The organism is Actinopolyspora lacussalsi (assembly GCA_030803735.1).
Classification (GTDB): Bacteria; Actinomycetota; Actinomycetes; order Mycobacteriales; family Pseudonocardiaceae; genus Actinopolyspora; species Actinopolyspora lacussalsi.
The window spans coordinates 3,566,055-3,681,397 of the sequence record JAURUC010000001.1 but is presented as its reverse complement, the minus strand read 5'-3'; the positions used below and the strand labels follow the sequence as shown (position 1 = coordinate 3,681,397).

The 115,343-nt window shown below is 67.7% G+C and carries 97 protein-coding genes, 3 tRNA genes and 1 pseudogene (2 of these 101 cut by a window edge); 44 read left to right on the top strand and 57 right to left on the bottom strand.

The window, feature by feature from the left end; all coding sequences use genetic code 11:
- Window positions 1–1,242, bottom strand: partial view of a TM0106 family RecB-like putative nuclease gene (locus tag J2S53_RS16510; protein WP_456241723.1) — the 5' portion only. It extends 432 nt beyond the left edge of the window; 1,242 of the gene's 1,674 nt are visible here — the first part of the coding sequence; the start codon lies at window positions 1,240–1,242; the stop codon falls past the left edge of the window.
- 275 nt (window positions 1,243–1,517) lie between these two features.
- Here J2S53_RS16510 and J2S53_RS16505 point away from each other — a divergent pair, with 275 nt between their 5' ends.
- Complete coding sequence (locus tag J2S53_RS16505; protein WP_456241722.1) at window positions 1,518–2,153, top strand: DUF6474 family protein; 636 nt, start codon at window positions 1,518–1,520, stop codon at window positions 2,151–2,153.
- A 322-nt stretch (window positions 2,154–2,475) separates the two neighbouring features.
- Here J2S53_RS16505 and J2S53_RS16500 read toward each other — a convergent pair whose 3' ends face one another.
- The 3 genes from J2S53_RS16500 to J2S53_RS16490 form a co-directional block, all read right to left on the bottom strand.
- The gene (locus J2S53_RS16500) at window positions 2,476–4,299 is read right to left on the bottom strand and encodes a BCCT family transporter (RefSeq protein ID WP_456241721.1); all 1,824 of its coding nucleotides are present in this window, start codon (window positions 4,297–4,299) and stop codon (window positions 2,476–2,478) included.
- Between the two features lie 580 nt (window positions 4,300–4,879).
- Window positions 4,880–5,791, bottom strand: coding sequence for a phosphotransferase enzyme family protein (locus J2S53_RS16495; RefSeq protein WP_456241720.1), 912 nt, complete (start codon window positions 5,789–5,791; stop codon window positions 4,880–4,882).
- A gap of 76 nt (window positions 5,792–5,867) precedes the next feature.
- Window positions 5,868–7,250: a helix-turn-helix domain-containing protein gene (locus J2S53_RS16490; protein ID WP_092925267.1), complete on the bottom strand. Its 1,383-nt coding sequence runs from the start codon at window positions 7,248–7,250 to the stop codon at window positions 5,868–5,870.
- Between the two features lie 221 nt (window positions 7,251–7,471).
- Between J2S53_RS16490 and J2S53_RS16485 the strand changes: the two genes are divergently transcribed.
- A complete protein-coding gene (locus J2S53_RS16485; RefSeq protein ID WP_092978048.1) occupies window positions 7,472–7,747 on the top strand; it encodes a hypothetical protein in 276 nt (91 codons plus the stop codon).
- A 12-nt stretch (window positions 7,748–7,759) separates the two neighbouring features.
- A complete protein-coding gene (locus tag J2S53_RS16480; RefSeq protein WP_043569550.1) occupies window positions 7,760–8,098 on the top strand; it encodes a hypothetical protein in 339 nt (112 codons plus the stop codon).
- A gap of 739 nt (window positions 8,099–8,837) precedes the next feature.
- On the opposite strand, the gene J2S53_RS16475 is transcribed toward J2S53_RS16480, so the two are convergent.
- Window positions 8,838–12,221 (bottom strand): L-tyrosine/L-tryptophan isonitrile synthase family protein, encoded by a 3,384-nt coding sequence (locus J2S53_RS16475; RefSeq protein ID WP_456241719.1) that lies wholly within the window; start codon window positions 12,219–12,221, stop codon window positions 8,838–8,840.
- A gap of 521 nt (window positions 12,222–12,742) precedes the next feature.
- On the opposite strand from J2S53_RS16475, the gene J2S53_RS16470 reads away from it, so the two are divergent.
- Window positions 12,743–13,390, top strand: coding sequence for a TetR family transcriptional regulator (locus J2S53_RS16470; RefSeq protein WP_092925261.1), 648 nt, complete (start codon window positions 12,743–12,745; stop codon window positions 13,388–13,390).
- On the opposite strand, the gene J2S53_RS16465 is transcribed toward J2S53_RS16470, so the two are convergent.
- Window positions 13,360–14,637, bottom strand: coding sequence for an alanine racemase (locus J2S53_RS16465; protein ID WP_456241718.1), 1,278 nt, complete (start codon window positions 14,635–14,637; stop codon window positions 13,360–13,362). The genes J2S53_RS16470 and J2S53_RS16465 overlap by 31 nt on opposite strands.
- Before the next feature lie 87 nt (window positions 14,638–14,724).
- On the opposite strand from J2S53_RS16465, the gene J2S53_RS16460 reads away from it, so the two are divergent.
- The gene (locus J2S53_RS16460) at window positions 14,725–16,059 is read left to right on the top strand and encodes a D-arabinono-1,4-lactone oxidase (RefSeq protein WP_456241717.1); all 1,335 of its coding nucleotides are present in this window, start codon (window positions 14,725–14,727) and stop codon (window positions 16,057–16,059) included.
- Between the two features lie 302 nt (window positions 16,060–16,361).
- Here the strand turns inward: J2S53_RS16460 and J2S53_RS16455 are convergent, their stop codons facing one another.
- From J2S53_RS16455 to J2S53_RS16430, 6 genes are all read right to left on the bottom strand, one after another.
- Window positions 16,362–17,177: an ESX secretion-associated protein EspG gene (locus J2S53_RS16455; protein WP_456241716.1), complete on the bottom strand. Its 816-nt coding sequence runs from the start codon at window positions 17,175–17,177 to the stop codon at window positions 16,362–16,364.
- Window positions 17,178–17,399: 222 nt separating this feature from the next.
- Entirely contained in the window at window positions 17,400–18,713 is a 1,314-nt protein-coding gene (locus tag J2S53_RS16450; RefSeq protein WP_456241647.1) for a hypothetical protein, read from the bottom strand.
- A 72-nt stretch (window positions 18,714–18,785) separates the two neighbouring features.
- Window positions 18,786–19,397, bottom strand: a complete 612-nt coding sequence (locus tag J2S53_RS16445; protein WP_456241715.1) for a DUF3558 domain-containing protein — start codon at window positions 19,395–19,397, stop codon at window positions 18,786–18,788.
- A gap of 17 nt (window positions 19,398–19,414) precedes the next feature.
- The gene (locus tag J2S53_RS16440; RefSeq protein WP_456241714.1) at window positions 19,415–19,750 is read right to left on the bottom strand and encodes a hypothetical protein; all 336 of its coding nucleotides are present in this window, start codon (window positions 19,748–19,750) and stop codon (window positions 19,415–19,417) included.
- Window positions 19,751–20,489: 739 nt separating this feature from the next.
- On the bottom strand, window positions 20,490–20,693 hold the full coding sequence (locus J2S53_RS16435; RefSeq protein ID WP_456241713.1) for a DUF397 domain-containing protein: 204 nt from the start codon (window positions 20,691–20,693) through the stop codon (window positions 20,490–20,492).
- 14 nt (window positions 20,694–20,707) lie between these two features.
- Window positions 20,708–21,574 carry a helix-turn-helix domain-containing protein gene (locus J2S53_RS16430; RefSeq protein WP_456241712.1) on the bottom strand — a complete coding sequence of 289 codons (867 nt, stop codon included), beginning with the start codon at window positions 21,572–21,574 and terminating at the stop codon, window positions 20,708–20,710.
- A 122-nt stretch (window positions 21,575–21,696) separates the two neighbouring features.
- Here J2S53_RS16430 and J2S53_RS16425 point away from each other — a divergent pair, with 122 nt between their 5' ends.
- Together J2S53_RS16425 and J2S53_RS16420 are read left to right on the top strand one after the other, a co-directional pair.
- Window positions 21,697–21,996 (top strand): zinc finger protein, encoded by a 300-nt coding sequence (locus J2S53_RS16425; protein ID WP_456241711.1) that lies wholly within the window; start codon window positions 21,697–21,699, stop codon window positions 21,994–21,996.
- A complete protein-coding gene (locus J2S53_RS16420) occupies window positions 21,993–22,145 on the top strand; it encodes a hypothetical protein (RefSeq protein ID WP_456241710.1) in 153 nt (50 codons plus the stop codon). Before J2S53_RS16425 ends, J2S53_RS16420 begins: the two co-directional genes overlap by 4 nt.
- 310 nt (window positions 22,146–22,455) lie before the next feature.
- Here J2S53_RS16420 and J2S53_RS16415 read toward each other — a convergent pair whose 3' ends face one another.
- The 6 genes from J2S53_RS16415 to J2S53_RS16390 form a co-directional block, all read right to left on the bottom strand.
- A complete protein-coding gene (locus tag J2S53_RS16415) occupies window positions 22,456–23,106 on the bottom strand; it encodes a hypothetical protein (RefSeq protein WP_175530082.1) in 651 nt (216 codons plus the stop codon).
- 460 nt (window positions 23,107–23,566) lie between these two features.
- Window positions 23,567–24,649: a DUF418 domain-containing protein gene (locus J2S53_RS16410; protein WP_456241709.1), complete on the bottom strand. Its 1,083-nt coding sequence runs from the start codon at window positions 24,647–24,649 to the stop codon at window positions 23,567–23,569.
- Between the two features lie 327 nt (window positions 24,650–24,976).
- Complete coding sequence (locus tag J2S53_RS16405) at window positions 24,977–25,756, bottom strand: IclR family transcriptional regulator (protein ID WP_456241708.1); 780 nt, start codon at window positions 25,754–25,756, stop codon at window positions 24,977–24,979.
- A gap of 137 nt (window positions 25,757–25,893) precedes the next feature.
- A complete protein-coding gene (locus J2S53_RS16400) occupies window positions 25,894–27,096 on the bottom strand; it encodes a CynX/NimT family MFS transporter (protein WP_456241707.1) in 1,203 nt (400 codons plus the stop codon).
- A gap of 395 nt (window positions 27,097–27,491) precedes the next feature.
- Window positions 27,492–28,304, bottom strand: coding sequence for an SAM hydrolase/SAM-dependent halogenase family protein (locus J2S53_RS16395; protein WP_456241706.1), 813 nt, complete (start codon window positions 28,302–28,304; stop codon window positions 27,492–27,494).
- A gap of 69 nt (window positions 28,305–28,373) precedes the next feature.
- On the bottom strand, window positions 28,374–28,748 hold the full coding sequence (locus J2S53_RS16390; protein WP_456241705.1) for a DUF2000 domain-containing protein: 375 nt from the start codon (window positions 28,746–28,748) through the stop codon (window positions 28,374–28,376).
- A gap of 443 nt (window positions 28,749–29,191) precedes the next feature.
- On the opposite strand from J2S53_RS16390, the gene J2S53_RS16385 reads away from it, so the two are divergent.
- Entirely contained in the window at window positions 29,192–31,099 is a 1,908-nt protein-coding gene (locus tag J2S53_RS16385; RefSeq protein WP_456241704.1) for a KedN5 family methylcobalamin-dependent radical SAM C-methyltransferase, read from the top strand.
- 197 nt (window positions 31,100–31,296) lie between these two features.
- Here the strand turns inward: J2S53_RS16385 and J2S53_RS16380 are convergent, their stop codons facing one another.
- Window positions 31,297–31,926, bottom strand: coding sequence for a LysE family translocator (locus tag J2S53_RS16380; protein ID WP_456241703.1), 630 nt, complete (start codon window positions 31,924–31,926; stop codon window positions 31,297–31,299).
- 105 nt (window positions 31,927–32,031) lie between these two features.
- Here J2S53_RS16380 and J2S53_RS16375 point away from each other — a divergent pair, with 105 nt between their 5' ends.
- Complete coding sequence (locus tag J2S53_RS16375; RefSeq protein ID WP_092925235.1) at window positions 32,032–32,508, top strand: Lrp/AsnC family transcriptional regulator; 477 nt, start codon at window positions 32,032–32,034, stop codon at window positions 32,506–32,508.
- A 6-nt stretch (window positions 32,509–32,514) separates the two neighbouring features.
- Here J2S53_RS16375 and J2S53_RS16370 read toward each other — a convergent pair whose 3' ends face one another.
- On the bottom strand, window positions 32,515–33,861 hold the full coding sequence (locus J2S53_RS16370) for an MFS transporter (RefSeq protein WP_456241702.1): 1,347 nt from the start codon (window positions 33,859–33,861) through the stop codon (window positions 32,515–32,517).
- 126 nt (window positions 33,862–33,987) lie between these two features.
- Complete coding sequence (locus J2S53_RS16365) at window positions 33,988–35,592, bottom strand: peptide chain release factor 3 (RefSeq protein ID WP_456241701.1); 1,605 nt, start codon at window positions 35,590–35,592, stop codon at window positions 33,988–33,990.
- A gap of 420 nt (window positions 35,593–36,012) precedes the next feature.
- On the opposite strand from J2S53_RS16365, the gene J2S53_RS16360 reads away from it, so the two are divergent.
- Window positions 36,013–37,497 (top strand): SulP family inorganic anion transporter, encoded by a 1,485-nt coding sequence (locus J2S53_RS16360; RefSeq protein WP_207227496.1) that lies wholly within the window; start codon window positions 36,013–36,015, stop codon window positions 37,495–37,497.
- Window positions 37,498–37,640: 143 nt separating this feature from the next.
- Here J2S53_RS16360 and J2S53_RS16355 read toward each other — a convergent pair whose 3' ends face one another.
- Window positions 37,641–38,015 (bottom strand): MerR family transcriptional regulator, encoded by a 375-nt coding sequence (locus J2S53_RS16355; protein ID WP_456241700.1) that lies wholly within the window; start codon window positions 38,013–38,015, stop codon window positions 37,641–37,643.
- Between the two features lie 167 nt (window positions 38,016–38,182).
- Here J2S53_RS16355 and J2S53_RS16350 point away from each other — a divergent pair, with 167 nt between their 5' ends.
- Complete coding sequence (locus J2S53_RS16350) at window positions 38,183–38,410, top strand: DUF2795 domain-containing protein (RefSeq protein WP_456241699.1); 228 nt, start codon at window positions 38,183–38,185, stop codon at window positions 38,408–38,410.
- A 26-nt stretch (window positions 38,411–38,436) separates the two neighbouring features.
- Here J2S53_RS16350 and J2S53_RS16345 read toward each other — a convergent pair whose 3' ends face one another.
- Complete coding sequence (locus tag J2S53_RS16345) at window positions 38,437–40,605, bottom strand: HelD family protein (RefSeq protein WP_456241698.1); 2,169 nt, start codon at window positions 40,603–40,605, stop codon at window positions 38,437–38,439.
- Between the two features lie 403 nt (window positions 40,606–41,008).
- Here J2S53_RS16345 and J2S53_RS16340 point away from each other — a divergent pair, with 403 nt between their 5' ends.
- Window positions 41,009–42,397: a dihydrolipoyl dehydrogenase family protein gene (locus tag J2S53_RS16340; protein ID WP_456241697.1), complete on the top strand. Its 1,389-nt coding sequence runs from the start codon at window positions 41,009–41,011 to the stop codon at window positions 42,395–42,397.
- A 165-nt stretch (window positions 42,398–42,562) separates the two neighbouring features.
- On the opposite strand, the gene J2S53_RS16335 is transcribed toward J2S53_RS16340, so the two are convergent.
- Window positions 42,563–43,993 carry an LCP family protein gene (locus J2S53_RS16335; RefSeq protein WP_456241696.1) on the bottom strand — a complete coding sequence of 477 codons (1,431 nt, stop codon included), beginning with the start codon at window positions 43,991–43,993 and terminating at the stop codon, window positions 42,563–42,565.
- A gap of 400 nt (window positions 43,994–44,393) precedes the next feature.
- Here J2S53_RS16335 and J2S53_RS16330 point away from each other — a divergent pair, with 400 nt between their 5' ends.
- Window positions 44,394–45,086, top strand: a complete 693-nt coding sequence (locus J2S53_RS16330) for a DedA family protein (RefSeq protein ID WP_456241695.1) — start codon at window positions 44,394–44,396, stop codon at window positions 45,084–45,086.
- A 31-nt stretch (window positions 45,087–45,117) separates the two neighbouring features.
- On the top strand, window positions 45,118–45,378 hold the full coding sequence (locus J2S53_RS16325) for a hypothetical protein (RefSeq protein ID WP_456241694.1): 261 nt from the start codon (window positions 45,118–45,120) through the stop codon (window positions 45,376–45,378).
- A 155-nt stretch (window positions 45,379–45,533) separates the two neighbouring features.
- Here J2S53_RS16325 and J2S53_RS16320 read toward each other — a convergent pair whose 3' ends face one another.
- Window positions 45,534–46,400 (bottom strand): M48 family metalloprotease, encoded by an 867-nt coding sequence (locus J2S53_RS16320; RefSeq protein WP_456241693.1) that lies wholly within the window; start codon window positions 46,398–46,400, stop codon window positions 45,534–45,536.
- A gap of 285 nt (window positions 46,401–46,685) precedes the next feature.
- Between J2S53_RS16320 and J2S53_RS16315 the strand changes: the two genes are divergently transcribed.
- From J2S53_RS16315 to J2S53_RS16305, 3 genes are all read left to right on the top strand, one after another.
- Window positions 46,686–47,699 (top strand): sporulation protein, encoded by a 1,014-nt coding sequence (locus J2S53_RS16315; RefSeq protein ID WP_456241692.1) that lies wholly within the window; start codon window positions 46,686–46,688, stop codon window positions 47,697–47,699.
- Between the two features lie 157 nt (window positions 47,700–47,856).
- Complete coding sequence (locus J2S53_RS16310) at window positions 47,857–49,296, top strand: hemolysin family protein (protein ID WP_456241691.1); 1,440 nt, start codon at window positions 47,857–47,859, stop codon at window positions 49,294–49,296.
- Window positions 49,296–50,318 carry a CNNM domain-containing protein gene (locus J2S53_RS16305; protein WP_456241690.1) on the top strand — a complete coding sequence of 341 codons (1,023 nt, stop codon included), beginning with the start codon at window positions 49,296–49,298 and terminating at the stop codon, window positions 50,316–50,318. Before J2S53_RS16310 ends, J2S53_RS16305 begins: the two co-directional genes overlap by 1 nt.
- 530 nt (window positions 50,319–50,848) lie before the next feature.
- On the opposite strand, the gene J2S53_RS16300 is transcribed toward J2S53_RS16305, so the two are convergent.
- Window positions 50,849–50,932, bottom strand: a tRNA-Leu gene (locus J2S53_RS16300).
- Window positions 50,933–51,197: 265 nt separating this feature from the next.
- Between J2S53_RS16300 and J2S53_RS16295 the strand changes: the two genes are divergently transcribed.
- From J2S53_RS16295 to pknB, 7 genes and pseudogenes are all read left to right on the top strand, one after another.
- Window positions 51,198–52,610: a DUF3662 and FHA domain-containing protein gene (locus tag J2S53_RS16295; protein WP_456241689.1), complete on the top strand. Its 1,413-nt coding sequence runs from the start codon at window positions 51,198–51,200 to the stop codon at window positions 52,608–52,610.
- A 52-nt stretch (window positions 52,611–52,662) separates the two neighbouring features.
- Window positions 52,663–53,127, top strand: a complete 465-nt coding sequence (locus J2S53_RS16290) for an FHA domain-containing protein FhaB/FipA (RefSeq protein WP_092925187.1) — start codon at window positions 52,663–52,665, stop codon at window positions 53,125–53,127.
- Complete coding sequence (locus tag J2S53_RS16285) at window positions 53,124–54,620, top strand: protein phosphatase 2C domain-containing protein (RefSeq protein ID WP_456241688.1); 1,497 nt, start codon at window positions 53,124–53,126, stop codon at window positions 54,618–54,620. The genes J2S53_RS16290 and J2S53_RS16285 overlap by 4 nt, the downstream gene beginning before the upstream one ends.
- Window positions 54,620–56,089 carry an FtsW/RodA/SpoVE family cell cycle protein gene (locus tag J2S53_RS16280; RefSeq protein ID WP_456241687.1) on the top strand — a complete coding sequence of 490 codons (1,470 nt, stop codon included), beginning with the start codon at window positions 54,620–54,622 and terminating at the stop codon, window positions 56,087–56,089. Before J2S53_RS16285 ends, J2S53_RS16280 begins: the two co-directional genes overlap by 1 nt.
- Window positions 56,086–57,549: a peptidoglycan D,D-transpeptidase FtsI family protein gene (locus tag J2S53_RS16275; RefSeq protein ID WP_456241686.1), complete on the top strand. Its 1,464-nt coding sequence runs from the start codon at window positions 56,086–56,088 to the stop codon at window positions 57,547–57,549. Before J2S53_RS16280 ends, J2S53_RS16275 begins: the two co-directional genes overlap by 4 nt.
- Window positions 57,550–57,552: 3 nt before the next feature.
- A pseudogene (locus J2S53_RS16270) lies at window positions 57,553–58,548 on the top strand (serine/threonine-protein kinase); the annotation flags it as partial.
- Between the two features lie 782 nt (window positions 58,549–59,330).
- Window positions 59,331–61,307 (top strand): Stk1 family PASTA domain-containing Ser/Thr kinase, encoded by a 1,977-nt coding sequence (gene pknB, locus J2S53_RS16265; RefSeq protein ID WP_456241685.1) that lies wholly within the window; start codon window positions 59,331–59,333, stop codon window positions 61,305–61,307.
- A 150-nt stretch (window positions 61,308–61,457) separates the two neighbouring features.
- Here the strand turns inward: pknB and J2S53_RS16260 are convergent, their stop codons facing one another.
- Complete coding sequence (locus tag J2S53_RS16260; RefSeq protein ID WP_456241684.1) at window positions 61,458–62,099, bottom strand: aminodeoxychorismate/anthranilate synthase component II; 642 nt, start codon at window positions 62,097–62,099, stop codon at window positions 61,458–61,460.
- 300 nt (window positions 62,100–62,399) lie between these two features.
- Here J2S53_RS16260 and J2S53_RS16255 point away from each other — a divergent pair, with 300 nt between their 5' ends.
- Together J2S53_RS16255 and J2S53_RS16250 are read left to right on the top strand one after the other, a co-directional pair.
- Window positions 62,400–63,704, top strand: coding sequence for a TrkH family potassium uptake protein (locus J2S53_RS16255; protein WP_456242808.1), 1,305 nt, complete (start codon window positions 62,400–62,402; stop codon window positions 63,702–63,704).
- A gap of 28 nt (window positions 63,705–63,732) precedes the next feature.
- Window positions 63,733–64,371: an NAD-binding protein gene (locus tag J2S53_RS16250; protein ID WP_092978117.1), complete on the top strand. Its 639-nt coding sequence runs from the start codon at window positions 63,733–63,735 to the stop codon at window positions 64,369–64,371.
- 287 nt (window positions 64,372–64,658) lie between these two features.
- Here the strand turns inward: J2S53_RS16250 and J2S53_RS16245 are convergent, their stop codons facing one another.
- Both J2S53_RS16245 and J2S53_RS16240 read right to left on the bottom strand, forming a co-directional pair.
- Complete coding sequence (locus tag J2S53_RS16245) at window positions 64,659–64,814, bottom strand: hypothetical protein (RefSeq protein WP_092978119.1); 156 nt, start codon at window positions 64,812–64,814, stop codon at window positions 64,659–64,661.
- Between the two features lie 28 nt (window positions 64,815–64,842).
- Window positions 64,843–65,667: a class E sortase gene (locus tag J2S53_RS16240; RefSeq protein WP_456241683.1), complete on the bottom strand. Its 825-nt coding sequence runs from the start codon at window positions 65,665–65,667 to the stop codon at window positions 64,843–64,845.
- 266 nt (window positions 65,668–65,933) lie between these two features.
- Between J2S53_RS16240 and crgA the strand changes: the two genes are divergently transcribed.
- Together crgA and J2S53_RS16230 are read left to right on the top strand one after the other, a co-directional pair.
- Window positions 65,934–66,200: a cell division protein CrgA gene (gene crgA / locus J2S53_RS16235; protein WP_092627966.1), complete on the top strand. Its 267-nt coding sequence runs from the start codon at window positions 65,934–65,936 to the stop codon at window positions 66,198–66,200.
- A gap of 88 nt (window positions 66,201–66,288) precedes the next feature.
- Window positions 66,289–66,738 (top strand): PH domain-containing protein, encoded by a 450-nt coding sequence (locus tag J2S53_RS16230; RefSeq protein ID WP_456241682.1) that lies wholly within the window; start codon window positions 66,289–66,291, stop codon window positions 66,736–66,738.
- 174 nt (window positions 66,739–66,912) lie between these two features.
- Here J2S53_RS16230 and J2S53_RS16225 read toward each other — a convergent pair whose 3' ends face one another.
- Both J2S53_RS16225 and J2S53_RS16220 read right to left on the bottom strand, forming a co-directional pair.
- A complete protein-coding gene (locus J2S53_RS16225) occupies window positions 66,913–67,836 on the bottom strand; it encodes a rhomboid family intramembrane serine protease (RefSeq protein WP_456241681.1) in 924 nt (307 codons plus the stop codon).
- Between the two features lie 57 nt (window positions 67,837–67,893).
- The gene (locus tag J2S53_RS16220; protein WP_175530086.1) at window positions 67,894–68,457 is read right to left on the bottom strand and encodes a peptidylprolyl isomerase; all 564 of its coding nucleotides are present in this window, start codon (window positions 68,455–68,457) and stop codon (window positions 67,894–67,896) included.
- Between the two features lie 206 nt (window positions 68,458–68,663).
- Here J2S53_RS16220 and J2S53_RS16215 point away from each other — a divergent pair, with 206 nt between their 5' ends.
- The 5 genes from J2S53_RS16215 (at window position 68,664) to J2S53_RS16195 (ending at window position 72,482) form a co-directional block, all read left to right on the top strand.
- A complete protein-coding gene (locus J2S53_RS16215; protein ID WP_092925164.1) occupies window positions 68,664–69,224 on the top strand; it encodes a hypothetical protein in 561 nt (186 codons plus the stop codon).
- 116 nt (window positions 69,225–69,340) lie between these two features.
- Window positions 69,341–69,868, top strand: a complete 528-nt coding sequence (locus tag J2S53_RS16210; protein ID WP_456241680.1) for an SRPBCC family protein — start codon at window positions 69,341–69,343, stop codon at window positions 69,866–69,868.
- 368 nt (window positions 69,869–70,236) lie between these two features.
- Window positions 70,237–70,497 (top strand): hypothetical protein, encoded by a 261-nt coding sequence (locus tag J2S53_RS16205; RefSeq protein ID WP_456241679.1) that lies wholly within the window; start codon window positions 70,237–70,239, stop codon window positions 70,495–70,497.
- A gap of 340 nt (window positions 70,498–70,837) precedes the next feature.
- Window positions 70,838–71,401: a TetR/AcrR family transcriptional regulator gene (locus J2S53_RS16200; protein ID WP_456241678.1), complete on the top strand. Its 564-nt coding sequence runs from the start codon at window positions 70,838–70,840 to the stop codon at window positions 71,399–71,401.
- Between the two features lie 106 nt (window positions 71,402–71,507).
- Window positions 71,508–72,482 (top strand): NAD-dependent epimerase/dehydratase family protein, encoded by a 975-nt coding sequence (locus J2S53_RS16195; RefSeq protein ID WP_456241677.1) that lies wholly within the window; start codon window positions 71,508–71,510, stop codon window positions 72,480–72,482.
- A gap of 109 nt (window positions 72,483–72,591) precedes the next feature.
- Here the strand turns inward: J2S53_RS16195 and J2S53_RS16190 are convergent, their stop codons facing one another.
- The 14 genes from J2S53_RS16190 to dnaA all read right to left on the bottom strand — a co-directional run bounded on the left by J2S53_RS16190 (window position 72,592) and on the right by dnaA (window position 88,461).
- Complete coding sequence (locus J2S53_RS16190; RefSeq protein WP_092978133.1) at window positions 72,592–73,224, bottom strand: class I SAM-dependent methyltransferase; 633 nt, start codon at window positions 73,222–73,224, stop codon at window positions 72,592–72,594.
- A gap of 245 nt (window positions 73,225–73,469) precedes the next feature.
- A complete protein-coding gene (locus J2S53_RS16185; RefSeq protein ID WP_456241676.1) occupies window positions 73,470–74,000 on the bottom strand; it encodes a DUF1648 domain-containing protein in 531 nt (176 codons plus the stop codon).
- 131 nt (window positions 74,001–74,131) lie between these two features.
- On the bottom strand, window positions 74,132–74,521 hold the full coding sequence (locus J2S53_RS16180) for a VOC family protein (protein ID WP_456241675.1): 390 nt from the start codon (window positions 74,519–74,521) through the stop codon (window positions 74,132–74,134).
- A 274-nt stretch (window positions 74,522–74,795) separates the two neighbouring features.
- A tRNA-Ala gene (locus J2S53_RS16175) sits at window positions 74,796–74,871 on the bottom strand.
- A gap of 99 nt (window positions 74,872–74,970) precedes the next feature.
- The gene (locus tag J2S53_RS16170; protein WP_130468691.1) at window positions 74,971–75,087 is read right to left on the bottom strand and encodes a DLW-39 family protein; all 117 of its coding nucleotides are present in this window, start codon (window positions 75,085–75,087) and stop codon (window positions 74,971–74,973) included.
- Between the two features lie 66 nt (window positions 75,088–75,153).
- Window positions 75,154–75,227 (bottom strand) — tRNA-Ile (locus J2S53_RS16165).
- A 140-nt stretch (window positions 75,228–75,367) separates the two neighbouring features.
- Window positions 75,368–76,276 carry a DUF3566 domain-containing protein gene (locus J2S53_RS16160; RefSeq protein WP_456241674.1) on the bottom strand — a complete coding sequence of 303 codons (909 nt, stop codon included), beginning with the start codon at window positions 76,274–76,276 and terminating at the stop codon, window positions 75,368–75,370.
- 51 nt (window positions 76,277–76,327) lie between these two features.
- Window positions 76,328–78,823, bottom strand: coding sequence for a DNA gyrase subunit A (gene gyrA / locus J2S53_RS16155; protein WP_456241673.1), 2,496 nt, complete (start codon window positions 78,821–78,823; stop codon window positions 76,328–76,330).
- 118 nt (window positions 78,824–78,941) lie between these two features.
- On the bottom strand, window positions 78,942–80,915 hold the full coding sequence (gene gyrB, locus J2S53_RS16150) for a DNA topoisomerase (ATP-hydrolyzing) subunit B (RefSeq protein WP_456241672.1): 1,974 nt from the start codon (window positions 80,913–80,915) through the stop codon (window positions 78,942–78,944).
- 389 nt (window positions 80,916–81,304) lie between these two features.
- On the bottom strand, window positions 81,305–81,892 hold the full coding sequence (locus tag J2S53_RS16145) for a DUF721 domain-containing protein (protein WP_456242807.1): 588 nt from the start codon (window positions 81,890–81,892) through the stop codon (window positions 81,305–81,307).
- Between the two features lie 151 nt (window positions 81,893–82,043).
- Window positions 82,044–83,219 (bottom strand): DNA replication/repair protein RecF, encoded by a 1,176-nt coding sequence (recF, locus tag J2S53_RS16140; protein ID WP_456241671.1) that lies wholly within the window; start codon window positions 83,217–83,219, stop codon window positions 82,044–82,046.
- 72 nt (window positions 83,220–83,291) lie between these two features.
- On the bottom strand, window positions 83,292–84,182 hold the full coding sequence (gnd, locus tag J2S53_RS16135; protein WP_092925147.1) for a phosphogluconate dehydrogenase (NAD(+)-dependent, decarboxylating): 891 nt from the start codon (window positions 84,180–84,182) through the stop codon (window positions 83,292–83,294).
- A gap of 119 nt (window positions 84,183–84,301) precedes the next feature.
- Complete coding sequence (gene dnaN, locus J2S53_RS16130) at window positions 84,302–85,423, bottom strand: DNA polymerase III subunit beta (RefSeq protein WP_092925145.1); 1,122 nt, start codon at window positions 85,421–85,423, stop codon at window positions 84,302–84,304.
- A gap of 1,148 nt (window positions 85,424–86,571) precedes the next feature.
- Complete coding sequence (gene dnaA / locus J2S53_RS16125; RefSeq protein ID WP_456241670.1) at window positions 86,572–88,461, bottom strand: chromosomal replication initiator protein DnaA; 1,890 nt, start codon at window positions 88,459–88,461, stop codon at window positions 86,572–86,574.
- 566 nt (window positions 88,462–89,027) lie between these two features.
- Between dnaA and rpmH the strand changes: the two genes are divergently transcribed.
- The 8 genes from rpmH to J2S53_RS16085 all read left to right on the top strand — a co-directional run bounded on the left by rpmH (window position 89,028) and on the right by J2S53_RS16085 (window position 94,712).
- The gene (gene rpmH, locus J2S53_RS16120; RefSeq protein WP_092627947.1) at window positions 89,028–89,171 is read left to right on the top strand and encodes a 50S ribosomal protein L34; all 144 of its coding nucleotides are present in this window, start codon (window positions 89,028–89,030) and stop codon (window positions 89,169–89,171) included.
- Window positions 89,172–89,183: 12 nt separating this feature from the next.
- Entirely contained in the window at window positions 89,184–89,681 is a 498-nt protein-coding gene (rnpA, locus tag J2S53_RS16115) for a ribonuclease P protein component (protein ID WP_092978147.1), read from the top strand.
- Window positions 89,681–90,004 carry a membrane protein insertion efficiency factor YidD gene (gene yidD, locus J2S53_RS16110; protein ID WP_456241669.1) on the top strand — a complete coding sequence of 108 codons (324 nt, stop codon included), beginning with the start codon at window positions 89,681–89,683 and terminating at the stop codon, window positions 90,002–90,004. Before rnpA ends, yidD begins: the two co-directional genes overlap by 1 nt.
- 6 nt (window positions 90,005–90,010) lie before the next feature.
- On the top strand, window positions 90,011–90,958 hold the full coding sequence (gene yidC / locus J2S53_RS16105; RefSeq protein WP_092978151.1) for a membrane protein insertase YidC: 948 nt from the start codon (window positions 90,011–90,013) through the stop codon (window positions 90,956–90,958).
- Between the two features lie 32 nt (window positions 90,959–90,990).
- On the top strand, window positions 90,991–91,557 hold the full coding sequence (locus J2S53_RS16100) for a Jag family protein (protein WP_092978153.1): 567 nt from the start codon (window positions 90,991–90,993) through the stop codon (window positions 91,555–91,557).
- Window positions 91,558–92,014: 457 nt separating this feature from the next.
- Window positions 92,015–92,722 carry a 16S rRNA (guanine(527)-N(7))-methyltransferase RsmG gene (gene rsmG / locus J2S53_RS16095; RefSeq protein ID WP_092978374.1) on the top strand — a complete coding sequence of 236 codons (708 nt, stop codon included), beginning with the start codon at window positions 92,015–92,017 and terminating at the stop codon, window positions 92,720–92,722.
- Between the two features lie 68 nt (window positions 92,723–92,790).
- Window positions 92,791–93,726 carry a ParA family protein gene (locus J2S53_RS16090; protein ID WP_456241668.1) on the top strand — a complete coding sequence of 312 codons (936 nt, stop codon included), beginning with the start codon at window positions 92,791–92,793 and terminating at the stop codon, window positions 93,724–93,726.
- Window positions 93,723–94,712 carry a ParB/RepB/Spo0J family partition protein gene (locus J2S53_RS16085; protein WP_456241667.1) on the top strand — a complete coding sequence of 330 codons (990 nt, stop codon included), beginning with the start codon at window positions 93,723–93,725 and terminating at the stop codon, window positions 94,710–94,712. The genes J2S53_RS16090 and J2S53_RS16085 overlap by 4 nt, the downstream gene beginning before the upstream one ends.
- Before the next feature lie 496 nt (window positions 94,713–95,208).
- Here the strand turns inward: J2S53_RS16085 and J2S53_RS16080 are convergent, their stop codons facing one another.
- The 11 genes from J2S53_RS16080 to J2S53_RS16030 form a co-directional block, all read right to left on the bottom strand.
- Window positions 95,209–96,159, bottom strand: a complete 951-nt coding sequence (locus J2S53_RS16080; RefSeq protein ID WP_456241666.1) for a D-alanine--D-alanine ligase family protein — start codon at window positions 96,157–96,159, stop codon at window positions 95,209–95,211.
- A 197-nt stretch (window positions 96,160–96,356) separates the two neighbouring features.
- Entirely contained in the window at window positions 96,357–97,721 is a 1,365-nt protein-coding gene (locus J2S53_RS16075) for an aminotransferase-like domain-containing protein (RefSeq protein ID WP_456241665.1), read from the bottom strand.
- A 321-nt stretch (window positions 97,722–98,042) separates the two neighbouring features.
- Window positions 98,043–99,194 carry an N-acetylmuramoyl-L-alanine amidase gene (locus J2S53_RS16070; RefSeq protein WP_456241664.1) on the bottom strand — a complete coding sequence of 384 codons (1,152 nt, stop codon included), beginning with the start codon at window positions 99,192–99,194 and terminating at the stop codon, window positions 98,043–98,045.
- 287 nt (window positions 99,195–99,481) lie between these two features.
- The gene (gene trxA / locus J2S53_RS16065) at window positions 99,482–99,808 is read right to left on the bottom strand and encodes a thioredoxin (RefSeq protein ID WP_092978163.1); all 327 of its coding nucleotides are present in this window, start codon (window positions 99,806–99,808) and stop codon (window positions 99,482–99,484) included.
- A 103-nt stretch (window positions 99,809–99,911) separates the two neighbouring features.
- Complete coding sequence (gene trxB / locus J2S53_RS16060) at window positions 99,912–100,925, bottom strand: thioredoxin-disulfide reductase (RefSeq protein WP_456241663.1); 1,014 nt, start codon at window positions 100,923–100,925, stop codon at window positions 99,912–99,914.
- A gap of 251 nt (window positions 100,926–101,176) precedes the next feature.
- Window positions 101,177–102,052 carry a hypothetical protein gene (locus J2S53_RS16055; RefSeq protein ID WP_456241662.1) on the bottom strand — a complete coding sequence of 292 codons (876 nt, stop codon included), beginning with the start codon at window positions 102,050–102,052 and terminating at the stop codon, window positions 101,177–101,179.
- Window positions 102,049–102,657: an RNA polymerase sigma factor SigM gene (gene sigM, locus J2S53_RS16050; protein WP_092929952.1), complete on the bottom strand. Its 609-nt coding sequence runs from the start codon at window positions 102,655–102,657 to the stop codon at window positions 102,049–102,051. The genes J2S53_RS16055 and sigM overlap by 4 nt, the downstream gene beginning before the upstream one ends.
- 261 nt (window positions 102,658–102,918) lie before the next feature.
- The gene (locus tag J2S53_RS16045; protein ID WP_456241661.1) at window positions 102,919–104,562 is read right to left on the bottom strand and encodes a protein kinase family protein; all 1,644 of its coding nucleotides are present in this window, start codon (window positions 104,560–104,562) and stop codon (window positions 102,919–102,921) included.
- 137 nt (window positions 104,563–104,699) lie between these two features.
- Window positions 104,700–106,619: a murein biosynthesis integral membrane protein MurJ gene (gene murJ / locus J2S53_RS16040; RefSeq protein WP_456241660.1), complete on the bottom strand. Its 1,920-nt coding sequence runs from the start codon at window positions 106,617–106,619 to the stop codon at window positions 104,700–104,702.
- Window positions 106,620–106,895: 276 nt separating this feature from the next.
- Complete coding sequence (locus J2S53_RS16035; protein WP_456241659.1) at window positions 106,896–109,343, bottom strand: DUF6049 family protein; 2,448 nt, start codon at window positions 109,341–109,343, stop codon at window positions 106,896–106,898.
- The gene (locus J2S53_RS16030) at window positions 109,340–109,873 is read right to left on the bottom strand and encodes an NUDIX hydrolase (protein ID WP_092929946.1); all 534 of its coding nucleotides are present in this window, start codon (window positions 109,871–109,873) and stop codon (window positions 109,340–109,342) included. Before J2S53_RS16030 ends, J2S53_RS16035 begins: the two co-directional genes overlap by 4 nt.
- A 375-nt stretch (window positions 109,874–110,248) precedes the next feature.
- Here J2S53_RS16030 and J2S53_RS16025 point away from each other — a divergent pair, with 375 nt between their 5' ends.
- Together J2S53_RS16025 and J2S53_RS16020 are read left to right on the top strand one after the other, a co-directional pair.
- Window positions 110,249–111,700 (top strand): CCA tRNA nucleotidyltransferase, encoded by a 1,452-nt coding sequence (locus J2S53_RS16025; RefSeq protein WP_092978378.1) that lies wholly within the window; start codon window positions 110,249–110,251, stop codon window positions 111,698–111,700.
- 249 nt (window positions 111,701–111,949) lie between these two features.
- On the top strand, window positions 111,950–112,522 hold the full coding sequence (locus J2S53_RS16020) for a YqgE/AlgH family protein (RefSeq protein ID WP_092978173.1): 573 nt from the start codon (window positions 111,950–111,952) through the stop codon (window positions 112,520–112,522).
- Between the two features lie 123 nt (window positions 112,523–112,645).
- Here the strand turns inward: J2S53_RS16020 and J2S53_RS16015 are convergent, their stop codons facing one another.
- Window positions 112,646–113,176, bottom strand: coding sequence for an SdpI family protein (locus J2S53_RS16015; protein WP_456241658.1), 531 nt, complete (start codon window positions 113,174–113,176; stop codon window positions 112,646–112,648).
- Between the two features lie 423 nt (window positions 113,177–113,599).
- Here J2S53_RS16015 and leuS point away from each other — a divergent pair, with 423 nt between their 5' ends.
- On the top strand, window positions 113,600–115,343 hold the 5' portion of the coding sequence (gene leuS, locus J2S53_RS16010; RefSeq protein WP_456241657.1) for a leucine--tRNA ligase. 1,169 nt of this gene lie beyond the right edge of the window; the window shows 1,744 of its 2,913 coding nt (coding positions 1–1,744); its start codon is at window positions 113,600–113,602; its stop codon lies beyond the right edge, outside the window.

Below are 115,343 nucleotides of genomic sequence, written 5' to 3'. Positions count from 1 at the left end.
GTGGGCGGTTCGGCGGAGCGCGGAGAACCAGGACCAGAACTCGGCGAACGACCTGGCCTCGTCGTCGGAGGGCAGCGGGTCCCAGGTGACGAACCCGCGGTAACCGGGCTCGACGTCGATCAGTTCGGCCGTGGTGCGGGTCCCGTTGGCCTCGTCCCTCGGGTAGGAGAGCAGACTGCCCCAAAGGTAGGCGCCGGAGTCGGCGTAGCTCTCCATGTCCACGTCGATCTCGACGTCACCCCGGGAGACCTTCACCTCCGAGACTCGCCGAACCAGCGGAACGTCGCGCAACCATGCTCTGGCCAGCAGCACCGCGTCGCTCATCCGGTTGGGCGGCAACGGCGGTTCCCTCGTGGTCCCCACCGGCAACTCCGCCAACTCGTCCACGGTCGTGACCCCGACCGCGCGGAGCCGCACCGCGTCGTCGCCGCGCACCACCAGACTCACGTCCCTGGCGGCACGCAGCTGCTGACCGCAGACCGGCCACCAGGGGCAGCCCTTGCACTCCACGACGCGGGTGGGCTGGGCCAGTGCCTCGCTCCCGGCCACGGCGGCCTCGGCTACCGCGATCCGATCGGCGAACCGCTCGTCGTACTCGGCGAGCACGCTGCGCCCGCCCGACCAGCCACGGGATTCGAGATCGTGCCACAGCACGGTGTCGGTGTCGGAACCGATCGCCCCTCCGAACTTCCTACCGGTGGGCTGCATCCCGCACGCCTGCAACAGCCGCACGAGGTGGGCCAATCGGAGCTGGTCCCTGGCCTGCGAGCGAGGCTTGCGCCTCGGATCTCTGGCCGCCGACTCGGGCCTGGGATCGGTGAGCGGGGAGGTCCGCGCCCCCTTTCCCGGGTCGGTCACCTTGTGGCGGACCACGAGCACGGGCACGTAGCCGCCCCTGCTGCGCACCAGCAGATCCACCGAGCCCTGTCTGCCTCCCTCGTTGTCCGAGGGCAACTGTGCTCCCGAGATGTATCCGACCCCGGAACGCATCGCGGCGAGCGTGGCTCGCTCCCGGTCGACGACGCTCTCGTCCCCGGGGATCTCGGTCCAGTCCGGTGCCAGCTCCCTGCCGAGCCGATCGGCGAGCTCGCGCCGGTACTCGGCCGCGTCGGCGATCCGCTGTTCCGCGCCCGGATCGAGCGGGGCGGTCGGCGAGTCGATCATGGTCGGATCGTGGTCGAGATGTACGCGGCGACGACAGCGTGTCACCACGTCACCGTCCAGTAGCACCTCGGATTCCACGCTTGCAGGGTATGTCCTAACTCCGACGAGCGCGTCCATCACCCCGGTGAGAGATATGACAATCACTCTTCCGAATGCCGAAAACCCCTGGGAAGCGGAAGACACGGGAGGTTCACGCGGCGAACGTCACGACGGAGCTGTCCAACACCCGAGAACGACTCTCAGCACGGAACGTGATCGACCTCTCGCCGTGCTGTAGCAACGAACGGCGGTACTGCCTAGACTGATCGGCGCAGTATCCGTTACGCCGGACCGGTCCGGAGGTGTTCGTCGGTATGACACGTGCACAGCGAACGCGGCACGAGGCCCCGGCAGGGCGTCGGCGCTCCGCACCCCCCGAGCAGCGACAGTCCACCCGGCCGCGACGTTCCCCGGCACCGGAGTCGGACTACTTCGAGGGGAAGGACCCCAAGACCGCCAAGCAGGAGGTCAAACTCGCCAAACAGCACTACAAGGCCGCGAGCAAGGGCGAGGCGGGGCGGATCACACCCGGTAACGCCAGGAAGGCGGTCGGGGTGGCCAGGGTGATCGGCCCGGCGTTGGCGCCCTACGCCGCACAGGCGGCCTCGGCGGCCAGGGACACCTACGAACGGGCGAGAGCCCGCAGGCTCGGGGTGGCCGTGACGGAGGTGGACCGCTTCTCGGGGCGCGGTGCCGCGTTGCACGCCCGGATCGCGGGGGACAGCACGGCGCTGCGGGACCTGCGCGAACGCGAGCCACAGGACCGGAGCGGCACCGAGGTGACACGCTTCGTGGACTCGGCGCAGCAACGCCTGTCCGAACTGGCGAGCGCGGTACGCGCGGCGGAGCGGATGCCCGCGGGCAGGCGCCGCTCGGCACACCGGGCCGTGCGGGGCGAGTTGGGCAGGATCGAGGACGATCTGCTGCGCCGCTTCCGGGTGGAAGGGTAAGTAGACCTCTCGGTCTGCGTGACCTCACCTGTGGCGGAACCTCTGGCACGGCTCTCGCTGCGGCGAGGGCCGACATCGGGTAGCGACCTACACAACGTCGGGCCTTCCTCGCGAGAACCGCACCCGAGAACCCGCGGCGGCGCCGGTGGTGAGGGTGATCGGAGTTCGGCACTGCGCCGAAGGGGCGCGTCAATTTCTCGCGAAATCGACGGCCACGGGGCCACATCGCCCCAGCGGGGCGTCAATTTCTCGCGAAATCGCCGCCGCCCGAACGGACACATCCCGCGCCCGAAGGCCTTACCGAGTTACCGGTCCCGGTCGGTTACCGGTCCCGGTCGGCGGCGTCAGCGGCTGTTCCCGGGGATTCGGACGAATCGCCGTCCAGCGGTTCGCCGTCGTCCTCCGAGATCTCCAGCTCGAAGTTCCCGTCGTGCTGCTCGTGCCCTTTGAGCACGGCGCGTTCCAGCACCTCGGTCCCCTTGTCGGCGCGGAGGGTGAGCGGATCCGCACGCAGGTCCTTCACCAGCGCCACGCACATCACCACCATCACGGCGGTGAACGGCAGCGCACCGATGAAGGTCAGGTTCTGGATGCCGCTCAGCGCGGTGTCACCGCCGTGCCCGATGACCAGCATCACGGCCGCGACCGCACCGGTGGCCGCACCCCAGAAGATCACGACCCAGCGCGCGGGCTCGATGGAACCGCGCTGCGACAGGGTGCCCATCACCACCGATCCCGCGTCCGCGCCGGAGACGAAGAAGATGGCCACCAGGATCATCACCAGCACCGAGGTGACACTCGACAGCGGGAGCTGCTCCAGCACGTTGAACGTCTGGGCCTCCGCACCGCCTTCCGAGACGGACACACCGTCCCTGGCCGCTCCGATGGCGGCACCGCCGAATATCGCGAACCAGATCACGCTGACAACGCTGGGAACGAGCAGCACGCCACCCACGAACTGCCGAATGGTCCTCCCCCGGCTGATGCGTGCGATGAACATCCCCACGAACGGCGTCCAGGAGATCCACCAGGCCCAGTAGAAGACGGTCCAGGTGGACAGCCATCGCTGCGTCTCGCTGCCGCCGGTGGCACCGGAACGCGAGGCCATCAGACCGAAATCACCCAGGTAGGTGCCCAGCGAGGTGGGGATCAGGTTCAGCATGAACACCGTCGGTCCCACCAGGAACACGAACACCGCTAGCAGCGCTGCGAGCACCATGTTGATGTTGGACAGGTACTGGATACCCCTGGCTACGCCGGACACCGCCGAAGCGATGAAGCAGACGGTCAGTACCACGATGATCAGCACCAGCACCGTGGTGCTCGCGCCGTCGATCCAGCCCGCCTCACTGAGACCGGTGCGGATCTGCAGGGTTCCGATGCCGAGCGAGGCGGCGGAACCGAACAGGGTCGCGAACAGGGCGAGCACGTCGATGAGTTTGCCGAGCGGTCCCGCGGCCGCGCGCTCACCGAGCAGTGGGGCGAACACGGCGCTGATGAGCTGTTTCCGTCCTTTTCGGAACGCGCTGTAGGCGATGGCGAGTCCGGCGACCGCGTAGATGGCCCAGGGGTGCAGCGTCCAGTGGAACAGCGAGGTGGCCATGGCGGTTCGAACCGCCTCGTCGGTGGCGCCGGGTGCGACCACGGCCGCACCGTCCGGTCCCGGCACGGTTGCCACGGCTCCGGGCGGGGGTGAGACGAAGTGCGACAGCGGCTCGCTGACGCCGTAGAACATCAGCCCGATCCCCATGCCCGCGCTGAACATCATCGCGATCCAGGAAACGGTTCGGAACTCGGGGCCCTCGTCGTCGGCACCGAGCGGGATCCGCCCGAACCTGCTCACGGCCAGGTACAGCGCGAACACGACGAAACCGGTGGAGGCCAGTACCAGGCTCCAGCCGAAATTGCCGATCAGCCAGTTCAAGGCGCCGCTGGACCAGTCGCCGAGCGATTCCGTGGCGAATCCGCCCCAGGCGACCAGCGCGAACATGATCAGTGCCACGGTGCCGAACACGATACGGTCGGTACCGGTTTTCCCGCCCGAGTCCGGGGGCTCGGTGTCGTGTTCGGCGGTTCGGGAGCTGTCCCCGGGGCCCGGTTTCCCCGAGCCGAGCCCCTGCTGTTGGAGTGGTGCGTTCGTGGACACGGCGTTCCCCCTACGGTGGTTGTGGTGAGTGAGGGAGCCCGCACCGGCACGGGCGGCGCTCCGATCACGACGATCACTTCGGGTGGTTGCAACGTTTCGCTGCGACGCGGCAGGGGACGGACCGGATCGGTCCACGACGAAAATGTGACCGCGAACACACTCGACACTCCGAAACGGATCGAGCGAGTGGGATCTCCCGCCTTGGAGTCCGACACGCCCGGCGTGTCCGAGTGGCAGCGCGAAGAATCAGGGGTTACGCTTCGCCCACGAGTGACAACAGAATAGAGCGCGACCTGTCAGTGGAACCGAAGTTCGACAAATCCGGATCAAATCTTCCACGATACGAAAAGAAGGTTGTGTCGTCGAACGGTTGTTTTTCGTCGGTGAGTTGCCGGACTTCGGCCGCGCCGATCAAATTCCGGGACCGGACGAGACGTGGCGGGCCGAGCCGGCCACGAACCGTCGGAGACGAGGGGATCGGCGTTCTCCCCGAGGCCGATACGATACGAATCGAACCACCCGCGTTCGGTCACGAAACCCCGTGCGTTCGGCTACCGGAGCCTCGTGGCGGGCACCCCTTTCAACGGTAGGGCGACCACCGCACCGTGAAATCACGCTCACGCATCGAACGCAACCGACGATAAAACTCTTCCGCGACAGCGGGATTACCACGAAGATTCGGAAGCACACTCACGGTTATTTTCAGTTCGCGCAGGTCTCGCAATACCGAAAAACCCGACCAGTCGGTGACGTCGAACCCGTAGGCGTCCACGAGATGCCGATACGCGAGCGGAGAACGTCCCAGTCGCAGATATCCCACCGCCATCGGCGTGAGATCCCATTCCGGAGGTCCCGCGCACAATGAGTCGAAATCGCACAGCACCGGGCCGTTCGGGCCGACGATGACGTTGCCGAGGTGGGCGTCGCCGTGCACCGTACTGCGGGGGAGGACGAACTCCAGCTCGGAGAGCCGGTGCTCGACGTCGTCGCAGTGACGTTTCAGGAAATCCCGATCACTGCGGTCGAGTTCGTGCTCGCCCTCGGCGAGGCGGCGCCGGGCGTCGGCCATCGGTTGCCAACGCGGCGCCGAAGGTGGTTCCCCCAGGGCGTGCAGCTCACGCAGCAGCTTTCCCAGGTCACTTCCCGTGGGTGCGACTCCGGAATCGGTGACTTCCTCCCACAGGGTGGCGATGTGGGCTCCGGTCCGAACGGGTTGGGGAACTCCCCGGAACAGCCGTACGGAGTCGATGCCGTGTTCGGCCAACCAGCTCGCGGCCTCGACCACGTTGTCCGCGCGGTAGGCCAGCGACGGCGACAGCACGATACGCACCACCACGGGGTGAGCACGCAGCAGGAAGACCCCGTTGTTGACGAACCGCAGCAGACGCGCGCCGCGGTGGTCGAGCCCTGCCTCGGCACATATCTCGGCCAGTGCCGTTTCCAGTTCGGGCGGAATCTCGGCACCGTGTGCCGAGTTCGGCGGGAAAGTCATGTTTGCCGATGTCATGTTGTGTCTTTTCGATGTGGTCGAACCGGCATCCGCGCTCCGGCACCACCGGTAACCGGGCTCAAACCGATCGCGCCTCGCGGAAGGTGCGGACCTGTTCGGCGAAATCACGCGCGTCCGGGTTCATGGTGTGTTTGGCCGCTTCCAGCTGCAAGGGTCGCAGCCGGTCGGGCACCCGCGCGGACTTGACCAGCGAACCGAGCTCCAGCGCCTGCCTGCCGACCTTGATGCCCTGCTGGACGTCGCCGGACCGCATGTGGTTGGTCGCCTGCATTCCCAGCATGAAAACGTGGCTGCGCTGCATGTTCTCCCCGTACGACTGGTTGCTCTTGAGTGTCTCCGCGACGGCCAGCGGTGCGTAGCGCTCCGGGGTGAACTCGGCCAACGCGTCGTAGACCGAACCAGTCATGCCGTGCAGGTCGTTCTGGTCGAAGAACTTCACCCAGTCCGGCTCCTGATGGAGTTCGGCCCTGGCGAACTCGTCCTGGGTACGCCCCAACATCTTGCCGACCTGGTCGGGGCGGTTGAGCATGCCGTAGGCCCAGCCCTCGTTGGCGCACATCACCGCGACCGTCAACGAGGACCCGGAGTCCTGCGCGGCGATCTGTCCCAGCTGGAACAGCTTGAGTGCTTCGTTGGGCTGCTGGTAGTGCAGGTAGACCCGCCCCATGCGGTAGAGCACGTTGGCGACCAGGCTGTCGTCGTTGGCCTGCTTGGCGAACTGCAGCGCCTTGCCGAAGTGGCTCCTGGCCGGGTCCATCAGCCCCATGTCGAACGAGGTCCACCCCGCGAGGCTGTGCATGTCGGCCAGCGAGACGAACAACCGCTGTTTGACGTGTTCGGCGCAGTCGGCGTGCAGCAGTTGCCTGGCCCAGTTCAGCTGGGCCACGACAGCGTCACGGCAAGTCCCCCCGCCGTGCCGGTAGTCCAGATCGCGCAGTGCCTTGGTCGCTGCCTGAATCTGTTGAACGTCGGTCATGCCGATACGCGACGGTGCCGGAGTCTGGGCACTGGACATCAGCCAGTCGCCTTCCTCCGCACCGAAGACAGAAGCCCCCATCGCAACCGCCGCGGCATGGGTCAGAAACTTCCGACGCTTCACCGTCTCGTCCTCCTCAGCCGGGGAGCCACCGGTGTCCTGTTCGGTGGCCCTCACTGCCGTCGCCCCGTCATAGGCGAGGCCCATGTACCCCCTCGGGACGCCGAGACCATCCGCGATGCGGGCCAGCACGTCATAGGCGATGACCTGCCTGCCCTTGAGGATCTCCGAAACCTCGGACTGCGACTGGCCGGTCGCGGCGGCGATCTGACGCTGCGAAACACCGTGCTTGCGCAACAGCTTGTAGATGTCGCTGATGTCGCGATTGGCCAGCGCTTGGCGCATCTCTCGTCCTTCCCAGACCTCGGGTGTAACGAGAGAGCCGTTGGAACCGATGGTGTTCATTTGAAGACCCCTCTAAGCTTCTCGGGCGTCGATCGCAGATTAAGGCTCCGCCCAACAGACGGTGAAGTCGACATCGAGACGTGGTGATCGGCGGGACCGAAGTTCGCTGACCGCTCATCGCGCGGTATGTCCGGTCGTCGCCCACCACCTAGCCAGCCGGCGCCGGTTCGTTCCAATCTAGACACCAGCAAGCAACCGAGCACCGAAAGGACATCCGCGAAGTGGATTCCTCCCAGCAGTCCGGCGAACCGGAATCGGTGGGCCCCGTCCCCCGACCGGAACACCGCCACGACGATTCCGGTGAGACCGCCGGGGCGAATCGGCTGCGGGTGCAGTGCCGGGGTGTGGACCACACTCCCCGGACCCTCGAGGTGCTCCTCGATAGGGACAGGGTGGTTCTCGCCGGACCGCCCGGCGCAACCGCGGCGGTGCCGACCGAGCGGGTCGGCCAACTCAGCTCCGCGCTGCGGTTCGCCGCTGATCAGGCGAGAAAGTGACGGTGACGTACGGTGGACGCGATCCTGGGACAGGTTCTGCGCAACGCGGTGTGGGAGCGACTCGATGTGCTTTCCGAGCTCGCGAACCGCGCTGATGCGTCGTCCCTGCTGTCCGTAGCGCGCTCCGAGATCCCGCGCCTCACCGCGGGGTGGCGGACGCTGCTGACCGCACACGAACCGGACGAACGAGGCAACTGCCCGGAGTGCTCGACCCGGTTGCGCCAGCGCAAGGCACCCTGCGCGGTGTGGCGCTCGGCCTACGAGCACTTGGTGGCCGGTGGCCTCGCACCCCGTCCCGCACGGCACCTGCGCCCGGCGCAGGCTCTGCGCCGAGCGGCGCCGGTGCCGTAGGACTCGGCGGACTCGGTCACCGGATACCACCTCCCCCGAACTGGTTTCGGACCGAGTCACCGCCGGTTGACCGGTGGTCGGCATGACGTGCCCCCCGACCACGGCTATGCCGATCACCGGTCTCCTCCGTTCCCCCGAGCGTCCTGTTTCCCCGACAGGGCTACGGCGTCGACGGGGCGACGCCACGGTGGAAACTTCGGCCTGCCCAACAACTCCACAATGCCTTACAGCGTCACAAGGTGAAGACACGAACACCTTTTCGGACCAACGATTTCACCGAAAAGATCGTGCTCCCTCCAGACTTCCGCGAGCCGGTACCGACGTTACTCCCCTCCCCCGAACCGGTATCGGCTCGCGGATTCCAACAGCTCCGTCGTTGAGATACTCCGCTGCTCAACATCATCAACGACGACGGAGTCGAACCGGGATTCCGGTACTCGTTTCCCCCCTGGCGAGTACCGGGATCCCGGTTTTCTATGGAGAGACGCGTTGCCCCGGTTTCATAGTCGCTCACTTGGCGGAACCTCCGGCACGGCTCTCGCTGCGGGTGCCCCGACATCGGGTAGCGACCTACACAACGTCGGGGCCGTCCTCGCGAGAGCCGCACCGGAGAACCCGCGGCGGTGCCGACCGCGTGCATGGTGGGAGTTCGGCCTGCGCTGGTGCTTGGGACTCGACTACTCGTCAGTGCTGCTGGCCCGGCGATTTCGCGAGAAGTTGACGGCCGTCCCAGGCCGGGTCATTTGCGGCGCAGGCGGGCTCTGTCCCGCAGGGAGCCATCCAGCAGGGCGCCCGGTGTACGTGCCCCGCGGGAAGGCAGCCGCGCGTACTGCGGCGGAACCATCATCAACGGCTGACTCGGCCCCAGCAGTGGGGAGAACGCGGGCACGAATCCCTGGTCGATCAGCGATACCGCGAAGTCCACGGCGACGTATCCCCTGCTGTCGAGCACCCCGGTCCCCTGCCAGGGAAGCAACCCGGAACCACCCAGATAGGTGAAACCGCAGCGTCCCTTGGTCACGGCGCTCACGGTGAGCCTCACCCGGGGATCCAGCAGTTTCTCGTAACCGAGTTCCTCGTCCACCTGCATGGTGGACAGATAGCGGATCGCGTTGTGCCAGGCACGACGCAGCACCGCGACGCGTGCCTGCCGGAGCCGCGGCGAGAGCCGCGAGTCGCCGAAGTTGTACACGTCGGCGTACACCCTTCGGGCCCAGCCGAACCGATCCGTGCCCGTGGGGGTCGGCACGGGCACGGAGTAGACCATGGACATCACCATCTCGCGGAACAGGTAGAGCGAACGCGCCACGCTCTCCGCGTCCGGCCCGACCCGCGCATCCGCCCGATCCCGCACCCGGTCCAGGGTGCGCAGTGGTTGATCGGTGATGTCGAGCCCGTGCAACGCGCTTTCCAGCGAACCTCGGAAGCGCTCGTACATGGCGGGGCGCTGGGCGGTCACCTCCCGACCGAGCCGTTCGGTGGCCAGTGAGTCGATCTCTCGGATGGACACGCAGCCGTCGAGTCCGACCAGGGAGGCGTATTCGCGCAGTTTGCGGGTGTACGCGGCTGTCACCGACGCCGGCCTGGGGCGGAAGTGCCTGCCGTCGGTGAGGATGTTGAAGCGCAGCCCGGGCGGGTGGACACCGCGCGCCGCCCGCTGCAGTTCGCGCAGTCGGATCAGCCCGCCCAGCTCGGCGATGTCCGGTAGCGGCCCGCAAGCCTTCAGCCGGTTCAGCGACTGCTTGATCGGGAAACCCAGCAGCATCACCTCGACCGGCTCGTCGCGCGCCACGAAGGAATCCGCGTCGCGGTGCATGTCCGCCAGCAGGTAGTTGGACCGCGATCCCTTGAGGAACTGCTTTCTGGTGAGCACGTGGTGCAGCGCCCCGACGGTGCGCCGGGTCCGTTCGGCGGGGTCGGCGACCGGCTCGTCCGCCGCGAACTTCACCGTCGCGCCACGCGCGGTTCGGTCCGCGGCACGGTCGGCGTCGTCGAGCACGGATTCGATCATGGACTCGGTTTCCGTACGGGTCAGCCGGACCGCCCAGCGCCACGAACTGCGGTTCTCCCGCAACGAGGCGATCTGGAGCTCTTCCAGGGAATGCGTGTTGGAGAGCACGGGCTGGGACCACGCGGAGCGGCGCCACGGGGAGGTCTCGAAACTGGAGATCACGGGCACGCCCCGCTCCGGAACGGCGCGGGACTCGGCGGCGCCGTTCTCCCGACCGTCTCGTTGCCGGGGCAGATCCCCTCGCGGCGAGACCGCGACGGTCAGCACTCCGGAGAGCTCGATGCCCTTGGCGGCGGATTCGGTGTCGAAGATCGCCACGACATCGGTGTCGCCGAGTTCGCGCAGTCGGCGGACGGTCCACTCGGTCGCGGGACCGGACCCGGTGAGCGGAACCCGGATGAGGTCGGCCTCGGGAACCCCGGCGCGATCCAATACGACTCGGGCGTGGTCGTAGTGCCGCTCGGAGCCCGGCACGCAGAACACCACCCGGCCACCCGCGTCGCGGATGTCCCAGACGAACCTGGGCAGTCCCGATCCGACCGTGCCGGTAACCGGCGTGTTCAGCTCCGCGAGCTCGGCGGTTGGGGGGTCCCACACGGATTCGGCGGGGCGGTGGGACTCCCGGCTCCGGAATCGCAGTCCGCCCGCCCCGCCGGATTCGTCGGGGCTCGGCTCGGAGCGGCGGGGGTCAGACGGGTAATTCTCGGGGCGGGAAGCCTCCGACAAGGAGGCCTCCGGTAGGGAAGCCTCCGGTAGGGAATCTTCCGGCAGGACGTTCTCCGAGCGGTGGGATTCGGGGCCGACGCCACCGGGCCGGCAACGATTCGCCCGTTCCTCGCGTGGCAAGGAGCGCAGGACCGTCTCGACGTCCGAGCGGTTCCGGAACAGTTCGCTCCCGGCCTGTCCCGATGGGACCGTGCGTTCCGGCACTAGCCCGCACGATTCCAGGTCTATCACCACGGTCGGCTGGCCGAGCTCGCGGTTCCACCTGCGCAGCCGGGTGCGCTCCTGCACGGTACGCAGCACCCGGCGAAGCAGCTCGTCCTGTTCGGCCGGGACGGTGTGCACGAAACCGCGCAGCGGATGGTTGCCGGACAGCACATCGGCGCTGCCGGTTTCCAGATCACGCAGCTCGGCCGAGATCACCTGCCGCATCGCGGCGCGGAACTCGCCGCGCCCCGCCCGGTCCCGCTCGCCGAACTCGGTCCGCTCGAACGTCTCGGAAAGCTCCTGGAGCGTGCGGACCAGTTCGCGCACCCCGTCGCGCACCTCGGTCGCCGTGACCTCCCGGGCCTCGCGCACCGCGGTCTCCGGAGTCACGACGAACCGGCCGGTGGCCTGCGTCTCCGGTGAGAGTTCCACGGCGAGGTTCTCCACCCGCGGTGTGAACAGCATTCCCGGCGGGTTCTCCAGTGCGAGTCGGAAGGCCCGCAGCAGCGGCCGGACGAAGTGTTCCAGGAAGTAACGCGACGCGCTCTCGCCGCGTTCGAAACGGTTGCCCACCACCTCGCCCAGCAGGGGGTGCGGCAGCGTCGGACCGGTCCGCAGCAGGGTGGGTAGCCGGACGGCTATGGTCCCGCCGGGAAAGGCGGGGTGGGCGGGGGTCGGCTCACCCAGCGGAGCCACCGCATCGTCGGGAACGCGTGGTTCGGCCGTGGCGCAGTGCATCCGGATTATCGGGTCCGCTGCCGGCATCCCGGCGAACCGGCTCCACGCCGATCCGGGACGACGAGCTCCGCCTTGTCGGGCCCCGCCCCGCGGGAACGAGTCCCGCGGGGATCCGTCCCGCGGGGGCTCGTCCCGGGAAGAATCATCGGGGATCCTTTCGAGTGCTTCGGTGAGCAGCGCCAGCCATGCCGGATCACGGCGTCCACGGGTGAGACGCAGCCGGATCAGCGTCCGGTAGAGCTCCCGCCAGCTCGGGGCGCTGCCCAGGGAGATCCCGCTACCCGCCCGCTTTCCGACCAGCCGGACCGGACCGTCGCGACCCGACAGACGCACCCCGTACTCGCCTTCGACGAGCACGGAATCGGCCCGGGCCACGTCGAGCGGCCACGTCCCGAACGGCGGTACTGTGCTTTCCTCGGGGCCAAGCCGGGGCCGACCGTCCAACGGGTATCTCCTTGCTCTTCCTCCGGCTGCGGGCGGAGACACCGAGCTCCGCGGTTCGAACCATCCGGTCCGGGGTACCGGATGGGAAGTGCCGGGGTTGCGGACAGCGATTCGTCTCGGTCAGACAACACCATGCGCCACCCCGAGATCGCGATAGTCAATCATCGAGTAATCGTGCGGGGACGACCGGACCGGTCGGAGCGCACCGTCTCACGCTAGTGAGCGATCTTTTTCGACGCCTGTGTGACGAGGTGCATAATCGCGTAACGCGATCCGACTCGGGCGCTGGATCCCGCCGACGTCGGCACGGTTCGCCGGGCCGGCGGCAGCGGCGGTCGTGCGGACGAAGGATCACTGCTCACCCTATCGACTGACACTCTGAAGGACCGCTCAGGAAGCATGATCGCTGTAAGAGCGCGAGACTAGGCAAGCCGTGCCGCTTGCCTGGCCGCTGGCGCCTGCGGCGCGCCTCGGACTCGGTCCGGGAAAACCTGGAGCTCGGATACGATCAAGGAGTCACCTTGCCAACCGAAGTAGCCCCGCTGCGCCGCAAGCCCGTCCAGCAACGCAGCGCCCAGCGTGTCGAGCGGATGCTGGAGTCCTGCGCACAGCTCATCGATGAGGTGGGGTACGACGGGCTGACCACGACACTGATAGCCGAACGTGCCGGTGTCGCCGTCGGTTCGCTGTACCAGTTCTTTCCGGACAAACGCGCGGTGGTGCAGGAGCTGACGCTGCGCAATCTGGACCGCTTCGTGCAGACGGTCTCCGAACGACTGGACCGGATAGAGCTCGCCCACTGGTGGGACGCCGTGGACACGGTCTTCGACGTCTACCTGGGGATGCACCGGGAGATCCCCGCGTTCAGCAAGCTGCACTTCGGCGACGTGGTGGATCTGCGGCTGCTGCACGAGACCAAGGACAACAACGCGGTGATCGCGGAGAAGCTCACCAGTCTCATCTCGGATCGTTTCGGGATGCCGCCGGGTGAACTGGAGCTACCGCTCTCGGTCGCGGTGGAGGCCGCCGACGCGGTGCTGCACCTGGCGTTCCGGCGCGCTCCCGAGGGTGACCAGACACTGGTCAACGAGGCGAGGGAGCTGGTCCGCGGTTACCTGTCCAGCAGGATCTCGGAGGATCAGCCGAAGGACTTGCCGGCGCCGCGGTAAGTGTCGACGGCACCGAGCCTGCGGTCCGCTCCGGAGTCGGGGGATTCGAGCAGGTGGTACTCGGGAAGCCGCTCGGCCAGCTCGCCTGCCTTCGCGTGCCGGAACCAAACCCGATCACCCGGCCGGAGACGCCGTGCTCCCGGCCCCACGACGGGGGTCTGTACCTCCCCGGCGCCTTCGGTTCCGGTCAGTCGCAGTCCACTGGGCAGGTAAGGGCTGGGAAGCCGATCCGGTCCCGCTGCCCCGGAAGCCGTGTATCCACCGGAGAAGAGGGTGGCGCTACGACGGTCGGGGCGACGTACCACCGGCAGCGCGAACAGCACGGCGGGCAGCGGTCGGAACGCCTCGTAGGCGTCGAACAGGGTCGGTCCTATCAGCCCCGAGCCCGCCGCTACCTCGGTGACGGCCGATTCGGTCGTGGTCGTCTCCAGGCTGCCGGTTCCACCGCCGTTGACGAATTCCAGCGGGCAGAGCTCACCGACGGCCTCGGCGACCGCCGCGCGGCGGTGGGCGAGTTCCCTGGCCGAGCCTCGCCGCACCCACCGGACGGCAGCCGCGCGCAGCGGCTGCCCGGGTGGAGCGTCACCGATCCCGGCTATCTGTCCTTCGTAGACCAGCAGTCCGACGAGCCGGAAGGCTTCCCGCCGCAGGATCTCCCGCGTCAGCTCGCGTGCCTGTCGCGGCGAACGCACCGGCGAGCGCAACGGACCTACGTGCAGCCGCTCGCCGAGCTTCGCGCCGAGCCCGGGAACGCGGGACACGAATGACTCTTCCAGCGGACGCCAGGCGGCGTCGACCTCCATGCAGATCCGCAGTCGCTCGGCGGTGTCGGAGGTCGCTCGCTCGATCAGGTCGAGCTGCTCGGCGGAGTCGACGGTGATCGTGACCGCGGCGGCGGCGCCCGGATCGGCGGCCAGTTCCGCCAGCGCCGCGTGGTCGACCGTGGGGTAGGCGACCAGCAGGTCGTCGGAGATTCCCAGCCGGTACAGCCAGAGCGCCTCGGGCAGGTTGTAGCACATCAGTCCCGCGAACCCCGGTGAGCGCAGTGCGCGACGGATCAGCTCGGGGCAGCGCAGCGACTTCGTGGCCAGGCGGATCGGCTTGCCGTCGGCGCGTCTCGCGAGCTCGGCGGCATTGCGGTCGAACGCGTCCAGATCCGCCACCCCGAAAGGTGGTTCCAGCTCGGCGGTCACGGCGTCCAGCCGTGTCGCGGAGCCGGCGATGGTGGGTGCTGCCGACGGGGTCACGCATTTCAAGGTAAGCCCGCACCCCTTGTTACGCGAGAGATATTCACATAATTTTCCGGGAATCGGCGGCGGAAGGACGATACGGTCATGACGATTACCCGAACCACGTGGTCGAACTGGGCGAGCACGGTGGTCGCGCCCGAGAGCCGAACCGCACGCCCGCGCGACCGGACCGACCTCGTCACCGCCGTCACCGAGGCGCGTGCCGCGGGCCACGGGGTGCGCCCGCTGGGGTCCGGCCACTCGTTCAGCGAGATCGCCGCACCGCTGCCGTCCGGGGAACGCGGCGAGGTCGTGGCACTGGACCTCTCAGGGTGGACCGGGATCACCGATGTGGCCCCCGACCGGGGGACGGTCACGGTTCGCGGCGGCACGCCGCTGCACCTGCTCAACGAGTCGCTGGACCGGCTGGGACTGGCACTGCCCAACCTCGGCGACATCGACCGGCAGACCGTGGCAGGCGCGATATCCACCGGCACCCACGGCACGGGGGCGAACCTGGGCGGGCTGGCCACCCAGGTGACGGCGCTGGAACTGGTACTGGCCGACGGTTCGACGCTGCGCTGCTCCCCCACCGAGAACCCCGAGGTGTTCGACGCGGCCCGGGTCGGTCTGGGCGCGCTGGGTCTGATCAGCACGGTGACGCTGCGTTGCGTTCCCGCGTTCGCGCTGGCGGCCGAGGAGCAGCCGCGGCAGCTCGACGAGGTACTGGCCGAGTTCGAGCGGTACGCCGCCGAGAACGACCACTTCGAGTTCTACTGGTTCCCGCACAGCACGCACACCCTGGTCAAACGCAACAACAGGCTGCCCGAGCGCGAACGTCCCCGACCGCTGCACCCGGTGCGGTCCTGGCTGGAGTACCGGGTGCTGGAGAACGGGCTGTTCGGTCTCGCGTGCGAGATCGGCAGGCGCCGCCCCGCACTGGTGAAGCGGCTGAACCGGATCTGCGGCGCCACCTGGTCGGGGCGCTCCTACGGCGACACCTCGCACCGGGTGTTCGTGACCAGCCGGACCGTTCGGTTCGTGGAGTCGGAGTACGCGATCCCGCGCGAGCGGCTGCCCGAGGTGATCGAGCGGCTGCGGGATGCCGTGGCGCGGTTACGCCATCCGGTGATGTTCCCCGTCGAGGTTCGGTTGGCCGAGGCCGATGACATCTGGCTGTCCACCGCCCACGGACGCGATACCGCCTACGTCGCGATCCACCAGTACAAGGGGATGCCGTACCGCGAGTGGTTCGACACCTTCGAGGGAATCGTGCGGGAGGTCGGGGGCAGACCGCACTGGGGCAAGATGCACGGGCTCGGCGCCGAGGAGCTGCGCGGCAGCTACCCCCGGTTCGACGACTTCCTGCGGGTGCGGGACCGGCTGGACCCGGACCGGCTGTTCGGCAACCCCTACCTGACCCGCGTCCTCGGCAGCTGACCGGGCTTTCCCGGCCCGGCCGTCATCCGCAGCGCACCCGGGGCGGCGGCTCGGCCCCGGCTGCGTCGATTTCTCGCGAAATCGCCGCGCCCCTTCGACGCGGGCCGAGCCCCGATCACCCCCGGCAGGGCCGAGCTCCCACCACTCACGCAGTCGGCACCGCCGCGGGTTCTCCGGTGCGGTTCTCGCGAGGACGCCGGAGACGTTGTGTAGGTCGCTACCCGATGTCGCCGGACCCACAGCGAGAACCGTGCCAGAGGGGTTCCGCCAAGCGACCACCCACGACGGTCGGAGAGATGACCTCACCTCCGACGGAGGTGTTCGAGCATCTCCTCCAGCTTGGCGGTGATCTTGCGCTGATCGGCGGGCGCGACGGTGAACCACTCGCGCCCGTCGCTTCCGGTGCTCTGCTGGGTCATGTAGCAGCCCTGCTCGGTGCGGAAGACCTGCAGTCCGTTGGGCAGCTTGTGCGTCCGGTTGACCTTGCGGTCGTGGCGGCGGGCGGTGATTACCGCCTCGGTGCCGCGCGGTGTGGTGATGACGTTGCCGAGTACCCGGGCGTCGTTCTGCCGAATACCGACGGAGGCGAGCGCGCTCATGGCGTTGCCGGAGGGGTCGGAGCTCATCCGTTGCTCGGCCTGCTTGAGCAGCTCGGTGGGCACGCTGGCCGAGCCGCCGGAGATCGGTTTCAGCTCGCCGAGCAGTTTGACGGCGTTGCCGCCGAGGCCGCCGTACTCCTGCCGGTCGAGCAGGATGTTCTCCGCCGAGCCGGAATCGGGGGCGTCGGCCTGGTAGGCGCGCAGCGTGCCGCGGCCCTGCTCAGCCAGCACCGCGTTGAAGCTCTCCCGGTCGTCGCGCACCGCCATGCCGAGCGCCAGCGGCGGATAGGCGAGCAGGTGCCAGGCGTCGTCGAGGAAGGGGTGCACCTCGTCGGTCTGGATCAACCCCTGTCGTTGCAGCTCGGCCCGGCCCTCTTCGGGGATCCGTACCCGCTCGTCCTCGTCGAGCTGCACCGACAACATGCCCACCCGTAACAGCGGGTGGATCATCAGGTCGTAACGCTCACACAGGTAGATGGCGGCCGCTGGGCCGACAGAGATCTGGTTTCGCACCGTCATTTCCGTTGTTTCAGCCGATCCACGCGCCGTGCGTTCGCGGGCGCGGGGCGGAGGGAACTCGCGTGGCGACCGCCAGGAGCCCTGTGGCACGGCCAGTGGGACGTGCCCGGTTGAGCACGCCCGCGCCCGGCTCCACGCGAGTGTTCGCCTCGGTCTCGATTGGGCGGCCGTCCCGTTGTCGGGGCGGGACGGCCTGTCGCCTCGCTTCGGTGATACCGCTGGTCAGCGGCCCTGCTCGTAGGGGGTCTCACCCAGCACCGGCGGGGCGACACGTTGCATGTCGTTGGTGAACACGTCCTCGTCCTCGACCAGCCAGCTCGGACGATCGTGCTCCTCCTCACCACCACCATCGCCCTGCCGAGCCCCGGCACCACCCATCGGCCCACCACGAGCACCACCAGCAGCAGCATTGGAACCCGACACCACCGAGCCACCGCCCCTCGAACCATAAGAACCCGTCCCGGACCGACCACCAGCGGCCGGCTCACCCGAACCGGAACCACCGAGCCCACCGGCACGACCACCGACACCTCCAGCGGAACCACCACCACGGGCACCACCCACACCGCCCGCGCCACCGGCACGACCACCCGAACCGGAACCACCGGACACCCCCGGCGGACCGTTCGGAGCCGGCGCCCACCGGCCGTTATACGGATTCTGCCGCTGCCAACCCCCATCAGGACCCTGCCGGTAGACCGTGCCGTCCGAACCACGCACCGCCCCCGGAGAAAGCGAACCACCGCCCGCGGAACCACCACCCGAGGGACTCACCCACGCCGACCCCGAACCAGCCGGCTGCGACGTGTAGGAACCACCACCCACACCGGAACCACCCGACGGGACATGCGACCCACCGACCGAACCAACCGAACCACCAGAACCCCCGGCCCACGCCGAGGACGAGGAAGCCGACGCCGCATAGCCCGAACCCACACTGTTGTCAAAGGTGCTGCCCGCCACCACACTGCCCGCACTACCGCCATAACTGGCCTGCCGCGACGCGTCGGTATCGGACTCCTCCGACGGCGTGAACTCCGGCAACCCCCGCGTGGCCGCCGTCGTCTGCTCCGTATACCGAACCATCACACTGTTGGCCTCCTCATTCGTAGCCCGATAACGCTCCTGCTTCTCCTCGTAATCACTGGTCCACCCCAACCCGGGAAAACCACTGACCCCACTGTCATCCGCCCAATTCTTCTCCGGAACCTCCAACTGAGCCGGACCACCATCGGAGAGCTTGCCACCCTCGACGGGGAGATCCTGGAAGGTCTTGTGCTGCGTGCCGGCCTGAGCGTCCAACGAGTCCTGCACGGTTTCGCAGAAATCGGCCGCGTTGTCGACGACCGGCTTGACCGCGGATACCGAAGCCTTGGCGATCTCGGCCGCACGGCCCTCGTGAGCCTCTTCGGCCTTGCCCAGTGCCGAGTTGACGGTTTCGACGATGCTTTTGAACTTCGAAGCGGCGGCGCTAAGCGAACTCGACCCCTGGCTACTAGCCGAAGGCAGGCTGGGCGCATCGGGTGATCCGGCCATACTCGCCCGAATGTCCTTCGCCTGACTCGCATAACACTTCATCGGAACGACAGAAGACATTACCCCCACCTCTCACTTCGCCGCAGGCCACGACGGCAACGACAGTTTCAGAGACTTCCGCGACAAATCACACGGATTCACCTTGCCAACATCATTAGGAGAAATATCCGTGGACGACATGACTACCTGATTTGCGCTCGCGGCCATGTACATCACGCAATCAGCACTATTAGCTGGATCCTCAGTATTTGCCACAACGGCGGGATAGCCGGAAACATCAAGTTTCTCAAAATATCCGTAAGTCGACTTGTTGTCGTAATACTGCTGAATAGATCGATCAGAAAAAGCGGTCAAGGATACCGTAGTGAAAGAATTCTCAACGCTTTCCCACCGACATATATCAGGAAGGCTCGGCTTGAGATCGTTCGGACTGCTCTCTCCGTCAGCTTCCATGCCCAGCGCGGCCGAAGCGTCATCGGTCAGTAATTCACATGGATCGATAGAGGCGGCATCCTTCGGGGCGTCTATCTCGGTTCCAGACTGCGAAGTCGACGAAGTAACACTGTCAGTAGTTGTTTCCGTCGAAGATCCAGTCTCCCCCGTGGAGTCAGCAGAACATGCGGCGAGCACAAAACTCAGCGTGAGAGCACCCGCAGCTACAGCGCCACGCTGTACCTTAGTCATGAAGCTATCCACGATACTCAGCTCTGCCTCTCCGCATCTCGCTGGGCCACCGACGCGTTGTCTTCGGCCAAGCCGTACTCCCGCAGCAGGGCATCGTAAGCGGCTATCTTCTCGTTCAATTTATTTTCGATTTTTTCAGCAGCAGCACGAAGAGACCCTTCGGGTCCGCTCATACGACTCTGAAACGCCTCGCGAGCTTTTCCGGTGGTGTCATCGTATGCGGTCAATTCACCGGGCTCGATCGACTGCGACTCCTTAGCAAGATCCTTAGCATCGTCCCGCGCTTTTCGCAGGTCTTCGACTGCTGCTTTCAGCTTCTCGTGGTCGACACCGAAGCCGTCCTGCTGGCTCACGTCTGCTTCCCCCTGGTCCCCTGGGCCATGATCCGAAACCGGGCCACATCCTGCCGGACCAGCGCACGCCACGTCAGCAGAACAGACCCACTATCACTATGACGATCGACACTCTAACGTGTTCCGGAAAACACACTGCGATCACTCGAACGGCTCAGTCCACCTGTAGTGATCCCTCGTGCGAGTGAGAGCTACCGCCACTACTCACCCAGCTCCGTGATCTTCACCCACGTTCCTACCCAGTACTGACTCACCGGGAAGCCCGATGTAGAGTCAGCAGCGGATCATCGAACGATTACGTTCAGCAACAAGCCTCATGTTTTCGGGATAGATTTCAGCTGCTCAACCACTGATTTGCGAAAGCAAACAAAAGAAGGAGTCCGTTTCCGGACACACTTCGTATTGCTTCACTGATTCCGTCCGATGCCAGCAGCAGGATCACAGTCCGAGCGGTCAGTACCGACACCGCTGACACCGGACGATCAACTCGGGGCCACCACGGCAGAGTCGCCAGACCACCGAGCGCTAAATCTTCCGATGAAACCTTCGGAAACCGAACAAATCGTTACAGTAAAGTTGTCTAATTCCGGTAGCCGTCCCCCTCAGCCCCGCGGCCCAAGCAGACCGGCCCCGAGCCACCGGCCGACAACCGCACAACGCTCAGTCCATCGCACCGGGGCTTCGTGAATTTCGCGGAAAATTGACGCCCCGGCCACGGCGTAGCGGCGTGCGCGCGAGGTCAGCCCTGGCCGTAGTCGCCGGTCTTGAGGCGGTCCATAAACCCGGCCCAGGCCGCGGGAGTCACGGTGAGGGTGCCGCCCGGGCGATCCTTGGTGTCGCGAATGCCGACGGCCCCACTGGTCAAGGCCACCTCGACGCAGTGGGCGTTGTTGGCGCTGCGGCTGGATTTACGCCAAGTGTGCGGTGCGTTTTTTCCTGCCATACCTGGGACTGTAGTTATCCCCGCAAGTTTCGGGAAGCCGAAGTGATCTTGCCCAACGACTCTTCGCGGTTCAGGGCGGCTTTGCTCGCTTCGGTGTGTGCGAGGCTGTGTTCGCGAATGGTCAGTGAATCGGTGATCAGTTGTGTGCTCGTCACGGTTTCGTGCCACAGCAGCATGGGCAGCTTGCCGGTGGGGAACGTCATGAGCAGGAAGGGTGAACCGCCGATCGCGTCGTGCCCGGTCGCTTCGAAGGGCACGACGCGAATGTCGAGAGTGTCAGGGTAAGCGTCGATGAGCTCGATGAGGTGGTCGAGCTGCTCGGCAAGCACTTCGGTGCCGCCGATCCGTTGATGCAGCGCTGCTTCGCTCATCACCGAGCTGAGCTGGAGCGGCTCCGAGCCGGTGATGCGATGCTGTCTCCTCCTGCGGCATTCGAGCCTGCGTTCCACTTCGGCCAGCCGGATGTTGGGCGCGCCTGCCTCGATAACGGCTCGGGCGTAGTTCTCGGTTTGCAGTAGTCCGTTGACGATGGCGCTGTCGTAGGAGCGCACGTTCTCCGCGCCGTGTTCGTAGCCGAAAAAGCGCAGTAGCTCGTCGCTGAACAGTGCCGAGTAGTCGCTCCACCAGCCACGGTTACCCGCCTCGTCGCGCAGGCTACGTAGCTCAGCGGCTTCTTGGTCATCGAGCTCGTACGCCTCGGCCAGCGTCGTGAGTCGTTCCTCGCCGATGTTTTTCTTCCCGTTCTCGAACTCCGACAGGTAGGCCGCGGTGATCCCGAACCGCTTGGCAGCGGCGGTGGCACTCAACCCGGCTTCGTCGCGCTTCTCGCGGAGCCGACGTCCGAGTTCCCAGGCGGCGACGGTCGGTGAGCTCGGGGCCATCGAACGCTCCTTCACTGCGTCACGCTTTCTGGTGATCTGGCTATCTAATTAGATAGTCGTCATCTACTGTCGATAACGAAAGGTGATTTTACATGTACTTTGAGTAGTAAGGAGTGTTCCTGATGCTTGAGGTTCCGTTGTTGGGGTGGGGTTGGTCGGGTCCGGTGGTGTGGTGGAACCCGGTGGGCGGGTTTCGGCACGCGTTTTCCCGGGAGGTTCGGCCGCGTCCGGAGCAGCGGCGTGACACGTTGTGCGGGCAGCACGTGGTGTTGACGGATCCGTCCGAGGTGGACTGGCTGGTGCCGACCTGTGACATCTGCATGAGCGCGGCGATCGAGCACGGCCGCGAACAGGAGCGCCAGGAACAGGAGACCAGTCGCAAGCTCCGCGAACGCTTCGGCGAGCACGGGGGTGCGCTGTGACGGCGGCGAGCACGCTGGGCCCGGCCGTGCCGCACCAGCCACTCGGGTTGCTGTGGCTGATCGGCACGGTGCTGACGCTGGCGGTGGGCAGCGTCCTGGCCCCACTACGCGGCGGGCACGGCGAACGACATCTGCTCGTCGCGGCGTGACCCCGCCGAAGGACGACCCGCGAACACGAGAAGGGCCGACACCGCACCCGCGATGTCGGCCCTCGCCGATATGTCAGTCAGTGACCGCTCGCCGCGATCCTCGCCGCTCCCCGCCTGGAAACCGACACCGGGCCCGCGCCGGACTCCGCCGAAGAACCCGGGGCTGCTCGTATCGCGCGTGGACCCCCACGAGATCCCGCGAACCGCCTACGAGCGCCGAACATCCGGCAGGCGATCTTCCAACCACGGTGTCGGGCGGTTTCGGCAGCGCACATTCGGCAGCGCACGTGTCGAAACCGGTCGTTGTGCCTCAGTTGCGCGAAGGCGCGGGGGTCTCGGAAGCCAGCAGCTGGTCGTAGACCACTTCGTTGACCCAGCGGGAAACGGCGGTCTGCTCCACGGGAGCGCTGTCCGCGAACGACCTGCCCTCCAGCTCCACGCGGATGCTGTTCTCGTCGGCGCTGAGCACCGCCACGCCGAACTGCCTGGCTCTGATCAGGCAGGTCGAGACGAAACCGTCGCGGTCGCTGACGCTGCGCGGGACCACGATCGCCGCGCTGGTGAAGCGCGCGAAGGGCACCACGGCGGTCAGCGCGGTACGCCAGTGCCGCGCCGGGGCGAGCACCCCGGACAGCCGCGCTGCGGCGGGCGGCACCCGGTCGCTCATCTCCGGCCACACCCAGGTGGCGATCTCCGTGCGGTCCAGCACCGGTGCACTGCCGACGCAGACCCGTTCGGCGTGCGCGTCCGGAACCAGCTCGGCGACCGGGACGACACGCCGCCCCAGCAGCCGCACCGCGGGCAGCACGCTGCCCGTCCAATCGAGCGTTCCGACGGCGAGGTCGGCCAGCTCCTCCACGGAGCTCGGCAGATCACACGTGTCGGTGAGCCCGGTCGAACAGATTCGAATCCCGTTGTCACCGCGGTTGTCTCTCGCGGCGTATCCAGGTGTCGCGGTCAATTTTCCCGCCTCCAAGGGTGATTGCGCGAAACCAACGGCCGAAGCGGGCGGAACCGTCGGAACGGCTCCGGCGCCGCCTACTCGGCGCATCTGCACGTGCACCCGACTAGAACAGCCACGAGGGGGTTCTATGCGCTCACCTCGGGTTCGCTGCGACAGACGGCCAGCAGACGTCGGTGACCGGTAGCTGAATGGTTCGGGAAATTCGGTCCGGCTTGACCGCCATTCGGGTGAGTAAGCGGCGAACCGACACCCGACACCTCTCGCTGATTTTCACCATCCGAGTGAACGGCCGACATAATTCGGCCACAGCGGGGCGGATCCCCACAACCACCCCGCACACGCCGAATCATCGAGAGTTCCGACATCGTGCGGCACCTACCCGATGTCGGGCCTCCCGGAGCGAGAGCCGTCGGGAGGTTCCGCCGAGCGACCCGACACCCCGACCGAAAAACCTCGATCAGACGCCCTGCCCGGCACCGCGCAGCGGAACCGGCGACCACCAGGTCACGACCCGCCAGGCCCACTCGAACGGGCCGTAGCGGAACCGGCGCAGCCACCAGCGGCTCCAGAGAACCTGCACGCCGAGGATGCCCCCCGCGAGCGCGAACGCCGTGCCGAACCGCATCGAGTGCGGCAGCCCCAGCACGGGCGCCAGGGCCACGACCAGCAGGGTCGCCGTCAGGTAGTTGGTCAGCGCCATCCTGCCGAGCGGTTCGAGAACAGCGGACACCGCCGGCCCCACCCGGGTGCGCAGCAGCAGGAGCAGACCGGTGACGTAGGCCGAGGCGAGGAGGATCCCGGCCGCCGCCGCGCCGTGGGAGTAGCTGTTGCGCACGATGTCACCGCTCTGCCAGTGGAGCAGCGGAGCGGCGGCGGCCAGCGACAGCGCGAACACCAGCGCCACGGCCGTGTTCGACCGATCGAGCCGGGCGTGGACCCCGTACCGCGCGGTGGCCAGCCCCAGCAGGAACAGTCCGGGAATGAGCGCGGTACCGCCGTACAGCAACAGCACGGCCGCGGCGGTGCAGAGGACACCGGCGAGCAGCACCAGCCAACGGGGCAGCCAGCTGGCGGGCAGCAGCACGGCTATGCCGACGATCGCGTAGGGCAGCAACGCCTCACCCGGCTGCAGGAAGTGGTGCAGCGCCCCGACCACGCCGAGAGCGACCATCCTGCGCAGCAGCACCACTCGCGGCACGGAGGAGCGGCGGGCGGCACCGTCCAGGAAGATCGCGAAGCTCAACCCGAACAGGAACGAGAAGACCGGGAAGAACCGCTGGTGAACCAGCAGCTGCGACCAGTACTCGGCGGGCACGTACACCCCCGGTTCCGGGGCGCCGCGCATGTGGGTGATCTGCGGGATGTTGACCAGTAGGATCCCGCAGATGGCCAGGCCGCGGACGGCGTCGAGCGCGCGGACGCGACCCCGGCGGGAAGGAACCTCCGAAGCGCGCGGTGCGGCGGAACCGGCCGTTTCGGCCGCGTCCGCCCGTTCGGTTGTTTTGTCCCTTGTGGACTCTTCGGGACGGCTGGAGCTCACTGCTTCACCCGGCTGTCGCTGACGCGGAAAACTGACCGGCCGGGGAGAGCGAACCGGTGCGCGAACCGCGGCCTCTCCGGCCACGGCACAGTTTTCCGCGAGAGATCGCGAGGCGCATGCGGGTTCATCCCGAGAACGATCCGGAATCCTGCCCCGTTATCGAGGGGCGGAACTCAGGGTCATCCCCGACGGGAGCCTCGGGCGCGGGTCGCGGACAATCCTTCCGAGGGAATTTCGGCGGATCCGATTCCGGACGGGACGGCCCGGGATTTCGGTGATGTGTCCGAATCGGACAGATCACGAGCGCCCGCGACCGGGAAACCTCAATCAGTCCACACCGGCCGTCGTCCGGTTCGCCTCGGCCAACCGCTCCCCGATCGACCCGGCGGCCCGGGAGAGCGGCCGGACCAGCTTGGCGACCTCGGCACGCGCGCTGTCGACCACCAGCCCGAGCGCGGCCACCACCTCGCCCTCGGAACGCACGGGCACGGCCACCGAGCAGGAACCCAGCGTCATCTCCTCGGTGGTCCAGGCGAAACCGCGCCGCTGGATCCCGCCGATCTCGCGCACCAGCCTGCCCGGCTCGACGATCGTGTAGGGGGTGTGGCGGGAGAGGTGGTGGGCGCAGTACTCCTGCACGTCCTCCCGCGAGGCGTGCGCCAGCAGCACCTTGCCCACGCCGGTGGTGTGCAGCGGCAGCCTGCCGCCGCTGCGGGAGATGATCGGGGTGGAGCGCCTGCCGGTGAGCTTCTCGACGTAGACGGCCTGCAGCCCGTCGCGCACCGCTAGCTGCACGTTGGCGCCGGTCTGCTCGTGCAGCTGCTGCATGTAGGGCATCGCCACCCCGCGCAGCCCGGTGTGCACCGGAGCGAGCAGCCCGAGCTCCCACAGCCGCAACCCGATCGCGTAGCGCCCGTCGGACTCGCGCTGCAACGCGCCCCAGCTTTCCAGTTCCCCCACCAGGCGGTGCGCGGTCGCCAGCGGGATCTCGGCGCGGTGGGAGATCTCGGTCAACGACAACCTGTCGGCGTCCGGACCGAAGGCGGTGAGCACGCTCAGCGCACGCTCGGTGACCGAACGACCCGACTGCCTGCTGTTGCCCGCCATCGACCTCTCCCGATTCCTCGGCGTCGGGGACCCCGGTCGTGGGACGCGGTCGCCGCGTCGCGAATACCTGCCACGTACCGGCCCTCACCCGGAAAGATACTGGGAGGGTGAAACGGCGCACACAGCGGATTCGGTGATCAGCCCACCGAGCGCTCACCCGAACGGCGCACCGCCGAGTCCGCACCGATGCGCAGTGGCCTACCCGCACCGAGCGCGGCCAGCGCGCCGAACAGGCACACCGCCAGCAGCAGCCACATCGACAGCGTCCAACCACCGCTGATCTGGTGCAGCAGCCCGACGAGCAGCGGTCCGGTAGCCGCGACCAGATATCCCACAGCCTGCGCCATCGCCGACAACCGGGACGCCACGGCGGCGTCCGCGGCACGCAGCCCGATCACGCTCAGCGCGAGGCCGAACAGCGCGCCCATCCCGAAGCCGAGCACCACGGCCGCCGCCCACATCCAGGAGAGCGGCGCCAGGAAGACCCCGAGCAGCCCCAGCGCCGAGACCGCCAGCAGCGACACACCCAGCACCCGCTGGTCCGCACGTCTGCCCGCCAACAGCGGCAGTGCCATCGCGCCGAGTGCCTGCACCAGCGTGGACATCGAGAGCACCAGTCCAGCGGCGGTGGCGGCCATCCCTCGGTCCTGGGCGATGGTGGGCAGCCAGCCGAACACCACGTAGGCCAGCAGCGACTGCAGCCCCATGAACGCGGTCACCTGCCAGGCCAGCGGGCTGCGCAGCAGCTCCACGGCCGAAACGCCGGAGTCGGGGGCGACCGCGCGACCACGCCGCAGGAACGGCAGCCACACGAGGCCGGCCAGCAGCGCGAGCCCGGCCAGCGCGATCAGCGGCACCCGCCAGGAGCCGTCGGCGGCACGCATCAGCGGCACGGCCAGCGCCGCGGCGAGGCTGCTGCCGAGCGTGAGGAACACGGTGTAGAGCGAGGTCACCAGCGTTACGCTGCCCGGGTACTCCCGCTTGATCAGGGCGGGGAGCGTGACGTTGGCGATTCCGACGGCCGCGCCGACCACGATCGTGCCGCCGAACAGCGTCACCGTGCCCGGCCCCGCGCGGAGCAGACTGCCCAGCACCAGCAGTGGCAGGCAGACCGCGACCACGCCCTCGTCGCCCCACCTGCGGCGGATGGAGGTGGCCGCGAGCGCGAACACGCCGAGGCAGACCACCGGCAGGGTCGGCAGCAGACCCGCGAGCCCGGGGGACATCCCCAGTCCGGCCGCGATGTCCGGCAGCAGCGCGCCCGCCGCGGTGAACGGCGGGCGCAGGTTCAGCGCCAGCGCCGCGATCGCCACCAGCAGCCACACCGAACGCTTTCGCACCGTTCACCGCCCTCCCGTCCGGCGTGCTTCCGACAGCGAGCGCGAGCCTCGCGTCGGGCTCGTCGCGCTCGACTCGGGGGCCGTGCGGGAGGACGGCACCCCACGGCGAGGTGCCGCCATGACGCGGAACGCTCCGGAACGGCCTCGCCAGGCGGGCTCGGAGGTGCTCACCGCCGCTTCGCGGCGAACAGGTGTCGAAACTGCCACTCCCACACGAAATCACGAACCCGGTTCCGGCGGAGAGCCTTCCGGATCGTGGTACGAGTCACCGGGCCGTTCGTCGGGGCGAGTGAGGCGGCGTCGCGCCGTACGAGCGCGACGCGGCAGAACGCCGCGTGGCCCAGCTGCGAACCGGGCCACGCCGGACTGCGTTTCGGCTGCCGTGCCACCGACTCTCAAGAGAGCCGCAGTGTGAGCGCGTCACCCTCGTGCAACGAGAACTTGTTCGCCGCGCTGCCCAGGTTGACCGCGACGGCGAGCCGGTCCGCGGAGTCGATGTGGGCCAGCGCCTCGCCTTCGGCGACGCTGCCGAACGTGTGTACGAAGGGAATCGGGTACGTCTCCCCGTTCGAGATCAACTCGAGTTTGGTCCCGACCGTGGCCCCACCCGACTCGAGGAATCCGGAATCCAGCGATGTCTGCAGGTTCCCGAAGCGGTCCTCTACGACGACCTCGGCGTAGAACGTGTCCCCCTCGTTTCGGCGGACAGGGTCGGGGATCCGGATCAGCTCGTCGACCGGAACAGCGGGACCGAACTCCTCCGGTGCGACACCGGCGGCGAGGTGCGCGGCCGCCGGGGCGAAGATGTCGCGCCCGTGGAAGGTGTTCGAGATGGTGCCGAGCCGGAAGCCGGGATCGTCGAGTGCGTACGCGGCGTCGACGCCACCCAGTTCTTCCGCGGCACGCAGCATCATACCGTTGTCCGGTCCCACGAAGAATCGGTCACCGACCACGAGGGCAACGGGCTTGCGCGGAGTCCCCACACCGGGATCGACCACTGTGAGGTGCACGGCGTCCTCCGGCAGATAAGGAACGGCCTGCCGGAATATCTCGGCACCGTGTCCGAGGTCGCCACGCGGCACGAGATGGGTAACGTCGATCACGCGCGCATCCGGGGCGATACGAGCCATGACTCCGTGGCAGATACCCACGAACTTGTTTTCCAAACCGTAATCGGTCAGAAAAGTAATCCATTTTTTGCGAGACATCGAAATAACACCGATCCCAACGTTCGAGCACCAGAAACGCCCTGATCAAAACAATACTTCGACACACCTTCATCGAAGGCTTTTCAGGTTTCCCGAAATGGACTTCACGGGCTTGCGCGGTCCGTGAAGCGCGATTCCGAGATATCCCATTCCGTCCATACTTATATTCTTCTCGTACTCATCGTACGAACGGCTGTTCCGGGCCGCCTCGTTGAAGTCGATCACCATGACACCCGAGCCGATTGCCTTACGTCGGAGCGCGGGCAGCTCCGCACCGGGTGCCCCGAGAACCGGGAGCGGCCTGGTCCCTATCCCCGGATGGATTTCCCCCTCCGCGTCCTCGAGCTCCGGCCCCGTCCGGATGAGACCGTGAGCACCGAGCGCCACGCCCAGCACCGCGGTGGTGTTGGCAGCGAGCCATCGCGGCAACTCCTCGTCGAGCACGAGTACACACAGCTCCTCGTCCTCCTGGTCGGACATCGAACCCCCTCATGTGCGGGAAGACGGCAACGAAAAGGTGCTGGGTTTGATCAACAGCTTGCCCAACACATCCCCCCGTGTCACCAAGCCCGGACAAAATTCGCCGAAACACCTCTCAACGCGAACAAAATCCGAGAGGACCGACACGAAATCTTTCGATCTCGAATGCGGTGCGTACCGTAGGATTTCCGAACAAATACAAAAACATCGAGCGTTGACACACTGATCAGGAACCAGGAGACTGCGATCAGGTCGCGCTGAATCGCAGCCGCGGTGGGCACGAACACAACGATGTTTCGGCGGCGTAAAAATTTCTCGCGACTCCCACCCCGACCCCGACCGGGGTGCCCTATCTGCTCGTATCCGCGTGTTCCCGACGAACGGTCCCGACTGATTGGGAAATACCGATGCTCACAGTGAAGCTCGTCCAGCAGGGTGTATGGCACATGTCCAGGGAGTCCATGCCGCTCGCGGCGGGGTACCTGGCCGCTTCCGTCGAGAGCGACGCCAACCTGCGGGAAGAATGCGATGTATCAATAGAGAATTTTCCGGGTAATTTAACCCCGATCGAAATGGCGATACAACTCCTGCGGGGCGGAGTACCCGATGTCGTCGGATTCTCCGTGCTGGGCTGGAATGTTCGGCAGTTCTCCGCCTTGGCTGAATCGATCAAGCAGGCCAATCCGAAGTGCGTGATCATCTTCGGTGGTAATCACGTCGCCCACCAGGCCACACGCGTGTTCAACAACTGCGACGCGGTGGACGTCGTCGTCAACGGCGAAGGCGAGTTCACTTTCCGGGATCTCCTGCACGCGCTGCTCGAGGAGCGGAACTACTCCGAAATCGACGACATCTCGTTCCGCGACGCCGACGGCCAGCTGGTCACGACCCCGGCGCGGGACCGGATAACGGACCTGGACGAGATACCTTCCCCCATCCTGAACGGTTCCGTACCGTTGCTCGACGACAACGGTCGTTTTCGGTACGACGTCGCGCTGCTGGAGACCAACCGGGGATGCCCCTATCACTGTGCGTTCTGCTTCTGGGGCGGCGCGGTGGGCCAGAAAGTTCGCGCGTTCTCCCGGGAGAGGTTACGTCTCGAGCTCGAGACACTGGCACGGGCCGGGGCCGAGACGATAGTGCTCTGTGACGCGAACTTCGGAATGCTGCCGCAGGACATGGAGTTCGTCGAGGACCTCATCGCCGTCAAGAGAAGGTACGGCTATCCGGTCGCCCTGGAGACGTCGTGGGCCAAGAACAAAAACGCGATGTTCTACAGGATAGTGCGACTCATGCGGGACGCCGATCTGCAGAGCTCCTTCACGCTCGCTCTCCAGACGCTGGACGTCGACACGCTGTCCAACATGAATCGACGCAACATGAAGATCAATCAGTGGCGCGAGTTGGCGGAGTGGCTGGCGGCCGAGGGGCTCGACGCGTACGCCGAACTCATATGGGGAGCTCCGGGGGAGTCCCCGGACTCGTTCCTGGCCGGTTATGACGAGCTCGCCAAGCACGTGTCCCGCATCGCGGCCTATCCCCTGCTGCTGTTGCCCAACACCGACTACACCGAACGTCGTGAGCTCTACGGTTTCGTCACCGTCCGCGGCGACCGCGACGACTTCGAGTACGTGCTGGCGAACAAGGACGTGAGCCTGTCCGAGAATCTCCGGATGCAGCGTTTCCTGTTCTGGGCACGCCTGCTCGCCGAGAACGTCGTCCTCCGGAACATCTTCCCGGTGCTCCGGGCGAGCGGGAGCATGACCCAGTCGGAGGCCATCCTGTCGTTGGCGGACTACGTCGACGAGCAAACCCGACCGGGAGCCCGGTTGCTCACCCAGGCGGCGGAGCGCTCGACCGCCGATCCCGACTCATTGGCGCCCGCACTGGAGTACTGCTTCACCGAACCCGAGTTCGAAAGCCTCGTGGTCGACTGGTGGCACGACCGCCTCAGCCACGCCGTACCTGTCGAGTGGCGCGAGGCAGTCGGTGAAGTGCTGCGTTTCGACCTGGACACCCGTCCTCTCCCCGATGCGGAGAAACGCGGGTTTCCCGATGCGGAACCGATCACGGACGGAGCGCTGCGTTACTGGGCCGTCGACCGGGAGTACTCACACGACGTCCCCGAGCTCGTCCACACTGCCAAGGCATCCGGAGAGCTGCCGGTTCCGCCCGAGCGGGTGCACACCCCCGTGCGGTTGCTCTTCCGCGAAGGGTTCGCCGAGCTCGCACGCTCCACCAACCACGAGGAGACCGCCCACTACGTCGCTCGGGTGGAGTCGAAACGCCGCGAGTACTCAGCGCGCGGCGTGTGAGACGGAGCGGAATCGCCACGTCGGACCTCGTAGACGACGACACGGTGTCGCGAGCACGGCGGTCCGAACATCGCGTCGTCGACGACGGGCCCGACGTGACTCCGCCGCGAGGAATCCGAGGAACCGAAAACCGTCCGGAAGTCCTCGCGGGGAAATTCTTCCGCCGCTCTCAGCGCGAGAGCAACCCGCGGAGATTCTCACAGTCCCCCCACGAGAGCCACCGCGCCGAGCGCGCCGAGCGCTGTCCCGGCCCCGGCGTCGACGGCGGTGCGGACGGACCCGCGTGCGAGCGTGGTGTGGATCGAACCGAGCGCGGTGACGTACAGGGTCCACCACGTCGCGGCACAGCCGACCACCAGCATCCCCATGAACAGGGTCTGCACGAACACGGGCGGCCCTGACGCGAGCAGGAACTGCGGCATGAAGGTGAGGTAGAACAGCAGTGCCTTCGGGTTGAGCACGTTGTTGAGGAATCCCTGCAGGAACGGCGAGTTCACCCGCCGCGGCGGCGGTGGAGCCGTAGCGGGAGGACGTTGCCGCCGACGCCACAGCGACAGCAGGACGAAGCCGCCGAGCGCCAGGAGGTAGATGCCTCCGGACATGCGCAGGATCGTCAGCATGGTGGTGCTGGCCGCTATCACCGCTGCCAGCCCACTGGCAGTGATCATGGTCAGCAACGCCAGCCCCGCGCAGATGCCCACCATCGTCCGGTATCCCCGCGTTCGGTCACCGGCCACGGCATTCCTGGTCACCAGTACGAAATCCGGCCCGGGGACGACCAGCATCAGCACGGTCGTGCCGATGAAGACGAAGACATGCTCGATCATAATCGTCCAATTGAGTGAGACCTGTTCAACATTCTCGGCGCGACTGGGACAAAGTATCCGCTGACGACACGGGAAGGGACAACACATCCGTGTAGAATTCGACCAATGTCCCGGTCTGTCCCATTGGATTCGGTGGATCTGAAAATTCTGGCGGCACTGCAGAACAATGCCCGGCTCCCCAACAAGGAACTGGCCGCGACGGTCGGGATCGCACCGTCCACTTGTCTGGACCGAGTGAACAGACTCCGCGAAACCGGAGTCATCGTGGGATATCAGCTACGAGTCGATCCGGCCAAGCTCGATCGACCGCTGGAAGCGCTGCTCTACGTCCGGATGCAGCCGCATCGTCGTCCGCTGGTGGACCCCTTCGTCGAACACGTCCTCAACCAGCCCGAGACCCGCGAGCTCTACCACCTGACGGGACCCGACGACTTCCTCATCCACGTGGCGGCGGAGAACGCGAACGCCCTGCAACGACTGGTGCTCGACGAACTCACCGCACGTGACGAGATAGCCCTGGTGCACACGAACCTCGTGTTCCAGAGATGGCTCGGCGGTCCGCTCCTTCCGCCGGACGAGTGAGCGTCGTCAGTCGGCCCGCTCCTCGGACGGGTCGGCGGCGAGCTGCTCCTCGTCCCGCTCGGCCGGAGGCCGGTTGGGCGGCGCCGGTGGCGGGTCCCTGGTCAGCACAGCGGCCACGACGACCGCGACGGGCAGCAGGCAGAGCACGAGAAGCACGGGCCGGTAGGACACGGTCATCGAACGCCCGATCGCCAGCAGTGGTGGCCCGAAGGCGGAGGCTCCGACGGTGACGGAGTGGACGACCCCTCGGATGGCGCCGATGTGGCGCAGCCCGAAGCAACGGGGAAAGGCCACCGCCTCCAGGGTGCGGATGCCGTTGGTGCACACGCCGAGCGCGAGTCCGTAGGCGAAAGCGGTCCAGCCGGGGTGCACCCATCCGGCGCCGAGCGTGGCCACGGCGAGGACGGTCATGGTGGCGATGATGAGCACGCGGTCGGCCACGTGGTCGGCGAGCCAACCGAGCAGGAAACTGGCGGCGAGTCCGGCCAGCGTCTGGGGGATGAACACGGCCGCGGCCTGCGCGGCGCTCAGTCCCCGCTCGCCGAGCAACGAGACCTGGTGGAAGGTCAGCGCGGTGGCCACGAGGCTGCACACCCCGACACCGCTCGCGACGACCCAGAACATACCGGTGCGCATCGCCTCGGGCAGCGTCCAGTCCACGGCAGGACCGTTACGGCGCCCGGCTCCGCCACCGGAAGCTGATTCCCGCCGGTGTTCTTCTGGGCGGGGTGGGTTGCGCGGTAGGACGAGCAGCGCGGCGGGGACGACGAGCGCGAGGACGACCGCCCCTTCCAGGGCCCAGACCTCGCGCCAGCCCAGCTGGGAGACGAGCCGTTCGAGCAGCACCGGCGCCAGGGAGATGCCCGCCGTGCCGATGGCCGAGGTGAGGCCCATCGCGAAGCCGCGGCTGCGGTGGACGTACACGGCCACGGTGGTGGTGGCCACCAGGTTGAGCGCTCCCTGCCCACCGACCCGGATTCCGATGAAGGCCGCGGTCAGGCCGATGATGCCGGACACGGTGGAAGCGGCGAGCAGGATGATCCCGAAGCAGGCACCGATGGCGGCCATGATCGTGCGAGGGCCGAAGCGGTCGATGACGCGTCCCAGCAGCGGCATGACGAGCGCACCGGAGATCGAACCCGCCATGTAGGCGGTCGAGACCACGGTGCGGGAGATTCCCAACGACTCGATGATCGGATCGACGAAGATCGACACGGCCGGGGTCTGTCCCGGGGCGGTCAGCGCCAGTGCCGTCGCGGTGGGAACGACCACGCGGGACAGGCGGGGCTCGGCCGCTGTCGTGGTGTTCGTCGCTGTAGTGCTGTTACCGGAGCCGTCGGAAGTGGTGGGCACTGGGCGGGGTCCTCGGTCGACTCGTGGTGGTCGCTCGGAAGCGACGGGATCGGTCTGGAAGCGACAGGGCCGCTCGGAAGCGACGGGATCGGTCTGGAAGCGACAGGGCCGGTCGGAAGCCGGGGGTCAGTCCGCGTCGGCTACCAGGTGGCGCAGGTCCAGATCCGGGTTCAGCCGAACCAGGGAGCGCAGCGCGATGTTGTCGGTGAACACGGCCAGGGTGACGCCGTCGCGGCGTTCCAGGACCTCGCTGTTGTGGGTCCGCAGTGCGGTGCTCTGGTTCCGGTCCCCGACCAGGCGCACCACCTGGTAGGGCAGCCGTTCCAGCTTGATCGGCGCGCGGAACTCCGACTCCATCCGTTGTGTGACGACGTCGAACTGCATCGGCCCGACCGCCGCGAGCACCGGAGCTCCCTCACCACGAACCTCGGAGTGCAGCACCTGGATGACGCCTTCCTGGGCCAGCTGTTCGACACCGCGCCGGAACTGCTTCGCCCGGCCGGGATCGCTCGTGCGGGCCACCGCGAAGTGCTCCGGGGCGAAACTGGGGATGCCAGGGAACTCCACGGCGGGCTTGCCCCCGTACAACGTGTCCCCCACTCCGAGCGCGGAGGCGTTGACCAGGCCGACCACGTCGCCGGGGTAGGCGGTCTCGACGGTGTCGCGCTGTTGGCCGAACATGTGCTGGGCGTACTTGGTGGCGAAGGGCTTGCCGGTGGCGGCGTGGGTGGCGACCATGCCGCGCTCGAACTCGCCGGAGCACACCCGGGCGAACGCCACCCGGTCCCGGTGGGCGGGGTCCATACCGGTCTGCACCTTGAAGACGAACGCCGAGAACGGCGCGTCGAGCGCTCGGGGATTCCCCCGCGTGTCCGGCCGGGCGGTGGGTTGGGGCGCCAACCGCACCAGCAGGTCGAGCAGCTGCCCGACACCGAAGTTGCGCACCGCCGAACCGAACAGCACCGGGGTGGCCACTGCCGCGTGGAACGCCTCGGTGTCGAGGTCACCACCGGATTCCGTCAGCAGCTCGGACTCCTCGACGGCCCGCTCCCACTCCGCGCCGACCTCCGACGCGGCTTCCGCCGCGGTCAGGCGGTTCTCCCGCGCGAGGTGGGCGCCGCCGTCGGCGCGCTCGTAGCCGACGAACTCCCCGGACTCACGGTCGAGCACGCCCTCGAAGTGCCCGGCCTCGCCGACCGGCCAGGTCAGCGGCATCGGCCGCAGCCCGATCCGCTCGCTGATCTCGTCGCACAGCTGCAGCGCCTCGCGCCCGGGACGGTCCCACTTGTTGATGAAGGTGATCACCGGGATGTCGCGGTGGCGGCAGACGTCGAACAGTTTCAGCGTCTGCGGTTCCAGGCCCTTCGCGGCGTCCAGCAGCATCACCGCCGAGTCCACCGCCGCCAGCACCCGGTAGGTGTCCTCGGAGAAGTCCGCGTGGCCGGGGGTGTCCAGCAGGTTGATGACGCAGTCGTCGTACTCGAACTGCAGCGCCGCCGAGGTGATCGAGATACCTCGTGCCTGTTCCATGTCCAGCCAGTCCGAGACGACCCCGCGACGACCGGCCTTGCCGTGTACCGCACCGGCCTCCGAAATCACCTTCGCGTGCAGCGCCAACGCCTCGGTCAGGGTCGACTTGCCCGCGTCCGGGTGGCTGATCACCGCGAAGGTGCGGCGCCGCGCCGCCTCCCCCGCCGGATCCGCGTGCTGGGTCTGAGGGGCCGTGCTCAATCTGTCTCCCGCTGTAGCCGGATCACCGGGGTTCGTCCCACCGGCGCTCGTCGAAACACCACGCGGCTGGACCGCCACGTCGATCCGCGCCGTCCCGATACGAAAACGCTGCCGTGCCGGAGTACCGCCGGTCGAGACCCCCCGTACACAACACTTACGTCAGTGTAGGTTTCCGTACGCGGAGCTACCCGCACCCCCGGCCGGACCGAGTGCGCGAGAACGGGCGTTCGGCGGGAACAACGTCGAGCGGGGCTGCCTCGCACGGGAAACAGCGCGGTAAGTCGAGTCACACTTCGAGCCGCGTCACATTCTTCCCAAACCTTCCCTGACGTAAGGGTAGTGTTGGACTCGATCGCGGGGCCCCATCGGCGTGGCCCCCACTGGGGTCGACTTTTCCGTTTCCGTCGTTGTCGAAAGAAGATGATGTCGCTTCCTGCTGTCCTGCGAACACGTCCGTCCTGGCTGTCCCCACGTGTGCTGCGCACCGAGGCGCTGGCCGGACTCGTCGTCGCGCTCGCGCTCATTCCCGAGGCGATCTCGTTCTCCATCATCGCCGGGGTGGACCCGCGCGTAGGGCTGTTCGCCTCGTTCACCATGGCCGTCACGCTCGCGTTCGCCGGTGGGCGCCCCGCGATGATCTCCGGTGCCACCGGAGCGATCGCGCTGGTCGTCGCTCCCGTCGCCCAGCAGCACGGCGTTGAGTACCTGGTGGCCACCGTCGTCCTGGGCGGGGTGATGCAGGCCCTGCTCGGCGCGCTCGGCGTCGCCCGGCTGATGCGTTTCCTGCCGCGCAGCGTGATGGTCGGCTTCGTCAACGCGCTGGCCATTCTCATCTTCACCGCCCAGCTGCCCTACCTGACCGACGTCTCCTGGAAGGTCTACGCACTGGCAGCGGTCGGACTGGGCATCATGGTCGGTCTGCCCCGACTGACCAAGGCGATCCCGGCCCCGCTGGTGGCGATCGTGGTGGTCACCGGCATCGCCGTGACGGCGGGAATCCCCGTTCCCACGGTCGGTGACCAGGGGCAGCTGCCCGACAGCCTGCCGGTGCTCGGCATTCCCGCCGTACCGATGACCTTCGAGACCCTGCGGATCATCGCCCCCTTCGCGCTGGCGTTGGCCCTGGTGGGCCTCATGGAGTCGTTGATGACGGCCAAGCTCGTCGACGGCCTCACCGACACCCACTCCAACAAGACCCGCGTCTCGTGGGGACAGGGTGTGGCCAACATCGTCACCGGCTTCTTCGGCGGCATGGGTGGCTGCGCGATGATCGGGCAGACCATGATCAACGTGAAGTCCGGCGCCCGGACCAGGCTGTCGACCTTCCTCGCCGGGGCGCTGCTGCTCGTGCTCGTGCTCGCACTGGGCGACATCGTCGCGCTGATTCCGATGGCCGCCCTGGTCGCGGTCATGGTCATGGTCGCGGTGGGCACCTTCGACTGGCACAGCATCCACCCGAAGACGCTGCGCAGGATGCCCAAGAGCGAGACCACCGTCATGCTCGCCACCGTCGCGGTCACCGTGTTCACCCACAACCTCGCCATCGGGGTCGTGGTCGGCGTGGTGGTGGCGCTGGTGCTCTTCGCGCACCGAGTGGCGCACCTGGTCAGCGTGGACAGCGTCCTCGATCCGGACGGCAGCACGAAAATCTACCGCGTGACCGGCCAGCTCTTCTTCGCCTCCAGCAACGACCTGGTGTTCCAGTTCGACTACGCCAACGACCCCGCCAACGTGGTCATCGACCTGTCCGAGGCCCACGTCTGGGACGCCTCCACCGTGGCCTCGCTCGACGCGATCACCACCAAGTACCGGGAACGTGGCACCGAGGTGAGCATCTCGGGGATGAACGAACCCAGCGAGCAGCGGCACGCCGCCCTCGCGGGCAATCTCGGCGGGCACCACTGATCGGACTGATCGGGCACCACTGATCGGGCACCGCACGGGCGGTACCGCTGCCGCGCTGCCGCCCGTGCGGACCCAGCCACCCGACAGCGGGCCTCACCACGACGAGAGCCGCTCGGGAATCCCACCGACTCCCCCGGCGAGGCTCAGTCGGCCAGACGTTTGTGCAGCGTCTCGGCGAACTCCTCGGCGGTCCGCAGTCGGGTCCGCAGCCGGTCGCACTGCTCATCGGCCTTGTGCCGGAAATCCCGCAGCCGCTCCTGCTCGCGGCCCGTCAGCTCGGTGGTGTCCCGGGAGAGCAGCTCCAGCAGCTCACGCATCTCCTCGAGCTGGAACCCCAGTGGCTTCATCCGCTTGATCACGGCCAAGCGCTGCAGATCGGCCTCGGTGTACAGCCGGAACCCACCCTGACTGCGCGCGCTCGGCACGACCAGACCGACTTCCTCGTAGTAGCGGATCGTGCGCAACGACAGGTCGGTGCGCTCGGCGACCTCACCGATCTGCATATGCCCGTCCACCATGCCGTCCTTTCCTCGCCACCCGGAACGCCCGCTGTTCGCAACGACGGTGACCAACGATTCTCGCGCACTTACGAAGCCGACCGGGCACGGACCACGCGCACGGCTCCGTCGTGCTCCCGTGAACCCCACCCAAACCCTACAGTCACGTAAGGGTAAGTTCGCTCGACGTGGTGGACGAACAGACGAATCATCCGGTGACACGACTCGAAATACTCGACGCCGTCGACAAGGCATTCGAGGCACCGCCGACGGCCACCTCCGACATCCTCGTTACCGCCGAGGACAGCGGTGCACGCACCGCGCTCCTCGAAGTTCTCCACCGGCTTCCCGAGAAACGCTTCGGCAGCGTGCGCGAGCTGTGGGAACACCTCCCTGACGTGCCCGTCGAGGCGTGACCGCGAAAGACCCCCGCCGAGATCGGTCACCCCACCGGTGTCTTCGTGGTGTGGTCGCGGATCCCCGCCGTCTCATCGTCGACGTCGCCGGAACGTTCCGTTGGTTCCGCGGCGAACTCCAGGAAACGCGACAGCCGCCCGTCGTGGGTCAGGTGGAGTTCGTGCATCGCCCTGGTGCAGGCGATGTAGAGCATGCACCTGTCCATCTCGTCGGCGTAGTTCGCGTCGTCCACCGCGGGGACGATCACGGCGTCGAACTCCAGTCCTTTGGAGACGTGTGCCGAGGTGACGACGATGCCACCGGTGAACTCCGTGCTTTCGTAGTCGAGCAGGGTCAGCTCGACACCGGCCTCGGCGAGGAAGCCGTGGAACTCCTCCGCCTGGGTGACGGTCTTGCAGATGATGCCGAGGGAGCGGTGCTCGCTGTCGCCGTGTCGCTCGACGAGGCCGCGGATTCGTTCCCGTTGCGCCCGCTCGTCGGAACAGGCGAAAACCCTGGGCTGGGGCCCGTGCCGTTCGATCGGGACGAGCTTGTCGTTCCTGGAGACGCGCTGGGCGAACTCGGTGATCTCGATCGTGGAGCGGTAGCTCTTGCACAGCTCCAGGCAGTCGGCCTCCGGGAAAACACTGTGGATCGTGGCCAGTGACGAGGAGCTGAACGGGTTCACCGACTGGTTGGAGTCGCCCAGGATCGTCATGTCGCAGGAGAAGAGCTCGCGCAGCACGGCGTACTGCACCGGCGTGTAGTCCTGCATCTCGTCGACCACGAGGTGACGGATGTGGCCGTAGCCCTCCTGCCTGGCCGTCCTGATCATGGTGTAGATCAGCGGGAACACGTCGGCGTACTCGATCCGCTTCCGGGCGAGCGGCTGGAACATGCCGCGACGGGCCGGATCGTCGTAGAACGCCTTGTACAGGGCCAGCGCGTCCTTGTAGGGGAACATCGCGTGGATCTGCCTGCGGACGCTGGAAGCGTCCGAGGAGGACCACTTGCCGCCGCCCCTGTCCAGCACCTGCCGCTTGAGCTGGTTCACGGCCCTGCTCGCCACGCGGTCGAGCCGGGTGAAGATCGGAAGCCCCCGAGCCTCCTCGAAGGCGTCGGCGACCCAGTCGGACGAGAGTCGTCTGCTCTTGCGCTCGACCTCGGCGGGCACGAAGTCCTCGTCCGCGCGCGCGGCGATCCACTCGTCGAGCTCGGCGACGAACTCGGGCCTCGCCTTGTAGCGCATCCGCTCGGCAGCAGCCTCGTCACCGTTCTCCAGCAGCTTGATCACCTGCTCGCTGAACGTCTCGTAGCCGGTGACCTTGGCCAGGAACTTGCCCGCGATCCGGTCGAAGTCGATCTCGGAGACCTGTTCCTCGCCCAGTTCGGGAAGCACGTCGGCGATGTAGTCACCGAAGACCCTGTTGGGCGAGAGGATCATGATGTTGTCGGACGAGAGGGTGTCCTTGAAGCGGTAGAGCAGGAACGCCACACGGTGCAGCGCGATCGACGTCTTCCCGGAACCCGCCACGCCCTGCAGGATCAGCACCCGCGCCGTCTCGTTGCGGATCACGGCGTTCTGCTCCCGCTGGATGGTCGCCACGATGTTCTTCATCCGGTCGTCGGCGGACTCGCCCAGCTCCCGCTGCAGCACGTCGTCACCGATGTTCAGCGAGCTCTCGAACATGTACTCCAGCTGACCGCCCCGGATCTTGTACTGGCGCTTGCTCGTGATCTCGCCCTGGATGGTGCCCACCGGCGCCTCGAAGTGCGCCCGCCCCGACTCGAAGTCGTAGAAGAGCGTGGACACCGGCGCGCGCCAGTCGTGGATCAGGATCTCCTGGGTCTCGGGATCCGAGAAGTTGTGCACCCCGATGTAGTGGGCCTCGGCCGCGGTGTCGGTGTCCGGGTGGAAGTCCACGCGCCCGAAGTAGGGGGACTCCAGCAGCCGTTCGACGCGTTCCCGCCGCTTCACCGAGTGCTCACCCTGGGCGACCGACAGGTCCACGTCGACGCGGAACCTGGCCTTCTCGGAGCTGTCCATGTCGCGCCAGTGCTCCCACAGGTGCTCCTTCTGCGCCTGGATGAACTCGGCGGACCTGTCGATGGAATCGACCAGCCGCTCCAGCTCCGCGTTCAGCAGCCGCATCGTCTCGGCCAGATGCCGACGCTCCCGCTCTTCCTCTCGCGTCCCCGCGTCTGTCAAGGCCACCTCCGGGTCGGGTCTCCGGACAGAATCTACCCTTACGTCAGGGTAGAGTAGTGGCTCGATCACGATCCCCGCCGGTACACGGACAGCCCGCCGGCGTGCGAGCATTCCACCGCTGAAACCGTCGTGCGCGTAGTTGACCGCGAACAGGGCCACCGCGACCACCCTCACGGGGTCTGCCATCCGCGTGACAGCCCTGCCCATCGGCTATCGCAGAAGCACGCCCGGCAGTTGTGAAGGTCACGCCCCAGCAGAGCACCCCGAGGCCCCGGTCAGCGGCATTGGACGCTCTCCACGATCACGTCCGCGATTTCAACCCGCCGGACGGGCGCTACGTCCGCCGTGCGTGCTCGCCGTTTCGGTGCTGGGCTGAGCGCGACAGGAATCCCGAGCCGAGGGAGCGGAGATGGTGGAGGACGAGGTCGATGCAGTGGTGGTCGGCATGGGTCCGGGTGGCGAGGACCTCGCCGGACGACTGGCCACGGCGGGGCTGCGCGTGGTCGGCGTGGACAACCGCCTGGTCGGGGGCGAGTGCCCGTACTTCGCCTGCGTTCCTACCAAGATGATGGTCCGCGGGGCCGGTGCGCTCGCCGAGGCCGGACGGGTTCCGCTGCTGGCGGGAACGGTGTCGGTCCGACCGGACTGGACCCCGGTCGCCGATCGCATCCGCGACGAGGCCACCACCGACTGGGACGACCGGGCCGCCGTACAGCGCTTCGAGGCCACGGGAGGGCGGTTCGTGCGTGGTACCGGCCGGCTGACCGCTCCCGGTGAGGTCACCGTCACCACGACGGAAGGGGATCGGGTTTTCCGCCCCCGTCGGGCGATCGTGCTCAACCCCGGCACCGATCCCGCCGTGCCGCCGATCGACGGGCTCCGGGACACCCCCTTCTGGACCAACCGGGAAGCGGTGCGGGCCCGCTCGCTGCCCGGTTCGATGGTGGTGCTCGGTGCGGGCCCCGTGGGGATGGAGTTCGCCCAGGTGTTCGCACGGTTCGGCGTCGACACCACTGTGGTCGAGGCCGCGCCGCGAGTGCTGCCGGGCGGCGAACCCGAAGCCTCCGCGAACATCACCGAGGTGTTCACCGCCGAGGGGATCACCGTGCACACCGGCACCTCCGCGCGGCGCGTGGGTCACCACGACGGCCGGTTCACCGTGGAACTCGACTCCGGGGAGAGCCCTTCGGCCGAACAACTGCTGGTCGCCACCGGACGCCGCACCGATCTCGCCGCGCTGGGGGTGGGATCACTCGGGCTCGACGAGACCGCGAACACCATCGCCGTGGACGAGCGGATGCGCGCCGCCGACGGGGTGTGGGCCATCGGTGACGTCACCGGCCACGGCGCCTTCACCCACACCTCGGTGTACCAGGCACGCATCGCCGCCGACGACATACTCGGGGACGGGGAGGAAACCGCGGACTACCGGGCCATGCCCGGTGTCGCGTTCACCGACCCCGAGGTGGCCTCCCTCGGGCTCACCGAGGACCAAGCCCGCCGAGCGGGCTTCCCCGTGCGCACAGCGATCACCGGAATTCCCTCCTCGGCCCGGGGCTGGATCCACAAAGCGGGCAACGAGGGATTGATCAAACTGGTGGCGGACACCGAGCGCGACATCCTCCTCGGCGCCACCGTGGTCGCACCGCTGGGCGGCGAGATCCTGGGCGCGTTCACCGTCGCCGTCCACACCCAGGTGCACCTCGCCCAGCTCCGCCGAATGATCTTCGCCTACCCCACCTTCCACCGGGCGATCGAAGCCGCCCTCGACCAGCTCGGTGAGTTCGGCGACATATGAGAGAGCGTGGTGTGCTCGTCGTCCGGCTGTGGGGCAGCGGTCGGCCTTCGATCTTTCCTGGTTCGTTCGTCGGGGCTACTTGTGCGTAGATCGTCCCTGTCCGGCGACAGGTAGTGATCCGATCGTCACTCTTCAGGTCGCGTCGGTCACGCGGAGAGTGCGTGTCTAGTTGACGCAGGGGATTCCCTCGGCGGTGATGGCGTCGTCGCTGGGAGCCGACGGACCCGCGAGGGGTGCGTGCGAGTCGGGGTGCAGCGACAGCGGGTCCGAGGCGCTGAAGCCTTGTGCGGCACCGGGCCCCTCGTAGTCGTCGGCGAGCAGAACTCGGATCTCGTCGGAGTCGAGTCCGTCATCCTCGGCGGCGGGGAGACCGTCCAGTAGCTCGGCGACGTAACTCGCGGCGGTGTCGGCGCCGGGTCCGAAGGTGACGCGGGAGGTGTCACGTTCGGCGGCGTTGCCGACGTCGCCGACCGGCACGTCCTCCTCGGACAGGTCGTCCTGGACCCGACCGGCGAGTCCGGTGATGTCGGTGGTGTTGCGCACGTCGACCGTGGTGGCCGCGAGTTGCCGCGGAGGCTCCGGCTGCGGTGGTCGTCCGTCGTTGACGCGTTGAATGGTCTCGCGAACCTCGTCCGGATCGACTTCGACGGCCAGCCCGTCGGGGGTGTCGTAGGCGGGGTCCTGCACGGGGATCGTGTCGAAGGTGATGTTCCCGCCGGCGAGACCGTGCATCCGCTGTGCGAATCCCAGCACGTCCCAGCCCGAGTCGAGCACCACCGAGCGTTCGATCGAGCTGAACAGCCGGTCGAGGCGGGCGGGGTTGGACAATGTTCCGCTGGAGAGCATCGAACGCGCCAGGCCCGCGATGAACGCCTGCTGGCGCACCACGCGATCGAGGTCGCCGCGGGGCAAACCGTGGCGTTGCCGCACGAAGGCCAACGCGTCACCGCCGGATATGGTTTGTCGCCCCGCGGGGAAGTCGGCTCCGGAGTAAGGATCGTCAACGGCGTTCTTCAAACACACCTCCACCCCACCGACGGCCTTCGTCAGCCGGTAGAAACCGAGCAGATTGACCTCTGCGTAGTGGTCGATGCCCACGCCGGTCAGGTCGGTCACCGTGTCCACGAGCAGTTCCCGGCCGGCTTCGGCGGAACGACGTTCCAGCTCGGCCGAGTCCGACACTCCTTCGGAGCGAAGCTCGTCGGCGGCCTGCGTCTTGGCACGCCCGAAAGCGGAGTTGATCTTGTGTTTGCCGTAGCCGTCCGGCATCGAGACGTAGGTGTCACGCGGAATCGAATAGGCGACGGCCCGCGAACGGTCACGGGGAATGTGCAGCAGGATAAGCGTGTCGGTGAGTTCGGCCTCGTTGTCACCGGCACGCAGCCGTCGGAGCAGGTCGTCGGGTAGCGGGTTGCCGTTGGCGTCGGTACGGCTGTCCTTGCCGACGAGCAGAATGTCCATCGAGCCGTCGGCATCGGCCTTGGAGGTGACATCGCTGGTGTTGAGGCGGCCGTCGAGGTCGTTGAGAATCAGCCACGCGTATCCACTGAGAACGAACACCGCCACCGACATCAGCGCCAGCGTCGACCTCAACACGGCACGTAGGAACCGGCTCGGGCGGACAGGGCGTCGCGAAACCGCACGGATGGGGCGTGTGACGGTCGCGTCAGGAGATCGCCGCGAGTTCCGACGTGATCGGTGTGAGGCATTCGAGGACGAGCGCGGCTCACTGGCCCGTTCCCGCCGCCGGTCCTCGGGGAGGGATCCGGAACGCCGCGAATCGGACCGATAACCGCGATAGGGCCTGCGCTGCTCACGACCGGTTCCGGGCTGCTGCTCGTCCGGCACGGCGACCTCCGTGTCTACGACGACCCCACGCGCGCACCGTGGCTCGCTTCGTCGTGCAGCTTACCGCCACGGCGACCCCGCTCGCTGCGGCACGCGTTCCCGGCCGCGGGTACGGTGTCGGCACCGCTTCCGACCACAAGGAGTCCGCATGCCCGACATCGGAGACGGTGTCAGTGTCCTGACGGATCTTCCGTGGCCGCTGGTGATCGTACTGGCCGGTGTGCTGGCGCTGAGCGAGTGCACGTTCGGGCTGGGCTTCCTAATCCCCGGTGAGACCGCCCTGTTCCTCGCGGGCGCGAGCGTGACCGAACCCAGTTACTTCCTGGGTCTGGTCGCCGTCGTCGCGGGCTGTGCCTGCGCTGGTGATTGCTTCGGGTACTGGTTGGGACACCGTTTCGGTCCCCGTATGCGGCAAACACGTATCGTAATCAAACTGGGGCAAACGCACTGGGACCGTGCCGCGGCGATGCTGCGTCGTCACGGCAGTGGGGCGGTGTTCACCGCCCGATTTCTGCCCGTCGTACGCACTTTGACCCCCGTCGCCGCCGGGGCCAGCGGGCTGTCCTTCCGTCGGTTTCTGCCCGCCGCACTGTTCGGAGCGTGTGGCTGGTCGTTGTTGCACGTCGGTCTCGGCACAGCAGCCGGGGCTTCGGCCACCTACCTGGAGGACGTTCTCGGACGTGCGAGCTGGATTCTCTTCGCCACGCTCGCCCTCATCGTCGTGAGCACGCTGCTCTGGCGTCGATACCGCCGGAGGGGTCCGGAAAGCGAAAACGACCGGCAGACCGAGCGATCCTCGATGTCACGAGACCGGTTCCCCCAGGACTCCTCGAGCCACTGAGCTCCCGAGTTCGGTATCCCAGGAAAGCCGCATGAGCCGAGAACGAATACCGGCCCGACATCGTCCCGGCCCGTATGCCTGGCTGGGCCCGCTCGCCCTGTGCCTGGGCATCGCGAGCTGGGTGTTGCTCGTACCCGGCGTGGTATGTGCCGTCGGCGCCGTGGTCTGCGGCGCGGTCTCGATGACAACCCGGGGCGACCACCGTCTCGACATCACCGCGCTACTCGGTATCGCGCTCGGGGCGGCACACATGCTGGTTTCGATCATGCTGTTGTTGTGGACGATGCACTGACGCGGACCTACACCTCGACAGTGCTCCTCGCCGACGGGCGGGCACGGGAGCATCGACACGCCGGGATCGACACGCCGGGGACGCGTGACCGGGCCGCCCTCCCGCTTCCAGGGTAGAGCGCTGTCGACACTTCCCTCCGGAAGCGCGTCGCTTCCTCAACGCTGTTCGCCGGACATGGAATGCAGCCGGGCGATACGGTCGCGCGTGTCGGGGTGAGTGGAGAACAGCCGCATCATCGTTTTACCCGAGAACGGGTTCGCGATCATCAACGAGCTGACCGGAGCGGTCTCGGAACTTTCCGGCAACGGGCGTCCCTGGGCAACGCGCTCGATCTTGTCCAGCGCGCTGGCCAGAGCCAGCGGATCACCAGTGGCCTCAGCACCGGACGCGTCGGCGGCGTACTCCCGGGAACGGCTGATCGCGGCCTGAATCAGCCCGGCGGCCACCGGACCCAGTACCGCCATGAGGATGATCTCGAAAAAGCTCGGACCGTCCTCGTCCCCGCCGAACCCGAACAGCGCCCCCAGCTGGGCGATGTTGACCAGAATCATGACCATGCTGGCCAGTCCGGCCGCCACCGAGGAGATCAGAATGTCCCGATTACCCACGTGACTGAGTTCGTGTCCCAACACACCACGGAGTTCCCGCTCGTCGAGAACCTCCAGGATTCCCGAAGTCACACACACCGCCGCGTTGGAGGGGTTGCGACCGGTGGCGAACGCGTTGGGACTGTCCGTCGGGCTCAGGTACAGCCGGGGCATGGGCATACCCTTGGTGGCGGCTAGCTCGGCCACGATCGCGTGCAGCCGCGGGGCCTGGTTCGGCCCGATCTCCTCGGCACGCATCGCCCGGATCGCGAGCCTGTCCGAGTAGAAATACGACACGCCGTTGAGCCCCAGCGCCACCACGGCGGCGAGCAGCAGGCCGACGGTGCCGCCGAGAACCTGGCCGACCAGCAGAATCAACGCCGACAGGCCGCCCAGCAGGACGGCGGTCTTGAGTCCGTTGCGGAGTCTGTGCACCTCTACCTCATCTCGAATCGGAGCGGGCCGGACAGAACCCTTTTCGTCCTCGAACGGACCTGCGGGGCCGCTGATTCCCGACCGAACACCTCGGCACGAGAACACGAGCCGTAGTACACCCTCTCGTCGGACCGAACGGGTGCGTGCGCGGTGTCGCGGCACGGACACAACCCGTTCATCACGAGTCGATAACGATCACCGGATCGTCACGATCCGTGAGGAACCGCTGATAACGGGCACACGTTGCCCGGCCCGAATCCGATCGTACGGAACACAGGAGCGGTGATGTTCAAGAAGATGCTGCAAGCCGTCGGCGTGGGCGGACCGTCGGTGGACGCCGTCCTGAGCAACGACACGGCCCGACCGGGTGGTGCCGTTTTCGGTGAGGTCCGGGTCGGCGGCGCCAGCACGGATACCGAGATACAGCAGGTCGTGCTGACCCTCGTGGCCGAGGTGGAGATCGGCGACGACGAGAAGCGGGTCATGCCGCTGCAGCAGGTCACCGTCGCCGAAGAGCTACACCTGGCCGGTGAGGAATACCACACCATCCCCTTCAGCGTGCCCGTGCCGTGGGAAGCACCGATCACGACGGTCTTCGGTGAAACGTTGCGAGGCATGCACCTGGGGGTCAGCACGCAGGTCGCGGTGGCCAAGGCGGTCGACACCAGTGACCTGGACCCGGTCCACATCGAGCCGCTGGACTCCCAGCTCCCGGTGATCAAGGCACTGCTTGACCTGGGAGCCCGCGTCAAGGAGGCCGAGCTCGAACACGGCCACATCCACGGCACCCCGCAGCAACTGCCGTTCTACCAGGAGATCGAGTTCTTCCCGCCGGCCCAGTTGGCCGGACGTGTCGAGGAGATCGAACTCACCTTCGTCGCACACCCCGACGGCATCGACATCGTGCTGCAGGCCGACAAGCGGGGCGGGATGTTCACCCCCGACGGCGAGGCCATCGGGCGCCTCCGGCGAAGCCACGAGGAAGCCGTCCACACCGACTGGCACGCGGAACTCACCCACTGGCTCGAAAGCGTGGCCACCAGTCACGAATCCGGCATTCACGGACACGGCGGCATCCACACGCACCACGTGCACGAACACCACGGGCACCCGGAACACGAGGAAGAGCGTTCCGGTCCCGGTATGGGAGGCATGATCGCCGCCGGTGCGGGCGGACTGGCCGTCGGCGCGGTGGGCGGCATGGTCGTCGGGGAAATGCTCGACGGCGATGAGGAAGAGGGCGAGGTCGACGAGGAGGAGCTCGCCGAGGAACTCTCGGAGGAGATGGAAGAGGAGTAACCAATCGCTCCACATGGTGGTGTCGTGGTCACCCTCCGAACCCATGGCACCACCACCGCCACGGATCCGCTGCGTCCCGACCGGCGAAGCGGCCTCCTCCCCCGATCGGACTCACCAGTTCACCACCGCGGAATCGGGCATTCGGCACAATGGTCGTGTGTTGATCGTGTTGTCTCTGCTCGGTGGGCTGTTGTTGATCGCGGTGATCATCGCGGCCAACGGGTACTTCGTCGCCCAGGAATTCGCGTTCATGACCGTCGATCGGGCGCGGCTGCAGGACCGGGCCGAGCGGGGTGATCGGGTGGCCGCGCGGATGCTGCGGGTAACCCGTCGGACGTCGTTCATGCTCTCCGGTGCCCAGTTGGGCATCACCGTGACGGGGCTGTTGGTCGGCTACGTCGCCGAACCGCTGGTCGGCCGCGCGGTGGGCGAGCTGCTCGGCGGGGTGGGCGTGTCCCCCGCGGTGGGCATCGCGATCGGCACCACGGGAGTGCTGGTGCTGTCGACCTTCGTACAGATGCTGTTCGGCGAGTTGTTCCCGAAGAACCTCGCCATCGCACGGCCGTATCCGCTGGCGCGGTGGCTGTCGGCCTCCACGGTGGTCTACATGCGCCTGGCGGGCTGGCTGATCCGGTTCTTCGACCGGGCCTCGGCCGGGCTGTTGCGGCTGCTGCGGATCGAGCCGGTGCACGACGTCGAACACGCCGCCAACCCGAGTGACCTGCAGCGGATCGTGACCGCCTCCCGACAGGCCGGTGAACTGCCCACCGAGCTGTCACTGCTGCTGGACCGGGTGCTGGACTTCCCGGAACGCGACGTCGAACACGCCCTCGTGCCCCACTCCCGGGTGGACGTGCTCACCGACACCGCCACGCTCGCCGAGGTACGCGAAACCATGAGCAGCGGACACTCCCGCTATCCGGTACTCAACGAAGAGGGCGGCATCGCGGGGATCGTGCACCTGGTGGACGTACTCGAGTCCATCGAAACGGACACGAGCGGCGGTGAGCGCCCGGTCACCGAGTTCACCCGACCGGCCACCATCCTGCCCACCCTGATGTCGCTGCCCGACGCGGTGGCCGCGATGGCCGACTCACACGGCAGGATGGCCTGCGTCGTCGACGAGTACGGCGGCTTCGCCGGCATCGTCACCCTCGAAGACCTGGCCGAGGAACTGGTCGGCGAACTCACCGACGAACACGACACCGACGAACCACCCCACCTGGTCACCACCCTCAACAACGGCACGCGATGGCAGGTCCGAGGCGACGCCCCCCTCGACGAAGTCGAACGCGAACTCGCCCACACCCTCCCCCGCGGCGACTACGAAACCGTCTCCGGCCTCGTCATCGCCCACCACGGGGCACTGCCCGAGGAGAACACGGTGGTCGATATCACACTCCCGGACGACCCGGCCGAACTCGCCCACACACAGCACCCCCCGGTCCGGACGCTGCGCGCCACCATCATCGAGATCGACCAACACGTCCCCGCACAACTGGTGCTGGAACTGAGCGAAGACACTGCCGACGAGCACTCGACCGGCGACCGGACGAGCAACCCCGACTCCGGGATCTCCGAGCAGGAGGAGTCCTGATGCAAGGCCCCTGGACGGCCACGCTGATCACCATCGCGATCATCGCGGCCAGCGCACTGTTCGTCTCGATCGAGTTCGCCACCATCGGCGCCCGCCGCACCCGCCTGGAACAACGCGCGAGCACCAGCCGCGCCGCCCGCGCCGCACTACGCAACGCCTCCGAAGTGTCGGTACTACTCGCCGGCTGCCAACTCGGCATCACCGCCTGCACCCTCGCCCTCGGCGCGATCACCAAACCCGCCGTGGAACACGCCCTGACACCCGCACTGACCACACTCGGCCTACCACACTGGCTCGGCGGCACGATGTCGTTCGTCCTCGCGCTGCTGCTGGTGACCTTCCTACACCTGGTGGTCGGCGAAATGGCCCCCAAATCATGGGCGATCGCCCACCCCGAACGCTCAGCCACCCTGCTCGCCTTCCCCATGCGCGGATTCATGTGGCTGTTCCGCCCCATCCTGCTACTGCTCAACAACACCGCCAACAAACTCGTCGAAGCGGTCGGCGTACGCCCCGTCGACGAAGTCGCCATCGAGCAGAACCCCGACGAACTCCGCCAACTCGTACGCCACTCCGCCGAAAGCGGCGAACTCGACACCTGGTCCTCCGACCAACTCGCCGGCGCACTCGAACTCACCCGACTCCGCGTCGGCGACCTCACCAGCACAGAATCCATCGCCGCCGTACCCCACACCGCCACCATCACCGACGTGCGAACCGCCAGCAGACGATCCGGACACCTACGGATCCTCGTGGGCACCCCCAGCTCCCCACACGGACTGGTGCACGTCCGCGACACCCTCACCCTCAACCCAACGGACCCCCTCGACGGCCTCATCCGCGACTGCCCCCGACTCGACCCGCACACCAGCGTCCTCGACGCCCTCTCCCGAATGCGCAACACCAGCACCCAACTAGCGCTGGTCGGCACCTCTGAACGCGCGACCGGAATAATCACCATCTCCGACATCCTCGCGGGACTCTTCCCCCGCCAGACGGGAACTGAATCGGAGGAGACGTGACCACGGCCACGGCACGGCCGAGTTTTCGGATCGTCCGCCCCTCCGAAGTCAGGGCAGGACCGGTGCCGCGGTGGCCCGTCGAGCCGTACGAGCGTGCGGACCCGAGCAGCAGTCCGCGCGAGACCACTCGCGGAAGGTGCGGGCACGTCACCCCTGACAGCGCTCCGGTGGCTTCCGGGAGCAGCCCCGGCGCCAGCCGAAAAGAGCGCGGAAAACCCACTGTGGAGTGACACTCGAAACACCCATCCACGTGGCCGGCACCGCCGCGGGTTCTCTCGCCGGGCGTTCGCGAGGAAGCATCCGACGTGGCTTTACCTAATCGATGTCGGGGCACTCCCAGCGAGAAGCCCGCGAGAGGTCCCGCCGAGCGAGCACAGCGGACAGTCCAGCCGACAACGCCCTACAAGACCAGGACACACAAAAAATCGGGGAGAGCCCCGCATAAAGCGAAGCTCTCCCCGATCATCACGTCCAAGCTCGACGAAACATTGTGTCGGTCACCCGACACCCATCGTGTCGTCGGCCCTCGGTGGGCGAGGGGGGAGTTGAACCCCCACGTCCTTTCGGACACACGGACCTGAACCGTGCGCGTCTACCTATTCCGCCACCCGCCCGTGGGCTTTTCCGTTGTAACCTCACTCTACAACACCCGGATCCGATTCCCTCAACGGGGGTCCTCGTCCGAAGCGCCGCACCGACCGTGAGCGATCGGTACAATCGGCCCACGAAACCGTGTTCCGCAACCTTCCCGATCAGGCTAGCACAGTCGGGGCACCGGAATCCCGCGGGGTGCGCCCCCGCTCGGAACTAGTAGCTGTAACGGCTCGTCGCGCCAGATACGATGGTACGCAAGAGTCGAGATTATGGAGGGGGATTGCCGTGGGCCTCGTGCAGCGCTTCGAGCGCAAGCTCGAAGGCATCGTCGGCAACAGCTTCGCGCGGGTGTTCGGCGGCAAAGTCGTTCCCCAGGAGGTCGCGCAGTCGCTGCAGCGGGAAGCCGAGTTGCAGGTGCGTGAACTCGCGGGCGGCAGATTGCTGGCGTGCAACCACTACGTCGTGCAGCTGAGCCCCACCGATCACGATCGACTCATGGAGGACGAGAATCGGGTCACCGATCTTCTCGCCGACTGCGTTCAGGAGCATCTCACCGAGCAGCGGTGGGACACATATGGTGACGTCGTAGTCTCCCTGGAGCGCTCTGAGACGCTGCACACGGGACAGTTTCGAATAAGCTCGTCCGTCGACCCCGACGTAAGCCGACGGCCGGCAACACCTCGTACCGCAGGAGACCGACCCATGAGCCAGCCACCAGGCCAATATCCCCAGGGGGATCCGTACGGCCAGCAGGCGCAGTACGGCTACGACCAGGGCCAGTACGGGCAGGACCCGAACTACGGCTACGGCCAGCCCGGTTATGACCAGGGCTACGGTCAGCCCGGCGGCGGATACCCCCAGTCCGGTGGCTTCCCCGACCAGGGCTACGGCCAGCCCGGTTATCCCCCACCCCCTCCGGCCTACGGCCAACCCCCGGGCTACGACCAGGGCTACGGTCAGCCCGGCGGCGGATACCCCCAGTCCGGCGGCTTCCCCGACCAGGGCTACGGCCAGCAGCCCCCCGGCTACGGCCAACCGCCGGGGTACGACCAGGGCTACGGCCAGCAACCCCCCGGCTACGGCCAGCCCGGTTATCCCCCACCCCCTCCGGCCTACGGCCAACCCCCGGGCTACGACCAGGGCTACGGTCAGCCCGGCGGCGGATACCCCCAGTCCGGCGGCTTCCCCGACCAGGGCTACGGCCAGCAGCCCCCCGGCTACGGCCAACCCCCCGGCTACGAGCAGGCCTACGCACAACCCCCCGGTTACGGTCAGCCGGGTGGCGGATACCCCCAGTCCGGCGGCTTCCCCGACCAGGGCTACGGCCAGCAGCCCCCCGGCTACGGCCAACCCGGATACCCACCGCCGGGAGCGCCGGGCGGTTACCCGCCGGACGCGGCTCCCAGGCAGTTGACCGCCACCCTCCAGCTCGACGACGGCTCCAACCGCTCGTACACCCTGCAGCACGGCAGCAACGTGATCGGGCGTGGGCAGGAAGGCCAGTTCCGGCTGCCGGACACGGGGGTCTCCCGCAAGCACATCGAGATCCAGTGGGACGGTCAGGCGGCGATGCTCGCCGACCTGGGGTCGACGAACGGCACCACGGTCAACGGCACGCCGGTGCAGACCTGGCAGCTGGCCGATGGCGACGTCATTCGCGTCGGTCACTCGTCCCTGGTTTTCCGGGCTCAGGGCTGAGTCCTGCCCTACCAGCACGAGCCGACCAGCAAACTAGGAGCGTCCCCAACAAGTGTCCGAGCTGGTGATTCAGCTGACCAGAGCAGGGTTTCTCGCCCTGCTCTGGTTGTTCGTACTCGTAGCGCTGCGTGTGGTGCGCTCCGACCTGCAGTCGGCTTCCGGACTGCGCATGTCGGTTCCGGGAGCGGGCAAGAAGTCCGGCAAGCAGTCACGCCCGAAGACGAAGTCACCACGGCAGCTCGTGGTCACCGGAGGGGCGCTGTCGGGAACCCGAATAACACTGGAGGGGCGTCCCATAATGATCGGTCGCGCCGATGACTCCACACTCGTCCTGGACGACGACTATGCTTCGACTCGACACGCGAAGCTGTCGATACGGGGCCAGGACTGGTACGTGGAAGATCTGGGCTCCACCAACGGCACATACCTCGATCGGACGAAGGTTACGGGGCCGACCAAGGTCCCGCTCGGAGCTCCGATCAAAATCGGCAAAACGGTGATCGAGCTGCGCTCATGACCCTCGTCCTGCACTACGCGGCCCGCAGTGATCGCGGCCTGGTCCGTTCCAACAACCAGGACTCGGTCTACGCCGGCCCCAGACTTCTCGCCCTCGCGGACGGCATGGGCGGCCACGCCGCCGGCGAGGTGGCAAGCAAGGTCGTCATAGCGGCGTTGTCCGCGCTCGACGACGACGAACCCGGTGATGACCTGCTGGGCCAACTGCACGAAGCGATGCTGTCCGGCAACAACGCGATCTCGGAACTGGTCGCCAGCGACCCGGATCTGGACGGCATGGGCACCACACTGACGGCCATGCTGTTCGCGGGAAGCAAACTCGGCCTGGTCCACATCGGTGACTCCCGGGCGTACCAGGTGCGCAACGGCGAACTCTCCCAGATCACGCACGACGACACCTTCGTGCAGTCGCTGATCGACGAGGGAAGGATCACCGAGGAGGAGGCCGCCAACCACCCGCAGCGCTCGTTGCTGCTGCGCGCGCTGACCGGCCACGAGGTGGAACCCAGCCTCGCGGTACGGGAAGCCAGAGCGGGCGATCGCTACCTGCTGTGCTCGGACGGTCTGTCCAGTGTGGTCAGCGAGGAGACGATAGCCGAGGCACTCGGGATATCAGATCCCCAGCAGTCCGCCGACCGGCTGATCGAGCTCGCCCTCAAGGGCGGCGGGCCGGACAACGTCACCGTGATCGTCGCCGACGTCGTCGACGTCGAATTCGGCGACGACGCGCCGATAGTCGCCGGAGCGGCCGGGTTCGATGACCAGAACCCCCGTCCGCAGCCCGACTCGGCCGCGGCTCGCGCCTCGGCTGCCACCCGGAGCCAGCCGACGCCACAGCAGCGGGAATTCGATGCCCCGCCCCCCGATCCACCACGTCGGAGACGCTGGTTACGAGGAATGCTCGTCGGCTTCGGCGTGCTGGTGGTGCTGGCGGGGCTGGTCTTCGCGGGGCGCTGGTGGCTGTTCAACCAGTACTACATCGGGGTGAACGGCTCCCAGAAAGTCGCGATCTTCCAGGGTGTGCAGGGCAGTGTGCTGGGGATGAGCATGCACCGGCAGCTGGAGCTGTCCTGCCCTCCCGGCGCGGCGGAGGGATGCACACCGATCGAGGTGCAGGATCTCAAGGAAGCCCAGCGCGCCGACGTGCGCGACGGGATAACGCAGGTTTCCGACCTCGACGAGGCGCGGGAGACGATTCACCGGCTGCGGCTGAGCGCGCTGCTGCCGATCTGCGACGACACGGAGCAGAACTCCGATAACAACCAGGGCTACACCGGCAACGACGGTTCCGGCAACGACAACACCCGTAACAACGGTTCCGGCAACGACAACGGACAGCAGTCCCCCGCCACCGACGCCTCCGCACGGAACGATCCCGCCGACTCCAGCACCGGGCCGAGCGCGACGAACCAGAACTCGCAGTCGTCCAGCGAAGGAACACCGCTGAGTTCTCCCGAACAGGAACCGGGTGTCAACTGCCGGACGGTGAGTTGATGGCAGCCACCTCGACCAACCCGGACAACCGCGAGACCCCGGGCGGACCGGGCACGGGCAAGGGGACAGGCGCCGCGACCACCACACCGACCCGGCGCGGTACGGAGCTGGTGCTGCTGGCATTCGCCGCCGTGGTCGTCACCTGCGCACTTACACTCGTCAATCTCAACCTGGAATCACAGCCCGCGAGCCAGATCCTCTACTACGGGCTGGCTTTCCTCGCGCTGTTCGGACTGGCGCACCTGGCGGTCCGACGTTGGGCCCCTTACGCCGATCCGCTGATCCTGCCGCTGGTCGCGTTCCTCAACGGGCTCGGCCTGGTGCTGATCCACCGGATAGACATCGGCAACGCGGCCGAGGCCGAACGCGCCGGAGAGCCCTTCGGGCCCGCGGCGCCCTCACAGGTGTTCTACACCGCGCTCGGTCTGGTGCTGCTGGCACTGGTGCTGGTGTTCGTCAGGGACCACCGCACGCTGGCCAAGTACAGCTACACCTGCGGCCTGGTGGGCCTGGTGGCGCTGGCGCTGCCCGCCGTGCTGCCCAGTATGATCGCGCCGAACATCAACGGGGCCAAGCTCTGGATCAAGCTCGGTCCACTGTCGTTCCAGCCCGCCGAGCTGGCCAAGATCCTGCTGCTGATCTTCTTCGCCTCCTTCCTGGTGTCGAAGCGGGAGCTGTTCACCACGGCGGGACGCAGATTCCTCGGCATCGACCTTCCCCGCGCGCGGGACCTGGCTCCGGTGCTGGTCGCGTGGGCGGCCTCGATCGGGATCGTGGTGCTGGAACGCGATCTGGGAACCTCGCTGCTGTTCTTCGGCATCGTGCTGGTGATGATCTACATCGCCACCGAACGGGCGGTGTGGATCGTGATCGGGCTCTCGTTGTTCGCGGCGGGGTGCCTGGCCGCCTACTCGCTGTTCGGTCACGTGCAGCAGCGGGTCGACGCGTGGCTGAACCCCATGACCAGCGACTCCGGCTACCAGCTGAGCGAAGCGCTGTTCGGCATGGCCACCGGCGGCATCGGCGGTTCCGGCCTCGGCGGCGGACGTCCCGCGATCGTGCCCTACGCCAAGAACGACTTCATCCTCGCGGCCGCGGCCGAGGAGCTGGGGCTGCTCGGGCTCGCCGCACTGCTGCTGGTGTACCTGTTGCTGACCGCGCGTGGCCTGCGGGCGGCGCTGGCGGTTCGGGACTCCTTCGGCAAGCTGCTGGCAGGCGGGCTGGGATTCGCGATGCTGCTGCAGGTCTTCGTCATCGCGGGCGGCGTGACCGGTCTGATCCCGCTGACGGGGCTGACCACACCGTTCCTGGCTGCGGGTGGTTCGTCACTGGTCGGCAACTACGTACTGGTGGGACTGCTGCTTCGGATATCGGACGCCTCCAGACGCCCGCAGCAACCGAGTAAGCCGCAGCCGCAACAACCCCCGATCGCCGAAGCACATACCGAGCTGGTGGAGCGTCCACGATGAACAAGCCACTACGACGAGTGGCCATGGCCATGATGGCGATGATCGTGCTACTGCTGGCCAACGCTACTTATGTGCAGGTCATCAGGGCCGACGCGCTGCGCAATCACTCCGGCAACAGCAGAACGCTGTACCAGCAGTACTCCACGCCGCGCGGCCAGATCATCGCCGACGGCAAGCTGCTGGCCAGTTCCGAGGCCACCGACAGCGAACGGTTCGAGTACAAGCGCGAGTACGCCAACGGACCGGCCTTCGCGCCCGCCACCGGCTACTTCTCGTTCGTCTACGGACGCGGCGGGATCGAGCGGGCCGAGAACGAGGTGCTCAGCGGTACCGCCGACTCGCTGGCGCTGAACCGGCTGCAGCGCATGTTCAGCGGTCAGGAACAGCAGGGCGGCAACGTGGAGCTGACCCTGAACCCCGCCATGCAGCAGACCGCCTACGACCAACTCGCCGACAGCGGCGTGCGTGGTTCCGTGGTCGCGTTGAACCCGCAGGACGGCTCGATCCTGGCGATGGCCAACTCGCCGTCCTACGACCCGAACCGACTGGCCAGCCTGTCCTCGGAGGAGCAGCAGCAGGCGTGGAACGAGCTCCGCGAGGCACCTGACGATCCCCTGGTCGACCGGGCCACCTCGACGCTGTACCCGCCGGGCTCCACGTTCAAGCTGATCACCGCGGCCGCCGCGCTGGAGACCGGCAAGTACGACTACAACAGCAAGGTGACCGCGAAGTCTTCCATCAAGCTGCCGAAGGTCGACGCCCAGCTGCCCAACTACGGCGGCGCCACGTGCGGGAGCATGCCCACGGCACCGCTGTGGGAGGCGATGGCACGCTCGTGCAACACCGCCTTCGCCGAGGTCGCCGGTGACATCGGGGAGAAGAAGCTGCGGGAGACCGCGCGGAGCTTCGGGTTCGGCCAGGATCTCGACATCCCGATGGGCGTGGAACAGTCCTCGATCGGCGACATCGAGAACCAGGCGCAGCTCTACCAGAGCGGTATCGGGCAGTTCAACGTGCGCATGACCCCGATGCAGAACGCGATGGTGGCGGCGGCGATCGCCAACGATGGCAAGGTGATGAAGCCGCACCTGATGGAGAAGACGCTGGCCCCGGACATGTCGGTGCTCGACCGCACCGACTCCGAGGAGCTGGGTCAGGCGGTCTCTCCCGACGTCGCGCACACCATCCGGGACATGATGATCAAGGCCGAGCAGCACGCGGGCGACGAGGGCAAGATCAGCGGAGTGCAGATCGCCTCCAAGACCGGCACCGCCGAGCACGGCGAGGGCAAGGATCCGCACGGCTGGTACGTGGCCTTCGCACCGGCCGAGAACCCGCGGATCGCGGTCGCGGCCGTCGTGGAGGACGGCGGCAACGTGGGGGCCGACGCCACCGGCAGCAAGATCGCCGCACCGGTGGCGCGAGCCGTAATCCGCGCCGGCCTGCAGGGGGGTGGCTGACGGGTGCCCAACTCCGGCCAAACGCTCGCCGAGCGCTACCGGCTCGCCACGCGCATAGCCGTCGGCGGTATGGGCGAGGTGTGGCAGGCCGTGGACGTGCGGTTGGACCGCACGGTCGCGGTCAAGATCCTCAAGCCCGAACTGTGCGGCGACGCCGAGTTCCTGCACCGGTTCCGCACCGAGGCACGCACCACCGCTTCGCTGAACCATCCGGGAATCGCCGCGGTGCACGACTACGGCGAGGCGGCGGCCGTCTCGGACGGGCCGGAGGACACCGCCTACCTGGTGATGGAGCACGTCGAGGGCGAACCCCTCGCCGCCATTCTCGCCAGGGAGGGACGCATCACGGCCGAGCACACGCTGGAGATGCTCGAACAGGCGGGCAACGCGCTACACGCCGCGCACGAACGCGGTTTGGTGCATCGCGACGTCAAACCGGGAAACATCCTGGTCACACCGAACGGAACCATCAAGCTGACCGACTTCGGCATCGCCAAGGCAGCGGACGCGGCACCGGTGACCCGCTCGGGAATGGTGATGGGGACGGCGCACTACATCTCGCCCGAACAGGCGCTCGGTGGCGAGGCGACCCCGGCCAGCGATGTTTATTCGTTGGCGGTGGTCGGGTACGAGTGCCTGCGTGGCCACCGTCCCTTCCTCTCCGACAACGCCGTGACCGTCGCCATGATGCACATCCGCGACGTGGCGCAGCCGCTGCCACCGGACGTTCCGCCGGGAGCCCGAGCCCTGATCGAAACGACCCTGGTGAAGGACCCCCGCAGGCGTTACTCCGAGGGCGGCGAGTTCGCGAACGCGGTGGCCAGCGTGCGGGCGGGCAGACCCCTGCCCACCCCGGTGGCACTGACGGTTCCGCAGCAGCCGCCCCACACGCTCGGCCACGCTCCGGTGCAGCAGTATCCGGGGCAGCCGGCGACGGGACAGGGGACAGCGGGCCAGGGTTCAACAGGACAACACCCTCACGTACCGCAACCGCCGCCCCCACAGCCACCGACCGGAAGTCAGCCACCCCACGGAGGACAGCAGAACGCACTGCCACCGACCGGGGGACACCTGGCACCCACCACGTACGGCGCCAACCGACCACCGGGAAACCACCCCGCACCACCCGCGGGGGCACCGCACCCGACGGGCAGCACCGTTCCCCCGGGGGTCATCCCGCCACAACCGGCACCACCCCCCGGCATCGCGGGTGGCGGGAACAACGGCCCTGGGCACGACCACCCACTGGGACATCCACTGGAACACCCGGCTTCGCGGCGCCTCCCAGGGCGCCGGACCGCTCTGTTGGTGGTGCTCGGCGTGCTCGTGGTACTGATACTGATCGCCGGTGGTTTCGCGTTGCTGCTGACGTACGATCGTTCGGCAGGCACGCGCGGCGCCGGACAGACCGCCCCGGATGCCACACCGAGTGCCCGCTCGGGCGCCGACAGTCGTGTGAGATTGGCCGATTTCGCCTCTCCGGAGGCATTCAACGGCGGATCGGTACGGCATCCTGAGGGACGGCCTTCGTCGATTCCGACGCCGATGGCGGAACGGGCGCCCGGCACGCGGGAAATCGACACACCGCGGCAGTACGCACTGCCACCGCGAATCGAAGGCACCGACACGATCTCGTCGATCGCGGACGAGACGCGTGGAGCCGTTAAGAACGAAGTCGGGGGAACCGCGCACCGCGCCCGGAACCGGTCGGCGACAGCCGTCACGACTTTCCGGGGCAACTTGATGGGACGCTCGTGGACACAGATCGGGACGACGCAGCGATGAGCTCACCGCGACTTCTCTCCAACCGCTACGAGATCGAGGACGCCCTCGGCTACGGGGGCATGTCCGAGGTACACCGTGGCCGTGACGTCCGGCTCAGCCGGGACGTCGCAGTGAAGGTGCTGCGCGCGGACCTCGCTCGGGATCCCACTTTCCAGTTGCGGTTCCGCAGGGAGGCACAGAACGCCGCCGCGCTGAACCACCCGGCCATCGTCGCCGTCTACGACACCGGCGAGACCGACTCCGAGAACGGGCCACTGCCGTACATCGTCATGGAGTACGTCAACGGCCGGACGCTTCGGGACATCGTCAAGACCGAGGGTCCCCTGGCACCGCGCCGCGCGATGGAGGTCATGGCCGACGCGTCCGCCGCGCTGGACTTCAGCCACCGGCACGGCATCGTGCACCGCGACGTGAAACCGGCCAACATCATGATCACCGATTCCGGCGCGGTGAAGGTGATGGACTTCGGGATCGCGCGGGCGGTGGCCGACGGACAGGCGGCCGTCACGCAGACCGCCGCGGTCATCGGCACGGCCCAGTACCTCTCCCCCGAGCAGGCCCGCGGCGAGACCGTGGACGCCCGCAGCGACGTCTACGCGTCGGGCTGCGTGCTCTACGAGCTGCTGTGCGGTGAACCGCCGTTCACCGGTGACTCGCCGGTGGCCGTGGCCTACCAGCACGTCCGGGAACAGCCCGGCAAACCCTCCGACGTCAACCAGCAGGTCCCCGCCGAGCTGGACGCGGTGATCCTCAAGGCGCTGAGCAAGAACCCGGAGAACCGCTACGAGTCGGCGGCCGAGATGCGTACCGACCTGGTGCGGGTGCTCTCCGGTCAGCGCCCCAGGGCGCCGCTGGTGATGTCAGAGGAGGAGCAGACCGAACTCACCGCCGGGGAGACCGAAACCACCCGGGTGAGCAACGAACGCGAGCCCCGCACGGCGGCGGCCATGCCGCCGGACTACGACGGCGACGACGAGGATTACGACCGCAGAAGGCGCAGGCGGTGGACGATCGGGCTGGTCACCGCCGCCTGCGTGGCGGTGTTCGCCCTGCTGGCCGGGCTGGCTCTGGTGATGTTCAACGGGAGCGGTTCGAAAGAGCCGGAACAACTCCGGCTGAATGATCTGACCGGCATGGAGGTTCAGGAGGCCAAGCAGCAGATCAAGGCTGCCGGATTCCAGAATGTCACGTACCCGGGTCAGCAGTCCGCCGCCAGCGAAGAGGGCACCATCATCAGCCAGACGCCCGGGGCCGGGATGTACCCGCCCGACCAGAGGATAGAGCTGATCAAGGGGACCGGCCCCGACTCGGTGAAGGTCCCCGACCTGCGCGGGATGACGATCGGAGAGGCCCGGGCCGCGCTGGATCAGAAGAACCTGGAGCTCGGGACCCGGCAGGAACGGGAAGTGCAGGACCAGTCGGACGTCGGCAAGATCATCGAACAGGACACCACCGGCCGGGCCGAAGCGGACAGCGCGATCAACGTCGTGGTGGGCAAGGCCATCCCGAAGCAGTCGTTGTCCGACGTGACCGGGCTCCAGGTCGAACAGGCCGAACAACTCCTGAGCTCGGCGGACTTCGACGTTTCGACCAAGGAAGTCGCCTCGACCGAGGACGAGGGCACCGTGGTCAGCCAGAGCCCCTCCGGCGGGTCGAGCGTGGCCAAGGGCTCCGAGGTCACGCTCTCCGTCTCGGACGGCTCGCAGATGTCGATGCCGGACCTGATCGGTTTCGACGAGTCCGAGGCCAAGTCCGCGCTGCGCGAGGCGGGCTTCAAGGGCACGGTCAGGACCGGCGAGCAGGCCGTTTCCGAGTCCTCGAAGGAGGACACGGTGGTGGCCACCTCCCCCTCGGCCGGGTCGAAGCTGGACCGCAACGGTGAGGTGACGCTGCGGATCGGCGTCGAACAGAGTGAGGAGAACCCCACCGAGACGTCGAGCACGGATCCTCCCGGGGGAGGCATCTTCGACTGATCGCCGCGGGCCCGGGACCCGTCACGGGTGGGAGCCACCGCCCCGGACGAATCGCACACGTCCGGGACCTGGCAACGCCCGTGACGTCTCGTGTCAGGCCCACCCAGGTGTCGGGTCGGTCCCGGTGTCGGGCGGGTCCCCGGCGGACGGTCAGCGCAGCGCGTTCGCGGCGAGCTCCCGCATGCCGCGTTCCAGCTCCTCGACCAGGTTCCAGTCCGGCGCGTACCCGGCGAGGTCCATCCAGTTGGCCAGCATGCGGTGCCCGCCCTCGGTCAGCACCGACTCGGGGTGGAACTGCACGCCCTCCAGCGGCAGCTCACGGTGCCGCAGTCCCATCACCACCCCGTCGGCGGTGCGTGCGGTGACGTCGAGCTCAGCGGGCACGCTGTCCGGGCGCAGGGTCAACGAGTGGTAGCGCGTCGCCACGAGCGGATGCGGCAACCCGGCGAACACACCGGCTTCCCCGTGCTCGATCTCGCTGGTCTTGCCGTGCAGCAGCTCCGGCGCCCGCTCGACGACGCCCCCCAGCGCGGCCCCCAACGCCTGGTGGCCGAGGCACACCCCCAGCAGCGGCCTGCTCTCGCGCACGCAACCGGTGACGAGCTCCAGGGAACGCCCGGCACCCTCGGGTTTGCCCGGCCCGGGACTGAGCAGCACACCGTCGGACCATCGGACGTCCTCGTCGGTCACGACGTCGTTGCGGCGAACCACGCACTCCACCCCGAGCTGAGCGAGGTACTGCACGAGGTTGTAGACGAAGCTGTCGTAGTTGTCGACCACCAGAACCCGCACGCCGGTCAGCCTACTTCGCCGGCCCCGTGGGCGGCGAGCCCCGGGAGGGCACCGCCCCGGCACGTGTCACCCGAATCACCCGATTCGCCCGCTGTACTGCGAAGACGCGGCGGGTCGCTCGTGATGGGCGACGATAATGCGATAGCCTCCGCGTCTCGTGGACACGCCTAGTTCCTCGGCGCCGGGACCAGCGGGGGCGCCGTGACGACCAGCGGGAGACCGAACGGGACGCTGACCGCCGTGGTGCGGCGGCCGGCCGCATTGCTGCGACTGTTCCTCCGGGCCAGCCACCCGGCCAGGATGGTGGTCATCGGCTTCGCGCTGGCCGTGCTCGTGGGAGCCGGACTGCTGATGCTGCCGGTCTCGACGGAGCAGGGCGGTACGACGGACTGGGTGACCGCGCTGTTCACCGCGACCTCGGCGGTGTGCGTGACCGGCCTGGTGGTGGTCGACACCGCCGCGCACTGGTCCACCTTCGGCGAAGTGGTGATCCTCGGACTCATCCAGGTGGGCGGCCTCGGCATCATGACGCTGGCTTCCCTGCTGGGCATGCTGGTGGTGCGCAGGCTGGGACTGCGAATGCGCCGCAGCGCCCAGACCGAGACGAAGAGCCTCGGCCTCGGTGACGTCCGCTCGGTGATCGCGGGAGTGATCACGCTGAGCCTCGCGATGGAGGCGATCACCGCGCTCGCGCTGACCCTCCGGTTCGTGCTCGGGTACGGCCAATCGTGGGGGGAGGGCGCCTACTTCGGGGTGTTCCACGCCGTCTCCGCGTTCAACAACGCCGGATTCGCGCTTTACCCCGACAGCCTGCAGCGCTACGCCACCGATCCGCTGGTGTGCCTGCCGGTGCTGTTCGCCGTCGTGGTCGGCGGGTTGGGGTTCCCGGTGCTGTTCGAGATCGGCCGCAGGCTGCGCGGCAAACGACGCCGCTGGTCGCTGCACGCGCGGGTGACGCTGCTGGCCTACTCCGCACTGCTGGTGGTCGGCGTGCTGGCCTTCGGCGCGTTCGAGTGGAACAATCCGGAGACCCTGGGGCCGCTGAATCCCGGGAGCAAACTGCTGATCGGGCTGTTCCACGGCATAACCCCCCGCACCGCCGGGTTCACCACCGTGGACATCGGCGAGATCAACCCGACCACGATGCTGGTCAACGACGTACTCATGTTCGTCGGCGGCGGCAGCGCGGGCACCGCGGGCGGTATCAAGGTCACCACTTTCGCGCTGCTGGCATTCGTGATATTCACCGAGGTGCGGGGCGAGGCGCAGGTGCACGTGCTGGGACGCAAACTACCGGTGGGGCTGCAGCGCCAGGCGCTTACCGTGGTGTTGGTGGCGGTGGGCATGGTGTTCACCGCGACGCTGCTGCTGCTCGTCATCACCCCCTTCGAACTGGACGTGACCCTGTTCGAATCGATCTCGGCCTTCGGTACCGTCGGTCTCTCCACCGGCATCACCGAACAGCTGCCGCGAGCGGGTGAGCTCGTACTGATCGTGCTGATGTTCACCGGCAGGCTGGGCCCGATCACCATGGCCTCCGCTCTGGCGTTGCGGGAGCGTGGCCGCCGTTACGACTTGCCGGAGGAGCGACCGATCGTTGGGTAGACAGAGTCACGGTGCACGCCCGTCCCGCGTGGTGGTGATCGGGCTGGGCCGCTTCGGCGGTTCGCTCGCGATGGAGCTCGTCGAGGGCGGTTCGGAGGTACTCGCGCTGGACAACCGGCCCTACCTGGTGCAGCAGTTCTCGGACGTGGTCACCCACGCGGCGGTGGCCGACACCACCGACCCCGAGGTGCTGCGCCAACTCGACGTGCCCGACTTCCGGCGTGCCGTGGTGGCGATCGGGGACGACCTGGAGGCCAGCATCCTGACCACATCGCTGCTGGCCGACTTCGAGATCCCCCACATCTGGGCGAAGGCGATCAGCAGGCAGCACGGCCGCATTCTCGAACGGGTCGGGGCCCACCGGGTCGTCCTACCGGAGCACGACATGGGTGAACGGGTGGCACACCTGGTGACCGGCCGGATGCTGGACTACATCCAGTTCGAGGACGACTACGCGATCGTCAAGACCCGCGCCCCCGCGGCGGCGGTGGAACGCCCGCTGAGCGAGACCAAGGTGCGCAGCAAGTACGGGGTGACGGTGGTGGGGATCAAGCGTCCCGGCGAGGGATTCACCTACGCCACGCAGGAAACCGTGCTGCATCACGGCGACATCCTGATCGTGTCCGGCCGGTCCAACGACGTCGAGCGGTTCGCCGACCTCACTTGACGGAAGTCTGAGCATCCAGGCTTGGCAGGGTGGTCACCCGGCGGAACCTCTCGGTGGGCTCTCGCTCCGGGAGACCCGACATCGGGTAGTTACTACACAACGTCGGGCCTTCCTCGCGAGAGCCCGCCGAGAGAACCCGCGGTCGGTACCGCTGCGAGGGTGTTGGGAGCTCGGCCCGCGTCGAAGCCGCGCGGCGATTTCGTGGGAAATCGCCGGCGGGTCGGAGTGGTCCGACACCGAGAACGCGGGCCGGAACGGGTGGCGGGACCACTGATTCCCGCGAGGGTTCATTCCAGGGTGGGGTCGCCGAACGGCAGCAGCGGCTCGACCGCGGGAAAGACCACGAACAGCAGCAGCGCGATCACCCCGGCCACCAGCAGCAGTGCCGTGACGGCCCGCACCGCGAGCGGCCCGGGCAGCCGGCGCCAGATCCATGCGTACATTCCACAACCCGCTCTCGTGTCGCGGTGCTCAGCCGCCCAGTTCCGGCGGCCGGAGATCCGGCCGGTCCGCCACCTTCGGATAACGCTTGGTCAGCACGCCGTGCACGATCATCCGCTTCTCGGCCGAGTAGCGCGGATGACAGGTGGTGAGCGTGATCAGCCTGCTGCGCCACTGCTCGGGCACCGTCCCACGGGACACGCCGGGCACGGGGTGGATGACCTCGCGACGTTGTGGCTCGACGATGTTCCTGCCGAAGACCTCGCTGTAGGGGCCTCCGATCGGTGCCGCACCGGCACAGCGTTCCGGAGCGGTTTCCGGGTCCCAGTCGGCGGCCTCGCCCCGCAGCGGGAGCACTCGGTAGACGTACCACTCGCTGGCCGTTTCGACGACCATCGCGTCGCAGGAGCCGAGCCGGTCGAGATCCCCGAACGGGGCCATGCGTCCGGAGCGGTGCCCGGCGAGGGCGAAGTTGCCCCGCTCCCCGGGAAGGGCCGTACCGGTGTAGTGCCCCGGCCCGGCGGCCAGGGTGTCCTGGTCGGTGCCCTCCAGGACGGTGAAGGGGAAGCCCGATCCCAGTGCCGGTACGTAGAGCCGGGCGAAGCCACGCCCGGGGATGGGCTCCGGTGCCCGGTCCTCGGGGGAGACCTCCTGCCAACGATCACTCAACCGCTGCGTGGCATCGGCCTGCTGGCGTGCCGAGAACCAGCTGGTCACCTGCACCTCGTAGAACACGAAGAGCAGCACCACCAGCCCCAGTGTGATGAGCCCCTCCCCGAATCCGCGCAGCACCGCGCGCAACCGACCCGGCCGCCGCTCCGGCGGCGGTGCCTGCGGCGGCGTGTCGAGACTCACCATGACGTCCTCACCGACCCCGATCGAGGGATATCGACAGCAGCATACGGGTTGTTCGGAAAATCGGGATATTGCGTTAACGTGTGAGTGGAGACAAGTCGCCTCGGGGCGGTTCGCCCGCCGCCGGTCGCCGGGCACCTACGGTGCCGGTCCGGTCGAACGTGCGGATCACCTCGCTGGGCGGCGTGTGGAACGTGTCGAGGAAGGTCCGTCTCACCGGGCGAGCAGCACGGTCGGGGCGGCCGAACCCACCTGGCGAGGACACCATGCCCAAGTCAAAGGTCCGCAAGAAGACCTCCTCACCCCCGCCAGTAGATCGCCGCACACCGGTGAAGGCGAAGTCAGCCGGACCCTCCCACCCCATCTACGTCGGCGTGATGCTCGGCATGATGGTGCTGGGCCTGCTGTGGCTGGTGGTCAACTATCTGGCGGGCCCCAAGATCCCGTTCATGGCCGATCTCGGGCCGTGGAACTTCGCCGTCGGCTTCGGATTCATGATCATCGGGCTGTTGATGACCATGAAATGGCGGTGAGAGCTGTCCGGGCCGGGACGCCGAATAACACGAATGTAAGTCATCCCCATGTGGACAACTCCTGTGGACAACTTCGTTCGGATAGCCGTTGAGCTGCGATGACAACTCCGGCGTTCCCGGCGCGGCGCAATCCCGGATCTGGTCCACACCGGTAGGCGCGCTGGTGCTCTGCTGGGTGGTGGCCGCGGGACTGGTACCCGTGGTGTGGCTGGCCGGGAGCAGCCTCGACCGCGTCTTCCTCGGCGCCGCCCTGGCGGTGGTCGTGGTGGTCGCGGGATGTCTGACCTACCTGCGCCCCAGGCTTCGTGCCGATCCCGACGGGATAACCGTGCGCACGCTCGGTGGCAGCCACCGCTGGCCCTGGGCACGGCTCTCGTACCGCGTCACCACCAGCAGCCGGTTCGGCCGCACCGTGCCGATGCTGGAGATCGAGGTTCCCGAAGCGGATCTGACCGGTGGACTGCTGCTGTTGGGGCGGTTCGATCTGGGCGCGGAACCGGCCGAAGTGGCCGAGGACCTCGAAACGCTGCGGCGCTGAGAAACACGGCGGCACTGAGGAACGCCCGGCGCTGAAACTGCCGCGGCTGATGTCTCCGACCGCGTCGAGACCGCGCTCCCGGCACTCCCGAAGCGGCGCTCGGCGTCCCACGAACTCACACGGCTCCCGGTGCGGACGCGGTGCGGACGAGTCCCGGTGCGGCGGGAGTCCGGATCAGTCCGTCCGCACGCAGAGCTCCCTGCCCTGCAGCACGTCGCACACCGTGCCGCCGAGTATCGCGTCGCGGGTGAGCATCGCGGCCACGATCACCAGGAACACCGCGACCAGTCCTCCGGCCTGCCAGCGGTTGCGGCGCGCGGCGGGCGCGTACAGCAGCGCGGCGGTGGACACCGCACCCAGCACGAGTCCACCGAGGTGCCCGAACAGCGAGATGTTCGGGATGGTGACGGTAAGCACCACGTTGAGCCCGATCACGAGCAGGATGGGCCTTATGTTCAGCTTCAGGCGCCATGCGGCCACGGCCAGCCCGCCGAACAACCCGTACAACGCGGCCGAGGCACCGGCCGTCCGCGTGAACGGCGCGTCGAACAGGAAGACGAACATGCTGCCGCCGAGCAGCGAGAGCAGGTAGACGGCGGAGAACCGGAGTCTGCCGAGCAACAACTCCAGATCACGACCGACCACCCACAGCGCGATCATGTTGATCAGCAGGTGAATCAGCCCGAAGTGCAGGAAGGCCGAGGTGAAAACCCGCCACCACTGGTCTCCCGCCACCTGTGCGGGCATCAACCACCACGCCTGGAACAGCGGGGCGGAGCTGTTGGCGGCGGCCGAACCAGCCTGGACCGCGGTGAGCACGTAGAGCAGCACGTTCACCGCGATCAGCCCGGGAACCAACACGGGTTTGCTCCGCAGCGGAGCCCCCGCCACGGTCACCGGCTGGCGAACACCGCGCTGTCCCTGCTTGACGCAGTCCACGCAGTGCTGCCCCACCGAGGCGTCCCGCAGGCACTCCGGGCAAGCGGGGCGCCCGCAACGCGTGCAGCTCAGTCCGGTCTGCCGGTCCGGGTGACGCGGACACGTCGGCATTCCCTGGGGACTGTTCGGGTCCCCGCCCTGTCCGGGTGGAACGTTCACCTCGAACCCCGCTCCACGTGCGAGGCGCGCGACCGGCACCGGCCGCGTCGCCACGGCTCAGGCTTCGGCGGTCTCGCCACGTTCGATGGTCACCTTCTCGATGACGATGTCGTTGACAGGACGATCGCCCTGACCGGTGGCGGTGTTGGCGATCTCGTCCACCACGTTACGCGATTCCTGGTCGGCGACCTCGCCGAAGATGGTGTGCTTGTAGTTCAACCACGTGGTCGGCGCGACCGAGATGAAGAACTGCGAGCCGTTGGTGTTCGGCCCAGCGTTGGCCATGGCCAACAGGTACGGCCGGTTGAACTGCAACTCGGGGTGGAACTCGTCGGAGAACGTGTAACCGGGGCCACCACGACCGGTACCGGTCGGATCCCCGGTCTGGATCATGAAACCATCGATGACCCGGTGAAAGATCACACCGTCGTAGAACGGGCCGGACCGTTCACCCCGGGCGTTGGGCTCCGTGTAGTCCGCCGTCCCCTCCGCGAGCCCGACGAAGTTGGACACGGTCTTTGGAGCCTGGTTCGGGAACAACTCGACTCGAATATTGCCCTGCGTAGTATGCAGGGTCGCGGTCACTGTCGTTCCCACGAGCGATCCGTTGTCTGCCACCATCTCATCCTCGCATCGACGAGCGTACGAACCGCCACAGGGTGCAGTATGGGGTTTGATCGTCAAGGAGTGCGCGGTACCCGGTGAACGCGAAGCGAGCACCGGGTCCACAGCTCGCTGATCACGGCGGTAATCCCGCGAAAGCCGGACGATCAGCGGTGCCACCCGGGCGAGGAGTCCGGCAGGGCCCAGGAATAGGAGGCAACAGCATGGACGAGGTCAAAGCGATGTCCCGCGCCGGCGAGAACGTGGGCAGGGCCGTCGGCACCGGAGTGAAGGGCGCCAAGCACGGTGCGGTCAAGGCCCGCACCGTGGGATCGAAGGTGTCCAAGCAGGCCGCGGCACTGGCCGAACAGGAGCTGGCCGCACGCGGCATCTCCACGGACGACCTGCAGGAACGCATCGCGCAGCGGGCCACCGGAATGTCCCGCAAGGAACTCGCCAAACGCGGCAAGAAGGCCCGCAAGGCGTGGGACAAGCGGACCGCCAAGCAGCGCAAGCAGCTCGCCAAGAGCGCCGAGGTCGCGCGCAAGGAGCTTGCGGGGCGGATCGATCCGGGCAAGCCCAAGCGGCGCAAGTGGCCGTGGGTGGTGCTGATCCTCGCCGGAACCGCGGCAGCGGCGGCAGCCGCCCTCTCGCGCCGTCCCGAGGAACTGCCGATCGACGACGGGCAGTTCCCCCCGAACGAGCCGCAGGGCCAGAGCCCCGCGTCGACCGAGAACGGCCAGGTTTCGGACAAGCAGCCGCACCAGGGGTCGCAGAATCACTGACCGACGGTGAACGACAGCGGATGTGGGGGCCGGTGGTTCTCGTACCGGCCCCCACGCCGGTAATCCCGGGCGATTCGTCGGAGCGATTTGTCAGGGTGGCTCGGCAGAGTACGCGTATGGCCGAGCCCGAGATCGACACGCGCTTCGAGCTGCACGCCGCCGTACACATCGACGCCGCTCCCCACACCGTCTACGACACCGTCAGCGATATCACCCGCATGGGCGAGTGGAGCCCCGAGAACACCGGTGGGGAATGGCTCACCGGCCCACCCGGACAACCCGGAGCCCGCTTCCACGGCCACAACAGGGACGAGCAGCGCGACTGGACCACCGAGTGCGAGGTCCTGGAGGCCGACCGCCCCCGCCTGTTCTCGTGGTGCGTCCACAGCAGTGTGAACGCGGCCGACACCTCGATCTGGTCGTTCGAGGTCACTCCTGCCGAGGGCGGTTGTCTGCTGACCCAGCGGTACGTGATGAGTGAACTACGCCACGGGCTGCGGATCCAGCTCGCCGAGCTCTCCGAGCAACAGGCGGCGCTGTTCCTGGCCCGCCGCAGGTCGCGACTGGAGGGCGGGATGCGCCACACCGTCCGCGCCGTGAAGCGAACCGTCGAGCAGGCACACGGCCGCGCCGCGACCGACTGAAGTAACCCGGCACGAAGCCCGGTACGGAGCGGAGACCGGGCTGTCCGACGCACCGACAGGCTTTCCGGCCACCAGCGGCCGCGCCACGGTTTCCCGAACCGGTCATAACGACCGGGTAGCGGAACGAAATCGGACGGATCTAGTCACGTCACGAGCGGGCGGACCGTGCGTCCCACGGACAACGGACGGCAACGGGGAGCCCCGGCGCCGAGGGCACGCGTCCGTGAGCACCGCCCGGTCATCGGCGTTCACGGGGGAGGGATCGGGCGGTGCACCGGGGCCCGAACCGGGGAAGTTCGGGCCCCTCCCCCACAACGACGACAACGCGACAACCGAGCGGAACGATCCGGAGAACAGGAGAGGAAACGATGTCCGACAACCTCACGAACGAGACGATGAACCCGATCTTCGCCGAACTGGCCCGCGAACTGTCCGATCCGATCGACTCCGAGATCGCCGTTTCCGAGCCGCCCGAGTTCGCGGACCTGCTGGTCGACTCGGCGCTCAGCGGCAGGCACCGCGACAACGAGGAGGCCGGGACCGATTCCGTCGACAGCGAGTCGAGCGGAACGGGTCGGTCGGATGTGGCGGTGCTGCAGACCGCTGGTCGGCACGCCCAGTCGAATTGAGCCCGTTCGGTACGCGCGTCGGGCGGTCCGGACTCGACGTTTCGAGGCACCGGCACAACAGGACATCGTTCGTCCCACGAAGCAGTCGGGTGTCGCTGCTCCGTTCCCGGCCGGAGCGGCGGAGTCGAACCGCGGTTGTTCCTGAGCGGTCATGCGTTCAGCGTCCTTTTTCGGACACTTTCTGTACGGAACCGCGGAAGGCGCACTGTGTGACCCGCTTGACGTGCGTTGGGATCAGCGGCACGAAGAACAGCGTCAACACGGTCAGCACGCGGGTCGGGCTGTGCGCCGCCTCGGAGCTACTTGCGACCCCACGATAGTGAATGTACAGTCACTCACTATGCGGACGGGTTCCAGAGCGACAGCCGAGGAGCGCAGGCGCGCCGTCATCCGCAGCGCGGTGACCGTGTTCGCCCGCTCCGGGTACGAGACCAGCCCGGTCACTCGAGTGGCCGAGCACGCGGGAATCTCCTCGGCCTACGTCATGAAGTTGTTCCCACGCAAGATCGACCTGTTCGTCGCGGCGATCGGTGACTGCTACGACCGCATACTCGACGAACTCGCGGAAGCCGCCGAGGAGGCCGGGGACGCGGAGACCGACGAGATCCTGAACAGGATGGGAGCCCGGTACGCCGAACTGATCGGTGACCGCGACCTGTTGCTGCTACAGGTGCAGGCACTGGCCTCGACCCAGCTCCCGGAAGTGGCATCGGCCGTGCGCGACGGCGTCGGACGGATCACCTCCCTGGTGGTCTCCAGGGCACGGGCCGACGCGAGCCAGGCGCAGCACTTTCTGGCACGCGGCCAGTTGTGCCACCTGCTGACCGCGATCGACGCGTTCGACACCGATGCCGACTGGGCGAACTCGCTCACGAAGGGATTCCGGCACAGCCCGGCCTCCTGACCACTGTTCTCCGCCCCGACCGAAAGACCTCACGGCGGCGAACATCACGGCGGCTGTTGTCGCCCACAAAAGTGAATGAACATTCACTCACGAATCGGAGGGAACGATGAACACGACCACCGGCAAACCACACGTCGTACTCGGCGCGGGTCCCGCCGGCAGAACCCTCGTGGACGAACTGCTCGCACGTGGCCTGCGGGTACGACACGTCAACCGCACCCCGATCGACGACGCTCCCGCCGGAGTCGAAACGGTGACGGCCGACATCTCCTCACCCGAGCGGGCGGTGGCGGCGACCGAGGGAGCCGCGACGATCTACCACGCCGTCAACGTGCCCTACCACCTCCAGGTGGAGGCGATACCGAACATCGGCCGAGCGGTGCTCACCGCCGCACACCGGAACGACGCGAGGCTGGTGGTGCTCGACACGCTCTATCCCTACGGCGAGGCCGACGGCGCGGCGATCACGGAACAGACCCCTTGGGAGGCGACGAGCCGCAAGGGTCGGATGCGCGCCGCGCTGGACCGTGCCTACCTGGACGCGCACCACACCGGCGAAGCGAGAGTCGCACTGGGACGGGCCGCCGACTTCTACGGGCCGCGGGTGGTGAACTCCACGCTGGGGGGAGCGTTCTTCCCCGCCGTGCTGACCGGCGAGCCCGCCCTGGGATTCGGCGACATCACACTGCCGCACAGCTACTCCTACCTGCCCGACATCGCCACCGGGCTGGTCGACCTCGGGACCACCACCGACGAGGCGGCGCTCGGCCGGGTGTGGCACCTGCCCACGGTGCCCGCGGTCAGCACCGAGCACATCCACGCACTCGTCGAACGGATCATCGGCGGCGGCATCACCACACGGGTGCTCGACCAACCGGTGGCCACCGGACCGTTCGACGAGCGGTTCATGAGCGAGTACGCCGAGATCTTCTACCAGCACCTCGTGCCGCAGAACATGGTCTCGACACCGTTCGAGCGGCACTTCGACCGTCGACCCACCCCGCTCGTCGACGGCTTGCGCGCCACCGTCGAGTGGTATCGCGACTTCCTGACCGCTCGACAGGACACCCGGAATCCGTAACGGAAGGCTCGGGGCCACAGCTCCACCGCGGCGAAGCACCGGACGATTCGGGGAACGACACGGGCAACGACCACAGCTCCGGGCGACCTCGCCACGGACCCGGTAGGCGTCACGACGCGGGACTGCGGGCGACCAGGCGCTCCACCATGCCGAGCTTGAACCTCTCGTGCCGCTGCAGCTCGAAACCGGCCGCGCGGACCTGCTCGATCGGACGACGCCGGAAGTGCTCCCCAGCCTGCGGAACCATGACCAGATCCAGCAGTCGCTGCACCACCCGCACCGGCCGAGAGGTACTCACCACGTGGTCGGCCAACAACAGCAACCCACCCGGCTTGAGCACACGATCCATCTCGGAGAACGCGGCACGGACATCGGGAACCGCGCACAGCGAGAAGGTGCAGACGACCGTGTCGAACGAGGAATCCGGGAAGGCCAACCGCTGCGCGTCACCGATGCCGAGTTCCACCGAACGCCCCGACCTCTCGGCGCGACGGCGCGCCTGGTCGAGCATCCCCGTGCTGATGTCCACCCCCGTCAATCGAATCCCGGCCGGATACCGGTCGAGGTTGAGCCCGGTGCCGATGGCCACCTCCAGCACCTCCCCCTCCGCCAGCCCGCACAACCACTGCCTGGTGTCACCGAAGAAGCGGCGCTCGATGCGCCCCATCTGCCGGTCGTAGCTCGGGGACTGCCGATCCCAGTGCCGCCGGGACCGCTCGAGTTTCGTTGCCGTCGTCCGCATTTCCCACCTGTGCTTTCCGCTTCGGCGCTTGTCGACCGGAGACGACATTCAAGTTACTCCCGAACGACAACGGCGTGCCGTTTCCGGGATTCGCGAAGCACCGAGGCAACCTAGGCGGCCACCGAAGAGGTGCCGCTCCCGTGCGCATGCGGGCTGCCCGGCGTGCGTCACTCGGAAACCCGGCTTCGTCCGACCGGGCGTATCCACCGGGCGTATCCACCGGGCACGGACCCAAGGCGGGAATCTCAGCGGGTGGTTCGACGCTTCTCCACCCGATCCCGCCGAGCCGCGACGAACAGCGGCACCAACCCGGCGACGAAGAGCACGAGGAACACCGGGAGCGGCCACCAGCCGACCTCGGCCGTCCGTATGGTGCGCCACTGGACGGCGCACAGCGGTAGCAGCGCCGTGCCCAGGGCGGCGTTGAGCACCAGGACTGCCCTGGCCTGCCGCACCGCCGAGGCTCTGGTGGCGGGGCGCTTGACCGCGCCGGTGCGAGCGGCGGACGGCAGCTCGTTCTCGGGTTCGGTCCGTGCGACGGCGAAGGCGGCGCCCGCGAACAGCACCGTGGTCACGATGTAGAGGAAGACGGGCACGAAGGCGGAGCCGACGGATTTGCGTGCCCACGCGTCGACCCCGCCCGGACCGATGTGCTGAGGCACCGTTTCGGGCAGTTCGGGATACACCGTCGCCCCCCAAGCACTCATGCCGACCAGGAGCACGAGACTCGGCACCAACCACGGCCACGGGAACCGTGGCCTGCTCTCCGTGGACATCGCACATCACCCCGCTGAACCGTCCCGCCCCGGCACGCCCCCTGTACGGCACCGTGCGGGCAGTTGTGAAATTTTGTCGAGCTCGACGAAACCCACCCACGAAGAAGGGCCGCGCCGGGCACGCGGCCCCGTCAGAGCGGGTTGAGACGGGCCTTGAGCAGGCAGAACTCGTTGCCCTCGGGATCGGCGAGGACGTTCCACTGCTCCTCGCCGGTCTGGCCGATGTCGGCCGGGCGCGCCCCGAGCGCGCGGAGGCGTTCGAGTTCGGCGTCCTGATCGCGATCAGTGGGGTTGAGATCGATGTGCAGTCGAGACTTTCCCCGGCACGGCTCGCCCCCGCTCCGGAGGATGATCGTCGGCTGTGGGCCACCGAACCCTTCGCGCGGCCCGATCTCGATGGCGTAGTCCTCCCCGGCGTATTCGCGGCCGAGCTCCACGAAGTCCAGGACCTCGCACCAGAACCGCGCCAGCACCTCGGGATCGCGACAATCGAGCACGAGCTCGCCGATACGACACGCCATTGACGAAACCTGCTTTCAGCTCAGCGACCGGACGGCCACGCGCGGATCTCGCGCTCCCACCGTGGGAACCGCTCGAGATCGTAATGGGCGACTCGAACCGGCGCGAAGGGTTTTTTCGAATCCGCGACCGACCGTGCGACACACGTGGCCGCAAGGTTTCAGCGGTTCCCGCTGCCGGGGAGTCCGGTTCGGCGGCTGTGCCCCGGACACGCCCCGGGACGCGTCACGCGGTGGAACACGAAAAAGGACCAGGCCAAATGACCTGGTCCTTCGTTGGTGGAGACGAGGGGAATCGAACCCCTAACCCCCGCCTTGCAAAAGCGGTGCTCTGCCGATTGAGCTACGTCCCCTCGCAGCGCCGAAGCACTGCCCCACGGCCCGCGGACAACGTTGCCCGATCGGTGGTGTCGTAGTGGGACACCCCGAAGCGCGGCCGAACCGCGGTTCGCTCAGACCTCCGCGGTAGCTTCACGCCACAGATCGGCCTCCGCCTTGGCCGCGGTCTTGCGACGCACGACGAACAGGACGGCACCGGCAACAGCAGCGAGAACGAGCAGCTTCTTCACTTCGGACGCCTCCTACTACGAACGTATGCCGCCGCCGCGATAATCGCAGCGGCGGCACGTGTCACGTGGGCCTAGGAGGACTTGAACCTCCGACCTCTTCGTTATCAGCAAAGCGCTCTAACCGACTGAGCTATAGGCCCTGCGTGCGGTTATAGATACTACACACCCACACGATCGTCTTCCAAAGGGGGGTCCCCTTCACCGCCCCGAGTGGCGACCGTCCCCGGAGCGGACTCCCGGAACCCCAGGTCAACCGGGGAACCGGGAGTCAACCGGAACCTCACTCCCGCTCGGAAAGGGTCACCTCGACCCCACCGACGAAGTCCGCCGCCACGTTGTAGATGAACCCGGCGACGGTGGCCAGGGCGGTGAACAGCACGATGTTGACCGCACCGATCATCGAGGCCACCGCGAACACCCGCACCGGGCTGATCAACGGCTGGCTCAACGAGTTCTCGGGCTGGGTCAGCTCACTGAACGTCCCGTTGAGCTGCTCCCAAACCCCCATACCGCCGAGCACCCCGTACAGCACCGCCACGGCGATCAACCACACGAAGAACAGCGTGACGCTGAGCATGAGGGCCAGCTTGAGCACCGACCACGGATCCACCCGCCGAATCTGCAGGCTCGCCCGCCGAGGACCGCGACTCGGCCGACGCGGCGCGCCCTGAGTGGCCGCCCCACCGCGAGCGCCGCCCCCCATGCCCAGCGAGATTCCCGCACGGGCCGATTCCGCGGCACCGTCACCGGCACCGTCACCGACGGAGTCCCCGGCGGACTGCGCACCGGCGGATTGGGAACCGGCTGATTGGGAAGCCGAACCACCGGGATGCGGAATCCGGTGCGTTTCCTCCTCCTCGTATCCCGTCCCCGAGTCCGCGCCACGATGCCCGTCCGAGTCGTCCGAAACCTCCGTGGCGCCCGAGGAGGTGTCCGCCGAGGCGGCGGAAGCGCTCATCGAGCCACCCACTCGCTGCCAGGGAGGAGTGCCCCCGGAACCGTCGGCCTCACTGCTGGAGCCCTTCGCGCCACCGGCCGAACCACGCGAATCCCCACCGCTCTCGGCAGCGTCCGTGGACATCCCCTCGGAAACCGAGGTGGTCGCCTCCGCCGTCGTAGTGGTCGAGGTCGTTTCCTGCTCGCCGGTTGAACGGGACTCCGATTCCTGCGGCTTGTCCGAAGATGTCACGAGCGATCCTTCACTGATCGTCGGCTGCCTACCACGCGGGGTTCCCCGCGCCTACTTTCGTTGCTCCGGGCCGGCTGCGTCCGGATCGGCGGCTTCATCAGCGTTGCGCGCGATGGCCACCAGCGAGTTCCCCTCACCCAGATCCATCAGGCGCACCCCCTTCGTCTGCCTACCGGCCTTGCGCACCTCCTTGGCGGTGGTGCGAATGACCCCGCCCGTGGAGGTGATCGCGTAGAGCTCATCCTCCAGTTCGGCGATGAGCGCTGCCACTAGCCTGCCACGTTTCCGGTCGTGCTGAATGGTCAACACGCCCTTACCGCCGCGTCCCTGCACCGGGTACTCGTCGATGGGCGTGCGTTTGGCGTACCCGCCCTGGGTCGCGACCAGCACGTAACGGTCCTCGTGGCAGACGCCCATGGCCAGCAGCTCGTCACCGGAGTTGAACCGCATCCCCAACACGCCGGAGGTGGCACGCCCCATCGGGCGCAGCACCTCGTCACTGGCGTTGAAGCGGATGGACTGCCCCTCGGCCGAGACCAGCAGCAGGTCGTCCTCCGGCGAGCAGAGCACGGCACCGACCAGCTCGTCGCCGTCCTTGAGGTTGACGCCGATCAGCCCGCCGGAACGGTTGGAGTCGAAGTCGGTGAGCTTGGACTTCTTGACCAGACCGTTCTTGGTGGCCAGCACCAGGTACGGGGCGACGGTGTAGTCCTTGATCTGCATCACCTGGGCGATGTGCTCGTCCGGCTGGAACGCGAGCAGGTTCGCCACGTGCTGCCCGCGGGCGGTGCGATTCGCCTCCGGCAGCTCGTAGGCCTTGGCACGGTAGACCCGCCCCTTGTTGGTGAAGAACAGGATCCAGTCGTGCGTGGAGCACACGAAGAAGTGCGAGACGATGTCGTCCTGCTTCAGCGCGGCGCCCTGCACACCCTTGCCGCCGCGCTTCTGGGCCCGGTAGAGATCGGTACGGGTCCGCTTGGCATAACCGGTTCGGGTGATGGTCACCACCACGTCCTCGTCCGCGATGAGGTCCTCCATGGAAACCTCACCCTCGTACGGGACGATCCTGGTGCGTCGCTCCTCGCCGTGCTTGTGCACGATCTCCATCAGCTCGTCGCGCACGATCAGGCGCTGCCGCTCCGGCTTGGCCAGGATGTCGTTGAGATCGGCGATCTGCGCCTCGATCTCGGCCAGCTCGTCCAGCAGCTTCTGCCGCTCCAGCGCGGCCAGCTTGCGCAGCTGCATGTCCAGGATCGCGGTGGCCTGGTCCTCGTCGATGCCGAGCAGCTCGATCAACCCGGAACGGGCGTCGTCCACGGTCGACGAGCCCCGGATCAGGTTGATGACCGCGTCCAGCTGGTCCAGCGCCAGCGTCAGCCCGCGCAGGATGTGGGCACGCCGTTCGGCACGCTGCAGGCGGTGCCTGGTGCGCCGCACGATCACGTCGATCTGGTGCCGCACGTAGTAGCGGATCACCTGGTCCAGCCGCAGGGTGCGGGGCACGCCGTCGACCAGCGCCAGCATGTTGACGCCGAAGGTGGTCTGCAGCTGGGTGTGCTTGTAGAGGTTGTTGAGCACGACCTTGGGGATCGCGTCCCGCTTGAGCGTGACCACGATGCGCATACCGCGCCGACTGTTGGACTCGTCGGCGATGTCGGTGATCCCCGAGATCTTGCCCTCACGATGCATCGTGGCGATGTTCTCGATCAGGTTGTCCGGGTTGACCTGGTACGGGAGCTCGGTGACCACCAGCGAGGTGCGCCCCTTCGCGTCCTCCTCCACGTCGACCACCGCGCGCATCCGGAGCGAGCCGCGGCCCGTGCGGTAGGCATCGGCGATCGCGTTGGTTCCCATGATCATCGCGTGGGTCGGGAAGTCCGGACCCTTGATGCGCTCGATCATGGCCTCGAGCAGCTCGTCGTCGGTGGCCTCGGGATTGTCCAGCGCCCAGACCACGCCGTCGGCGACCTCGCGCAGGTTGTGCGGCGGGATGTTGGTCGCCATCCCCACCGCGATGCCGCCACCGCCGTTGACCAGCAGGTTGGGGATGCGCGAGGGCAGGACGTCCGGCTCCTGCGTGCGCCCGTCGTAGTTGTCCGAGAACTCGACGGTGTCCTCTTCGATCTCGGCCAGCATGCTCATCGCCAGCGGCGCCAGCCGGGATTCGGTATAGCGCATCGCGGCGGCCGGATCGTTGCCGGGCGAGCCGAAGTTGCCCTGGCCGTCGATGAGCACGTTGCGCATCGACCACGGCTGGGCCATCCGCACCAGGGTGTCGTAGATCGCCGAGTCGCCGTGCGGGTGGTAGTTACCCATCACGTCGCCGACCACGCGCGAGCACTTCACGTAGGAGCGGTCGGGCCGGAACCCGGAGTCGTACATCGCGTACAGCACCCTGCGGTGCACCGGTTTGAGCCCGTCGCGCACGTCGGGCAGCGCCCGCGCCACGATGACGCTCATGGCGTAGTCGATGTAGGAGTTCTGCATCTCCTGCTGGAGATCGACCGGTTCGACTCGGCCACCCTCCGGGGGCAAGGTCTCGGTCATACCGTCCTTCTCTTCGCTGGGTTGGCGGTCGCGGTTCGCCCGGTGGCCCCGTCGGGTACGCGGCCCGACCACCGCCGGACGAGCACGCGGGGTCGTGGGGATTCGGCGCGGGCGTCGATCAGACGTCGAGCAGTCGGACGCCCTTGGCGTTGCGGGTGATGAAGGAGCGGCGCGCTTCCACGTCCTCGCCCATCAACACGCTGAACAGCTCGTCGGCCGTGGCCGCGTCGTCCAGGCTGACCTGCATCAGCACGCGGTTGTCGGGATCCATGGTGGTCTCCCAGAGCTCGGGGGCGTTCATCTCGCCCAGCCCCTTGTACCGCTGGATGCCCTCCTCCTTGGGGAGCTTGCGCCCCTCCTCGGCGCCCTGCTGCAGCACCGCGTCGCGCTCGCGGTCGCTGTAGACGTACTGCGGCTGCGAACGCGGCCACTTGATCTTGTAGAGCGGCGGGCTGGCCAGGTAGACGTGCCCGTTCTCGATCAGCGGTCGCATGAACCGGAACAGCAGCGTGAGCAGCAGCGTGCGGATGTGCTGCCCGTCCACGTCGGCGTCGGCCATCAGCACGATCTTGCTGTAGCGCAGCTTGGACAGGTCGAACTCGTCGTGGATGCCCGTGCCCAGGGCGGTGATGATCGACTGGACCTCGTTGTTCTTGAGGACCTTGTCGATCCGCGACTTCTCCACATTGATGATCTTGCCTCGGATGGGCAGGATCGCCTGGTAGCGGGATTCCCTGCCCTCCTTGGCGGAGCCGCCTGCCGAGTCGCCCTCGACGATGTAGAGCTCGCACTCGTCGGGGTTGTTGGACTGGCAGTCCTTGAGCTTGCCCGGCAGTCCGCCGATGTCCATCGCCGACTTGCGCCGCACCAGGTCCTTGGCCTTGCGGGCGGCGACCCTGGCCTGCGCGGAGGAGACCGCCTTGTTGATGATGTTCTTGGCGTCGGCGGGGTTGCGCTCGAACCAGTCGTTGAGCCACTCGAACGCGGTGGTCTGCACGAAGGACTTGACCTCGGTGTTGCCCAGCTTGGTCTTGGTCTGCCCCTCGAACTGCGGTTCGGAGACCTTGACCGAGATAATCGCGGCGAGCCCTTCGCGGACGTCGTCGCCGGTCAGGCTGCCGTCCTTGTCCTTGAGGAGCTTCTTCTCCTTGGCGTAGGAGTTGACGACCCTGGTCAGTGCGGAGCGGAAGCCCTCCTCGTGGGTACCGCCCTCGTGGGTGTTGATCGTGTTGGCGAAGGTGTAGACCGACTGGTTGAACCCCTCGTTCCACTGCATCGCGATCTCGACCTCGTGCCCCTCGCCGGCCGCACTGAAGCTCACGATCTTCTTGTGGATGGGGTCCTTGGTGTGGTTGATGTGCGCGACGAAGTCCTCCAGGCCACCCGGGTAGTGGAACACCCGTTCGGCGGCGCGGGCGGACTCGCCGGAGGCGTCCTCCCCCGAGCTGTCCTCGGCGGCGGCGCGCTCGTCCCGCAGCACGATGCGCAGCCCCTTGTTGAGGAACGCCATCTCCTGCAGCCGCCTGGCGATGGTCTCGGCGTCGAACCGCGTGGTCTCGAAGATCTCCGGATCGGCCCAGAAAGTGATGCTGGTGCCGGTCTCCCCGGTGCGCTCGCCCTGTTCCGGGGACGAGACGGGTTTGGAGTCCTCGTAGCGCTGCCGCCACACGTGGCCGTCGCGGTGCACCTCGGCCTCGAGTCCGGTGGACAACGCGTTGACGACCGAGACGCCGACGCCGTGCAGCCCGCCGGAGACCGCGTAGCTGTCACCGCCGAACTTGCCGCCCGCGTGCAGCATCGTCAGCACGACTTCCAGCGTGGGTTTCTTCTCCACGGGGTGCTCGTCCACCGGGATACCGCGCCCGTCGTCGGTTACGCGGACGCCGCCGTCGGCGAGCAGTGTGACGGTGACCTCGCTGGCATGGCCTGCCATCGCCTCGTCCACCGAGTTGTCCACAACCTCCTGCACAAGATGGTGCAGGCCGCGCTCTCCGGTCGAGCCGATGTACATACCGGGACGCTTGCGGACTGCCTCAAGGCCCTCGAGAACGGTGATGGATGAAGCGCTGTATTCGTTCTTCTTCGCTGTCACGGGCCTCGGAGTCTCCTAGAGCCGAATCGCTTGAGTCTGCGGCCCGCACGGCGGGATCGGCGAAGCCGCCCCGCGGGCCGGGGCCGGTACGACCCCACCGCCGTCCGGTACTGGAACGCCACGACACCGACGAACGAACCGGACCCACCGCCATTCTACTGGTCGGCCCTGTCAGAAAGCCGCCAAGGACACCCCTGGCTTGCTCACAGAGCGACCAAAACGGATCAGGACACCTTTAAAGGGCGGCGAACACGACAGGAAGATTCTGACTTGTAGCCTGCCGCCCGGTACAACCCGGGTGCCCGAACCGCGCGAACCTCACCTGAAAGCGGGACGGCCCCGGTTCCACCCGGAGGCCCGGGCACGCACCACCACCCCCGCGAAGCGGCTCACCCGTAGGTGTCGCGCGGCCCCCTCCCGGAGATGTGCCGGGGTCCGTGCCGCCAGCTGGGCGCCGCCGGACCGGACACCTTGATCCGCCGCACCACCCGGCTGCCGAGGCCGTCCGCGATCCGTTGCACGAGCTGGCGCTGCAACAACCGGAGCTCGGTGGCCCACGCCGTGGACTCCGCCCGCAGCGTGAGCACCCCCTCGCTCAACTCGACCGGTTCGCTGTGCGCCGCGATCTCCTCCCCCACGAGTTCCGCCCAGCGCCCGAACAGCTGGCCGCCGGTCAACCGCTCGGACCACCCTCTGGCGTCGACGACCCGCCGGAGCAGCCGCCCCAGCTCCTGCGGATCCCGGTCGTCGGCGTCGGGGCCGGACCAGCCACGGCTGCGCCGAGTGCGGCCGGTCGGGCGCGCGCCCCGGCCACGGGGGCGTGCTTTGGACTTCTCGCGCGCCGCCTGCAACGCCGCGCGGGCCAGGTCCGAACCCGTCGTCCGTTCGCCCGCTGCCCCAACGGGTTCGAGTCCCGCGGCCCGGCTATCGGCAGATGTGGTGTCGCGGGAACTCGAAGCACCCTTCGAGTTGTCCACACTGTCCACAGTTCGATCCCCAACCGTGGCCCCGTGTTCCGAGTCGCCACCGCCGGGTGAGGTAAGGGACCGGCCCGACGCTGCTCGTGCCGGCCGCCAGGACGCGAACAACGCGTCACGCTCGGCCGCGGACCTGGGTCGTCCTCCGAACTCATTCGGCACGCCGCACCTCCCCCTCGCGCACGTCGAACCGAACCCCCGACAGTTCGGCGGGAACGTCCTCGGCCACGGCCGCGGTCACCAGTACCTGTTCCGCCCCGGCCACCGACCGGGCCAACCGGGCGCGCCGCCGCGCGTCCAGCTCCGCGAAGACGTCGTCCAGGAGCAGCACGGGTTCGGCACCATCCTCGGACAGGAGGTGATACGAGGCCAGTCGCAACGCGAGCGCGAACGACCAGGACTCGCCGTGACTGGCATATCCCTTGGCCGGAGCCCGCCCCAGCACCAGCTCCAGGTCGTCGCGGTGCGGCCCCGACAGCGACACACCGCGCTCCAGCTCCTGCTGCCGGGACTCGCCGAGCCGCGTCAGCAGGGCTGACTCGATCGTGACGGGATCGGCCCGTGTGCCGTGCGGGGTGCCGTACTCCTCGGGCAGTCCCGGCACGCTGCCGCGGTAGGCCAGCTCGGCCACCCGGGACGCGGGGCCCTCACCCGGCTGCGACCCGTCAGCGGCGACCTCGGCGTAGCAACGCGTGACGTGTGGCATCAGGTCGGCGACCAGGTCCAACCTGCCCGCCAGGAGATCGGCGCCGTACTTGGCGAGGTGGCCGTCCCAGACCTCGAGGGTGCGCAGGTCGGCCGGATCGGTGCTCCGCGCCGCGCCCGCCGACTTCAGCAGTGCGCTGCGCTGCTTGAGCACCTTCTCGTAGTCGGAACGCACCCCGGCGTAACGCGGGGATCGGGCCACCAGCAGCTCGTCGAGGAAGTCCCGCCGCCCGCCGGGATCGCCCCGCACCAGCGCCAGGTCCTCCGGGGCGAACAGCACGGTGCGCAGGATGCCGAGGACGTCGCGCGGTTTCGTGGCCGAGCCGCGGTTGATCCGCGCGCGATTGGCCCGCCCCGGGGCGATCTCCAGTTCGACGAGCAGTTCCCTGTCCTGGTTCACCACGGCCGCACGTACCACCGCGCGCTGGGCACCGTGCCTGATCAGCGGGGCGTCGTTGGGCACGCGGTGCGAACCGAGGGTGGCCACGTAGCCGAGCGCCTCGACCAGGTTCGTCTTGCCCTGACCGTTGGCGCCGACCAGCGCCGTCGGCCCGGCGTCCAGCGGAAGGTCCACGTGCTGCCAGGACCGGAAATCGGTGAGTTGCAGGTGGCGTACGTACACGACGGTCCTAGGGGCGAGGAGGCACGAACCGGGTGGGGACGTGGTGACCGCGGCGCGGCCACCACCAGCGGCTCACTCGCCGTCGCTGGACTGCACCGCGTGACCGCCGAACTGGTTGCGCAACGCGGCCACCGCCTTCATGGCGGGCGAGTCGTCCTGCCGGGAGGCGAACCTGGCGAACAGCGCGGCGGTGATCGCCGGGGTGGGTACCGCGTGGTTGATGGACTCCTCGACGGTCCAGCGGCCCTCACCGGAGTCGGTGACATAGCCCTGCAACTGCTCCAGCTCCGGATCCTGCTCCATGGCCCGGACCAGCAGGTCCAGCAGCCAGGAACGCACCACGGTGCCGTGGCTCCATGCCTTGATCGTGCCAGCGACATCGGTGACCAGGTCCGATGCGGCGAGCAGTTCGAAGCCCTCGGCGTACGCCTGCATCAGGCCGTACTCGATGCCGTTGTGCACCATCTTGGCGTAGTGGCCCGCGCCGACCGGGCCCGCGTGCACGAAGCCCTTGGCCCGCTCGCCCGCGGGGCGCAGCGTGTCGAAGATCGGCATGGCGCGTTGCACGTCGGCGGTCTCGCCACCCGCCATCAGGCCGTAGCCGTTGTCGGCACCCCAGACTCCGCCGGAAACGCCCACATCGACGTAGGAGATTCCGGACTCGGCCAGCAACGCCGCGTTGTCCCGGTCGTCGGTGTAGCGCGAGTTGCCGCCCTCGATCACGAGGTCGCCCGGTTCGAGCAGTCCGGCGAGTTCCCGGACGGTGCTGCTGGTTGGCTCGCCGTGCGGAACCATGACCCACACGGTGCGCGGCGCGGTGAGCTCGGCCACCATGGCGGTGATCGAGGACGCGTCGGCTACCTGCTGGTCACGGTCGTAGCCCACGACCTCGTGGCCGTCCGCGCGCAGCCGCTCGCGCATGTTGTAGCCCATCTTGCCGAGACCGACCAGACCCAGTTGCACCGAAACTCCCTTTCACACTTCGCTGGCCTCGCCCCGGCGGATCGCACCGGGGCGGGGTCACAGCAACGTCGTCGCAGCCGACGTCGCACCGCGTTGGGCCGCGTGAACGTGCTGCGTTTTCAGCCCGGCATCCGAACCGGCATGAGCAGGTACAAATACCCGGGAAGCACCTCGCCGTCCTCACCCGCGGGTTTGATCACGGCGGGACGGCTGGAAGTCGTGAAGAGCATGCGGGCCCGGTCCGCCTTGAGCGCGGAAAGCCCGTCCTGCAGGTAGCTCGGGTTGAAAGCGATGGTCAGCGGCTCGCCCTCGAACTCGACCGGGAGTTCCTCCTCGGCGCTGCCCTCGTCGTCACCGCCCGCGGTCAGGCGCAGCGCGTTCTCGGAGAACTCCAGCCGCACCTGGGTGCCGCGCTCGGCGACCAGCGAGACACGCTTGATCGCGTCGGCGAGCGTCCCCACGTCGACCACGGCGGAGGTGGAGTACTCGTCGGGCAGCAGCTTGCGGTAGGGCGGGAACTCGGCGTCCAGCAGCCTGGTCGTGCTGCGGCGGGTGGTTCCGGACAGGCCGAGCAGCCCGTCGGAGGAGGCCAGCGACAGTTCCACGGTGGTGCCCGCGCCGCCCAGTGTCTTGGCCGACTCGGACAGGGTGCGTGCGGGAACCAGCACCTCGGTGTCCTCGACGGACTCGGTGGGCTGCCAGGTGAGCTCGCGCATCGCGAGTCGGAACCGGTCGGTGGCCACCAGGGTCAGCTGATCATTGTTGATCTCGATCCGCACGCCGGTGAGCATGGGCAGCGTCTCGTCCTTGCCCGCGGCCACGGCGACCTGGGCCACCGCCGAGCTGAACGAGTCACCCTGCACGGAGCCGGCGAGCTCGGGCATCCGCGGCAGCTGTGGATAGTCCTCCACGGGCATGGTGGGGAGGCTGAAGCGGGAACTGCCGCAGGTGATGCTCACCCGGGAGCCGTCGACGGTGATCTCGACGGGGCGCTGCGGCAGCGCCTTGGTGATGTCGGCGAGCAGCCTGCCGGAGACCAGCGTCCTGCCGCCGGTCTCCACCTCAGCGTCCACACCGACCTGCGCCGAGACCTCGTAGTCGAAACCGGAGATGGTCAGCTTGCCCTCGTCGGCATCCAGCAGCATCCCACCCAGCACCGGTACCGGCGGGCGTGAGGGCAGGCTACGAGCGACCCAGGCGACAGCATCGGCGAGACCGTCACGTTCCAGACGGATCTTCATGAGTGTCCTTTCGGTTCCGGTTCCACGACGTCTCGGTCGTGGAGAGCCTGGTCGAACGGGATGCGGGTGTGCTGTGCACCGCGAACCGAAGCGGGTACGGCGAATCGTGCTTCGAGCCCCCACCCAGCGCGGCGGAACCGCGGCGGCTCTCAAGCCCGATGGGTCTCCCACGGTAGAGCGTGCGCTCTGCGCCCATGACGTGGGTCCGGGGTTTCACGGCTCGTCGAGCCCGGAGCTCCCGAAAAGTTGATCTTGCCTCGCGGCCTTACTTCGTTTCCCCTTGTCTTTAAGAGAAAAACCAAACAACGCAGGCGTAGTAGGGGCTGTGGATATTGGGGACAACCCGGTTTTTCGCTGCTGAGCGGCCCTACCCGACTGTGGAGAATCCTGTGGGCAACTTGGGGATGAACAGGCCGCACTGTGGATCGATTTGTCCACAAGCCGAGTTGTCCACAGTTGTGGCGTGTTGATCCACAGTCGATCCCCAAGATTTTCGCAGGTTGTCCCCAGTTCTTGTGGATACACCATGATCGCTCGATCAGGTTGTGGATAAATCTGTGGACATCTTGTGGGCAACTTGAGGGTAGCTGTGGGCAAGTTCCCCGCTGTTGTGTACAGCCTGTGAGGCGATCGGGCGCTGTTCCAGCTCATCCTTGGGGATCCCGAAAGCTGTGCACAACCCCACTTCCGAGTGACTTTCAGCGGGGTTCAGATGTGGAAATTCACATTTGTGTGATCTTCGTGCTTCCCGAGTACGCAGTGTGATCAAGGTTGTGCACACTCCCGTTTTGCGCTTTTAGTCCGGTTCATCGGGCGAGGTGTCCGGAAGGCGTCGGACCGCTCGGCCGCGGACACGGGCGGCGTCGATTTCGCGAGAAATCGCCGGGCCGCTGCGGCGAGGGGCCCGGCGCGTGAGGCGGCCCGGCCAGGATGGGGGTCGATTTCGCGAGAAATCGCCGGGCCGGCAGCGCCGACGAGTAACCGCACTCCAACCACCCCGGCAGTCGGCACCGCCGCGGGTTCTCGCGTGCGGCTCTCGCGAGGAAGGCCCGACGTTGTGTAGGCCGCTACCGATGTCGGACCCCCGGAGCGAGAGCCCGCGAGAGGTTCCGCCAAGCGCCCATCCCGGCAACCGGGGAGACAATCGGTTAAAGGAACGAGGCCTGCTGCTTGATCCTGGCGGTGAGTTCCTGCACGTGGTCGTAGACCCGGCGCCGCTCGGCCATCGCCTTGCGGATCTTCTTGTCGGCGTGCATCACCGTCGTGTGGTCCCGCCCACCGAAACTCTGGCCGATCTTGGGCAGCGAGGAGTCGGTGAGTTCGCGGCAGAGGTACATGGCGATCTGTCTCGCCTGGGCGAGTGCCTTGGTTTTGCCCGGGCCGCACAGATCGTCCACCGTCACGCCGAAGAACTCGGCGGTCATGGACATGATGGTCTGCGTGCTGATCTCCGGGGGCTGGGCGTCGTCCGGAATCAGATCGCGCAGCACGATCTCGGCGAGCTGCACGTCCACCGGCTGTTGGTTCAGCGACGCGAACGCGGTCACCCGGATCAGCGCGCCCTCCAACTCCCGGATGTTGCGCTCGATACGTGCCGCGATGAACTCCAGCACTTCCGCGGGCGCTGCCAACCGGTCCTGCGCCGCCTTCTTCCGCAGGATCGCGATGCGGGTCTCCAGTTCGGGGGGCTGGATGTCGGTGATCAGTCCCCACTCGAACCGGGTGCGCAGCCGGTCCTCCAGTGTGTGCAGGCTCTTCGGCGGCCGGTCGGAGGAAACCACGATCTGCTTGTTCGAGTTGTGCAGCGTGTTGAAGGTGTGGAAGAACTCCTCCTGGGTTCCCTCCTTGCCCTCCAGGAACTGCACGTCGTCCACCAGCAGCACGTCCACGTCCCGGTAGCGCCGCTGGAAGGCCACCTGCCGGTCGTCCCGCAGCGAGTTGATGAAGTCGTTGGTGAATTCCTCGGTGGAGACGTAGCGCACCCGCATTCCCGGGAAGAGCCGCTGGGTGTAGTGGCCGACCGCGTGCAGCAGGTGGGTTTTGCCCAGTCCGGACTCTCCCCAGATGAACAGCGGGTTGTAGGCGCGCGCCGGTGCCTCCGCCCCGGCGACGGCGGCCGCGTGCGCGAACCTGTTGGAGGAGCCGATCACGAAGGTGTCGAAGGTGTACTTCGCGTTCAACCGGGTCTGGGAGGTGGGGGGACCGTTCTTGGGTGCTGTGTAGGGCTGTCCCTGCTGCTGCTCCGGTTTGTTGTCGCCGCCGAAGGTCGGCCAGATCTCGTTGGCCGCCCGCAGGGCCTCCCCTTCCTCGTCCTCCTCGGGCTCGGAGTCGCTCTCGCCGTCGGCGTGCTGTTCGCCGGCCCGGTACTGCGGACCGAACGGCAGGGGGGTCATGCCCTGCCACGAGTAGTCCGACCCGGTGCTCCCGGGTCGGTGCTGCTCCGGAGGGGCCGGGGGAAGCGCCCCGCTGATCGAACCCGTGTGCGCGGTGTTGCCGTAGTCCTCGGTCTCGTGCGTGCTTTGGGGGCGTTGCCGGTGCTCGCTCGGCCTGCCGTGCCATCCCTGCGCCTCGTCCGCGGGGATGTAGCCCATTGGCCCGTTCCCCGGTGTGGCGCCGTAGCCGGTTTCGTAGGGCAGCTCGACCTGGCCGAACTGCCACCGGCCCTCGTCGACGGGTTCCGGGTCGGGTTCCGGATCGGCATCGACCGGACCGGGGACGTCCTCACCGTCCTCCTCGCCCATGGACTGTGGTGTGACGGGGCGCGTCGGGGCGGGAACCGCGGTGTCCACTTTCACGGCCAGCGAGATCTCTCTGCCGAGCCTGCGCGAGAGCGCGTCGGTTATCGGATCCCGCAGGGCGCGCTCGATGGCCTCTTTCGCGAAGTCGCTCGGGGCCGCCAGCAGGGCGGTCCCGTCCAGCAGTCCGATGGGACGTGTCACGCGCATCCACGCGCGTTGTTGGGGTGAGAGCGTTCCCGATGACAGCTCGTGCACCACCTCGTCCCAGACCCTGCCGAGATCGGCTTGGTGGTCCGACACCGCTGAGCTCCCCTCCCCTCGTTGCCGTGGGACTCCGGAAGCCCCGGTGGCGGGTTCGTGAATTCCGCTCGGCCGGTTCCGGGTCGAATCACCTGTGTACGACAAGGTGGAAACGAGGTATCCACAGAGTTGTCCACAGCTCTGCCGAAGGTACGACAGAGCCGGAGGCCCGTGACTGTCGGGGGCGTCCGTGGCGCTCCGCCCGCTCTTGGGGGCGGTCTTGATCGAGTTCGGAAATCCCCGGCGCTATCCTGATCGCGGCGCTGGTCCCTTCGCTGACCGGCACCCCGGCTACGCGGCTCGGCGTTCGAGTAAGTACCCTCGTTGGGTCTCCCGCTGTAATGCGGGCGTTCGATGGTTGTGTCGGTCGCGAAGTCCGATCCGGCGCCCAACCTGGTTCGTCCGCACGGGATCGTGCGCGTACGACCAAAGTGCGTGCGCCTGCCGCGGATAAAGCTCCAAAGCCGCTTCCGCTTTCCAGCGCGGGGACACTTGACCGAGCCACAGCGGCCATCTTGTGCCTTGTAAGGCGCATGGTTGGCCTGTAGTAACCGGGAGAGCCGACCGTGAGCAAGGGCAAGCGCACCTACCAGCCGAACAACCGCAAACGGGCCAGGACGCATGGTTTCCGGCAGCGGATGCACACCAGGGCCGGCCGCGCCATCGTGACCGCCCGGCGCCGCAGGGGCCGTAAGCGTCTGACCGCCTGATCGGGGCGGGCCGTGCTTCCAGCGGCAGCGCGGCTCAGGCGCAGCCAGGATTTCACCCGGGTCGTACGTCGTGGACGTCGAGCGGGCAGGCCACGTCTCGTGCTGCACGCACTGACGTGCGGGACGGTGGACGCCGAACCGGCCGTGAAGTCCCGGGCTGCCGGCGATGCCGTCGCTGAACCCGACGACGAGAACAAGCGCGGAACATCCGACAGTCCGCCCACCCTGGAAAAGCGGGAGCGACCCAGGGTGGGTTTCGTCGTGAGTAAGGCCGTCGGCAACGCGGTGGTCCGGCACAGGGTGTCGCGACAGCTGCGTCATCTGATGCGTGACCGCATTCCGGTGTTGCCCGCGGGCACAATGGTGGTGGTACGAGCGCTGCCACCAGCGGCAGCGGCCACCAGTGCGGAACTCGGCCGGGACCTGGACAGGGCCGCTCGCAAGTTGGGCCTGCCGGTTCCGGGTGATCAATCGGACGGTGGTGCCCACTCCACCACGGATCCCGCGTAATGGCAGAGCAAGACCCCGGTTCGTCCGATGACCCGGCAGCGGCTCCCGTGACTCGCCCGGGGCCGATCGCCTGGCTGCTCTCGTTGCCGATCCACGTCTACCGCAAGGTCGTATCACCGATACTTCCGCCCACCTGCCGGTTCTATCCGAGTTGCAGTGCCTATGCCGTGGAGGCGCTGCGGGTTCACGGCGCTCTCAGGGGTGGTTGGCTGACGCTGCGGCGACTGTCGCGCTGTGGCCCCTGGCACCCGGGCGGGGTGGATCCGGTTCCGCCGCCCCGTGACACGCGTCGCGCCACAGATCCTTCCACCGGCGAGGAGTAGCCCGAAGTGCTGGACTTCATCAATTACCCGGTCTCGTTCATCCTGTGGTCGTGGCATGCCGTGTTCGGGGCGTTGCTCGGTCCGGACAGTGGTTTCGCCTGGGCGCTGTCCGTGATGTTCCTGGTGTTCACCCTGCGGATCCTGCTGTTCAAGCCCTTCGTGCACCAGGTCCGCTCCATGCGCAAGATGCAGGAGGTCGCGCCGCGGATACAGCAGCTGCAGCGGGACTACCCCGACGATCCGCAGCGTCTCACCGCCGAGATGCGCAAGCTGCAGTCCGAGCAGGGGTTCAATCCACTCGGTGGATGTCTGCCCATGATCGTGCAGGTCCCGGTCTTCATCGGGTTGTTCCGGGTGCTCAACGGTTTTCAGCCGAACGAGGAGAGCAACTACTTCTTCGGCGCGGAGGGGGTGCGTTCCTTCCTCGACGCCCACTTGTTCGGCGCCAGCCTTTCCGGCACGCTCACGGCTCCCGCCGAGGCGCTGAGCACTTTCGGGACCGATCGGGCCTCGATGCTGTTGGTCGGAGTTCCATTGATGATCGCGGCGGGGATCGCGACGCATTTCACCACCAGACATTCGATAGCCAGGCAGCGTGGCGAACGCACCCCCTCGCCCGCTCCGAACCAGCAGGCGATGATGAATCGGATCATGCTGTGGCTCTTTCCGGCGTTCGCCGTGGTAGCCGGCCCGTTCCTGCCGTTGGCGATCCTGCTGTACTGGCTGGCGAACAACTTCTGGACCCTCGGACAGCAGCGTATCGTGTTTCGACGTATCGACGAGGAGGAAGCACAGCGGCAGCAGACGCCGGACGCGGCGCCCGCGGTGATCGATTCCTCGCCGGTTGAGCGCGTGGACTCCCGTGCCCGACCGGAAGACGACGAGCGAGCCGAATTGCCCGGAATACCGGAAGACCGTTCCAGCGACACGGACAAGCCGGACGAGCACCGGTGAATCCGTAAGCAGCTCCAGAGAGGAGACACCCAGTGTCCGATACCGTGCAGGAGGCCGGCCAGGACGAGCAGTCCGTGGCAGTCAGTGGTTCCGAACAGGCCACTGATCGGGACAGTGGATCGACGGCCAGAAGCGAAGCCGATCTGGTGCGCGAAGGCGATATCGCCGGTGACTACCTGGAACGGCTGTTGGACCTGCTCGACTACGACGGCGACATCGATCTGGATGTGGAGTCGGGGCGTGCCGTGGTGAGCGTGGAAGGCGGCAAGGACCTCGAGAAGCTCGTCGGTTCGCAGGGCGAGGTGCTCGAAGCCGTGCAGGAGCTCACCCGGCTGGCCGTGCAGCAGGAAACCGGGGTGCGCAGCAGGCTGATGCTCGACATCGCCGGTTGGCGCGCGAACCGGCGCGACGAACTCAGTGATCTCGGCCGTCGGACGGCCGAGAAGGTCGCGAGTACCGGTAAGACCCAGCGGCTGCGCCCGATGAGTCCGTTCGAGCGCAAGGTGGTGCACGACGCGGTCGCCGCGGTGTCGGGTGTCACCAGCGAGGGCGAGGGAGAGCCGCCCAGCAGGCGTGTGGTCGTTTACCGGGCCGGGTGATTGCTCGGCGTGTGGTCGTTCCGGCCGGACCGGTTCGTTGTCATGCTGCCCCTGTGACATCGCGTCACAGGGGCAGCATTGTGTTCGGCGGGCCCGTGTGGCTTCGTCCCGTGGCTTCGTCATGGGGTGGTCTCACACGGTCGCGCGGGGCGTTTCACGTGAAACAGTGCGGCGGTCTCGCTCGCGGGATGGTGTGCGGGGCGGCCCGGGTTCGTTGCCCGAGGGGTGCGGCGTGACCGTTCGGCGGAGTGGCACCCATGTCGTGTGAGAAATATTCGTTTTCTGTGGGTGGCTGTGTCGAAGCCTGCCTTCGGGGCGTGTTTCACGTGAAACAACTCTATGATGAACGGGATCGAAACCGGGGCATCGAAGAGGCGGGTTGTTGGACGACGAGAGTCCGGTCGGGCGGTTCCCGGCCGAGAATGATGCGGGTGAGGCTGTGCGAGGGGTCGAGGGAATGTCACCGGAGCGGATGATTTTCGGTGATCGGGCGTCATTGGCGAGCGAGTTCGCGGAACGCCTCTTGACGGATGGCGTGCAACGTGGCTTGATCGGTCCGAGGGAGGGAGACCGGCTCTGGGAACGCCACATCTACAACTCGGCAGTGTTGCGGGAGTTGTTGCCACGTGAAGCCACGGTGGTCGATGTCGGCTCCGGGGCGGGGCTGCCCGGTATACCGCTCGCGATCGCTCGTCCCGATCTGACCGTCACATTGCTGGAACCGATGGCGCGTCGGGTCGCGTGGCTGGAGGAACTGTCGGATGATCTGGGACTGCCCGTGACGGTGGTGCGGGGACGAGCGGAGGAAAAACCGATCCGTGCCCGGCTGCACGATCAGGACTTCGTGGTCGCTCGGGCGGTGAGCTCGTTGGAGCGGCTCGCCGAATGGTGTCTGCCGCTGCTGCGCCCGGGCGGCCTGCTGCTCGCGCAGAAGGGCGCCAGTGCTTCCGAGGAGTTGGAGCGTGATCGTGCCGCGATAGCACGTCGTGGTGGCGTGTCGGCCGAGGTGCGCCATTGCGGAACGGATGTGCTGGAGACTCCTGCCAATGTCGTCGTGGTGCGGCGTTCGGAGGCGGCTCCGTCGCGTTCCACCGGCTCCGGAAGGCGAGCTCGTGGGATGGGGACGCGTCGGCCGGACAACCGGCCAAACAGAAAGGAACGGTGACGGTGACCCCGGAATCGAACCAGACCGATGGTGTTTCACGTGAAACAAAGGGTCGTTCCATGGGTGGGATGCGTTTCCCCGCCGTGGCCGGCGAGGGAGCGCAGGCGGAGGAAGCGAGCTCCGATTGGACCGCCTGGACCCCTCTCGTGGAGGAGGTGAAACGGAGCACCTCCTCCCCGGCTCCGGAATCGACCCGACTGCCCAAACCCGATGAGCGTCGGATCATGACCGTCGCCAACCAGAAAGGCGGCGTGGGAAAGACGACCAGCACGGTCAACCTGGCCACCGCGCTGGCAGTGCAGGGGCTGCGGGTTCTGGTCATAGATCTCGACCCGCAGGGAAACGCCAGTACCGCGCTGGGAGTGGATCACCAGGCGGGGGTTCCCTCGGTCTACCAACTCCTGCTCGGTGAGATCGGTGTCGCCGACGCCGCCGCCACCAGTACACAGTCGGAGAACCTCAGCTGTGTGCCCGCCACCATCGATCTGGCAGGCGCGGAGGTGGAGCTTGTCACGATGGTCGCTCGCGAAGCGAGACTGCGAGAAGCGCTGCGACCGGCGGTGCTCGACGAGTTGGACTACGACTACGTCTTCATCGACTGTCCGCCCTCGTTGGGACTGCTCACGGTGAACGCGCTGGTGGGCGCGCACGAAGTGGTGATCCCGATCCAGTGCGAGTACTACGCGTTGGAGGGGCTGGGGCAACTGATCAACAACATCGAGTTGGTGCAGTCGTACCTCAACCCCGGGCTCAACGTCTCCACCGTGTTGCTGACCATGTACGACGGACGCACGAAGCTCGCCGAACAGGTTACCGAGGAAGTCCGCAACTATTTCGGCGAGCGGGCACTGCGAACCGTCATCCCTCGTAGCGTCAAGATTTCCGAGGCTCCCGGCTTCGGGCAAACCGTGCTGAGTTACGACCCCGGCTCGCGGGGTTCCATGAGTTACTTGGATGCTGCTCGTGAGATCGCCGAGCGCGGTACGGAGAGGAAGACGTCATGACCGAGCGTCGTGGTGGTTTGGGCCGCGGACTGGCCGCACTCATTCCGAGTGCTCCGGAATCGGAGGCGCCACCGACAGGGGATAATTTCGACACGGTGACGGTTTCGGCCGAAGCTGGTACCGCTCCCCCGGCCGGTGGCTCCGCCGTGGAACCCGTTGTTTCACGTGAAACGAGCGAGAGCGTCGCCGGAGCCGTCTACCGCGAGATCGAGATCTCGGCGATAGTTCCCAATCCGAGGCAGCCACGTCAGGTTTTCGACGAGGACGCACTCGCCGAGCTGGAACACTCCATCAAGGAGTTCGGCCTCATGCAGCCGATCGTGGTGCGTGAGCTCGACGGTGGCGAGCAGTACGAACTCATCATGGGCGAGCGCCGTTGGCGAGCGGCGCAGCAGGCCGAATTGGCCACGCTTCCCGCGATCGTCCGGCAGACCAAGGACGACGCGTTGTTGCGGGACGCGTTGCTGGAGAACATCCACCGGGTGCAGCTCAACCCGTTGGAGGAGGCTTCCGCGTATCAGCAGCTGCTGGAGGAGTTCGAGGTCACCCACGACGAGCTGGCCGATCGGATCGGGCGCAGCAGGCCCGTGATCACCAACATGATTCGCCTGCTGCGACTGCCGTTGCCCGTGCAACGTCGAGTCGCAGCCGGGGTGCTCGCGGCCGGGCACGCCCGAGCGCTGCTCAGTCTGGACGATGCGCGGGACCAGGAGGAGATCGCCAACCGCATCGTGGCGGAAGGGCTCTCGGTGCGTGCCGCCGAAGAGCAGGTGACGCTCAAGAAGCGGGAACAGCCGGAGAAGCCGAAGTCCAAGCAACGTCCCAAGATGGAGCTCACGGGGGCCGAGGAAGTGCAGGACCGCCTCGCCGACTGGCTGGATACCAAGGTGAAGGTGGAGTCCGGGCAACGGAAGGGGCGCATTGTCGTGGAGTTCGGTTCCTCCGATGATCTACGGAGACTCACCGAACTTCTGTTGGGGGATTGAGTGTCCACATCAGCACTTGTCCGCGTGGTTGCGTAGCCGGCACGTGAGTCGGCGCCTTGCTGTGTTGGGCCGGCTCTTGAGTAGCGACCTACGCGGCGAGCGGCCCGGCCTCGCAATGCATCCGACTCACGCACCGGGGACGAGCCCGCTGTCTCGCTCATGGTTGCGATACCGGGCCGGTTCCGGTTCGAACCAGTTACGGTGTTCGACATCGGGTAGCGACCTACACAACGTCTCCGGCGTCCTCGCGAGAGCCGCACGGAAGAACCCGCGGCGGTGCCGACTGCGTAAGTGGTGGGGGCTTCGGCTCGCTGGTCGACGGCGTCGCACAGCGGGGCAGTACGACCACTGCCCCGGCGCGCTCCAACCGCGGACGGAATCGAAGGCCCCTTGGGTCCGACATGGTTCCGTCACGGTGACATTCTGTTTCGGACGGTGCTTTCGTGAACGGAAGCGGTACCCGCGTTTCACGTGAAACGAAGCGAGGTCGGAGCCGCTAGTCCCGACCGTCGATCGCTCGTTCGATCAGTCCGTCGAAGACGTCCCCGAGTCCACGTCCCGCCGCCTCGATCCCCATCGGCATCAGCGAGGTCGCGGTCAGACCGGGCGAAACGTTCACCTCGAGGAAGTGGACCTCGCCGGACTCGTCCACGATCGCGTCCGTACGCGAGATGTCGCGCAGTCCCAACAGGCGATGCGCGGAAACGGCCAGTTCGGCCGCGCGGCGAGCCACGCCCTCCGAGAGCTCGGCGGGAGCCTGATAGCTCGTCAGCCCCGCCGTGTAGCGCGCCGTGTAATCGAAGATCCCCTTCGACGGTTCGATTCGTACGGCGGGGAGCGCGTGTGGCCCATCCGAGTCCTCCAGCACTCCGATCGCCAGCTCGGTGCCCTCCACCAGCTTCTCGACCAGGACCGTGTCGCCGTAGGAGAACGCCCCCATCATCGCGGAGGGAAGCTCCGAGGAGTCCCGCACCACTCGTGCGCCCAACGCGGAGCCGCCCTGAACCGGTTTGAGCATCAGCGGGAGACCGATCTTGTCCACCAGGGCGTCCAGCACCGGATGAGCCCCGAGCTCGCGGAAGGTGGACTGCGGCAGCACCATCCACTCGGGAGTGGGCAACCCGGCCCTGGCGAGTTCGGCCTTGGCCGTCGGTTTGTCCCAGGCCCGGCGGCAGGCCCGGGGATCGGTGCCCACATAGGGAATGTCGAGCAGCTCCAGGATGGACTGGATCGCGCCGTTCTCCCCCTCCCCACCGTGTAACGCGACCAGCACCGCTTCCGGCCGTTCGATGCTCAGGCGGTTGAGCAGTTCGTGGTCGGCGTCCAGCTCGGTCACGGTGAGCCCGGTGGAGCGAAGTGCGGCGGACAGTCTGCGGCCGGAACGCAGCGAGACGTCGCGCTCGTGCGACAGTCCTCCGGAAAGTACGGCAACCCAGCGATCGCTCAAGTGGACTCCTGCATGACGAAGTCCGTCACACCCTGCCGAGCGTGACGGACTTACCGGACCAGTACGAAAAACCTACCCGGATGACGTTATGCGGTTCGGCAACCGGTCGGTAGGGCTGCCCCGAGCGGGCTCGGAGTGCTCGCCGAGGCTGGGAAGACCCCGAACCGGGAACGGTCGTGCGGCTCTCTCACCGACGATCAGGCGGTGTCCGGCGAGGGGGTTTGCGGCCCGGACAGCTCGCGTCCGCCACCGGAACCGAAGGTTCGCAGCAGGTCCAGCTCCTCGTTGAGCGTGTTGGCCAGCCTGCGAACGCCCTCGTGAATCCGCTCCGGGGTGGGATAGCAGAACGACAGCCGCATCTGCCTGGTTCCCAGGCCGTCCCGGTAGAAACCGGTCCCGGAGGCGTAGGCCACCCGTTGGGTGACCGCCCGCGGCAACATCGCCTTGGTGTCCACACCCTCGGGGGCGGTGAGCCACACGAAGAAGCCGCCGTCGGGGCGGGTCCACTCGCAGCCCGCGGGCATGTGCTGCTCCAGCGCGCTGAGCATCGCGTCGCGGCGTTCCCGGTACTGCTCCCGGAAGCTCTTGATCTGTCCCAGCCAGTCGTGCGTGCTCAGGTAGCGCGAGACGATCATCTGGTTCAGCGTCGGTGGGCACAGCGTCGCCGACTCGGCGGCGAGTACGAGTTTCTCCCGGACGGCGTGGGGTGCCAGTACCCAGCCGACCCGGAGTCCGGACGCGAAGGTCTTGGAGAACGAGCCCAGGTACACCACGTTGTCGGGATCCAGCGAACGCAGCGACGAGTAGGTCTGGCCCTCGAAGCCGAGCAGGCCGTAGGGATTGTCCTCCAGCACCATGATGCCGTGCCGGGAACAGATCTCCAGGATCTCCGGGCGTCGCTCCTCCGCCAGCGTGACACCGGCCGGGTTGTGGAAGTTCGGGATCGTGTAGAGGAACTTGATGGTCCTGCCCTGCCCGTGGAGTTCCTCGATGGCACCGCGCAGCGCGTCCGGCTGCAGCCCGTGCTCGTCCATCGCCACGTGCACCACATCGGCCTGATAGGTGGAGAACGCGCCCATGGCGCCGACGTAGGAGGGCCCCTCGGCCAGCACCACGTCGCCCGGATCGCAGAAGATCCTGGTGACCAGGTCCAGCGCCATCTGCGAGCCCACGGTGACCATGACGTCGTCCGGCTGGCCCGAGATGCCCTCGAGTGCCATGATCTCGCAGATCTGCTCGCGCAACTCCGGAACGCCGTGTGCGGAGCCGTACTGCAGCGCCGCCTGTCCCTGTTCGGCGATCAGCCTGCCCACTTCCTCGGACAGCGAATCCAGCGGCAGCGCCGCCAGGTTGGGCATGCCACCCGCCAGTGAAACCACTTCCGGCCTGCTGGCCACCGCGAAGAGTGCCCTGATCTCCGATGCCGTCATCCCCGCCGTGCGCTCGGCATACCGTGCGGAGTGAGTGTCGAGGTTGCCCATCGCCGCCCCCGTCGCGGGAGTCGACGTGCCGGTTTCCTCCGGCTCGGCCTGCTCGTTCGGCTGGTTCGAATGATCGGACATTCCGCGCTCCAGGGTCGGTGGTGCGCCGTGTGATCGGCACCGGTCACGGGGAAGCGGGACCGGATTTGATCCGGCGATTCTAACCGGTTCATCGTGTGACGTTCGCGGTTGTGTAACGTCCGCCTCGTTCCATCCTGGCCAACAGTGAGCAAAATCACTAGTTGAAAAGCTCCGAACGCCCCCTGGGAATGCTTGACCGGCGGCACCGTTGCGCGTGGTCGCGGACCGCGAATGTCCGATCGCGGCGGTGATCTCCGAGAGCGCTCCTGGTGTGAGAGCCGCTCTCGGAAGTATCCCCGATGTTCCGGGTCGGACGCGCGTTCAGGCGCCCTCGGCGCGGGTGAGCTCGTAGCGCAGCAGATCGTCGAAGGTGAAGGAGCCGGTGGGTCGGTCGTCCTCGCCCAGCAGGTAGAGCCGTTTGACGGCGACGAGCACCGCCTCGGCCACCACGTCGCGGAAGCCGGGGTCCAACAGCCGCGCCCGGTCCTCCGGGTTGCTCAGGTACCCGGCTTCGATGCGCACGGCGGGCATTTTCGTCCAGCGCAGGACCTCCCAGCTCTTCGGGTGGCTGCGGCAGTCCAGCATGGCGGTACGTGCCACCACTTCGCGTTGCAGGAAACCGGCGAGCGCCTCCCCCACGTTCGACGTGGTGCCGTTGCCGGTGCCGAAGTGGAAAGTGGCGACCCCCTGCGCCTGCGGTGAGCGATTGGCGTCCACGTGCAGCGACAGGAACAGGTCCGCGCCCGCCTCGTTGGCGAACGAGGCCCGGTCGGCCTCGGCGGGGCACGAGTTGGGGCCTCGGGAGATCAGTGCCTCCATACCGGTGGCGACCATGCGGCCCTCGATCCTGCGGGCGAAGTCCCAGGCCAGGTCGGCCTCGGCCACACCGTTGATCACGGATCCCCGGTCACTGCCCCCGTGCCCCGGGTCGATGACGATGCGTTTGCCACGCAGGCGCGGTCCCGCCCGCCGCACCTTCTCCTGCTCCCGCAGGTAGACCGGGCGCCCGCCGCGCACCTTCGGGGCCAGCTGTCGCAGCGAACGCAGGGTCGCCGGTCCACAGATACCGTCCGAGTTCAGCGCGTACTCGCGCTGGAAGTTCCGCAGCGCGTACTCGGTCTGCCTGCCGAAGATCCCGTCCGGGCGGCCTGCGTCGTACCCCAGTTCGAGCAGCCGCTCCTGCAGGGCGAACACGTCGTCACCACTGATGGGACGGGACACGAAGTAAGCGAGCGAACGATCGCCCAGCCGCCACTTGGCGTCCGTGAGCGCTCGGTACGTGGCCGGGCCGACGACGCCGTCGGTTATCAGGCCTCGTTGCTGTTGAAAGGCGCGTACCGCGTGTTCCACCGACTCGTCGTAGGTGGCCGGTCCCACATGGCCGTTCGGTGGTGGTAAGAGCCCCAGCGTAACGAGAACGCCATGGATCTCTGTTACGGCCGGGCCGACGTCACCGCGGTGGAGCAGCTGCATGCACTCCTCGCTCGATTCAGGCACCGACCTCGGCCGGTGCTAACGACGTGTCATTACCCCCAAGTATCAGTTTATTCCGATGCGGTCCGCTGCGAAGTATTGTGCCTTGTCGCTGTGGAGCGTGGGCCACGGGCCGCACCGTCGTCGTTTCGGTACGTTCCGCTAGCCTGGTCGGCCCTGATCGTCGACCGTTCGAACACGAGATCCCACCGCCCCGATGGGCGGTGGGATCTCGTCGAGGTACCACTCGGGCGTCGCCGCCCGGGTGTGACAGGTGTGCTCACCTGTCACAGGTAGTCGGAGATGTCCGAGAGCAACTGGTCCTTCGGCTTGGCGCCGACGATCTGCTTGACCGGTTCCCCGTTGGAGAACAGCAGCAGGGTGGGAACCGACATCACCTGGTAGTCACGGGCGACACCGGGGTTCTGGTCGATGTCCAGCTTGGCGATGGTGATCTTGTCCTCGTGTTCCGAGGCGATCTCCTCCAGCACCGGGGCCACCATCTTGCAGGGGCCGCACCAGGTGGCCCAGAAGTCCACCAGGACGGGCTTGTCGCTGTTGAGGACGTCGTTCTTGAACGACTCGGAATCAACGGTAACCGGCTTGGCTGCCATCTTCGCTCCTTACTCGGTGCTCGGATCGGTACGGGGCGGTGATCACCGCCCCCTCGGCGCGGCGGGGCCACACCGGAAGCGGTCGGGTCTCCGCTCGCGGCCTTCAGTGGGCTGCCGCGGTGTCGGCCTCGGTGGCGGCTCCGTACCCACCACCGACGAGCTCCGGCGCGACCTCCGCCGCGTCGGAGGCCTCCTGTCCGGCCAGCCAACGCTCCGCGTCGATGGCCGCCGAGCAGCCCGAACCGGCAGCCGTGACAGCCTGCCGGTACGTCTTGTCCACCAGATCACCCGCGGCGAATACACCCGGGATGTCGGTGGCGGTCGAGGGATGGTGCACCCGCACGTAGCCTTCCTCGTCCACCTCGACCTGGTCGGCGACGATCTTGCTGCGCGGGTCGTGCCCGATCGCGACGAACATACCCGTCACCGGCAGTTCCGACTCCTCACCGGTGACGGTGTCCCGCACGGTGAGCCCGGAGACGGTGCCCTCGCCGTTGACCTCGGTGACCACGGTGTTCGTGCGCCAGTGGATCTTCTCGTTCGACCGCGCCCGCTCAAGCATGATCTTGGAGGCGCGGAACTCCTCGCGGCGGTGCAGGATGGTCACCGACCTCGCGAACCTGGTCAGGAAGGTGGCCTCCTCCATGGCGGAGTCCCCACCGCCGACCACGGCGATGTCCTGGTCGCGGAAGAAGAAGCCGTCGCAGGTGGCGCACGAGGAGACACCACGCCCCAGCAGCCGGTCCTCGCCGGGAACGCCGACGTAGCGCGCCGCCGCACCCATCGCCAGGATCACGGCCCTGGCGCGGTACTCCACACCGCCGGAGGTGACGGTCTTGACCTGGCCGCCGAGATCGATCTCCTCGACGTCGCTGGTCTTGAGCTCCGCCCCGAAGCGTTGCGCCTGGGAGCGGAACTGCTCCATGAGCTCGGGGCCCATGATCCCGTCACGGAATCCGGGATAGTTCTCCACATCGGTCGTGTTCATGAGTTCACCGCCGTACTGGGTGCCCTCGAAGACCAGCGGTCGCAGCTCCGCCCTTGCCGCGTACACCGCAGCGGTGTAGCCGGCAGGACCGGAGCCAACGACAATCAGGTTCCGCACGTCGCCAGTCACCGCGCCCCTTCCGTCGTCACGTCGTTCGCGCGTGGTCGGTGTCCGCGCGCTTCATCGTCAACGCGATACTAGGCGTCGGTTGTTCCCACCCCCGTGGGGTGAGTGCCCGCGCCCACATGCTGGACCGTTGTTCTCGCGGCCGGGGCGAACCCGGTTGTCCACCCCACGGCCGCTCGTCGGCCTCGCCGGCCGTGCCATACGGAACGGCGAGGTCGAGCACCCTCGTGGACGATCCGGCTCGGAGCTCCCAGTCAGCCACCGACCACGGTGTCCGAGATGGTGGCGGGATTGCCCGCCCCGCAGTCGGTGCCGACCGTCAATAACCGGAACTGGCCGACCTCGCCGGTGGACAGCACCATCAGCTGGGCCGGGTCACCATTGAAGGTGATCCGCTGCGCTCCCATGGGGTCGCTGTCGGAGATCCCGTTCGCCTGTAAACACCGCAGCAGTCGGCCGGGGTCGTCCAGCCCGCCCGCGTACCTCTCCTCGGCGGAGAGCACTGCCCGCAGCTGTTCGCCGTTGAGCGTCGCCTGCTCCCCGGTTAACGCCAACGGTGGGTCGGAGGGGCCGGTGGCGGCCGGGGGCTCCGAACCGGTGTCGCCCGCCTGATGGTCACCGGAGCCGCCGCCCGGAAGCGTGACCAGCACCACGGCCAGCACCGCGGCGGCCGCGGCCACCAGGCCCGAGCCCCACACGAGGCCGCGGCGTCGGCGGCGTCGGTTGCCGCCCCGGCCGGAAGCACGCCCGATGTCGATCACTTCGGCCCGTTCCGGCCCCGGCGAGCCGTGGGACTCCGCTCGTTCGGCACCGTGGATCCCGTGTCCGACGGTGTGCTCGTGTTGTCCGTCGGCGCCGTCCGTGTCCACCGGAAGCGGTTCGACGGCCAGTGACTGTTCGATGCGGGCCGCCACCTCCTCCGGTATCTCGACGGCGACCTGTTCCGCCAGCTGGGTCCGCGTGGTCTCCAGCGCGGTCAGGACCGCCGCGGCTGCCGGATCAGCGCTTGTCGCGGGCCGTAGTCGCGCCGCTGTCTCCTCGTCGAGCGCTCCCGCGTGCAGTTCGGCCAGCATCTCGGGGGACCATTCCGGCACCCCGTGCTCACCGGCACGCCGATCCTCGCCACTCATCGTCCCTCCCGTCGACGCGTGGCCATGCCTTCGTCTGAGACGTGCGCGTCCGCACTCGGGTTCCGTAGATGCCCGAGAAGTTGCGCCAACTTGATCCGGCCTCTGGCACAGCGGCTCTTGACGGTGCCCTCGGCCACGCCGAGCAGTCTCGACGCTTCCGAAACCGGATATCCCTCGACGTCCACGAGCACGATAGCGGCTCGTTGATCTTCCGGCAGCTCGCCGAGCGCGTCCGATACGACCATTCGGGTGTCGTGCTCGGCTATTCTGTCGTGCGGGTGTGCGGGTTCGCCCGGACCGTCCTCCGGTAGTGGGACGGTGGCTCGGGCCTGACGTCTGCGAATTCGATCCAGGCAGGCGTTCACCACGATCCGGTGCAGCCAGGTGGTGACCCTGGACTCGGAGCGGAACGAACCCGCGTTGCGAAACGCGGAGATCATCGCGTCCTGCAGCGCGTCGGCGGCTTCCTCCGGATCACGCATCGTCCGCAGGGCCACCGACCACAGTCGATCACGGTGCCGCCGGAAGAGCTCGGAGAACGCCTGCCGGTCCCCGGATAGGTGAGCCGCTATGAGATCGGCATCCGAACTGGCGGTTTCTGACACGCCACGAACCCTACTGATTATGCGCTGTTACACATCCACCAGATTGGTCAGAGCGCCTCCCGTCCCACCGCAGTGGACTTCCCCGCGCCGTCAGGCGTTGTCGCCGCGATCCCCCCCCCGATCCCGCGCCCTGTCGGTGGTGGGACGTGAAACGGCCCGGAACCGGCGGCGCCCATCCGCTCGGCGCCTCCCCGCCCGGCGGGCTCTCGCCCCGCGACGGGGAGAGCCCGGCCCCGGGACCGGTCGCGCGCGACGATCGAATCAGGCCTGCCCGTTGCTGCCGCGCAGCTCGATCTCCTCGATCTCGGAGCTGTAGCGGTCGTCCTGGGACAGCTCGGTGATCCAGACGAGCACGTGCGAAGTGGACTCGTCGGTTTTCACCGGGATGGTGGTGGTTCCGTCGCTGAGCTCACCCTCGCCGATCACCTTCGCGCTCGACAGCTCCGGGGAGTCGTCGGACGCCGCACGGATCTCCAGTTCGGTCCCCGAACTGGGGGAAGTGACGTCCACTTCGGTGAGTTGCGAGGGGTTCTCCAACGTGAGCACGATGCCGATACCGCTCTTGAAACCGGTTCCGAGCTGGTCGTTGTAGCCGTCGGTCTGCCAGCTGGTGCCCTCGTCACCGTCGTGCAACAGGTCGACCTCGTCCCGGTTGTCCCGGTCCTGCTCGGTGACGAACACGTCCGAGCCGGTCACCGCGAGCGGTTTCGGTGGGGGCGCGGAGCTCTCCTCCGAGCTGGACGACGGCTGCTGTTGCGAGTCGCTGTTCGTCTCCCCACCGACGATCTGGTTGGGGCCCGAGGTCTTCTCGGGGCCCACGAACATGCCGATCAGCATGGCGGCCAGCCAGCTGACCACGAAGAGCGTCACCACGGCCACGGCCCCGACCCCGTAGATCAGCTTGCGCCGTCTGCCCGGGTCGGGTTTGGGGTCCTCGCGTTGCCAGACGTCGTCACCGCGAGCCTCCACCCCCGCCGGTGCCGAGTGCATCACGGCTTCACCCGCGTCCTGCTGTGCGTACTGCTCCAGCACCCGCAGCACCGCCGCCCCGGTTCGTACGCCGCCGGTGGTGCCGTTCGACTCCGGACTGCCCAGTGCGCGCACCGCCACCGTTGACAGTTCCAGCGGGATGGCCGGGCGCAGCGTGCGGGGTGAGACGACGGTCCCGTCGGGTCCCGCCGGTGCGGAGGAGACGCCCTCCGGACTGCCGGAAAGCGCCCAGCGGCCGGTCAGCAGCAGGTAGAGCACGGCGCCCAGCCCGCGCACGTCCTCCCCGGAACCCGCGTCCGGCATCGGCCCCGGAAACGCCATCCGGATCTCGCCGTCGCCGGTGACCCGCACCCGCTGCGGGTGGTCGATGCCCAGCACCAGTCCCGCGTGGTGCGCCGCTTCCACGGCGGCGGCCAGTGGTTGCAGCAGCCTGGCGGCGGTACCCGGGGCCAGCGGACCGTCGGAGATCAACTCGGTCAGGTCGCTGCCGTGGGTCCACTCCGCTATCACGATGCCCAGCACGCCGTCCGGATCGCCGGGAGCGCTGCTGACCACGTCGAGCACCCTGGCCACTCCGACGTGGTTGAAAGTGCTGGCGTGCATCGCGCGTTCCAGCGTGCGGCGCGCGTCCGAGGTCTGGGTGGTGTCGGTGCTGTCCCCGACGATGATCGTCAGGGAGACGTCGCGTCCGAGGACGCCGTCCTTGGCCCGCCAGAGCTGAGCGTTGCAACGACTGTCCGAACCGACCTTGGCGAGCAGCCGATATCGTCCGTGATCGAGTACCGCGCCCGGCGCGAGTCGCTGCTCGGATGCGTGTGCCGTACTCGTAGTGTCCTCCCGACGCACGGTTCGCTCGTTGTGAATCGTGTCCTCGTGCTGTCCGGCACCCGGCTGCTCGGTCGGTTTTCCGCTCACCTGCCGTCTCCCGATTCTTCCCGTCGGCAAAGGGTCGCCGAACGCGAACCCCGCTCGTGCAAGGACGGCCGTAGTCCACGATGATCCCGTCCGCCCCGCCGTAGAGACTCCCCGTTCGAGAGTACGTGACACCGCCGTCAGCGGCGACGCAGCAGACCCGTAATTCGGTTGAACGCGGGTTGGAGTTCCCGAACCCGCAGCACCCACATCACGCCGAAGATGGCGGCCAGTCCGATAGTGCCGCCGAACACCACCTGCAGCCACCCGATCACGGCGCCGGCGTCGCCGGGAACAACCGTGTCGATACCGGTGCTGACCAGCCAGGCCAGTGCGCCGCCCGCCACGGAGGCCACCAGCGTTCTGCCCAAAGTGCTCAGAAAACGGCGGGTGCCGAGTGGGCCCAGTCGAGTCCGCAGCCAGAGCTCGCCGACGAGCGAACCGATGACGAAGGTGAACGAGTTCGTGAACGTTATCCCCAGGACGACGCTCTCCTCGGGCAGCACACCGGCCACCCCGATCGCGAGTAACACCTTCACAACGGTCATCACGACCATGATCAGCGTGGGGGTCCGCGCGTCCTTCAGGGCGTAGAAGGCGCGCATCTGCATCATGGTGATCGCGAAGGGCAGCACGCCGAACGAGGAGACGGCCAGCGCGACTCCGAGCTGCTCGACCGAGCCGATGCCGTCCCTGACGGAGAACAGCGCCATGGCGATCGGCACGCCGAGTGCGGTCATCACCGCGCTGATCGGCAGCAGCGAGACGGTGGAGAGCCGGTTGCCCAGCGAGAGGTCACCGACCATCCGCTCGTTGTCCCCGTCCGCGGCGGCCGCGCTCATGCGCGGCAGGATCGCCGTCATCACCGAGAACCCGATCACCCCGTAGGGCAGCTGCAGCAGCATCCACACGTAGTTGTAGATGGACCACGCGCCAGGGTCGGCTGCGGTGGCCACGCGGGACAACGCCAGCAACCCCACCTGGCTGACCCCGACGTAGCCCAGCATCCACAGCGTCATCCCGCCGAACTCGGACAGCCGGGAGTCCCAGCCCAATCTGGGGACGAAACTCAGCCCGGTTCTGCGCAGCGCCGGAAGTTGTACGAACGCCTGCGCCAGCACACCGCAGCTGACGCCGATCCCCAGGGTCAGCAGGTGCGCGTCGGTCATCCGCACCGGATTCACGGTCAGTTCGCCGGGCAGCATGGTGTAGACGCCGAGCGTGGCGAGGATGACCACGTTGTTCATCACCGGCGCCCAGGCGGGCGGGCCGAAGATCTGCTTGGACTGCAGCAGCGCGCCGAACAGCGCGCTGGCGCCGTAGCACAGGATCTGGGGCAGCAGCAGGTAGGCGAAAGCCGTGGCCAGTTCCGGGTTGGCCTTGTCGGAGTCGCCCATGTACAGCCAGACCAGTCCCGGTGCGGCGAGCAGGGACACCAGGGTGCCCACCACCAGCACAAGTCCCGAGGCGGCCAGCAGCTTGCGCACGTACTCCTGCCCGCCGTCGGCGTCGGACTTCTGCGCCCGCACCAGCACCGGAACGATCACGCTGGTGAGCACACCACCGATGAGCAGTTCGAAAATGCTGGTCGGCAGCGTGTTGGCGACGGTGAACGAGTCGTTGGCGACGCTGAACCCGATGGTGTAGGCCAGCACCAGTTTCCAGCCGAATCCGGTGATCCGGCTGATCAGCGTGGCGATCGCCATCGATCCGCTGGCTTTGAGCAGCGACTTCTTGCCGCCGCTGTGCCGGGGTTCGGAAGTTTCGTCTTCCTGGGCGCGGGCGGTTTCCGGATCGGGAGTCAAGCGCTCGGCCCTGTCGTCGACGCTGGGTATGACCTCGGTGTGCTGCTCGGCCCGGACATTGCCGGGGCCGTGGCCGACGGTCGGTATCGGTTGGGTCAGCTCCGCGGCGTTGTCGGAGGCGTCCGTGTTCGGTGCCGAGGTGGGAGGCGCCGGGAAACCGGTCATCCGTGGGAGCGGTTCTGTCGGGTGAGCGTCCTCCCCACCGGGTCCTCCTCGCGAACCGAGGGCTCCGGTGCGGTTGTCTCCGTTCACCAACTCATTCCTTCGATCGGCATGCTCACCCGTACGTGTGCAACCTGGCCAGGTTAGCTGAGGCCGCGTCACCTGATGGCTCGCCGTTACGGGTGGGCGGGCCCCGATCCGGCGAGGTGCTCACCGTGCACTCACCGACCCGCGACCGGTGCCTCCGACGAGCGGGCCTCTCCGATGACCGGTGCGTTCCCGGAGCCCGCGAGCTCCCGGGAACCGCCGTGTTCCGGTGCGCCCGGAAACTGATCGCGACGCTGTGCACAGGGCTCGGGTCAAAGGGTCTCAGCTCTGCTGTGGATCATTTTCGGTGGTCGGGCGGTCGGCCGCGCCGTCCGTTCGGGTGTCGTCCGCCGAGCCGAGCGGTGTTTCGGCCGTTTCGTCCGCATTCTTCGTTTCGGGCGAGTTCGGCGGAGTGTCGGGTGGCTCACTCCCGTTCGGACCAGGCTGTTCCGCCGCTGTCCCGGTGGGACCGTTCGGCGTGGTGGTGCCGTTGCGGCCCCTGATCCGGCGGACGATACGTCTGCCGGAAAGCAGCACGAGCAGCGCCGCACCGCTGATCGTGATGATCAGCGAAACCGTGCCGTAGGCGTTCGAGTTCACCCGGATGCGCTGGGTCCTGCCCAGTTTCGTGCCCCCCTCGGTGCGCATCGTCACATCCACGGTGAACTTGCCCGCCCGCTCGGCGTGCAGCTTCGGCAGGAACTGGCGTTTGCCGTTGGCGGGAACCTTCAACCTGCCGAGATCGTCCACGCTCACCCCGCGTGGGCTGTCCACGTGCAGCTCGAACCATATGGTCACCGGCAGGTCGTTGACCACCGTCACGGGCAGTTTGCCGTTGCTCGACGTCAGGGAGATCGGCTTCGGATCCCCCAGCCGAACGCTGCCGAGGATCCCCCGCAGGGTGCGCTCCGCCGTTTCCACCCATTTCCGGGCGGTGCCGCTCTCACCCCGCCATGCGCTGGAGGCGCCGCGCAACAGGCCGTTGCGCAGTGGTGTGGTCACGCTGGCCGGGTCGACGTTCTTGGCGGGTTCACGCGCCGCGGCCCGGTAGAACCGGCCGACCTTGCGGTTCTGCGCCGCGAGCTCGTCGAGTACCCGTTGCGGGATCTCGTCGGCGGCGCTGCTCGCCGGATAGGCGAGCGCCACCTGCCGGGTAGCGTTCCCGGCGGACTGCTCCCGCGTTCCGGCCGCTCCCCGCTCCGCCGAGCCGTCACCGGGCTCGGGCAGGGCCGTCGGCCGCACGAACCCGGCGTCCCGCAGTGTTCGCAGTCCCGAGAGGAAGTCGCGCAGCTCCCCCTCATTCGGATTCCAGCGACGGGGCGGGGCGATGAGCGTGGTGCCGGGCACCGCCGCGTTCCGGGAGCGGAACGTCAGGCTCGCCAGGCCGTCCAGCAGTGCTGGAGTGGCGTCACCCGGCGGGGAGAGCTGGGTCGAGTTGGCGGCGCTCTGCCCGCGCATGGGGTTGAGCGCGTCGGCCACCAGCGGGTCGATCAGCCGAGCGCTCGGCGTGTAGTCGGAGTTCGCGGTGCTCAGCCGTGCCGGCCGCAGCGACCCGTCGGTGCTCGCCAGTGAGTCGGGGTGCAGCAGCACCTTGTTCACCGCGGTGTCGGCGAGCTGGGAGGCGGCCGGTTCGTCCAGCGCTCCGTCCACCGGCCAGAGGACGTCCTCGCGGACCTCGACGCCCAGTTCCTCGCTCACCGCGTCCGCGCCGTCGAGTGAGTTCTCGATCAGTTCGGGCAGCTCCGCACGCCCCAGCGCCACCACGTCCGTGTCGCTGTAGGGCATCGAGATCACGCAGCGGTCCTGGGTCACCGACCGCAGCTCGTCCAGCCAGGTCCTGGCGACTTCCGAACCGGTTCCCCGCACCGTGTCGCCGTTGTCCCGGCGTACCCGGTAGCCCTCGGCCATGGCTTTCGCCGTGACGATCAGGTCCGGGTCTATCGCGAAGCACAGTCCCTTGCCCAGCGGTTCGTCCGGGGGGACTTCCTCGGACACCGCCCGGACCAGGCCGTGCAGCCTGCCGCCCGGCGCCAGCGATCGGGCGAGTCGGTCGTCGGTGAGGATGGTCGGCCGTCCGGGCAGCCGCTGCTGGATCATCCTCGGGTAGTCGATCAGCGGTATCAGCGTGGTCACCGGCGTGCTCTCGGAAGGGGCCGCCGGGGATCCTCCCGGAGGTGAGAGCACGGGCAGCATGAACCGGGTGGAGCCGACGCGGGCCCGGCGTTGGGAGGGAAGCTCACCGTTGACGTTGAGCAGCAGCGGATAGATTCCCGGGGAGCCGACGCGCAGCGATCGGGAGTCCGCGCCGCTCAGCGTCACCCGTAGTTCGAAGTCGGTCCGGGCACCCGCTGCCAGTCTCGTGGCGACCGGCTCGAACCTGGTCCGCACCACTGCGGTGGACGCCCGGTCCCGCAGTGCCTTGAGCACGCTGGCACGGGTGGCGCGGGCCTTGCCGCGCTGCAGTCGCATCTCCAGGTCGCGCAGGGTGCTGTCGCTGGTGTTGTGAATGGTTCCGCTGATCGTCAGCGTGTTCGACGAATCATTCCGAACCAGCTGTGGCGTGACCGTGGACACGGTGATGTCGATCCGCTCGGTGGGCTGTGCCTCGGCCACCGGGGTGGTCACGGGGGCCAACGCGGCGAGCAGGGCGCTCACCACGAGCAGCAGCCCCGCCCGTAACCGGATCCGTGCGCCGCGCGGCTTTCGTGCGTGACCGGGGCCGCGGATCATCCGTGCTCCGTTCCGGTGCCGAACTCCGCGCTGCCCGCCCCGGGACCGAACAGCGCGATCGCGTGCTGGACGAGCCTGCGCTCGTCGGCGTAGGCCAGAGCTTTGTCCAGCTCACCAAGCGGCATCCACGCCACCTCGGTGACCTCCACGTCCTCGTCGGAAAGATCGCCGCCCATGGCCACCAGCAGGAAGTGGTGCACGGTCTTGTGCACCCGCCGGTTGTCCGCGACGAACCAGTAGTCGATCGTCCCGATCGGGCGGATTACCCGTCCGATGATGCCCGTCTCCTCGGAGACTTCTCGCGCGGCGGTCTCCTCCGGTGTTTCGCCGGTCTCGATGTGGCCCTTGGGCAGGGACCACAGCAACCGACCCCGCCGGTCGGAACGTCCGATGACGGCAGCGTTCTCCCAGCTCCCGTCGACGACCAGCCCACCGGCGGAGGTCTCGTCCACGGTCCGCAGCCCGCGCCGCCGCCGCGGACCCCGACGTTTGGATCGGGAGCCGCCGGAGCGACCGGGCAGAGGGGGCATGTAGCCGATGGTAATGCGATCGGGCGGGTAACCGTCGTTCTCGACGACCGCCGTGGCGCGTTCCGATCGGCGCCGCCCTCCGCTCCTCGACCATCCAGGCTCACCCGTTCGGGCGACGAACGATGCGATCATAGTAATGATCACGGTCCCGTGCGTACTCCGGTTCGGCGGTGACGTCCCACGAGTTCCCGCCCGGGACGCCGTACCGGCTCGGCCGCTCGACCGGATCGGAACGCGCGTCCGTCGCGCGAGGGGCCGGGTGCGGTGACCGCCGTGGTCGATTCATTGGGGGCCGATACCCTGACGGCCGTGTCCCCTTCCGTTTTCGACGCCGCGGGTTCCCACGACTCCGCCGCGCGGACCGACGATCCCGAAGTGACCGCCGTGCGGACGGCGCAGCACAACGTGGTGCGGGAGTTGTCGCGACTGGTGCCGACCGCTCGGGAACTGGCCGAACGGTTCGCGGCCGAGGGGCTTTCCCTCTACATCGTGGGCGGCAGCGTGCGCGACGTGCTGCTGGAACGGTTCGGCGGGGATCTCGACTTCACCACCGACGCGCGGCCGGAGCGGGTGCGCGGACTGCTGGACGACTGGGCCGAGACGGTGTGGGACACCGGTATCGAGTTCGGCACCCTGGGGGCCTACCGGCGCGGCGTGACCGTGGAGATCACGACCTTCCGGGCCGACACCTACGACCGCACCAGCCGCAATCCCGAGGTCGTCTTCGGCGACTCCATCTCCGGTGACCTGCTGCGCAGGGACTTCACGGTCAACGCGATGGCGGTGGAACCGATCTCCGGGGAGTTCGTCGATCCGCACGGCGGGATGCGCGACGCGGTCCGGCAGCGGCTGGACACCCCCGCCCCACCGGAGGAGTCCTTCGCCGACGACCCGCTGCGGATGTTGCGTGCCGCCCGGTTCGCGGCGCAGCTGGGGTTCGAGCCCGCCGAACGGGTGCTGGACGCGATGCGCCGGATGGCAGCCGAGATCGAGCGCATCACTCCGGAACGGATACAGGCTGAGCTTTCCAAGCTGCTCTGCGGCACCTACCCCCGCCGCGGCATCGAACTGCTGGTCGACACCGGTCTGGCCGAGCACGTGCTGCCCGAGCTGCCCGCGATGCGGCTGGAGATCGACGAGCACCACCAGCACAAGGACGTTTATTACCACTCACTGGTAGTACTGGATCAAGCCATCGACCTGGAGCGGGCCGAGGACCCCGATGGCGAGCCGGATCTGGTGCTGCGGTTGGCCGCGTTGCTGCACGACATCGGCAAACCGGCCACCCGGCGCTTCGAGCCGGGCGGCGGGGTGAGTTTTCACCACCACGAGGTCGTCGGCGCCAAGATGGCCCGCAAGCGGCTTCGTGCGCTGCGGTACTCCAAGGAAGTCGTTTCCGACGTCTCCGATCTCGTGTACCTGCACCTCCGATTCCACGGTTACGGCGAGGGAAACTGGACCGATTCGGCGGTGCGTCGCTACGTCAACGACGCGGGGCATCTGCTGCGGCGGCTGCACAAGCTGGTCCGCGCCGACTGCACCACCCGCAACAAGCGCAAGGCGCGGGCGCTGCAGCGCTCCTACGACGACCTGGAGGCCCGCATCCAGCGCATCGCCGAGGAGGAGGACCTGGCGCGGGTCCGCCCGGACCTGGACGGCAACGAGATCATCCGGTTGTTGGGGATCAGCCCGGGGCCGCTCGTCGGTCAGGCGTGGCGCCATCTGAAGGAGGTCCGGCTGGATCAGGGACCGCTGGAGCGGGAGGACGCGGTAGCCGAACTGCATCGCTGGGCCCGTGAGCAGGGGGTCGAGCCGCCGGAGCAGTAGTCGGCATTATTAGTGAGCATCACTGTTCGGTAGTAGTGCTCACTGCTACCGGCTCGCGTTCACTGTTCCCGGCTTCGTGCCCTCGATCGCTTTCGTCGTTTCCGTCTCGTTGTGGCCGCTTCCGTCTCGCTGTCGCCGAGTGCCGATTTCTCGCGAGATCGCCGGGCCGCCCGGCGGTATCGGCGCCTCGACACTCCTCGGTACGAACGGCCGGTCCCCAACTCCGCCCGGTAGTGAGATCATGGGCGGGTGGGATCCGACGCGGATGTGAAACCGGGGACGCTGCTGGTGGCGGCGCCCACGCTGCAGGACGACAACTTCAGCCGTGCGGTGGTCTTCGTCATTCACCACCACGACGAGGGCACGCTCGGCGTGGTGCTCAACCGGCCCAGCGAGATACCGGTGCACGACGTGCTGCCCAAGTGGGGCGAGCTGGCGAGCGAACCCCAGTCGCTGTTCGTCGGCGGGCCCGTCGAGCAGCGCACCGCGATCTGCCTCGCCGCGCTGCGAACCGGGGTCGACGCCGGGGAGTTCAGCAACATCGTCGGTGTGAACGGGCCGGTAGGGCTGGTGGATCTGGACAGCGACCCTGACGAGCTGGCCGGTCAGGCGCGCGGGATGCGGTTCTTCGCGGGCTACGCGGGCTGGGGCAAGCAGCAGCTGACGGGCGAGATCGACCGGGGTGACTGGCACGTGTTCCCGGCACTGCCGGAAGACGTGATCGCGCCGCCCGACGAGAACCTGTGGGCCAGGGTGCTGCGCAGGCAGGGGCCGCCACTGGCTTTCCTGGCCACCCATCCGGGGGACGTACAGCTCAACTGAGCGAGTTGCCCCCGCTCGGGCAGCGGGGAACTGCCGTGACCCTGTGATCACGCTTCGGGGCGTGGCAGTCTCTCCCGATGGACGAGCGCCTCTCGATGGACGCCACCTCGGGGTGCTCCCGGTTCACCGGCCGTCCGGCTCGGCCGTGCCCTCGTTCCCGCTCGCTCCCGGAGCCGTGGCGGCGAAGCATCCTCCCGCCGCCGAGCACAGTCCCGCCGCGGCGCAGCCACCACCGCTCGGCTCGGACATGTTCCCCGCGGGGGCCGAGGAGCAGGCGGCACAACCGGAAGCCGCGTGGGCGGTCTCGGGCACCGCCGCTGCCGCTCGCCCACCGAGCACGCCACCGGCCACGATCAGCACCAGCGCGCCGAGCACGCCGATTCCCGTGATCAGCCATCCCGTGCCGGTGCCGCCCAGCGCGGCCAGGCAGCAGCCCACCACCACGGCGATCGTGCCGCCGGCGAGGATCGGCGGAGCGGCCACCCGGTTGGCCAGGCGGAACGTCTCGTCGTCACGCAGCGCCGCCGGGGTTCGCACCCCCACGTACCGGTTGCGCGGCAGCGTGCCGCGCAACCCGCGCCACCCCAGAACCAGCGCGGCGAGACCGGCGACGATCACGACGGCACACACGATGATCAGCGATGCAAGTGCCACCCCGCCAGCCTACGACTCCCTCGCGCGGGAGCACGGACAGCTCCCGCCTCGGGTGCGCGGGAGCACACGTGGTGCCCACTCCGACTCCACTGCTACGGTTCCCGCCGTAGGCCCCGGATCCGCCTCTTCGTTCTCGAACGTCGGCCGCGACGCCGTCCGGGGCATCAGCATCGTTCGCACCTGTCCCCCTGTCGGGGGTTCCCACCCGGTTATCGCGCTTTACGCTCCGGTTATGCTGTCCGTCGTGGCCACCGCCCGACTGCTTACGAAGCCGCGCTGAGGCGATCGCCCCTCGGCGCGGCAACCCCTCATGCCCTCAAGGGCTGAGGGGTTTTTAACTTTTCAGTGGCGGCACACCGATGAGTCGCTCGGAGCGTTACCCGGCGAGTCGGAGCGACGGACTAGGGGAAGGAAACGCACACGATGAGTGGCGCGGAACGGAACTCACAGGGCACGGACGGTGCGGGCGACGACACGCCCCCCTTCCGGTACACCGCGGGCATCGCGGGCGACATCGAGCGGGACTGGCAGCGGCGCTGGGAGGAGCTCGGCAGCTACCACGCCGCGAACCCGGTGGGACCGTTGCGTGGGCAGGACGCCGCATCCGAGAAGCTGTTCGTGCAGGACATGTTCCCCTACCCCTCGGGTTCCGGCCTGCACGTGGGGCACCCGCTCGGGTTCATCGGCAGTGACGTCTACGCCCGCTACCACCGGATGCTGGGGCGCAACGTGCTGCACACGATGGGATTCGACGCCTTCGGGCTGCCCGCCGAGCAGTACGCGGTGCAGACCGGCACCCACCCGCGGACCACGACCGAGAACAACATCGAGCGCTACCTCACGCAGATCCGCAGGCTCGGCCTCGGTCACGACGAGCGGCGCCGTGTCGCCACCACCGACATCGAGTTCTACAAGTGGACGCAGTGGATCTTCCTGCAGATCTTCCACGCCTGGTACGACACCGAGGCCGACCAGGGCAGGGGGCGTGCCCGCCCGATCAGCGAGCTCGAAGCGGAGTTCGCCTCCGGTGAGCGGACCACGCCGGACGGCACCCCGTGGGAGGAACTGGGGCGCGATCGGCAGCGCGAGATCATCGACTCCTACCGGCTGGCCTACCTCTCCGAGGCCCCGGTGAACTGGTGTCCCGGCCTGGGGACCGTGGTCGCCAACGAGGAGGTCACCGCGGACGGACTCAGCGAACGCGGCAACTTCCCGGTGTTCCGGCGCAACCTCAAGCAGTGGATGATGCGGATCACCGCCTACGCCGACCGGCTCGTCGACGACCTGGACCGCCTGGAGTGGCCGGACAAGGTCAAGACCATGCAGCGCAACTGGATCGGCCGCTCCCGGGGCGCGGAGGTGCACTTCGCGCTGGAGGGTCGTGACGAGACGATCGAGGTGTTCACCACCAGGCCGGACACCCTGTTCGGCGCCACCTACATGGTGCTCGCCCCGGAGCACCCGCTGGTCGACGAGATCCTCGCTGCCCCCGAGAAGTTCGGCGAGTGGCCCGCGGACACCGATCAACGCTGGACCGGCGGCTACTCGGGCCCCGCCGAGGCGGTGGCGGAGTACCGCCGGTTCGCCGCGACGAAGTCCGAGCTGGACCGGCAGGAGAACAAGGACAAGACCGGGGTCTTCACCGGGCTGCGCGCGGTCAACCCGGTCAACGGCGAGCTCGTTCCGGTGTTCGCCGCCGACTACGTGCTGCTGGCCTACGGAACCGGCGCGATCATGGCGGTTCCCGCGCAGGACCAGCGGGACTGGGAGTTCGCCTCCGAGTTCGGACTGCCCATCGTGCGCACCGTCGAACCCCCGGCCGACTTCGAGGGCGAGGCCTACACCGGTGACGGACCCGCGATCAACTCCGCCTCGGAGGCCACGGGGCTGACCCTGAACGGCCTCTCGGTCGAGGAAGCCAAGACCAAGGTCGTCTCCTGGATGGAGCAGCACGGTCACGGCAGCGGCAGCGTGCAGTACAAGCTGCGCGACTGGCTGTTCGCGCGGCAGCGCTACTGGGGCGAGCCGTTCCCGATCGTCTACGACGAGGACGGCAACCCGAGGGGCCTGCCGGAGGACCAGCTGCCGGTGGAGCTGCCCGAGGTGGCCGATTACTCCCCGCGCACCTACGACTCCGAGGACGCGGACAGCCAACCCGAACCGCCGC

What these genes read in the sequence shown, in the direction of transcription:
- J2S53_RS16405 (WP_456241708.1), bottom strand. Translation starts at nt 25,756, where the DNA reads ATGGCGGGCAACAGCAGGCAGTCGGGTCGTTCGGTCACCGAGCGTGCG.
- J2S53_RS16490 (WP_092925267.1), bottom strand. Translation starts at nt 7,250, where the DNA reads ATGAACACCATCGGTTCCAACGGCTCTCTCGTTACACCCGAGGTCTGG.
- J2S53_RS16210 (WP_456241680.1), top strand. Translation starts at nt 69,341, where the DNA reads ATGGCCGAGCCCGAGATCGACACGCGCTTCGAGCTGCACGCCGCCGTA.
- J2S53_RS16450 (WP_456241647.1), bottom strand. Translation starts at nt 18,713, where the DNA reads ATGGCCGGATCACCCGATGCGCCCAGCCTGCCTTCGGCTAGTAGCCAG.
- J2S53_RS16395 (WP_456241706.1), bottom strand. Translation starts at nt 28,304, where the DNA reads ATGTCTCGCAAAAAATGGATTACTTTTCTGACCGATTACGGTTTGGAA.
- J2S53_RS16435 (WP_456241713.1), bottom strand. Translation starts at nt 20,693, where the DNA reads ATGGCAGGAAAAAACGCACCGCACACTTGGCGTAAATCCAGCCGCAGC.
- J2S53_RS16220 (WP_175530086.1), bottom strand. Translation starts at nt 68,457, where the DNA reads ATGGTGGCAGACAACGGATCGCTCGTGGGAACGACAGTGACCGCGACC.
- crgA (WP_092627966.1), top strand. Translation starts at nt 65,934, where the DNA reads ATGCCCAAGTCAAAGGTCCGCAAGAAGACCTCCTCACCCCCGCCAGTA.
- J2S53_RS16245 (WP_092978119.1), bottom strand. Translation starts at nt 64,814, where the DNA reads ATGTACGCATGGATCTGGCGCCGGCTGCCCGGGCCGCTCGCGGTGCGG.
- J2S53_RS16380 (WP_456241703.1), bottom strand. Translation starts at nt 31,926, where the DNA reads ATGATCGAGCATGTCTTCGTCTTCATCGGCACGACCGTGCTGATGCTG.
- J2S53_RS16075 (WP_456241665.1), bottom strand. Translation starts at nt 97,721, where the DNA reads ATGTCCGATCATTCGAACCAGCCGAACGAGCAGGCCGAGCCGGAGGAA.
- J2S53_RS16430 (WP_456241712.1), bottom strand. Translation starts at nt 21,574, where the DNA reads ATGGCCCCGAGCTCACCGACCGTCGCCGCCTGGGAACTCGGACGTCGG.
- J2S53_RS16330 (WP_456241695.1), top strand. Translation starts at nt 44,394, where the DNA reads ATGCCCGACATCGGAGACGGTGTCAGTGTCCTGACGGATCTTCCGTGG.
- J2S53_RS16195 (WP_456241677.1), top strand. Translation starts at nt 71,508, where the DNA reads ATGAACACGACCACCGGCAAACCACACGTCGTACTCGGCGCGGGTCCC.
- J2S53_RS16340 (WP_456241697.1), top strand. Translation starts at nt 41,009, where the DNA reads ATGGTGGAGGACGAGGTCGATGCAGTGGTGGTCGGCATGGGTCCGGGT.
- J2S53_RS16455 (WP_456241716.1), bottom strand. Translation starts at nt 17,177, where the DNA reads ATGACGGTGCGAAACCAGATCTCTGTCGGCCCAGCGGCCGCCATCTAC.
- yidD (WP_456241669.1), top strand. Translation starts at nt 89,681, where the DNA reads ATGGCAGAGCAAGACCCCGGTTCGTCCGATGACCCGGCAGCGGCTCCC.
- J2S53_RS16055 (WP_456241662.1), bottom strand. Translation starts at nt 102,052, where the DNA reads ATGAGTGGCGAGGATCGGCGTGCCGGTGAGCACGGGGTGCCGGAATGG.
- J2S53_RS16495 (WP_456241720.1), bottom strand. Translation starts at nt 5,791, where the DNA reads ATGACTTTCCCGCCGAACTCGGCACACGGTGCCGAGATTCCGCCCGAA.
- J2S53_RS16375 (WP_092925235.1), top strand. Translation starts at nt 32,032, where the DNA reads ATGTCCCGGTCTGTCCCATTGGATTCGGTGGATCTGAAAATTCTGGCG.
- J2S53_RS16445 (WP_456241715.1), bottom strand. Translation starts at nt 19,397, where the DNA reads ATGACTAAGGTACAGCGTGGCGCTGTAGCTGCGGGTGCTCTCACGCTG.
- J2S53_RS16275 (WP_456241686.1), top strand. Translation starts at nt 56,086, where the DNA reads ATGAACAAGCCACTACGACGAGTGGCCATGGCCATGATGGCGATGATC.
- J2S53_RS16360 (WP_207227496.1), top strand. Translation starts at nt 36,013, where the DNA reads ATGATGTCGCTTCCTGCTGTCCTGCGAACACGTCCGTCCTGGCTGTCC.
- trxA (WP_092978163.1), bottom strand. Translation starts at nt 99,808, where the DNA reads ATGGCAGCCAAGCCGGTTACCGTTGATTCCGAGTCGTTCAAGAACGAC.
- J2S53_RS16185 (WP_456241676.1), bottom strand. Translation starts at nt 74,000, where the DNA reads ATGTCCACGGAGAGCAGGCCACGGTTCCCGTGGCCGTGGTTGGTGCCG.
- J2S53_RS16190 (WP_092978133.1), bottom strand. Translation starts at nt 73,224, where the DNA reads ATGCGGACGACGGCAACGAAACTCGAGCGGTCCCGGCGGCACTGGGAT.
- dnaN (WP_092925145.1), bottom strand. Translation starts at nt 85,423, where the DNA reads ATGAAGATCCGTCTGGAACGTGACGGTCTCGCCGATGCTGTCGCCTGG.
- J2S53_RS16460 (WP_456241717.1), top strand. Translation starts at nt 14,725, where the DNA reads ATGACGATTACCCGAACCACGTGGTCGAACTGGGCGAGCACGGTGGTC.
- J2S53_RS16070 (WP_456241664.1), bottom strand. Translation starts at nt 99,194, where the DNA reads ATGCAGCTGCTCCACCGCGGTGACGTCGGCCCGGCCGTAACAGAGATC.
- J2S53_RS16200 (WP_456241678.1), top strand. Translation starts at nt 70,838, where the DNA reads ATGCGGACGGGTTCCAGAGCGACAGCCGAGGAGCGCAGGCGCGCCGTC.
- J2S53_RS16505 (WP_456241722.1), top strand. Translation starts at nt 1,518, where the DNA reads ATGACACGTGCACAGCGAACGCGGCACGAGGCCCCGGCAGGGCGTCGG.
- J2S53_RS16280 (WP_456241687.1), top strand. Translation starts at nt 54,620, where the DNA reads ATGGCAGCCACCTCGACCAACCCGGACAACCGCGAGACCCCGGGCGGA.
- J2S53_RS16385 (WP_456241704.1), top strand. Translation starts at nt 29,192, where the DNA reads ATGCTCACAGTGAAGCTCGTCCAGCAGGGTGTATGGCACATGTCCAGG.
- J2S53_RS16285 (WP_456241688.1), top strand. Translation starts at nt 53,124, where the DNA reads ATGACCCTCGTCCTGCACTACGCGGCCCGCAGTGATCGCGGCCTGGTC.
- pknB (WP_456241685.1), top strand. Translation starts at nt 59,331, where the DNA reads ATGAGCTCACCGCGACTTCTCTCCAACCGCTACGAGATCGAGGACGCC.
- J2S53_RS16090 (WP_456241668.1), top strand. Translation starts at nt 92,791, where the DNA reads ATGCGTTTCCCCGCCGTGGCCGGCGAGGGAGCGCAGGCGGAGGAAGCG.
- J2S53_RS16205 (WP_456241679.1), top strand. Translation starts at nt 70,237, where the DNA reads ATGTCCGACAACCTCACGAACGAGACGATGAACCCGATCTTCGCCGAA.
- J2S53_RS16030 (WP_092929946.1), bottom strand. Translation starts at nt 109,873, where the DNA reads ATGCCCCCTCTGCCCGGTCGCTCCGGCGGCTCCCGATCCAAACGTCGG.
- J2S53_RS16325 (WP_456241694.1), top strand. Translation starts at nt 45,118, where the DNA reads ATGAGCCGAGAACGAATACCGGCCCGACATCGTCCCGGCCCGTATGCC.
- J2S53_RS16035 (WP_456241659.1), bottom strand. Translation starts at nt 109,343, where the DNA reads ATGATCCGCGGCCCCGGTCACGCACGAAAGCCGCGCGGCGCACGGATC.
- J2S53_RS16305 (WP_456241690.1), top strand. Translation starts at nt 49,296, where the DNA reads ATGCAAGGCCCCTGGACGGCCACGCTGATCACCATCGCGATCATCGCG.
- J2S53_RS16180 (WP_456241675.1), bottom strand. Translation starts at nt 74,521, where the DNA reads ATGGCGTGTCGTATCGGCGAGCTCGTGCTCGATTGTCGCGATCCCGAG.
- J2S53_RS16355 (WP_456241700.1), bottom strand. Translation starts at nt 38,015, where the DNA reads ATGGTGGACGGGCATATGCAGATCGGTGAGGTCGCCGAGCGCACCGAC.
- J2S53_RS16215 (WP_092925164.1), top strand. Translation starts at nt 68,664, where the DNA reads ATGGACGAGGTCAAAGCGATGTCCCGCGCCGGCGAGAACGTGGGCAGG.
- J2S53_RS16085 (WP_456241667.1), top strand. Translation starts at nt 93,723, where the DNA reads ATGACCGAGCGTCGTGGTGGTTTGGGCCGCGGACTGGCCGCACTCATT.
- J2S53_RS16255 (WP_456242808.1), top strand. Translation starts at nt 62,400, where the DNA reads ATGGTGGTCATCGGCTTCGCGCTGGCCGTGCTCGTGGGAGCCGGACTG.
- J2S53_RS16315 (WP_456241692.1), top strand. Translation starts at nt 46,686, where the DNA reads ATGTTCAAGAAGATGCTGCAAGCCGTCGGCGTGGGCGGACCGTCGGTG.
- rsmG (WP_092978374.1), top strand. Translation starts at nt 92,015, where the DNA reads ATGTCACCGGAGCGGATGATTTTCGGTGATCGGGCGTCATTGGCGAGC.
- gyrA (WP_456241673.1), bottom strand. Translation starts at nt 78,823, where the DNA reads ATGACCGAGACCTTGCCCCCGGAGGGTGGCCGAGTCGAACCGGTCGAT.
- J2S53_RS16425 (WP_456241711.1), top strand. Translation starts at nt 21,697, where the DNA reads ATGCTTGAGGTTCCGTTGTTGGGGTGGGGTTGGTCGGGTCCGGTGGTG.